The 113,006-nt window shown below is 71.7% G+C and carries 99 protein-coding genes, 3 rRNA genes and 3 pseudogenes (2 of these 105 only partly in view); 73 read left to right on the top strand and 32 right to left on the bottom strand.

What is annotated here, in order from left to right; translation table 11 throughout:
* The 3 genes from OOJ98_RS07960 to OOJ98_RS07970 form a co-directional block, all read right to left on the bottom strand.
* Positions 1-38: the start of a hypothetical protein gene (locus tag OOJ98_RS07960; RefSeq protein WP_100574681.1), read on the bottom strand. The gene continues 196 nt to the left of window position 1, outside the view; the window shows 38 of its 234 coding nt (coding positions 1-38); its start codon is at positions 36-38; its stop codon lies beyond the left edge, outside the window.
* A 53-nt stretch (positions 39-91) separates the two neighbouring features.
* Positions 92-1,072: a DEDDh family exonuclease gene (locus tag OOJ98_RS07965; protein ID WP_267053916.1), complete on the bottom strand. Its 981-nt coding sequence runs from the start codon at positions 1,070-1,072 to the stop codon at positions 92-94.
* A gap of 214 nt (positions 1,073-1,286) precedes the next feature.
* A complete protein-coding gene (locus tag OOJ98_RS07970) occupies positions 1,287-1,913 on the bottom strand; it encodes a TetR/AcrR family transcriptional regulator (protein ID WP_267053917.1) in 627 nt (208 codons plus the stop codon).
* Positions 1,914-2,035: 122 nt separating this feature from the next.
* On the opposite strand from OOJ98_RS07970, the gene OOJ98_RS07975 reads away from it, so the two are divergent.
* The 8 genes from OOJ98_RS07975 to OOJ98_RS08010 all read left to right on the top strand — a co-directional run bounded on the left by OOJ98_RS07975 (position 2,036) and on the right by OOJ98_RS08010 (position 9,925).
* Positions 2,036-2,833, top strand: a complete 798-nt coding sequence (locus OOJ98_RS07975) for an acetoacetate decarboxylase family protein (RefSeq protein ID WP_267053918.1) — start codon at positions 2,036-2,038, stop codon at positions 2,831-2,833.
* A 2-nt stretch (positions 2,834-2,835) separates the two neighbouring features.
* Positions 2,836-3,720 carry an SDR family NAD(P)-dependent oxidoreductase gene (locus tag OOJ98_RS07980; protein ID WP_267053919.1) on the top strand — a complete coding sequence of 295 codons (885 nt, stop codon included), beginning with the start codon at positions 2,836-2,838 and terminating at the stop codon, positions 3,718-3,720.
* Between the two features lie 13 nt (positions 3,721-3,733).
* Positions 3,734-5,080, top strand: a complete 1,347-nt coding sequence (locus tag OOJ98_RS07985) for an amidohydrolase family protein (RefSeq protein WP_267053920.1) — start codon at positions 3,734-3,736, stop codon at positions 5,078-5,080.
* Positions 5,077-6,303: an amidohydrolase family protein gene (locus tag OOJ98_RS07990; RefSeq protein WP_267053921.1), complete on the top strand. Its 1,227-nt coding sequence runs from the start codon at positions 5,077-5,079 to the stop codon at positions 6,301-6,303. Before OOJ98_RS07985 ends, OOJ98_RS07990 begins: the two co-directional genes overlap by 4 nt.
* Positions 6,304-6,327: 24 nt before the next feature.
* Positions 6,328-7,041 carry a VIT family protein gene (locus OOJ98_RS07995; RefSeq protein WP_267053922.1) on the top strand — a complete coding sequence of 238 codons (714 nt, stop codon included), beginning with the start codon at positions 6,328-6,330 and terminating at the stop codon, positions 7,039-7,041.
* A 176-nt stretch (positions 7,042-7,217) separates the two neighbouring features.
* Positions 7,218-8,159, top strand: a complete 942-nt coding sequence (locus tag OOJ98_RS08000) for a sterol desaturase family protein (protein WP_267053923.1) — start codon at positions 7,218-7,220, stop codon at positions 8,157-8,159.
* On the top strand, positions 8,156-8,833 hold the full coding sequence (locus OOJ98_RS08005; protein ID WP_267053924.1) for a lysoplasmalogenase: 678 nt from the start codon (positions 8,156-8,158) through the stop codon (positions 8,831-8,833). Before OOJ98_RS08000 ends, OOJ98_RS08005 begins: the two co-directional genes overlap by 4 nt.
* Before the next feature lie 48 nt (positions 8,834-8,881).
* Positions 8,882-9,925 (top strand): zinc-dependent alcohol dehydrogenase family protein, encoded by a 1,044-nt coding sequence (locus tag OOJ98_RS08010; RefSeq protein ID WP_267053925.1) that lies wholly within the window; start codon positions 8,882-8,884, stop codon positions 9,923-9,925.
* A 61-nt stretch (positions 9,926-9,986) separates the two neighbouring features.
* Here OOJ98_RS08010 and OOJ98_RS08015 read toward each other — a convergent pair whose 3' ends face one another.
* On the bottom strand, positions 9,987-11,528 hold the full coding sequence (locus OOJ98_RS08015) for a S8 family serine peptidase (protein ID WP_267053926.1): 1,542 nt from the start codon (positions 11,526-11,528) through the stop codon (positions 9,987-9,989).
* Between the two features lie 356 nt (positions 11,529-11,884).
* Here OOJ98_RS08015 and OOJ98_RS08020 point away from each other — a divergent pair, with 356 nt between their 5' ends.
* The 3 genes from OOJ98_RS08020 (at position 11,885) to moaA (ending at position 15,038) form a co-directional block, all read left to right on the top strand.
* Complete coding sequence (locus OOJ98_RS08020; protein WP_267053927.1) at positions 11,885-12,250, top strand: DUF485 domain-containing protein; 366 nt, start codon at positions 11,885-11,887, stop codon at positions 12,248-12,250.
* Positions 12,247-13,875: a cation acetate symporter gene (locus tag OOJ98_RS08025; protein WP_267053928.1), complete on the top strand. Its 1,629-nt coding sequence runs from the start codon at positions 12,247-12,249 to the stop codon at positions 13,873-13,875. Before OOJ98_RS08020 ends, OOJ98_RS08025 begins: the two co-directional genes overlap by 4 nt.
* Positions 13,876-14,048: 173 nt before the next feature.
* Positions 14,049-15,038 carry a GTP 3',8-cyclase MoaA gene (gene moaA, locus OOJ98_RS08030; RefSeq protein WP_267053929.1) on the top strand — a complete coding sequence of 330 codons (990 nt, stop codon included), beginning with the start codon at positions 14,049-14,051 and terminating at the stop codon, positions 15,036-15,038.
* Here the strand turns inward: moaA and OOJ98_RS08035 are convergent.
* Complete coding sequence (locus tag OOJ98_RS08035) at positions 15,021-15,260, bottom strand: hypothetical protein (protein WP_267053930.1); 240 nt, start codon at positions 15,258-15,260, stop codon at positions 15,021-15,023. The genes moaA and OOJ98_RS08035 overlap by 18 nt on opposite strands.
* 195 nt (positions 15,261-15,455) lie before the next feature.
* The gene (locus OOJ98_RS08040) at positions 15,456-15,842 is read right to left on the bottom strand and encodes a DUF3099 domain-containing protein (protein WP_267053931.1); all 387 of its coding nucleotides are present in this window, start codon (positions 15,840-15,842) and stop codon (positions 15,456-15,458) included.
* Positions 15,843-16,056: 214 nt separating this feature from the next.
* On the opposite strand from OOJ98_RS08040, the gene OOJ98_RS08045 reads away from it, so the two are divergent.
* The gene (locus OOJ98_RS08045; RefSeq protein WP_267053932.1) at positions 16,057-16,332 is read left to right on the top strand and encodes a GlsB/YeaQ/YmgE family stress response membrane protein; all 276 of its coding nucleotides are present in this window, start codon (positions 16,057-16,059) and stop codon (positions 16,330-16,332) included.
* 60 nt (positions 16,333-16,392) lie between these two features.
* On the opposite strand, the gene tyrS is transcribed toward OOJ98_RS08045, so the two are convergent.
* From tyrS to OOJ98_RS08060, 3 genes are all read right to left on the bottom strand, one after another.
* A complete protein-coding gene (gene tyrS, locus OOJ98_RS08050) occupies positions 16,393-17,661 on the bottom strand; it encodes a tyrosine--tRNA ligase (RefSeq protein WP_267053933.1) in 1,269 nt (422 codons plus the stop codon).
* Between the two features lie 53 nt (positions 17,662-17,714).
* The gene (locus tag OOJ98_RS08055) at positions 17,715-19,112 is read right to left on the bottom strand and encodes a metallopeptidase TldD-related protein (protein ID WP_267053934.1); all 1,398 of its coding nucleotides are present in this window, start codon (positions 19,110-19,112) and stop codon (positions 17,715-17,717) included.
* 91 nt (positions 19,113-19,203) lie between these two features.
* Entirely contained in the window at positions 19,204-20,736 is a 1,533-nt protein-coding gene (locus OOJ98_RS08060) for a TldD/PmbA family protein (RefSeq protein ID WP_267053935.1), read from the bottom strand.
* 186 nt (positions 20,737-20,922) lie between these two features.
* Here OOJ98_RS08060 and fabG point away from each other — a divergent pair, with 186 nt between their 5' ends.
* The 3 genes from fabG (at position 20,923) to OOJ98_RS08075 (ending at position 22,913) form a co-directional block, all read left to right on the top strand.
* Positions 20,923-21,642, top strand: a complete 720-nt coding sequence (gene fabG, locus OOJ98_RS08065) for a 3-oxoacyl-[acyl-carrier-protein] reductase (protein ID WP_267053936.1) — start codon at positions 20,923-20,925, stop codon at positions 21,640-21,642.
* 5 nt (positions 21,643-21,647) lie between these two features.
* Positions 21,648-22,409: an enoyl-ACP reductase FabI gene (gene fabI / locus OOJ98_RS08070; protein WP_267053937.1), complete on the top strand. Its 762-nt coding sequence runs from the start codon at positions 21,648-21,650 to the stop codon at positions 22,407-22,409.
* A gap of 129 nt (positions 22,410-22,538) precedes the next feature.
* Entirely contained in the window at positions 22,539-22,913 is a 375-nt protein-coding gene (locus tag OOJ98_RS08075) for a hypothetical protein (protein WP_267053938.1), read from the top strand.
* A 36-nt stretch (positions 22,914-22,949) separates the two neighbouring features.
* Here OOJ98_RS08075 and OOJ98_RS08080 read toward each other — a convergent pair whose 3' ends face one another.
* A complete protein-coding gene (locus OOJ98_RS08080; RefSeq protein ID WP_267053939.1) occupies positions 22,950-23,633 on the bottom strand; it encodes a FadR/GntR family transcriptional regulator in 684 nt (227 codons plus the stop codon).
* A 145-nt stretch (positions 23,634-23,778) separates the two neighbouring features.
* Between OOJ98_RS08080 and OOJ98_RS08085 the strand changes: the two genes are divergently transcribed.
* The 4 genes from OOJ98_RS08085 to OOJ98_RS08100 all read left to right on the top strand — a co-directional run bounded on the left by OOJ98_RS08085 (position 23,779) and on the right by OOJ98_RS08100 (position 26,240).
* Positions 23,779-25,065, top strand: coding sequence for an MFS transporter (locus OOJ98_RS08085; protein ID WP_267053940.1), 1,287 nt, complete (start codon positions 23,779-23,781; stop codon positions 25,063-25,065).
* Between the two features lie 65 nt (positions 25,066-25,130).
* The gene (locus OOJ98_RS08090; RefSeq protein ID WP_262985314.1) at positions 25,131-25,247 is read left to right on the top strand and encodes an SGM_5486 family transporter-associated protein; all 117 of its coding nucleotides are present in this window, start codon (positions 25,131-25,133) and stop codon (positions 25,245-25,247) included.
* A 172-nt stretch (positions 25,248-25,419) separates the two neighbouring features.
* On the top strand, positions 25,420-25,626 hold the full coding sequence (locus OOJ98_RS08095; RefSeq protein WP_267053941.1) for a hypothetical protein: 207 nt from the start codon (positions 25,420-25,422) through the stop codon (positions 25,624-25,626).
* A 95-nt stretch (positions 25,627-25,721) separates the two neighbouring features.
* A complete protein-coding gene (locus OOJ98_RS08100) occupies positions 25,722-26,240 on the top strand; it encodes a histidine phosphatase family protein (RefSeq protein WP_267053942.1) in 519 nt (172 codons plus the stop codon).
* Between the two features lie 105 nt (positions 26,241-26,345).
* On the opposite strand, the gene serB is transcribed toward OOJ98_RS08100, so the two are convergent.
* Both serB and OOJ98_RS08110 read right to left on the bottom strand, forming a co-directional pair.
* On the bottom strand, positions 26,346-27,587 hold the full coding sequence (gene serB / locus OOJ98_RS08105) for a phosphoserine phosphatase SerB (protein WP_267053943.1): 1,242 nt from the start codon (positions 27,585-27,587) through the stop codon (positions 26,346-26,348).
* Positions 27,588-27,796: 209 nt separating this feature from the next.
* Positions 27,797-29,746: a streptophobe family protein gene (locus OOJ98_RS08110; RefSeq protein ID WP_267053944.1), complete on the bottom strand. Its 1,950-nt coding sequence runs from the start codon at positions 29,744-29,746 to the stop codon at positions 27,797-27,799.
* Between the two features lie 348 nt (positions 29,747-30,094).
* On the opposite strand from OOJ98_RS08110, the gene OOJ98_RS08115 reads away from it, so the two are divergent.
* Complete coding sequence (locus OOJ98_RS08115) at positions 30,095-32,605, top strand: FHA domain-containing protein (RefSeq protein WP_267053945.1); 2,511 nt, start codon at positions 30,095-30,097, stop codon at positions 32,603-32,605.
* Positions 32,606-32,693: 88 nt separating this feature from the next.
* Here OOJ98_RS08115 and OOJ98_RS08120 read toward each other — a convergent pair whose 3' ends face one another.
* The 3 genes from OOJ98_RS08120 to OOJ98_RS08130 form a co-directional block, all read right to left on the bottom strand.
* Positions 32,694-33,362 carry a transglycosylase SLT domain-containing protein gene (locus tag OOJ98_RS08120; RefSeq protein WP_267053946.1) on the bottom strand — a complete coding sequence of 223 codons (669 nt, stop codon included), beginning with the start codon at positions 33,360-33,362 and terminating at the stop codon, positions 32,694-32,696.
* A 269-nt stretch (positions 33,363-33,631) separates the two neighbouring features.
* Positions 33,632-34,711: an S-adenosylmethionine:tRNA ribosyltransferase-isomerase gene (locus OOJ98_RS08125; protein ID WP_267053947.1), complete on the bottom strand. Its 1,080-nt coding sequence runs from the start codon at positions 34,709-34,711 to the stop codon at positions 33,632-33,634.
* Entirely contained in the window at positions 34,708-35,421 is a 714-nt protein-coding gene (locus OOJ98_RS08130) for an SDR family oxidoreductase (RefSeq protein WP_267053948.1), read from the bottom strand. The genes OOJ98_RS08125 and OOJ98_RS08130 overlap by 4 nt, the downstream gene beginning before the upstream one ends.
* Before the next feature lie 206 nt (positions 35,422-35,627).
* Here OOJ98_RS08130 and OOJ98_RS08135 point away from each other — a divergent pair, with 206 nt between their 5' ends.
* The 3 genes from OOJ98_RS08135 (at position 35,628) to OOJ98_RS08145 (ending at position 37,887) form a co-directional block, all read left to right on the top strand.
* Positions 35,628-36,812: a GAF domain-containing sensor histidine kinase gene (locus OOJ98_RS08135; protein WP_267053949.1), complete on the top strand. Its 1,185-nt coding sequence runs from the start codon at positions 35,628-35,630 to the stop codon at positions 36,810-36,812.
* Positions 36,805-37,449 (top strand): response regulator transcription factor, encoded by a 645-nt coding sequence (locus OOJ98_RS08140; RefSeq protein ID WP_267053950.1) that lies wholly within the window; start codon positions 36,805-36,807, stop codon positions 37,447-37,449. The genes OOJ98_RS08135 and OOJ98_RS08140 overlap by 8 nt, the downstream gene beginning before the upstream one ends.
* A 195-nt stretch (positions 37,450-37,644) precedes the next feature.
* Complete coding sequence (locus tag OOJ98_RS08145; protein ID WP_267053951.1) at positions 37,645-37,887, top strand: chaplin; 243 nt, start codon at positions 37,645-37,647, stop codon at positions 37,885-37,887.
* Between the two features lie 503 nt (positions 37,888-38,390).
* Here OOJ98_RS08145 and OOJ98_RS08150 read toward each other — a convergent pair.
* A complete protein-coding gene (locus tag OOJ98_RS08150) occupies positions 38,391-39,182 on the bottom strand; it encodes a hypothetical protein (RefSeq protein WP_267053952.1) in 792 nt (263 codons plus the stop codon).
* A gap of 149 nt (positions 39,183-39,331) precedes the next feature.
* Between OOJ98_RS08150 and OOJ98_RS08155 the strand changes: the two genes are divergently transcribed.
* The 4 genes from OOJ98_RS08155 (at position 39,332) to OOJ98_RS08170 (ending at position 42,568) form a co-directional block, all read left to right on the top strand.
* The gene (locus tag OOJ98_RS08155; protein WP_267053953.1) at positions 39,332-40,123 is read left to right on the top strand and encodes an ABC transporter ATP-binding protein; all 792 of its coding nucleotides are present in this window, start codon (positions 39,332-39,334) and stop codon (positions 40,121-40,123) included.
* Positions 40,124-40,195: 72 nt separating this feature from the next.
* On the top strand, positions 40,196-40,624 hold the full coding sequence (locus tag OOJ98_RS08160; RefSeq protein ID WP_267053954.1) for an NfeD family protein: 429 nt from the start codon (positions 40,196-40,198) through the stop codon (positions 40,622-40,624).
* Positions 40,625-40,704: 80 nt separating this feature from the next.
* The gene (locus OOJ98_RS08165) at positions 40,705-41,652 is read left to right on the top strand and encodes an SPFH domain-containing protein (protein WP_267053955.1); all 948 of its coding nucleotides are present in this window, start codon (positions 40,705-40,707) and stop codon (positions 41,650-41,652) included.
* Positions 41,653-41,794: 142 nt separating this feature from the next.
* Positions 41,795-42,568, top strand: a complete 774-nt coding sequence (locus tag OOJ98_RS08170) for a sulfite exporter TauE/SafE family protein (protein WP_267053956.1) — start codon at positions 41,795-41,797, stop codon at positions 42,566-42,568.
* Between the two features lie 63 nt (positions 42,569-42,631).
* Here the strand turns inward: OOJ98_RS08170 and OOJ98_RS08175 are convergent, their stop codons facing one another.
* From OOJ98_RS08175 to OOJ98_RS08185, 3 genes are all read right to left on the bottom strand, one after another.
* Positions 42,632-43,147 (bottom strand): HNH endonuclease, encoded by a 516-nt coding sequence (locus OOJ98_RS08175; protein ID WP_267053957.1) that lies wholly within the window; start codon positions 43,145-43,147, stop codon positions 42,632-42,634.
* A 181-nt stretch (positions 43,148-43,328) separates the two neighbouring features.
* Positions 43,329-43,865 carry a YbhB/YbcL family Raf kinase inhibitor-like protein gene (locus OOJ98_RS08180; protein ID WP_267053958.1) on the bottom strand — a complete coding sequence of 179 codons (537 nt, stop codon included), beginning with the start codon at positions 43,863-43,865 and terminating at the stop codon, positions 43,329-43,331.
* Between the two features lie 66 nt (positions 43,866-43,931).
* Positions 43,932-44,714: a sporulation protein gene (locus OOJ98_RS08185; protein ID WP_267053959.1), complete on the bottom strand. Its 783-nt coding sequence runs from the start codon at positions 44,712-44,714 to the stop codon at positions 43,932-43,934.
* Positions 44,715-44,809: 95 nt separating this feature from the next.
* Between OOJ98_RS08185 and OOJ98_RS08190 the strand changes: the two genes are divergently transcribed.
* The 6 genes and pseudogenes from OOJ98_RS08190 to OOJ98_RS08215 form a co-directional block, all read left to right on the top strand.
* A complete protein-coding gene (locus OOJ98_RS08190) occupies positions 44,810-45,451 on the top strand; it encodes a DNA-3-methyladenine glycosylase (protein WP_267053960.1) in 642 nt (213 codons plus the stop codon).
* Between the two features lie 546 nt (positions 45,452-45,997).
* Positions 45,998-47,523, top strand: a 16S ribosomal RNA gene (locus OOJ98_RS08195).
* Between the two features lie 284 nt (positions 47,524-47,807).
* A 23S ribosomal RNA gene (locus OOJ98_RS08200) occupies positions 47,808-50,934 on the top strand.
* A gap of 105 nt (positions 50,935-51,039) precedes the next feature.
* A 5S ribosomal RNA gene (gene rrf / locus OOJ98_RS08205) occupies positions 51,040-51,156 on the top strand.
* The 16S, 23S and 5S rRNA genes sit together here, the layout of an rRNA operon.
* A 136-nt stretch (positions 51,157-51,292) precedes the next feature.
* Positions 51,293-52,693: pseudogene (locus tag OOJ98_RS34815) on the top strand (hypothetical protein); the annotation flags it as partial.
* Between the two features lie 33 nt (positions 52,694-52,726).
* Positions 52,727-53,428, top strand: a pseudogene (locus OOJ98_RS08215) (hypothetical protein); the annotation flags it as partial.
* Positions 53,429-53,830: 402 nt separating this feature from the next.
* On the opposite strand, the gene OOJ98_RS08220 reads toward OOJ98_RS08215, so the two are convergent.
* On the bottom strand, positions 53,831-55,114 hold the full coding sequence (locus tag OOJ98_RS08220) for a DUF1015 domain-containing protein (RefSeq protein ID WP_267053961.1): 1,284 nt from the start codon (positions 55,112-55,114) through the stop codon (positions 53,831-53,833).
* 72 nt (positions 55,115-55,186) lie between these two features.
* Here OOJ98_RS08220 and OOJ98_RS08225 point away from each other — a divergent pair, with 72 nt between their 5' ends.
* The 4 genes from OOJ98_RS08225 (at position 55,187) to OOJ98_RS08240 (ending at position 59,213) form a co-directional block, all read left to right on the top strand.
* Complete coding sequence (locus tag OOJ98_RS08225; RefSeq protein WP_267053962.1) at positions 55,187-56,215, top strand: HAD-IIA family hydrolase; 1,029 nt, start codon at positions 55,187-55,189, stop codon at positions 56,213-56,215.
* A gap of 153 nt (positions 56,216-56,368) precedes the next feature.
* Positions 56,369-57,328: an iron chelate uptake ABC transporter family permease subunit gene (locus OOJ98_RS08230; RefSeq protein ID WP_323177907.1), complete on the top strand. Its 960-nt coding sequence runs from the start codon at positions 56,369-56,371 to the stop codon at positions 57,326-57,328.
* A complete protein-coding gene (locus tag OOJ98_RS08235) occupies positions 57,325-58,353 on the top strand; it encodes an iron chelate uptake ABC transporter family permease subunit (RefSeq protein WP_267053964.1) in 1,029 nt (342 codons plus the stop codon). The genes OOJ98_RS08230 and OOJ98_RS08235 overlap by 4 nt, the downstream gene beginning before the upstream one ends.
* A 68-nt stretch (positions 58,354-58,421) precedes the next feature.
* On the top strand, positions 58,422-59,213 hold the full coding sequence (locus tag OOJ98_RS08240) for an ABC transporter ATP-binding protein (protein ID WP_267053965.1): 792 nt from the start codon (positions 58,422-58,424) through the stop codon (positions 59,211-59,213).
* A gap of 382 nt (positions 59,214-59,595) precedes the next feature.
* Here OOJ98_RS08240 and OOJ98_RS08245 read toward each other — a convergent pair whose 3' ends face one another.
* Positions 59,596-59,943: an SCP2 sterol-binding domain-containing protein gene (locus tag OOJ98_RS08245; RefSeq protein ID WP_267053966.1), complete on the bottom strand. Its 348-nt coding sequence runs from the start codon at positions 59,941-59,943 to the stop codon at positions 59,596-59,598.
* Between the two features lie 43 nt (positions 59,944-59,986).
* On the opposite strand from OOJ98_RS08245, the gene OOJ98_RS08250 reads away from it, so the two are divergent.
* From OOJ98_RS08250 to OOJ98_RS08260, 3 genes are all read left to right on the top strand, one after another.
* Complete coding sequence (locus tag OOJ98_RS08250; RefSeq protein WP_267053967.1) at positions 59,987-60,280, top strand: hypothetical protein; 294 nt, start codon at positions 59,987-59,989, stop codon at positions 60,278-60,280.
* A 107-nt stretch (positions 60,281-60,387) separates the two neighbouring features.
* On the top strand, positions 60,388-61,203 hold the full coding sequence (locus tag OOJ98_RS08255; protein WP_267053968.1) for a TlyA family RNA methyltransferase: 816 nt from the start codon (positions 60,388-60,390) through the stop codon (positions 61,201-61,203).
* 14 nt (positions 61,204-61,217) lie between these two features.
* Positions 61,218-62,156: an NAD kinase gene (locus OOJ98_RS08260; RefSeq protein WP_267053969.1), complete on the top strand. Its 939-nt coding sequence runs from the start codon at positions 61,218-61,220 to the stop codon at positions 62,154-62,156.
* A gap of 27 nt (positions 62,157-62,183) precedes the next feature.
* Here the strand turns inward: OOJ98_RS08260 and OOJ98_RS08265 are convergent, their stop codons facing one another.
* Positions 62,184-63,536, bottom strand: a complete 1,353-nt coding sequence (locus OOJ98_RS08265) for an FtsX-like permease family protein (protein WP_267053970.1) — start codon at positions 63,534-63,536, stop codon at positions 62,184-62,186.
* Positions 63,537-63,704: 168 nt separating this feature from the next.
* Here OOJ98_RS08265 and recN point away from each other — a divergent pair, with 168 nt between their 5' ends.
* Both recN and OOJ98_RS08275 read left to right on the top strand, forming a co-directional pair.
* Positions 63,705-65,423: a DNA repair protein RecN gene (gene recN / locus OOJ98_RS08270; RefSeq protein ID WP_267055560.1), complete on the top strand. Its 1,719-nt coding sequence runs from the start codon at positions 63,705-63,707 to the stop codon at positions 65,421-65,423.
* Between the two features lie 198 nt (positions 65,424-65,621).
* A complete protein-coding gene (locus OOJ98_RS08275) occupies positions 65,622-66,701 on the top strand; it encodes a glycosyltransferase family 4 protein (protein ID WP_267053971.1) in 1,080 nt (359 codons plus the stop codon).
* A 44-nt stretch (positions 66,702-66,745) separates the two neighbouring features.
* Here the strand turns inward: OOJ98_RS08275 and OOJ98_RS08280 are convergent, their stop codons facing one another.
* Together OOJ98_RS08280 and OOJ98_RS08285 are read right to left on the bottom strand one after the other, a co-directional pair.
* A complete protein-coding gene (locus OOJ98_RS08280; protein ID WP_267053972.1) occupies positions 66,746-68,380 on the bottom strand; it encodes a PucR family transcriptional regulator in 1,635 nt (544 codons plus the stop codon).
* A gap of 193 nt (positions 68,381-68,573) precedes the next feature.
* Entirely contained in the window at positions 68,574-70,340 is a 1,767-nt protein-coding gene (locus OOJ98_RS08285; protein WP_267053973.1) for a glycoside hydrolase family 15 protein, read from the bottom strand.
* 474 nt (positions 70,341-70,814) lie between these two features.
* On the opposite strand from OOJ98_RS08285, the gene OOJ98_RS08290 reads away from it, so the two are divergent.
* The 14 genes and pseudogenes from OOJ98_RS08290 (at position 70,815) to OOJ98_RS08355 (ending at position 86,131) form a co-directional block, all read left to right on the top strand.
* Positions 70,815-72,482, top strand: coding sequence for a CTP synthase (locus tag OOJ98_RS08290; RefSeq protein ID WP_267053974.1), 1,668 nt, complete (start codon positions 70,815-70,817; stop codon positions 72,480-72,482).
* A gap of 101 nt (positions 72,483-72,583) precedes the next feature.
* On the top strand, positions 72,584-73,210 hold the full coding sequence (locus OOJ98_RS08295; protein WP_267053975.1) for an NUDIX hydrolase: 627 nt from the start codon (positions 72,584-72,586) through the stop codon (positions 73,208-73,210).
* Between the two features lie 219 nt (positions 73,211-73,429).
* Positions 73,430-75,461: pseudogene (locus OOJ98_RS08300) on the top strand (tetratricopeptide repeat protein).
* 143 nt (positions 75,462-75,604) lie between these two features.
* Positions 75,605-76,720 carry an alanine dehydrogenase gene (ald, locus tag OOJ98_RS08305; RefSeq protein WP_267055561.1) on the top strand — a complete coding sequence of 372 codons (1,116 nt, stop codon included), beginning with the start codon at positions 75,605-75,607 and terminating at the stop codon, positions 76,718-76,720.
* 404 nt (positions 76,721-77,124) lie between these two features.
* Positions 77,125-78,276: a ParA family protein gene (locus OOJ98_RS08310; protein WP_267053976.1), complete on the top strand. Its 1,152-nt coding sequence runs from the start codon at positions 77,125-77,127 to the stop codon at positions 78,274-78,276.
* Positions 78,261-78,797 carry a hypothetical protein gene (locus OOJ98_RS08315; protein ID WP_267053977.1) on the top strand — a complete coding sequence of 179 codons (537 nt, stop codon included), beginning with the start codon at positions 78,261-78,263 and terminating at the stop codon, positions 78,795-78,797. The genes OOJ98_RS08310 and OOJ98_RS08315 overlap by 16 nt, the downstream gene beginning before the upstream one ends.
* Before the next feature lie 53 nt (positions 78,798-78,850).
* The gene (locus OOJ98_RS08320) at positions 78,851-79,963 is read left to right on the top strand and encodes a ScpA family protein (protein ID WP_267053978.1); all 1,113 of its coding nucleotides are present in this window, start codon (positions 78,851-78,853) and stop codon (positions 79,961-79,963) included.
* An 8-nt stretch (positions 79,964-79,971) separates the two neighbouring features.
* Positions 79,972-80,580, top strand: a complete 609-nt coding sequence (gene scpB, locus OOJ98_RS08325) for an SMC-Scp complex subunit ScpB (protein ID WP_267055562.1) — start codon at positions 79,972-79,974, stop codon at positions 80,578-80,580.
* A complete protein-coding gene (locus OOJ98_RS08330; protein ID WP_267053979.1) occupies positions 80,580-81,746 on the top strand; it encodes a pseudouridine synthase in 1,167 nt (388 codons plus the stop codon). The genes scpB and OOJ98_RS08330 overlap by 1 nt, the downstream gene beginning before the upstream one ends.
* Positions 81,747-81,880: 134 nt before the next feature.
* The gene (pnuC, locus tag OOJ98_RS08335; protein WP_267055563.1) at positions 81,881-82,507 is read left to right on the top strand and encodes a nicotinamide riboside transporter PnuC; all 627 of its coding nucleotides are present in this window, start codon (positions 81,881-81,883) and stop codon (positions 82,505-82,507) included.
* Positions 82,504-83,586: an AAA family ATPase gene (locus tag OOJ98_RS08340; protein ID WP_267053980.1), complete on the top strand. Its 1,083-nt coding sequence runs from the start codon at positions 82,504-82,506 to the stop codon at positions 83,584-83,586. The genes pnuC and OOJ98_RS08340 overlap by 4 nt, the downstream gene beginning before the upstream one ends.
* Positions 83,583-84,353, top strand: coding sequence for an NUDIX hydrolase (locus tag OOJ98_RS08345; protein WP_267053981.1), 771 nt, complete (start codon positions 83,583-83,585; stop codon positions 84,351-84,353). Before OOJ98_RS08340 ends, OOJ98_RS08345 begins: the two co-directional genes overlap by 4 nt.
* Positions 84,350-85,363 (top strand): ADP-ribosylglycohydrolase family protein, encoded by a 1,014-nt coding sequence (locus tag OOJ98_RS08350; RefSeq protein WP_267053982.1) that lies wholly within the window; start codon positions 84,350-84,352, stop codon positions 85,361-85,363. Before OOJ98_RS08345 ends, OOJ98_RS08350 begins: the two co-directional genes overlap by 4 nt.
* Positions 85,364-85,366: 3 nt before the next feature.
* A complete protein-coding gene (locus OOJ98_RS08355; RefSeq protein WP_267053983.1) occupies positions 85,367-86,131 on the top strand; it encodes a nucleotidyltransferase domain-containing protein in 765 nt (254 codons plus the stop codon).
* A 1-nt stretch (position 86,132) separates the two neighbouring features.
* Here OOJ98_RS08355 and OOJ98_RS08360 read toward each other — a convergent pair whose 3' ends face one another.
* The gene (locus tag OOJ98_RS08360) at positions 86,133-86,822 is read right to left on the bottom strand and encodes a nucleotidyltransferase domain-containing protein (RefSeq protein WP_267053984.1); all 690 of its coding nucleotides are present in this window, start codon (positions 86,820-86,822) and stop codon (positions 86,133-86,135) included.
* 18 nt (positions 86,823-86,840) lie between these two features.
* A complete protein-coding gene (locus OOJ98_RS08365) occupies positions 86,841-87,290 on the bottom strand; it encodes a Rieske (2Fe-2S) protein (RefSeq protein WP_267053985.1) in 450 nt (149 codons plus the stop codon).
* Between the two features lie 249 nt (positions 87,291-87,539).
* Between OOJ98_RS08365 and aroH the strand changes: the two genes are divergently transcribed.
* The 5 genes from aroH to der all read left to right on the top strand — a co-directional run bounded on the left by aroH (position 87,540) and on the right by der (position 91,952).
* Positions 87,540-87,902 (top strand): chorismate mutase, encoded by a 363-nt coding sequence (gene aroH / locus OOJ98_RS08370; protein ID WP_267055564.1) that lies wholly within the window; start codon positions 87,540-87,542, stop codon positions 87,900-87,902.
* Complete coding sequence (locus OOJ98_RS08375) at positions 87,899-88,984, top strand: prephenate dehydrogenase (RefSeq protein ID WP_267053986.1); 1,086 nt, start codon at positions 87,899-87,901, stop codon at positions 88,982-88,984. The genes aroH and OOJ98_RS08375 overlap by 4 nt, the downstream gene beginning before the upstream one ends.
* A gap of 100 nt (positions 88,985-89,084) precedes the next feature.
* On the top strand, positions 89,085-89,792 hold the full coding sequence (gene cmk, locus OOJ98_RS08380) for a (d)CMP kinase (protein WP_267053987.1): 708 nt from the start codon (positions 89,085-89,087) through the stop codon (positions 89,790-89,792).
* Positions 89,750-90,433, top strand: coding sequence for a 1-acyl-sn-glycerol-3-phosphate acyltransferase (locus tag OOJ98_RS08385; protein ID WP_267053988.1), 684 nt, complete (start codon positions 89,750-89,752; stop codon positions 90,431-90,433). The genes cmk and OOJ98_RS08385 overlap by 43 nt, the downstream gene beginning before the upstream one ends.
* A gap of 70 nt (positions 90,434-90,503) precedes the next feature.
* Positions 90,504-91,952 (top strand): ribosome biogenesis GTPase Der, encoded by a 1,449-nt coding sequence (der, locus tag OOJ98_RS08390; RefSeq protein ID WP_267053989.1) that lies wholly within the window; start codon positions 90,504-90,506, stop codon positions 91,950-91,952.
* 46 nt (positions 91,953-91,998) lie between these two features.
* Here the strand turns inward: der and OOJ98_RS08395 are convergent, their stop codons facing one another.
* Both OOJ98_RS08395 and OOJ98_RS08400 read right to left on the bottom strand, forming a co-directional pair.
* Positions 91,999-92,385 (bottom strand): hypothetical protein, encoded by a 387-nt coding sequence (locus OOJ98_RS08395; protein WP_267053990.1) that lies wholly within the window; start codon positions 92,383-92,385, stop codon positions 91,999-92,001.
* A 261-nt stretch (positions 92,386-92,646) separates the two neighbouring features.
* Positions 92,647-93,414, bottom strand: a complete 768-nt coding sequence (locus OOJ98_RS08400) for a hypothetical protein (RefSeq protein WP_267053991.1) — start codon at positions 93,412-93,414, stop codon at positions 92,647-92,649.
* 504 nt (positions 93,415-93,918) lie between these two features.
* Between OOJ98_RS08400 and OOJ98_RS08405 the strand changes: the two genes are divergently transcribed.
* From OOJ98_RS08405 to OOJ98_RS08420, 4 genes are all read left to right on the top strand, one after another.
* Positions 93,919-94,581 (top strand): transglycosylase family protein, encoded by a 663-nt coding sequence (locus OOJ98_RS08405; protein ID WP_267053992.1) that lies wholly within the window; start codon positions 93,919-93,921, stop codon positions 94,579-94,581.
* Positions 94,582-94,964: 383 nt separating this feature from the next.
* Positions 94,965-96,245, top strand: coding sequence for a glycosyltransferase family 4 protein (locus OOJ98_RS08410; protein ID WP_267053993.1), 1,281 nt, complete (start codon positions 94,965-94,967; stop codon positions 96,243-96,245).
* Positions 96,242-97,075, top strand: coding sequence for a hypothetical protein (locus OOJ98_RS08415; RefSeq protein WP_267053994.1), 834 nt, complete (start codon positions 96,242-96,244; stop codon positions 97,073-97,075). Before OOJ98_RS08410 ends, OOJ98_RS08415 begins: the two co-directional genes overlap by 4 nt.
* Before the next feature lie 448 nt (positions 97,076-97,523).
* The gene (locus OOJ98_RS08420) at positions 97,524-97,739 is read left to right on the top strand and encodes an I78 family peptidase inhibitor (RefSeq protein ID WP_267053995.1); all 216 of its coding nucleotides are present in this window, start codon (positions 97,524-97,526) and stop codon (positions 97,737-97,739) included.
* Between the two features lie 91 nt (positions 97,740-97,830).
* Here the strand turns inward: OOJ98_RS08420 and OOJ98_RS08425 are convergent, their stop codons facing one another.
* Positions 97,831-98,832: a phosphatase PAP2 family protein gene (locus OOJ98_RS08425; protein WP_267053996.1), complete on the bottom strand. Its 1,002-nt coding sequence runs from the start codon at positions 98,830-98,832 to the stop codon at positions 97,831-97,833.
* A 513-nt stretch (positions 98,833-99,345) separates the two neighbouring features.
* Between OOJ98_RS08425 and OOJ98_RS08430 the strand changes: the two genes are divergently transcribed.
* Together OOJ98_RS08430 and OOJ98_RS08435 are read left to right on the top strand one after the other, a co-directional pair.
* On the top strand, positions 99,346-101,052 hold the full coding sequence (locus tag OOJ98_RS08430; protein ID WP_267053997.1) for an MFS transporter: 1,707 nt from the start codon (positions 99,346-99,348) through the stop codon (positions 101,050-101,052).
* 73 nt (positions 101,053-101,125) lie between these two features.
* The gene (locus tag OOJ98_RS08435) at positions 101,126-102,319 is read left to right on the top strand and encodes an acyl-CoA dehydrogenase family protein (RefSeq protein ID WP_267053998.1); all 1,194 of its coding nucleotides are present in this window, start codon (positions 101,126-101,128) and stop codon (positions 102,317-102,319) included.
* A gap of 139 nt (positions 102,320-102,458) precedes the next feature.
* Here the strand turns inward: OOJ98_RS08435 and OOJ98_RS08440 are convergent, their stop codons facing one another.
* Positions 102,459-102,899: a cell division protein SepF gene (locus tag OOJ98_RS08440; protein ID WP_267053999.1), complete on the bottom strand. Its 441-nt coding sequence runs from the start codon at positions 102,897-102,899 to the stop codon at positions 102,459-102,461.
* Positions 102,900-103,916: 1,017 nt separating this feature from the next.
* On the opposite strand from OOJ98_RS08440, the gene OOJ98_RS08445 reads away from it, so the two are divergent.
* Entirely contained in the window at positions 103,917-104,822 is a 906-nt protein-coding gene (locus tag OOJ98_RS08445; RefSeq protein ID WP_267054000.1) for a S1 family peptidase, read from the top strand.
* A 162-nt stretch (positions 104,823-104,984) separates the two neighbouring features.
* Complete coding sequence (locus tag OOJ98_RS08450) at positions 104,985-105,464, top strand: hypothetical protein (protein WP_267054001.1); 480 nt, start codon at positions 104,985-104,987, stop codon at positions 105,462-105,464.
* A 28-nt stretch (positions 105,465-105,492) separates the two neighbouring features.
* Here OOJ98_RS08450 and OOJ98_RS08455 read toward each other — a convergent pair whose 3' ends face one another.
* Positions 105,493-106,383, bottom strand: a complete 891-nt coding sequence (locus tag OOJ98_RS08455; RefSeq protein ID WP_267054002.1) for a DUF4231 domain-containing protein — start codon at positions 106,381-106,383, stop codon at positions 105,493-105,495.
* Positions 106,384-106,639: 256 nt separating this feature from the next.
* Here OOJ98_RS08455 and OOJ98_RS08460 point away from each other — a divergent pair, with 256 nt between their 5' ends.
* Both OOJ98_RS08460 and OOJ98_RS08465 read left to right on the top strand, forming a co-directional pair.
* Entirely contained in the window at positions 106,640-107,494 is an 855-nt protein-coding gene (locus tag OOJ98_RS08460) for an aminoglycoside N(3)-acetyltransferase (protein WP_267054003.1), read from the top strand.
* 92 nt (positions 107,495-107,586) lie between these two features.
* Positions 107,587-108,522, top strand: coding sequence for a slipin family protein (locus tag OOJ98_RS08465; protein WP_267055565.1), 936 nt, complete (start codon positions 107,587-107,589; stop codon positions 108,520-108,522).
* Between the two features lie 33 nt (positions 108,523-108,555).
* Here the strand turns inward: OOJ98_RS08465 and OOJ98_RS08470 are convergent, their stop codons facing one another.
* Positions 108,556-109,623, bottom strand: a complete 1,068-nt coding sequence (locus OOJ98_RS08470; RefSeq protein ID WP_267054004.1) for a DUF3533 domain-containing protein — start codon at positions 109,621-109,623, stop codon at positions 108,556-108,558.
* Positions 109,624-109,787: 164 nt separating this feature from the next.
* On the opposite strand from OOJ98_RS08470, the gene OOJ98_RS08475 reads away from it, so the two are divergent.
* Both OOJ98_RS08475 and OOJ98_RS08480 read left to right on the top strand, forming a co-directional pair.
* Entirely contained in the window at positions 109,788-110,576 is a 789-nt protein-coding gene (locus tag OOJ98_RS08475; RefSeq protein ID WP_267054005.1) for a VOC family protein, read from the top strand.
* A 145-nt stretch (positions 110,577-110,721) separates the two neighbouring features.
* Positions 110,722-113,006 carry the 5' portion of a DNA polymerase III subunit alpha gene (locus OOJ98_RS08480; protein WP_267054006.1) on the top strand. Its footprint extends 1,204 nt past the window's final position, so the window shows 2,285 of its 3,489 coding nt (coding positions 1-2,285); the start codon lies at positions 110,722-110,724; the stop codon falls past the right edge of the window.

A 113,006-nucleotide genomic window follows, 5' to 3' on the forward strand; every position in this document is an offset into this window, starting at 1 on the left:
ATCCCGTAGTCGTTTCCGCAGACCTCGCAACGTGCCATGCGCCACAGGGTGGAGGGTGCGCGGCGCGCGCCGTGGGCGCCGCGCCCGGCACTCACCCGTCTGCCGGTGTCACGTCCCGGAGCAACTGGGTGAAGGCGGCCTCGTCGACGACGGGCGTGCCGAACGACTTCGCCTTGACCGTCTTGGAGGTGGCCGAGTCGGGGTCGTTGGTGACGAGCAGGCTGGTGAGGCGCGAGACGCTCGTCGCCACGTGGAGCCCCGCCTCGACGGCCCGGTCCTCCAGGAGCTCCCGGTCGACGGAGGTGTCCCCGGAGAACGCGACCCGCATGCCCTGCTGCAGCGGCCGGTCCGGCTCGTACCGCCCCGGGTTGGGGTGCGGGCAGGCGGGCCGCTTGCGCGAGGCCCGCCAGGTGCCCGATCCGCCCCGGTATGAGGCCTGGTAGCCGATACGCGGCGTGGCCGGCGTGTCCGTCCACTCGGTGAGCGGCCGGCATTCGAGGAGCGGGAGGCGCACCCCGCCGGCGGCCGCCGCGTGCAGGCTCGGCCGGAACGCCTCCGCCAGCACCCGCGCGTCGTCGAGCGCGTGGTGGGCGCGCTGCTGCACGACGCCGAAGTGCGCGGCGAGCGACTCCAGCTTGTGGTTGGGGAGCGGGAGCGCCAGCTCCTTGGAGAGCGCGATGGTGCACAGCCGCTGCTTGACCGGCGCGGTGCGCGTGGCCCGCGCGTACTCCCGCGCGATCATCTGCCAGTCGAAGATCGCGTTGTGCGCGACCAGGACCCGGCCGTCGAGCCGCGCCGCGAACTCCTCGGCGATCTCCGGGAAGAGCGGGGCGCCTTCGAGCACATCGCTGGTGAGCCCGTGGATCCACACCGGGCCCGGGTCGCGCTCGGGGTTGACCAGCGTGTACCAGTGGTCCTCGACGTTGCCCTGCGCGTCGAGCCGGTAGACGGCAGCCGAGATTATCCGGTCGTCGCGGGCGAGGCCGGTGGTCTCCACGTCGACGACCGCGTACCCCGGTGGGTAGGCGGCCGGCCACGTCGCTGCTGTCGTCAGGTCGTCGAGCATGGTCACAGAGAATACGGGGCCGCACTGACAGCCCGGCCCGCGCCCGTGGCCGGGACCGAACGCCCCGGGCCGGCCGCCGGGGGCCGGCGCCGCTCAACTGGCGCCCGGACCAACCGATATGCCCGCCGGTCCGGCAGCCCGCGCGCCACCCGTGCGGGTGGCCCGATGAGGCCCGGCCCACACCGCCCCGCGTCCGCGGGGCCCTTCGCCCGGCCCGCGGCTACTCCTCCCGGTCCCTCAGGAGCCCGTCCACCAGTGCCCGCACCGAGACCGTGAACAGCCGCTCGTGATCCGCCGGTGCGGCCAGCGCGCGGGCGAGCGACGGGTCCTGCTCGGCGGTCGCGGTGTGCCACAGCTCCTCCTCGGCCGGGCGCTGCCGCGGGGCGCGCTCCCGGTTGCGCTCGACCAGGACGTACCCCACCACCTGGAACTGCACGGCCCGCACGGCCTGGGCCGCGCGGGCGCCGCGCAGCCCCGCCGCGTGCACCTCGTGGACCAGCGCCTGCTGTGCGGGCAGGAACATCCGCTCGGTCAGGCCGCGTTCGTGCACCATCGCGATGAGATGGGGCCGGGCCCGCAGCTCGCGGCGCAGGGTGCGGGCCACCGACACCACGCGCGCCGCCGGGGTGCGCCCGCGCGGCTGGATCTCGCCGAGCTCCTCGACGGTCCGCTCGACCAGCGCGTCCAGGAGCGACTCGCGGTTGCCGACGTGCCAGTAGATCGAGGTGACGGCGGTGCCCAGCTCGGCGGCCAGCCCCCGCATGGTCAGGGCGGCCGGGCCGTGCCGCCTGACCAGGGATCCGGCCGCGACGAGGATCTCCTCCCGGGTGAGCGACTCACGCGCCATATCTGATGCTCCCTCAATTCTGGTGCCCGCACGGCCCTTTACCCTTCATCGCGCTCGGTGTAACTGTGTTACAGACCCCGGGAAGTGACCGGTGTGGAACAGCCTGCGAAGGGTGGTACGACATGGCACGCGTACGGTACGGGGCGCGCACCGAGGCCGAGATCCAGGCCGCGCGCACCGCGAGTTCCCAGCTCCCCGACATCTGGTCGACCGGCGTGGTGGCCGTCTGGGAGAGCGACCCCGACGCGGTCGCGGCGGTGCTCCCGCCGCCGCTCAAGCCCGCCGAGCGCCCGCTGGTGCGGGCCAACATCAGCAAGGTCGACCTGCCCGGCTATCCGCTCGGCGCCGGCTCGGTGGCGGTCGCCGCCGTGCACGACGGGCAGGAGGGCTGGTATCCGCTGGTCATGCCGATGACCCACGAGCGGGCCCTGATCGGCGGGCGCGAGGTGTTCGGCGAACCGAAGAAGCTCGGCGAGGTGGCCGTCGAACGCGACGGTCTGGTCGTACGCGCCTCGCTCGCCCGGCACGGCATCGCCTTCGTCGAGGTGCGCGGCGCGGTGGACGGCCCGCTGCCGCTGCCCGAGCCGACGCGGAAGACCGACTTCTACTTCAAGTTCCTGCCGGCCGTCGACGGCGAGGGCTTCGACGCCGACCCCGTCCTCGTCCACTGCGTACGCAACGAGAAGGTGCGCAAGCTGGAGAAGGTCACCGGCGACGTGGTGCTGCGCGAGTCGATGTACGACCCGGTCGCCGACCTTGCGGTGCGCCGCGTCGTCGAGATCACCATCGGCGAGAAGACCACCGACCAGAAGGGCACCGTCGTCGAACGGGTCAGCGCCCAGGCCCTGTTGCCCTACATCCACCAGCGCTACGACGACCCGCAGCAGATCCTCGACGGGCCGCCCGAGGGGAGCGTCTGAGCATGGAGCTGAGGCAGGGGCAGGTGGCCGTCGTCACCGGCGCGGCGAGCGGGATCGGGCTGGCGATGGCGCGGCGGTTCGCCGCCGAGGGCCTCAGGGTCGTACTCGCCGACGTCGAGGAGGGCGCCCTGGAGAAGGCGGCCGGCAGTCTCCGCGAGGACGGGGCCGAGGTGCTGGCCCGCACCGTCGACGTCAGCGAGCGGGACTCGGTGCGGGCGCTCGCGGACGCCGCGTACGAGACGTTCGGCGCGGTGCACGTGCTGTGCAACAACGCCGGGGTGGGCTCCGGCGCCGAGGGCCGCATGTGGGAGCACGAGGTCAACGACTGGAAGTGGGCCTTCGCGGTCAACGTGTGGGGCGTCTTCCACGGCATCCAGGCCTTCGTGCCCCGGATGATCGCGGGCGGCGAGCCGGGCCGGGTCGTCAACACCTCCTCCGGCGACGGCGGGATCGCCCCGCTGCCGACGGCGTCCGTGTACGCGGTCACCAAGTCGGCGGTGGTCACGATGACCGAGTCCCTGTACGCGCACCTCAAGGCGGAGGGCGTCCCGGTCGGCGCCTCGGTGCTCTTCCCCGGGCCGCACATGCTGCGCACCGGCCTGTGGGAGTCGCACCGCAACCGGCCCGAGCGGTACGCCAAGGAACGGCCGCGCAAGACGCCCTACCGCAGCCTCGGCCAGTGGGAGGCGGCCATGAAGGCGGCCGGCCAGGAGATCGACTTCACCCCGGTCGAGGCGGTGGCCGAGGAGGTCGTCGACGGGATCCGCGCCGACCGGTTCTGGATGCTCCCTGCGAGCGAGCACAGCGACCGGCAGATCAGGGCGCGCTCGGCATCGATGCTCGACCGGGCGAACCCGGCATACCTGGAACGCTTCATTCTGGACTGACGAGGGACGTGCGATGACAGCACAGCAGGCAAGTCAGAACGCCGCACGGCCGGCGGGGCGGCAGACAGCGCCGCAGGCCGCGCAGGACGACCCGTACCTGATCATCTCCTCCGACTGCCACGCCGGGCTCCCCACCGAGGAGTACCGGCCCTATCTGGACGCCCGGTTCCACCGGCAGTTCGACGAGTTCCTCGCGGGGCGCGACCGGCGCCGCGAGGAGATGACCCGCCTCGGCGTACGCAACGAGGCCTTCGCCGACCGGTGGTTCAGCGACAACGAGGAAGGGCTGCGCGGGGGCTGGGACCCGGCGCAGCGGCTGAAGGAGCTCGACGGCGACGGGGTGGCCGCCGAGGTCGTCTTCCCCGACGCGGACGCCGTCGACAGCCGCACCGCCGCGCCCTTCGGCGTGGGCCTCGGCCTCTCCGGCGACCAGGACCCCGACCTCGGCATGGGCGGCGCCCAGGCGCACAACCGCTGGCTCGCGGAGTTCGTCGGCCACCGTCCCGAACGGCACTGCGGCGTCGCCCTGTTGCCCGTCACGGGCGAGGTCGACCGGGTCGTCGCCGAGATCCACCGGGCCAAGGAGTCCGGCCTCGGCGCGCTGATGATCCCCTCCATGTGGGTGGACAGGGCTCCGTACCACGACCGGCGCTACGACCCGGTGTGGGCGGCCGCCGCCGAGACCGGGATGCCGCTCGTGACCCACTCGGGTGCTGCCCCGCGCCACGAGTACGGCGACCACCTCGGCATCTACGTCTCCGAAGTGACCTGGTGGCCCGCGCGCCCCCTGTGGTTCCTGCTCTGGTCCGGCGTCTTCGAACGCCACCCCGGGCTGAAGTTCGGTGTGGCGGAGTCGGGTTGCTGGTGGCTGCCCAACCTGCTGTGGTTCATGGACCGCCTCTACCTCGGCGCGCACGGCGGCAAGAAGCTGTCGCCCTTCGCCGAGCTGAAGCGCCCGCCGAGCGAGTACCTCGACCGGCAGATCTTCATCTGCGCCACCAACACCAAGCGCCGCGAGCTGGCCCAGCGCTACGAGATCGGCGTCGACAACATCCTGTGGGGCTCCGACTTCCCGCACCCGGAGGGCACGTGGCCCAGGACCCGGGAGTGGCTGCGCACCACCTTCCACGACATTCCGGTGAGCGAGACCCGGCGGATGCTCGGCCTCGCGGCGGCGGAGGTCTTCGGCTTCGACACCGCCCGGCTCGCGCCGGTCGCCCGCCGGATCGGGCCGACCCCGGCCGAACTGGGCCAGCCCGAGGACCAGTCGGCCGTGGAGGCGTCCTGGGCGCGCTCGCGCGAGGTGGGCCGGCACTGGCTGACCGACAACGACTTCCCGGTCCTGGGGGTGGCGGAATGAGCGAGCGCTACACGGTCATCTCGGCGGACTGCCACGCCGGCGCAGACCTCCTGGACTACCGGCCCTATCTGGAATCCGCGTACCACGACGCCTTCGACGCGTGGGCGGCGACCTACGTCAACCCGTACGAGGACCTGATGGCCGACACGGCCGACCGCAACTGGAACTCGGCCCGCCGCCTGGCCGAACTGGAGGCGGACGGCATCGTCGCGGAGGTCGTCTTCCCCAACACGATCCCGCCCTTCTTCCCCTCGGCGTCCCTCATGGCGCCGGCCCCGACCCGCGAGGAGTACGAACAGCGCTGGGCGGGCCTTCGTGCCCACAACCGCTGGCTCGCCGACTTCTGCGCCGAGGCGCCCGGACGCCGGGCGGGCGTGGCCCAGATCCTCCTCAACGACGTCGACGAGGCGGTGCGCGAGATCCGCCGCGCCAAGGAGGCGGGCCTGACCGGCGGCATCCTGCTGCCCGGCACCCCGCCGGGCTCGGGGGTCCCGGAGCTCTACTCCGATGTGTACGACCCGATCTGGGCGGTCTGCGCGGAGCTGGGCGTGCCGGTCAACCACCACGGCGGGTCCGCGTCCCCGGCGCTGGGGGAGGAGCCGGCGGCGCGCGCGGTCTTCATGGTGGAGACGACCTGGTTCTCGCACCGGGCGCTGTGGCATCTGATCTTCGGCGGGGTCTTCGACCGTCACCCGACCCTCGACCTCGTGCTCACCGAGCAGGGTTCGGGGTGGATCCCCGGCGTCCTGGACATGCTGGACTACTACCACGGACGTCTGGTGGCGGCGGCGACGAAGGCGTCCACGGCGGAGTCCAAGTTCGGGGCCGGGCTCGCGGAGTCCATGGGCCGGGGCCCCTCCCAGGTGTGGCGGGACAACTGCTTCGTCGGCGCCAGCTTCATGCGGCCGCACGAGGTGCCGCTGCGCGACCGCATCGGCCTCGACAAGATCATGTGGGGCAGCGACTACCCGCACGACGAGGGCACCACGCCCTTCTCCCGCGAGGGACTGCGGATCGCCTACGCCGGTGTGCCGCGCGAGGAGGTCACGGCGATGGTCGGCGGCAACGCGGCCCGCGTCTACGGCTTCGACCTGGCCGCCCTGAGCAGGGTCGCGGCACGCGTCGGACCCACGGTCGCGGAGATCGCCGAGCCCCTGAAGGAGATCCCCGCGGAGGCGACGAGCCCCGCGTTCGCGCCGGGCGGGTCGGTCCGGGTGTGGTGAGGGCCGGGTGAGACCCTGCCCCGCATGAGCTCTTCCGACCAGCACGACGAGGCACACAACGGGGCGCTCGGCTCGCGGCTCAACTGGCTGCGCGCCGCCGTCCTCGGCGCCAACGACGGCATCGTCTCGACCGCGGGTCTCGTCGTCGGCGTGGCCGGGGCGACGGACGACCGCTCGGCCCTCCTCACGGCGGGCCTCGCGGGACTGCTCGCCGGCTCCATGTCCATGGCGGCCGGCGAGTACGTCTCCGTCTCCACCCAGCGCGACTCCGAGAAGGCCGCGCTCGCGCTGGAGCGGCGCGAGCTGAAGGAGTCGCCCGAGGCCGAACTGGCCGAGCTGACCGGCCTGTTGGCGGACCGGGGGCTCAGCGAGGAGGTGGCCCGCGAGGCGGCGCTCCAGCTCACCGAACGCGACGCGCTGCGCGCCCACGCCAGCGTCGAGCTGGGCATCGACCCCGACGAACTCACCAACCCGTGGCACGCGGCCTGGGCCAGCTTCCTGGCCTTCACCGCGGGCGCCCTGCTCCCGCTCCTCGCCATCGTCCTGCCCCCCGCCTCCGTCCGCCTCTACGTGACGGTCGGCTCCGTCCTGGCCGCCCTCGCCCTCACCGGCTGGTGGAGCGCCCGCCTGGGCTCGGCCCCGGTGAACCGGGCGGTGCTGCGGAACGTGGGCGGGGGCGCGGTGGCGATGGGGGTCACCTATGCGGCCGGGGTGCTGCTGGGGGCGGTGGGGGTGTAGGGCGCGGGGCCCGCCGGCGCGGCCGGCCCGGCGCGGACGCGCCGATCCCGCTGCCGAGCGCCGGTCCCGGGGCGCTCCCTTGGCAGAACTCACCAAAGGCTGCTGACATCACGTCTCGCATACTTGTCGGTAACAACATCTAGCCGGACCCGCCACCGCGCCCCTACGGTGCAGGCATGTCGCCGAACCTGCCCGATGTCGTGCTGTGGTCGATACCCGCCTTCGTGCTGCTCACCGTCGTCGAGATGGTGAGCTACCGCCTCCATCCCGACGAGGACGCCGCCGGGTACGGAACGAAGGACGCCGCCACCAGCGTCGGCATGGGGCTGGGCAGTCTCGTCTTCGACGCCCTGTGGAAGATCCCGATCGTCGCGATCTACACGGCCGTCTACGCCCTGACCCCGCTCAGCATCCCCGTGCTGTGGTGGACCGTGCCGCTGATGCTGCTCGGGCAGGACTTCTTCTACTACTGGTCGCACCGGGGCCACCACGTCATCCGGATCCTGTGGGCCTGCCACGTGGTGCACCACTCCAGCCGCAAGTTCAACCTCACCACCGCCCTGCGCCAGCCCTGGACGACCTGGACCGTGTGGCCCTTCTACGTGCCGCTCATCGCGCTCGGCGTGCACCCGGCCGTCCTCGCGTTCTGCTCGTCGGCCAACCTCGTCTACCAGTTCTGGGTCCACACCGAGCGGGTCGGCAAGCTGCCCCGGCCGTTCGAGTTCGTCTTCAACACCCCCTCCCACCACCGGGTGCACCACGCCTCCCAGGGCGGCTACCTGGACCGGAACTTCGGCGGCATCCTGATCGTCTGGGACCGGATGTTCGGCTCGTTCACCACCGAGACCGAGCGGCCCGTGTTCGGGCTCACCAAGAACATCGCCACCTACAACCCGCTGCGCGTGGCCACCCACGAGTACGCCGCCATCGCCCGCGACGTGCGCGCCGCGAGCACCTGGGGCGAGCGGGCCGGCCGGGTCTTCGGCGGGCCGGGCTGGCAGCCCAGGGCCGCGGCGGCCACCGCACCGGCAGCACCGGCAGCACCGGCGACGCAGGCCACGGGGGCGGGCGGCGGGACCGCCGCCGGGGCGGCCCCCGTGGCGGAGCGCGCCGTATGACCGAAACCGGCGCGGACGCCGTCCCGCTCGGGGCGCCCCTGCGCGCGGCGGCCCGGCGCGCCGCCGCGGCCCGCCCGCTCCTCGTCGCCTTCGTGCTGGCCGGAGCCGTCGACCTCGTCTCGCTGCTCGCCGGATGGCACCCCGGGCACCTGGTCGCCAAGCCGCTCCTCATGCCGCTGCTCGCCGGGCACGTCTACGCGCGGGGCGGGCCGAAGCTGCTCGTCGCGGCCCTCCTGTGCGGCTGGGGCGGCGACGTGTTCCTGCTCTCGGGCGCCGACGCCGCCTTCCTGCTCGGCATGGGCTGCTTCGCCGCCGGGCACGTCTGCTACCTGGTCCTGTTCGGCCGGGGCCGCACGCATCCCGGGCTCGGCGCGGCGTACGGGATCGCGCTCGTGGCCACCGTCGCCGCGCTCTGGCCGGACCTGCCCGCCGGGCTGCGGATCCCGGTCGCCGGATACAGCCTGCTGCTCACGGCGATGGCCTACCGCTCCTCGCGGCTCGGCCCGCTCGTCGGCGTCGGCGGCGCCCTGTTCCTGCTCTCCGACACCCTCATCGCCACCGGCGTCGCCGACTGGCCGCAGCTTCCGCGCCCCGACTTCTGGATCATGCTGACCTACGTCGGAGCACAGGCACTCCTCGCACAGGCGTACCGTGAAGAGTCCCGAACCACCTGATCCACCCGATCCACCTGATCCACCCCTGAACCGGCAAGGACCTGCACCATGCGCGCGACCGTCATCCACGCCCCCCACGACATCCGGGTGGAGGAGGTGCCGGACCCGAAGGTCCAGGTGGCCACCGACGCGGTCGTCCGTGTCCTGCGCGCCTGCATCTGCGGCAGCGACCTGTGGGCCTACCGCGGCGAGTCCGCGCGCAAGCCCGGCCAGCGCATCGGCCACGAGTTCCTCGGCATCGTCGAGGAGGCCGGCTCCGAGGTGCGCGGCCTCGCCAAGGGCGACCTCGTCGTGGCGCCCTTCGTCTGGTCCGACGGCACCTGCGACTACTGCTCCGAGGGGCTGACCACCTCCTGCCCCCAGGGCGGCTTCTGGGGCTCGGTCGGCTCCGACGGCGGTCAGGGCGAAGCGGTACGCGTGCCGTTCGCCGGCGGCACCCTCGTCAAGCTCCCCGCCGACGCCGCCTCCGACGACCACCTGCTGACCGCGCTGCTCGCGCTCTCCGACGTCATGGGCACCGGCCACCACGCGGCGATCGGGGCCGGCGTCAAGCGCGGCTCGACCGTCGCCGTCGTCGGTGACGGCGCCGTCGGCCTGTGCGGGGTACTCGCCGCCAAGCGGCTCGGCGCCGAGCGGATCATCGCGCTCGGGCGCCACCAGGCGCGTACCGACATCGCGAAGCTCTTCGGCGCCACCGACGTCGTCGCCGAGCGCGGCGAAGCCGCCGTCGACGCGGTCCGCTCGCTCACCCGCGGCCACGGCGCCCACGCCGTCATCGAGGCCGTCGGCACCGAGCAGTCCATGCGCACCGCCGTCGACATCACCCGCGACGGCGGCGCCATCGGCTACGTCGGCGTCCCGCACGGCAGCGGCACCGGTCTCGACCTCGGCGTCATGTTCGACCGGAACATCGCGCTGCACGGCGGCGTCGCCCCCGTGCGCACCTACATCCCCGAGCTGCTCGCCGACATCCTCGACGGCACCATCGACCCGTCCCCGGTCTTCGACCTCACGGTCGGCATCGACGGCGTGCCCGACGGCTACCGCGCGATGGACGAGCGCACCGCCCTGAAGGTCCTGGTCAAGCCGTAGACGGCAGGGGAGCAGCCGAAGGGGCCGCCCGCGTCTGCGGGCGACCCCCTCAACTCGCTTGCTACCGAACGGCGTTGAGGGCGTTGACGATGCCCGCCCCGTAGAAGCCGTTGTAGTACTTCCCGCCCGCGCAGACCGCGTCCGGCGTGCCGTCACCGTCGATGTCGTACGGAGAGGTGCACGCCGTACGGTCCGCCTGGACCGCGAGCAGGGCCTTGATCACGGCCGCCGACGCGTGCGGGTGGGCCGACTTCAGGAGCGCCGCCACGCCCACCACATGGGGCGTCGCCATCGACGTACCGGCCATGTACGCCCAGGTCCCGCCGGGCACCGGGCCCAGGATCAGACCGCTGGTGGCCGGGGCCTGCGGCGGCTGGTACGCCGTCGAGTCGCCGCCCGGGGCCGCGACGTCGATCACGCCGAGACCGTAGTTCGAGAACGACGACTTGAGGCCCTTGGCGCCGGTCGCCGCGACGGTGACCACACCCGGCAGCTGGGTCGGGATGTCCAGGCAGGTGCGCGGGTCGATCACCCGGCTGCCCGGGGTGGTGTCGTTCGGGCTCGACGGGTCGGTGATCGAGTCGGACGTCAGGTCGTAGTTCTCGTTGCCGGCCGCCGCCACGTTGACCGTGCCCTTGGACTCGGCGTACCTCGACGCCCGCGTGACCGCCTCGACCAGTGCCTTCTGGTCGGGATCGTTCGTGCAGTTGAAGTACCAGGGGTCGGTGTAATAGCTGTTGTTGGTGACGTCGATGTGGTGCTCGGCCGCCCACATGAAGCCGCAGACCACGGCCTCCGTGTAGAAGAAGCTGCCGCCCTGCGTCGACACCTTGATCGCCGCGATCTTCACCCCGGGCGCCACCCCGGTGATGCCCACGCCGTTCTTGGCGCCCGCGATCTCGCCCGCCACATGGGTGCCGTGGGGGGAGCCGCCGGTGGTGAACGGGCGCCAGGCGCCGTCCGTGGTGTCCGGCTTGCCGCTGATGCAGCTGACCGACTTGGACCGGTCGAAGTTGGGCGCGATGTCGGGGTGGGTGTCGTCGACGCCCGTGTCGATCACCCCGACGGTCACCCGGGAACTGCCCAGGGTCTTCTCGTGCGCCTTGTCCGCCTTGATCGCCTTCAGGTCCCACTGCAACGGCTCCAGCGGGTCCTCACCGGGCGCCGCCTTCGCGGAGACCGCCTTGAGCTGCTCCGCGGTGAGGTTCTTCGGGGCGCCCACATCGGTGGTGGACTGCGTGGGCAGCGGCGCCGTACGCGTCGCACCCGCGGAATCGACCCCCCGCACCGTGCGGATCGTCTTCGCGAAGTCCGCGTTGGCGGAGTGCACGACGAGGACGCCTATCCGGTCGTACGCCTGGAGGACCGAGCCGCCCGCCTGGGCGACCGCTCTCTGGATGCGGGCCGAACTCCCCTGCCCGGGGCGGATGTTGACGATGTAGCTCAGCTCCGGCCCGGCGGTCTGCTGGGCCTTCGTGCTCGCCCCGGGGGGCCCGGCGGGCGCGGCCGCCGCGGTGCCGGGCAGCAGCGCGAGCGCGGCGGCGGTGGCCAGACCCGCCGATGCGGCGATGGCGCGGCGCGTACGGGAGATGTGCAACGTCATGGGGTCTCCATGGGGTTGGCGGAACTCTCGGTACGTACGGTCGTGGGAAAAGGCGGCCGGGCCGCCTGGCCGCCACGGGCGGGGCGGATTGAGCAGTGAAGCTATCGCCGATCATCCGGGCGGATCAACGACTTCGGCCGAGTTCGCGCAGAAAGTCGCGCAGTCGCACCGGGGGCCGCCCGGAACGCGCCACGCGCCGGCCGGGGAACGCGCCACGGACAAAAAACGGCCGGGGTGAACCGAGACGCCCCGAGCCCCGTGCCGTTGTCAGGGGGACCGCATCACCACCCCACAGCGAGGACCCCCTCATGTCCGACCTATCCATGCCCGCCGCATCCGCACCGCGAGGAGAACCCGTGGCCACCGACGCGTCGCCCCCCGAAGCCGGGGCGGCCCCCCGCCCGGCCCAGCCCACCACCGAGGCGTTCGTCTCGGAGCAGCAGAGCGCCGAATTCGGTGAACTGCGCCGCGCCCACCGCTCGTTCGCCTTCCCGCTGACCGTCGCCTTCATCAGCTGGTACCTGCTGTACGTGCTGCTGTCCAGCTACGCGGGCGGCCTCATGGGCACCAAGGTCGCCGGCAACATCAACGTGGCCTTCGTCTTCGGCCTCGCCCAGTTCCTCACCACGTTCCTCATCGCCTGGTTCTACTCGCGGCACGCAGCGGCGAAGCTCGACCCCAGGGCCGAGGTCATCAAGCACCGCATGGAGGCCGACGCATGAGCCCCGCCCTCATCCCCCTCGCCGCCTCCTCGACCACCGAGCACCGGCCACTGATCATCACCCTGTTCGCGGTGTTCGTCGCCGCGACCCTCGCCATCACCGTGTGGGCCGGGCGCCAGACCAAGAACGCCTCCGACTTCTACGCGGGCGGGCGCCAGTTCACCGCCTTCCAGAACGGCCTCGCGGTCTCCGGCGACTACATGTCCGCGGCGTCCTTCCTCGGCATCGCCGGAGCCATCGCCCTGTTCGGCTACGACGGCTTCCTCTACTCCATCGGCTTCCTCGTCGCCTGGCTGGTGGCGCTCCTCCTGGTCGCCGAGCCGCTGCGCAACTCCGGCCGCTACACGATGGGCGACGTGCTCGCCTACCGGATGAAGCAGCGCCCGGTCCGTACCGCCGCGGGCGCCTCCACCATCGTCGTGTCGATCTTCTACCTGCTCGCGCAGATGGCCGGCGCGGGCGTGCTCGTCTCGCTGCTGCTCGGCATCACCACCGACGCGGGCAAGATCCTCATCGTCGCCCTGGTCGGCGTCCTGATGATCGTGTACGTCACCATCGGCGGCATGAAGGGCACCACCTGGGTGCAGATGGTCAAGGCCGTCCTGCTCATCGCCGGGGCCATCCTCATGACCTTCCTGGTGCTGCTCAAGTTCCACTTCAACATCTCCGACCTGCTCGGCTCGGCGGCCGCGAAGAGCGGCAAGGGCTCGGCGTTCCTGGAGCCCGGCCTGAAGTACGGCGTCAGCGGCACCTCCAAGCTCGACTTCCTCTCGCTCGGCATCGCCCTGGTGCTCGGCACCGCGGGCCTGCCGCACATCCTGATCCGCTTCTACACCGTGCCCACCGCGAAGGCCGCCCGTAAGTCGGTGAACTGGGCGATCGGCATCATCGGCGCCTTCTACCTGATGACCATCGCGCTCGGCTTCGGCGCGGCGGCCCTGGTCGGGCCCGCCGCCATCAAGGCGCAGAACCCGGCGGGCAACACCGCGGCGCCCCAGCTCGCCGAATATCTCGGCGGCGGCGTCGGCACCACGGGCGGCGCGACCCTGCTCGCGGTGATCTCGGCGGTCGCCTTCGCGACGATCCTCGCCGTCGTCGCCGGCCTCACCCTCGCCTCGTCGTCCTCCTTCGCGCACGACATCTACGCCAACGTCATCCGCAAGGGAAAGGCGACCGAGAAGGAGGAGATGCGGGCCGCGCGCTGGGCCACCGTCTTCATCGGCGCCGTCGCGATCCTGCTCGGCGCGTTCGCCCGCGACATGAACGTGGCCGGCCTGGTCGCGCTCGCCTTCGCCGTGGCCGCCTCCGCGAACCTGCCGACCATCCTCTACAGCCTGTTCTGGAAGCGCTTCACCACCCAGGGCGCCCTGTGGTCGATCTACGGCGGACTGTTCAGCTCGGTGTTCCTGGTGCTGTTCTCGCCCGTCGTCTCCGGCAACCCGAAGACCTCGATGTTCAAGGGCGTCGACTTCCACTGGTTCCCGCTGGAGAACCCGGGTCTCATCTCCATCCCGCTCGGCTTCCTGCTCGGCTGGATCGGATCGCTCCTGTCGAAGGAGGAGCCCGACGCGGGCAAGTACGCCGAGCTGGAGGTCAAGTCCCTCACCGGCGTCGGCGCCCACTGACGTACAACCGCACGGCGCGTGGCCGAGGCCGTGTCGTAGGGTCCTACGACACGGCCTCGCCGCACCTCGTGACAATCGGCCCCCACAGTTGGCGCACCTCTCGCGTAGGCTCGGGTGTATACACATCCGTGCGATGTCCGAGGAATCTTCGACGACGGGGGAGGGGGCCCACAGTGCTCATCGACACCTACGGCCGTGTGGCCACTGACCTGCGTGTCTCGCTCACCGACCGGTGCAACCTGCGGTGCACGTACTGCATGCCGGAAGAAGGCCTGCAGTGGCTCGCCAAGCCCGATCTGCTGACCGATGACGAAATCGTCCGTCTGATCCGCATCGCCGTCACCGATCTCGGCATCACCGAGGTCCGCTTCACCGGCGGCGAGCCGCTGCTCCGGCCCGGCCTGGTCGGGATCGTCGAGCGCTGCGCCGCCCTGGAGCCGCGCCCCAAGATGTCGATCACCACCAACGGCATCGGCCTCAAGCGCACCGCCTCGGCCCTGAAGTCCGCCGGCCTCGACCGGGTCAACGTCTCGCTCGACACCCTGCGCCCCGAGGTGTTCAAGACGCTGACCCGCCGCGACCGGCACAAGGACGTCATCGAGGGCATGGACGCCGCCCGCGCGGCCGGCCTCACCCCGGTCAAGGTCAACGCCGTCCTGATGCCGGGTCTCAACGACGACGAAGCCCCCGACCTGCTGGCCTGGGCCGTCGAGCACGACTACGAGCTGCGCTTCATCGAGCAGATGCCCCTCGACGCCCAGCACGGCTGGAAGCGCGACGGCATGATCACCGCCGGTGACATCCTGGAGTCGCTGCGTACGCGCTTCACGCTCACCCCCGAGGGCGACGACGAGCGGGGCTCCGCGCCCGCCGAGCGCTGGGTGGTCGACGGCGGCCCGCACACCGTGGGCGTCATCGCCTCGGTGACCCGCCCGTTCTGCCGGGCCTGCGACCGCACCCGGCTCACCGCCGACGGCCAGGTGCGGACCTGCCTGTTCGCCCGCGAGGAGTCCGATCTGCGCGCGGCCCTGCGCTCGGACGCGGGCGACGACGAGATCGCCCGGCTGTGGAAGCTGGCCATGTGGGGCAAGAAGGCCGGATCGGGTCTCGACGACCCCTCGTTCCTGCAGCCGGAGCGCCCGATGTCAGCGATCGGCGGCTGAACCGGCCGCATCCCACTCGGCGAGCGTCACCACGTCCTTCAAGAAGCCCCGTACGCCCAGGAATTGGGAGAGGTGCTCGCGGTGCTCCTCGCACGCGAGCCACGTCTTGCGCCGCTCCGGCGTATGGATCTTGGGGTTGTTCCAGGCCAGGACCCAGACGGCGGCGGCACGGCAGCCCTTGGCGGAACAGATGGGGGTCTCGTCGCTGGTCTCGTCACTCACAGAGACATTGTGCGGCATGCGGCCCCGTGGAAATGGCGACGCCGAGCAGCCACGGGGGGAGCTGCCCGGCGTCGGTCCGTCGCTCCGACGGGGGATGCGGAGCGCCTACGAAGTATGTCATGGGGGACCCGGTGTGGTGCACCGGAACTTCATGATTGATCTGAGGTTTTCTTGAGCTTGGCGGACGGTGACGCGTCAGCCCTGTTCGCGTGCGTGCGGTTCGTGGTCACCGGCCGCGGGTCCCGCCATCGGTTCCGCCGGGGACGGCGCGGGACCGTCCGCCGGGGCCGCGCCGAGCGCCGGCCGGGAGGGGGCGGGGATGAAGGTGGAGGGGAGCGAAGTCGCGTTCTCCCGGCCGCCGTTGGCGAACACGACCGCCACATAGGGCAGCAGCGCGCCGAGCGCCAGCGTCACGATGGCGACCGGGCGCTCGACGTTCCACAGCACCGCCGTCAGGATCACCGCGAGCGTGCGGACCGACATCGAGATCACATAGCGGCGCTGCCGGCCCCGGACGTCCTCGTCGAGCGACCGGCGGGCTCCGGTGATCCGGAACACCTGGCCACCGCTCTGCTTCCCCATCACGTTCCATCACCCGAGTTCCACCGCGGGCTCTCCCCGGCCCGGACTGCTCTCACCGTACGCCGCGGGTCGGCCGGGTTCGAGAGCGGGGCGGCTCTTACCTGCGCGGATGCCGCAGTACATGCCACGTACGGACGAGTCCGACATGCGCCGTACGGGGTACGGGCAGAAACTGGCTGAACCTGCTCACGTCGAGCCGTACTAGGAGGCAGCCATGGGCTGGTTGTGGGCCATCATCGTGGGATTCGTGCTCGGAATCATCGCCAAGGCGATCATTCCCGGCAAGCAGCACAGTCCGCTCTGGCTGACCACCATCTTCGGCATCATCGGCGGCATCGTCGGCAACTCGATCGCCCGCGCCATCGGCATCGCCGAGACCAAGGGCATCGACTGGGGCAGGCACGGCCTCCAGATCGCGGCGGCCGTCGTCATCGTCTTCCTGGGCGACATGCTCTACATGGCGGTGCGGGGCAACAAGCAGAGAGCCTGACGGCACGCGACGAGGGGGCGGTTCCGCGACGGAACCGCCCCCTCACGCGTGCCCTGCCGGTCAGGCGCCGGTGAACTCCACGGCCGCCAGGTTCTTCTTGCCCCGGCGCAGCACCAGCCAGCGCCCGTGCAGCAGCTCGTCGGCCGTCGCCACCGCGTCCTCGGCCGTCACCTTCACGTTGTTCACGTAGGCGCCGCCCTCCTTCACGGTGCGGCGGGCCGCCGACTTGCTGGCCACGAGGCCCACTTCGGCGAACAGATCGGTCACCGGGCCGAGTGCGGACACCTTCGCGTTCGGCAGCTCCGATAGGGCGGCGGCCAGCGTCGCCTCGTCGAGCTCCGTCAGCTCACCCTGGCCGAAGAGCGCCTTGGAGGCGGCCGTCACCGCGGCCGTCTGCTCCGCGCCGTGCACCAGCGTGGTCAGCTCCTCGGCGAGCGCCCGCTGAGCGGCCCTGGCCTGCGGCCGCTCCTCGGTGAGCTTCTCCAGCTCCTCGATCTCCTCGCGGGACTTGAAGCTGAAGATCCGCAGGAACTTCGAGATGTCCCGGTCGTCCGCGTTGAGCCAGAACTGGAAGAAGGCGTACGGCGTGGTCCGCTCGGGGTCGAGCCAGACCGTGCCGGACTCCGTCTTGCCGAACTTGGTGCCGTCCGCCTTGGTGATCAGCGGCGTGGCGAGGGCGTGCACATCGGCGTCGGGCTCGACCCGGTGGATCAGGTCGGTGCCCGCCGTGAGGTTGCCCCACTGGTCGCTGCCGCCGGTCTGCAGCGTGCAGCCGTAGCGCCGGTTCAGCTCCAGGAAGTCCATGCCCTGGAGGATCTGGTAGCTGAACTCGGTGTAGCTGATGCCCGCGTCGGAGTTGAGCCGGCGCGAGACGGCCTCCTTCGCGATCATCTTGTTGACCCGGAAGTACTTGCCGATGTCGCGCAGGAAGTCGATCGCCGACAGGCCCGACGTCCAGTCCAGGTTGTTGACCATCGTCGCGGCGTGCGGGCCCTCGAAGTCGAGGAACCGCTCGATCTGGCCGCGCAGCCGCTCGACCCAGCCCGCCACGACCTCCGGCGCGTTCAGCGTGCGCTCCGAGTTGGGCTTCGGGTCGCCGATGAGGCCGGTGGCCCCGCCGACCAGCCCCAGCGGACGGTTGCCCGCGAGCTGGATCCGGCGCATGGTGAGGATCTGCACCAGGTTGCCGAGGTGCAGGCTGGGCGCGGTCGGGTCGAAGCCGCAATAGAACGTGACGGGACCGTCCGCGAACGCCTTGCGCAATGCGTCCTCGTCAGTGGAGAGGGCGATCAGCCCACGCCACTGCAGTTCGTCGACGATGTCCGTCACGGGTCTCTTGTCTCCTTCAGACGTGCTTGACGTGCTTACTGCCAGCACCGAGGTTATACGCCCCGGCTGACCGAGCTCATGTTGAAGTCGGGAACGCGCAGCGCGGGCATCGCGGTCCGGGTGAAGTAGTCGCTCCACTCCCTGGGCAGGGTCTTTCCGGTGCGCCCCGCCTCGGTGGCCCGTGACAGGAGGTCCACCGGCGACTCGTTGAACCGGAAGTTGTTGACCTCGCCGACCACCTCGCCGTCCTCGACGAGGTACACGCCGTCCCGGGTCAGACCGGTCAGGAGCAGCGTCGCCGGGTCCACCTCGCGGATGTACCACAGGCACGTGAGGAGCAGGCCGCGCTCGGTGGCGGCGACCATCTCGTCCAGGGAGCGCTCGCCCCCGCCGTCCAGGACGAGGTTCCCCGCGGAGGGTGCGAGGGGCAGACCGGTGAGGGCGGCGCTGTGCCGGGTGGTGACGAGGTTCTCCAGCCGGCCGTCGCGGATCCAGTCGGTCGCGGCGACGGGGAGACCGTTGTCGAACACCGACTCCGTGTCGCCCGAGGTGTGCGCCACCACGAACGGCGCGTATTCCAGACCCGGCTCGTTCGGGTCGCTGCGCAGCGACAGCGGCAGCCGGGCGAGGGTCTCGCCGACCCGCGTGCCGCCGCCCTGCTTCGAGAAGACGGTCCGGCCCTCGGCGGCGTCGCGGGCCGCGGCCGACCAGATCTGGTAGATCAGCAGATCGGCCACCGCGGTAGGCGGCAGCAGCGTCTCGTACCGCCCGGCCGGCAGCTCGACGCGGCGCTCGGCCCAGCCCAGCCGGCGGGTCAGCTCGTCGTCGAGGGCGCCCGGGTCGACGTCCTTGAAGTCCGCGGTCGCCCGCCCCGCCCAGGCCGAGCGGGTCCGGTCCGGGGACTTGGCGTTCAGCTCCAGGGTGCCGTTGGGCTGGTCGTGACGGAGCCGCAGGCCCGTGGAGGTACCGAGGTAGGTGCTGGTCAGCTCGTGGCTGGCGAAGCCGTACAGCTCGCGGCCGCCCGCCTTGGCGCGCGCGAAGGCCTCGCCGAGCGCGGGCGCGAAGTCGGCGAACACGGCGGAGGTGGTCTCGGCCGGTGCCTCGGTGAAGCCCGGCGCCACCGGAACGCCGGTGACCAGCGGCTGGGCGTCCTCGGACGGCCCGGCGGAGCGCGCCGCCGCCTCCGCGGCCCGTACCAGCGGCTCCAGGTCGGCGGCGGTGACGGCCGAGCGCGACACGACGCCGGAGGAGGTGCCCTCGGCGCCGTCGACCGTCGCGATCACGGTCAGCGTCCGCCCGCGGGTGACCCCGTTGGTGGTCAGCGCGTTCCCGGCCCAGCGCAGATTGGCCGAGGAGTGCTCGTCGGCGATGACGACACAGCCGTCGGCGGTGGAGAGCTCCAGGGCCCGCTCGACGATCTCGTACGGCTTGACGGTCCTACGGGAGCTCATCGCCCTGCCTCCTGCGCGGTGTTGAGACTGTGCTGTCCCGGGGGACGACCCCCGGACCCCCAGCCGGGGGAGCTGTGGTGCGGCCGGTATGTCATCGCCCTGCCTCCTGCGCGGTGTTGAGGATGTTGACGTCGCGGAACAGGGCCGAGGGGCAACCGTGGGAGACCGCGGCGATCTGGCCCGGCTGGGCCTTGCCGCAGTTGAAGGCGCCGCCCAGGACGTAGGTCTGGGGGCCGCCCACCTTCTCCATGGAGCCCCAGAAGTCGGTGGTGGTGGCCTGGTAGGCGACGTCGCGGAGCTGGCCGGCCAGTCGGCCGTTCTCGATGCGGAAGAAGCGCTGGCCGGTGAACTGGAAGTTGTAGCGCTGCATGTCGATCGACCACGACCGGTCGCCGACCACGTAGATGCCGCGCTCGACCCCGCCGATCAGATCCTCCGTGGAGAGCCCGCCCGGGTCCGGCTTGAGCGACACGTTCGCCATCCGCTGTACGGGAACGTGCTCGGGGGAGTCGGCGAAGGCGCATCCGTTGGAGCGGCCGAGTCCCGTCAACTTCGCGATGCGGCGGTCGAGTTGGTAGCCGACGAGGGTGCCGTCCCTCACCAGGTCCCACGACTGCGCCGCGACGCCCTCGTCGTCGTAGCCGATGGTGGCGAGCCCGTGCTCCGCGGTGCGGTCGCCGGTCACGTTCATCACCTGCGAGCCGTACGCCAGCTTGCCCAGCTGGTCGAAGGTGGCGAACGAGGTGCCCGCGTACGCCGCCTCGTAGCCGAGCGCCCGGTCCAGCTCGGTGGCGTGGCCGATCGACTCGTGGATGGTCAGCCACAGGTTGGACGGGTCCACCACGAGGTCGTAGCGGCCGCTCTCGACGGCCGGCGCCCGCATCTTCTCGGCCAGCAGCGAGGGAATCTCCGCGAGCTCCGACTCCCAGTCCCAGCCGGTGCCCGTCAGGTACTCCCAGCCGCGCCCGGCCGGCGGCGCCAGGGTGCGCATCGAGTCGAACTCGCCGCTCGCGCGGTCCACCGCGATCGCGGTGAGCTGCGGGTGCACCCGCACCCGCTGCTGGGTGGTGACGGTGCCCGCCGTGTCCGCGTAGAACTTGTTCTCGTGCACCGTGAGCAGCGAGGCGTCGACGTGCTCCACGCCCTCGGCGCGCAGCAGCCGCGCGCTCCAGTCGGCGAGCAGCGCGCTCTGGTCCTCGTCGGCCACCGTGAACGGGTCGATGTCGTAGGCGGAGATCCAGGTCTTCTCCGCGTGCACCGGCTCGTCGGCGAGCTCGACCCTCTCACTCGACCCGGCGGCCGCGATGATCTGCGCGGACAGCTGGGCCATCGCGACCGCGGCGGAGGCCACCTTGGCGGCCGCGTCCATCGTCAGGTCGACCCCGGAGGCGAACCCCCAGGCACCGCCGTGCACGACGCGGACCGCGTAGCCGAGGTCGGTGGTGTCGGAGGAACCGGAGGGCCGGGCGTCCCGCAGCCGCCGGGACGCGCTGCGCACCCGCTCTACCCGGAAGTCGGCGTGGTCGGCGCCGAGGGCACGGGCGCGCGCGAGTGCCGCGTCGGCGAGGGCCCGCAGCGGTAGCGCCGTGAAGGCTTCGTCGATGGAATGGGTCCCAGATGGCACAGCTGTCTCCTGTCGTATGAGACCGGTCGCCCCGATCATGTCGCGCCCGCGGCTCCGTGACTACGCCCTTTCTGTAGAGACCCGACAGCGCTCGTTCCATGCCACTGTCAGGGCTCGATTCCTCGGAAGGAGGGCGGTACCGATAGTTTGCGGGAGTATGAATCCGCCTATCGAAAGGGTGATCCGTTGAGCCGCTCGGTTCTCGTCACCGGAGGTAACCGGGGCATCGGCCTCGCCATCGCCCGCGCTTTTGCCGAGAGCGGCGACAAGGTCGCGATCACGTACCGCTCCGGAGAGCCGCCGGCCGCGCTCGCCGAACTGGGCTGTCTGGCCGTCAGGTGTGACATCACCGACGCCGAGCAAGTGGAGCAGGCCTACAAGGAGATCGAGGAGAAGCACGGCCCGGTCGAGGTCCTCGTCGCCAACGCGGGGATCACCAAGGACCAGCTCCTGATGCGGATGTCCGAGGACGACTTCACGTCCGTGCTCGACACCAACCTCACCGGCACCTTCCGTGTGGTCAAGCGCGCCAACCGCGCCATGCTGCGCGCGAAGAAGGGCCGCGTGGTGCTGATCTCCTCGGTCGTCGGCCTTCTCGGCTCGGCGGGCCAGGCCAACTACGCCGCCTCCAAGGCCGGTCTGGTGGGCTTCGCCCGGTCGCTGGCGCGCGAACTCGGCTCCCGGAACATCACTTTCAACGTCGTCGCACCCGGTTTCGTCGACACCGACATGACCAAGGTGCTCACCGAGGAGCAGCGCGCGGGCATCGTGTCCCAGGTGCCGCTGGGCCGCTACGCGCAGCCCGAGGAGATCGCCGCCGCGGTGAAGTTCCTCGCCTCCGACGACGCCTCGTACATCACTGGAGCCGTCATCCCCGTTGACGGCGGATTGGGCATGGGTCACTGATCACCATGAGCGGAATTCTCGACGGCAAGCGCATCCTCATCACGGGTGTGCTGATGGAGTCCTCCATCGCCTTCCACGCGGCCAAGGTCGCGCAGGAGCAGGGCGCGGAGATCATCCTCACCGCTTTCCCGCGGCCCACCCTGACCGAGCGCATCGCCAGGAAGCTCCCCAAGCCGGCCAAGGTCATCGAGCTCGACGTGACCAACCAGGAGCACCTCGACCGCCTCGCCGGCCTGGTCAAGGACGAGCTCGGCGGCCTCGACGGCATCGTCCACTCGATCGGCTTCGCGCCGCAGGGCGCCTTCAACTTCCTCGAGGCGAGCTTCGAGGACGTCGCGACCGCGATGCACGTCTCGGCGTACTCCCTGAAGTCGCTCACCATGGCCTGCCGTCCGCTGATGCCGAACGGCGGCTCCGTCGTCGGCCTCACCTTCGACGCCCAGTTCGCCTGGCCGAAGTACGACTGGATGGGTCCGGCCAAGGCCGCACTCGAGGCGACCTCCCGCTACCTCGCCCGCGACCTGGGCAAGGAGAACTTCCGCTGCAACCTCATCTCGGCCGGGCCGATCGGCTCGATGGCCGCCAAGTCCATCCCGGGCTTCGCGGACCTCGCCGAGGTGTGGAACACCCGCTCCCCGCTGGACTGGGACATGGCCGACCCGGAGCCCGCGGGCCGCGGCATCGTGGCGCTGCTCTCGGACTTCTTCCCGAAGACCACGGGCGAGATCATCCACGTCGACGGTGGCGTGCACATGATGGGCGCGTAACACCCGAACGCCCCACGGCGGCCGCCCACCGACCCGTTCGGTGGGCGGCCGCCGTGCGTGGCGGGCGCGGTGACCGCAGACTGATCGAAACGGACGGGCCGGTCGGTCGAGCGGGGAGGAGGTGGCGCGGTGTCGCGCCCCCTGCGTGTCACGGAGCGCCGGGCCCTGGCCCTGCTCCTGCTGCTGCTCGTCACGGCGGCCGGTCTCGCCGCCCCCTCGGTGGTGCGCGCCGCGACCGCACCCGAGGCGGCGCCGGTCCCGGCGCCCGAGCCGTTCGGCGCCGCGTGCCGGACCTCGGTGCAGGGCTCGCACGCCGTCGCGTACTGCCACAACCCCTACCCGGACGTCGACCGGGTGCGGCTGCACACCGACTGCGCGATGTGGTGGGACCTGGACGCGGACGCGGCGCCGGTGGACGTGTTCCCGGGCCAGACGGTACGGCTCATCGACCGGTGCTGGAAGGGCGTCGGCGCGGTGTGGGTGACCCACCAGAAGGTGTCCTGACCCGACGCCGGGCCGGGGCCGCCGCCCCGGGTGCGCTCACCGGCCGGCGAGACGCTCCGGCAGACAGATGAACGCGTGGGCCGCGGCCTCCGACGCGGCCGTCTCCGCGTCGCCCGCCCGGATCGCGTCGACCATGCGACTGTGGTCCATGTGGTGCTCCGGGCTCATGTCGAGGGCCACGTCGTCCCGCAGCCAGTCGCGCAGCAGATGGCCGAGGTCCGCGTACAGCTCGGTCAGCACGTCGTTGTGCGAGGCGGCGACGACCGCCAGGTGCAGGGTGGCGTCGGCGGCGACGAAGGCCTCCCGGTCGCCGGAGGCCCAGGCCTCCTCGCGCCGCTCCAGCAGCGTGTCCAGCTGCTTCAGCTCGCGCTCGGTACGCCGCTCGGCGGCCAGCTTCGCCGCCGACGACTCCAGCGTGGAGCGCAGCTCGGCCACATGGCGCGGATCCGCGTCGGCGAACCTGCGGTGCATCACCCCGGCCAGCTCACTCGTCGCCACCACGTAGGTGCCGGAGCCCTGCCGGATGTCGAGCAGGCCGTTGTGGGCCAGGGCGCGGACGGCCTCGCGGACGGTGTTGCGCGCCACCCCGAGCTGCTCGACCAGCTCCGGCTCGGTCGGGATGCGCGACCCCACCGCCCACTCGCCCGTGGTGATCTGGTTGCGCAGCTGCGCGATCACCTGGTCGACGAGGGCGGACCGCCGGGGAGAGCTCAGCGTCATGGTGCTCCTGTCCGAGAAGGGCTGTGGTGTCCGGGAAGGCTTGTGGGTCCGGGAAGGGCCGTGGGTCCGAGGAGGGCCGTGGGTCCGCGAGGGTGTGCGGTGAGCGATTGGACAACCAATCATCCCATGATTCTATGATGGTCCCATGGCCGACGAAGAAACCAGCACGCTGAGTCCCGCGCCCCCCGCCCCCACCGCACGCCCGGACGCCCCCGCCACCGCGGGCCGGGTGCCGTCGTGGACGCGCTGGGCCGTGCCGCTCGCGCTGGTGCTCGCCGCCGTCAACCTGCGACCCGCCATCACCAGCCTCGGCTCCCTGATGAAGGAGGTCACCGGCGGCCTCGGCATGAGCGACGGCATCGCGGGCGTCCTCACCTCGGTCCCCGCGTTCTGCTTCGCCGTGTTCGGCATCATGGCGCCGCGCCTGGCCCGCCGCTTCGGCCCCGGCGCCGTCGTCCTCGCCGGCATGGCCGCCATCACCGCCGGTCTGCTGCTGCGCCCCTTCGCGGGCGGCACCGTCGGCTTCCTCGCGGCCAGCGCGCTCGCCCTGATGGGCATAGCCGTCAGCAACGTCCTGATGCCCGTGATCGTCAAGCGGTACTACCCCGACCGCGTCGGCTCCATGACCGGCCTCTACTCGATGGCCCTCGCCGCGGGCACCTCGCTCGCCGCGGTCACCACCGTGCCGCTCACCGACGCGCTCGGCGGCAGCTGGCGCCAGGGACTCGGCATCTGGGCGCTCCTCGCCGTCGTCGCCGTCGCGGCCTGGATCCCGCTGGCCCGCGACCGCTCGGGAAGCGTGGAACCGGCCCCCGTCGCCCACGAAGAGGCGGCGCCCGCGCTGCGCATCACCCGCAGCGGCACCGCCTGGGCGCTCGCCTGCTTCTTCGGCCTCCAGGCCACCGGCGCCTACATCACGATGGGCTGGATGCCGACGATCTTCCGCGACGCGGGCGTCTCGGCCGGCACCGCGGGGCTGCTGCTCTCCATCACCATGGTGATGGGCGTGCCCCTCGGCTTCGTCATCCCCTGGCTCGTCAACCGGCTGCGCAGCCAGGGCCCCATCGTCGTCGCGCTCGGCGCCTGCGGCCTGGCCGGCTACGCCGGGCTCTACCTCGCACCGGCCGCCGGAGCCTGGGCCTGGGCGCTGCTCCTCGGCATCTCCAACTGCGCCTTCCCGCTCGCCCTCACCATGATCAGCAAGCGGTCGCGGAGCCACGCCGGCGTGGTGCGGCTCTCCGCCTTCGCCCAGTGCGTCGGCTACCTGCTCTCCATCCCGGGCCCGCTCCTGGTCGGCGTCCTGCACGACAGCACCGGCGGCTGGGCCCTGCCCATCGCGCTGATGGCGTGCCTCATGGTGCCGCAGATCGTCGTCGGCATCCTGGCCGGACGCGACCGTACGATCGAGGACGAGGCCGGGGCCCGGCGATGAGCCGGACGGGCGACGAGGCCGGGGCCCGGCGATAGCGGGCCAAACCGGGATGCGACACTGTCGGCATGCCAGTGCTCGAACCCAATCCGCAGAACAGCCACAAGAAGCTCCTGCTCGTGCTCGGCGCGATGCTCGCCGTCACGGTCGTCGTCGCCATCATCGCGACGATCGCCTCCCCCTGACCACCGGCCCGACCGTGGTGGTGCTAGCCCCACCATCCCCTAGGGGGTCAGGGTCAGGGTGAAGTGGGTGGGTCACCGGATGGGGCGGCGCCCCCTGGATCCGTAGATTTCGAGATGCGGCGAACGACCCGTTCGTACGCGGCACTCGAACCCGGAATCCACGGAGGCGGTCATGTCGGCCCACACCCACCCCAGGTCCCCCCAACCGGCCGCCGGTGGCGTCGACTTCAAGCTGCCGTGGTGGGGCGTGGTGCTGCCCGCGATCGCGTTCTTCGTGCTCCTCGCGCTCGTCGTCGGATCGGGCGACGCCCACGCGGCCGCCGGCGACGGGACCCTCAACCACCTCGTCGACCGCATCCAGCACACCCTCGGGCACTAGGTCCCGTGGGCCCCCTCCGGAGCAGGGCACCGGGACCCCGCCGGGCCCTCCAACACCCTGAGCCCGATGGCGTGATTCATGCGAAGCTGGAGAGCATGAGCGCCGACACACCGCACAGGATCGTCCTTCTCCGGCACGCCAAGGCCGACTGGCCCGAGGTGTCCGACCACGACCGGCCGCTCGCCGAGCGGGGCCGGGCGGACGCCCCGATCGCCGGCCGTCGCCTCGCCGAAACCGGCATCACCTTCGACCTCGCCCTCTGCTCCAGCGCGGTCAGGACCCGCGAGACCTGGAAGCTCGCCGTCCAGGAACTCCCGCACCGCCCCAGGACGGTGTACGAGGACCGGATGTACGAGGCCTCGCTCGGCGAGCTGATCGCGCTGGTCAACGAGACCCCCGACGACGTCGCCGACCTGGTGCTCATCGGACACAACCCCGGCATGCACGCGCTCGCCGACGCGCTCGCCGGCCGGGCCGAGGGCGATGTGCTGTCGCGGATGAACCGCAGCGGCTTCCCGACCTCCGCCATCGCCGTGCTGACCTTCGAGGGCTCCTGGAAGTCCGTCGAACACGGCGCGGCCGAGCTCGTCGAGTTCTGGGCGCCGCACGCCTGAGCACACGGGCTCCGCACCGTCACCCGCTCCACGACGAAGGCCCCGGCGCGCACCGCCGGGGCCTTTCGCGTGCGGAGGGAACGGCGAAGTGCCGTACGGAACGGGTCAGTCCAGGACGCCGTCGGCGGCCTCGACCTCTTCCCGCGTGATGCCGAGCAGATAGAGCACGGTGTCGAGGAAGGGCACGTTCACCGCGGTGTGCGCGGCCTCCCGGACCACCGGCTTGGCGTTGAAGGCGACGCCCAGGCCCGCCGCGTTCAGCATGTCGAGGTCGTTGGCACCGTCGCCGATCGCCACGGTCTGCGCCAGCGGCACCCCGGCCTGCGCGGCGAACTCCCGCAGCAGCCGCGCCTTTCCGGCCCGGTCCACGATCTCGCCGGTGACCCGGCCGGTGAACCTGCCGTCCTCGATCTCCAGGGTGTTGGCGGACGCGAAGTCGAGCCCCAGCTCGTCCTTGAGGCCGTCGGTGACCTGGGTGAACCCGCCGGACACCACGCCGACCTGGTAGCCGAGCGCCTTGAGCGTACGGACCAGGGTGCGGGCGCCCGGAGTCAGCCGGACCTCCGCCCGCACCTTGTCCACCACCGAGACGTCGAGGCCGCGCAGCAGCGCCACCCGGGCGTGCAGCGACTGCTCGAAGTCCAACTCGCCGCGCATCGCGGCGGCCGTCACCTCGGCGACCTCGTCCTCGCAGCCGGCGTGCGCCGCGAAGAGCTCGATCACCTCGTCCTGGATCAGCGTGGAGTCCACGTCCATCACGACGAGCCGCTGGGCCCGCCGGTGCAGCCCCGCCGACACGACGGCCACGTCCACCCCGAGGGCCTTGGCCTCCATCGCGAGCGCGGTGCGCAGCGCCCCGGTCGCCACGCCCGACACGGCGAACTCCACTGCGGTGACCGGGTACTTGGCGAGCCGGAAGATGCGGTCGATGTTGCCGCCGGTGCCGGCGATACGAGCCGCTATGGCCGCCGTGGACTCGGCGGTCAGCGGATGACCGAGCACCGTGACGTGCGAACGGCCGCTGCCGCGCGGCCGGTTGTCGCCGATGCCGGAGATGATCTCCGCTTCGAGGTTGAGCGAATCGGCCCAGCTGTGCACGGTCGCGCGCAGCTCGCCCGGGGTGGCCACGGTCGGCTCGGTGACGAGCGCGCACAGCACGAGACGGCCGCGGGAGACGACCTGTTCGATGTCGACGACGTCGACGGCGTAGGCGGCGAGGGTGTCGAAGAGCCCGGCGGTGATACCCGGGCGGTCCTTGCCGAAGATCTTGACGAGGAGGGTCGGTACGTCAGGGCTCTGACCGGCGGCGGAGTTCTGGCCGGCGGGGGGCAGGGGCGATGGCGTCATGGTGACTCCACCGTATCCGCCCCCGCCGCCGCCCCCGCACGCCGTCCCGCCCTGCGGACACCGCGCCCACCGGCACGGGGCGGTTCGGCGGGGCTCCGGGGCGGGCGGTGCGGCCGGGCGGCCTCGGCGCGCCGATGGCGCGGTCGCCTCGGCCTGCCGGGGGAGGGCGGTTCGACGAGGTGGCCCCGGCCCCCCGGGGGGGAGGTGGTTCAGCGAGGCGCCTTCGGTACGCCGGGCGGAGGCGGCGGCCCGTCGTGCCGGGGCCTGCCCGAGCGGGGCGCACCCGGCGGACGGCCCGGCGCCCCGGGCAGCGTGGGGGCGCTGTGCGGGCCGGGCGGCGGCCCGAGGTACGGGTTGCTGTCGGGACCGGGAGGCCGGTGCGGCAGGGCGGGGCGGGTCGGCCGGGCGGAGCGGGCCGGCACGGGCCCGTCCGGCGCCGACGGGTCCGGTGCCGGGGGGTTGCCCGGGGCCGGAGGTCCGCTCGGTGTCGGGGGCCGGTGCTGCGTGGGTGGCCCGCCTGGTCCCGGTGGCTGGTCCGGCGTCGGAGGCGGGTCCGCTGCCGGAGGCCTGCGCGCTGCCGGTGGTTCGCTCGGCGCCGTCGAAGGCCCGCCCGGTGGGCCCGGTGCCGGTGGTCCGCCCGCCGTCGGCGGCTCACCCGCCGTCGGTGGCTCACTCGGCATCGGCGGACCACTCGGCATCGGTGGCTCACTCGGCATCGGCGGACCACTCGGCATCGGTGGCTCACTCGGCATCGGCGGCCCGTCCGGCGTGGGGATTCGCCGGCCCGTGCTCGCCGACAGGCGGGCCAGTGTCGAGGCCCTGTGTCCCGCCGCGCCCGTGAGGTGGGCCAGTGCCGCGCCCGTCGCGCCGGCCAGGGCGCCCCAGCCGGCGCCCAGCGCGCACGCGAGCCCCGCGTCGCCGTGCAGCTCGATGCCCGCGCCGAACGCGTCGAAGCCCAGCACCGAAAGAGAGGCGTTCACGGACACTCCGGTGAGCCGCACCATCAGGGGGAGCGCCACCGCGGTGGCCGCGCCCAGCGACAGCGCGCAGCGCCCCGCGAACGCGCCCGGCGAGCCGTCGCAGGCCGGCGTACGGGCCGCGGCGAGCACCCCCGCGTACAGCATCAGGATGAGCACGCCCACCCCCAACAGCCAGACACGGCCGTCCAGTTGGGCGAGGCGGCTCAACGTCACCGGGTCGTCTCCGCCCGCCCCGAGCAGGCGGGGGAGCGGGTGGGGCAGGAGCGTGGCGAGCGTGCCCGTCGCCCCGCCGTGCCACGGCACGAGGAGGCCGAGCGGGATCGCCGTCCAGACGCCGTTGGGCGCGCCGAGCAGTGCGGCGCCCGCGATCCGCCCCGGGTGGGCATCGCCGCACGCCGCGTACGCCGCCGCCGCGAACCCCGCCGCCACCGCCACCAGGACCGCCGTCACCAGGGCGGACACCGCGGGCCGCACCGAGCGGTGCAGCCGGTCGAAGCCGCGCGGCAGCGGGGCCCGGCGCGAGGCGAGCAGGGCGATCACGAGCACCACCAGCGCCCAGCACGCCGCGCCCGCGAGCGAGCGCGCGGTGTCGACGTCGTAGCCGACGTCCGCGCGGGTCTCCGCGAGCCGGGCGAGCCGGTCCGGCAGCAGGCCGCCGAGGTCCCCGAGCCCGGGGACCGCCGCCACCCCGGGGATCCGCACGCCGTCGAGGCCCGGCCGACTCCCGTCCAGCGTGACGAGGTCGTGCCCCGCCCGAGCGAGCCCGCCGGTGACGGCGACGAAGAGCGCCACCACCGCCGCGCCGCGCGCCGCGAGTTCGCCGCCCGCGATCCGGGCCCCCGACGCCCGCAGGGAGCGCAGGAAGACGAGGGCGAGGGCGAGCGCGCCCGCGAGAGCGACGCCCAGTGGCGTGAAATCGACCGCCGTGGCCGCCTGCGCACCGCTCAGCCCGAACACCGAGACGTCCCCGGAGGGGGTGACGGAGCCGCCCGCCGCGAGCACCACCACCGCCGCGGTCATCGGCCCCGGCGCCCCCGCCGCGTCCGCGCCGAGCAGCCGCACTCCGAGCGCGGCCGTGCCCGCCATCGCGACCACGGCCCAGCTCACCGAGGCGACCGAGGAGAGAGCGACATCACCCCACCGGACCGCACCCCGGACGCCCTTGCCGCCCACACCCATCAGGACCCCCCCGATACGAGCCGACTCGAACCCATGTGGGCGATACGGGATTTTTGATCCGCATGGACATCATTTATGGGCGGACATCATGACCCGTACGTACTCATGGGTGCTTCCCACTGTCGATGCGTGTTTGACCCACGTCAACGGGGCGGCCCCGGAGCGCTGTTGCAGGAACGCGACGGGACTGTGCCCGGTCTGTGCACCTAATTCACAAGGCCCGGGTTTCGGATACGAGGCCGGGCCTGAAATAGTTCCCCACGATGTTCACCATCCCTAGACTCCCGGTGTCGGGAGTAACGGGCCTCCGGAGCGGAGGTCTTTCGGGGGACGACAAGTGGGGCTGGAGTGCCGGAACTCGTACTGGAATTGAATGGCAGCACCTGGACGCTCGATCCGTCCAGGTCGTACACCTTGGGACGTGATCCGCAGGGCGACCTCGTCGTGGACGACGCCAGAGTCTCGTGGCGGCACGCCACGATCAGCTGGAGCGGCCGCAGTTGGGTCATCGAGGACCACGGATCCACCAACGGCACCTATGTGCGGGGCCAGCGCATCCATCAGATGGACATCGCTCCCGGCTCCGCGGTCCACCTCGGCAACGCGACCGACGGTCCGCGGCTGAATCTGTCCGGTACCGCCGCGGCCGCCTACGCACAGCCCGCCCCCGCCCAGCAGGCGCAGGGGGCCCCCGCCCATCCGCAGCCCCAGCAGGCACCGCCCCAGCAGGGTGGATGGCCTCAGCAACAGCAGCAGCCGCAGGTGCCGCAGCAGTCCTGGCAGCAGCAACAGCAGCCGCAGTTCCCGCAGCAGGGCGGCGGCCCCGCGGGCACCCCGCCCGTCTACGGAGACCGCAGCCCGACCACGTTCCACCAGGTCGCCCTCGGCCGCGTCATGCGCATCGGCCGTGCGCTGGAGAACGAGCTGGTCGTCTCCGACCTCCAGGTCTCGCGCCACCACGCCGAGTTCCACGCGACGCCCGACGGCCGGATGGAGATCCGCGACCTCGGCTCCCACAACGGCACCTACGTCAACGGTCAGCCGATCGCCAAGGGCGGCAGCGTCCTGCTCGGCCCGCAGGACATCGTCGGCGTCGGCCACTCGACGTTCCGCATCGTCGGCGACCGGCTCGAAGAGTTCGTCGACACCGGTGACGTCTCCTTCTCCGCCCGCCATCTGACCGTCACGGTCGACGGCGGCAAGGACATCCTCAAGGACGTCTCCTTCGGCGTCCCCGAGAAGTCCCTCATCGCGGTCATCGGCCCCTCGGGCTCCGGAAAGTCGACCCTGCTCAAGGCGCTCACCGGCTACCGGCCCGCCAACAAGGGCGACGTCCTCTACGACAACCGCAACCTCTACAAGCAGTTCGCCGAGCTGCGCCAGCGCATCGGTCTGGTCCCGCAGGACGACATCCTGCACAAGGAGCTGACCGTCAAGAAGGCGCTGAAGTACGCGGCCAAGCTGCGCTTCCCCGCCGACACCACCGAGACCGAGCGCCAGCAGCGCATCGACGAGGTGCTGCGCGAGCTCAAGCTGGACATCCACAAGGAGAAGAAGGTCACCTCTCTCTCCGGTGGCCAGCGCAAGCGCGTCTCGGTGGCCCTGGAGCTCCTCACCAAGCCGTCGCTGATCTTCCTCGACGAGCCCACGTCGGGTCTCGACCCGGGCATGGACCGCGACGTCATGCAGCTGCTCCGCGGCCTCGCCGACGACGGCCGCACCGTCCTGGTCGTGACCCACTCGGTGGCCGAGCTCGCGATCTGCGACAAGCTCCTCGTGATGGCGCCCGGCGGCTCGGTCGCCTACTTCGGCCCGCCCGAGGAGGCGCTGAACTTCTTCGGCTACGGCACCTGGGCCGATGTCTTCTCCGCCTTCGAGAGCTACCGCGACTACGACTGGGCGGGCCGCTGGAAGGGCTCGCAGCACTACCAGATGTACGCCGCGGACATCGACGCCGTCGCCCCGCAGTCGGTGCAGATGCCGCCCGCGCAGGCGATGAAGCCGCCGAAGCCCCAGGGCTGGCTCTCCCAGCTGTGGACGCTGATGCGCCGCTACACCTCGGTGATCGGGTCCGACAAGGGCTTCCTCGCCCTGTCGGTGGCGCTGCCCGCGGTGATCGGCTCGGTCAGCGTGGTGATCCCGGCGAAGTTCGGCCTCGCGCCGCCGACCCCGCCCTCCCGGTTCAACGGCGACGCCGGCACGATCATGCTGATCCTCGCGGTCGGCATGTGCTTCTCTGGCGCGGCCAACTCCGTACGAGAACTGATCAAGGAACGGGTCATCTACGAACGGGAGCGGGCCACCGGCCTGTCCCGCTCGGCGTACCTGATGTCCAAGATCCTCGTGCTCGGGGTGATCACGGCCTTCCAGGGCGTGATCCTCTGCGTCATCGGCTTCTCGACGCGCAAGCTGCCCGCCGAGGGCCTCGTGATGCCGCCCGCGGTCGAGATGTGCCTGGTCGTGATCGCGCTCGGCTTCACCTCGATGATGTTCGGCCTGATCATCTCCTCGCTGGTGAAGACCTCCGAGAAGACGATGCCGCTCCTGGTCATGTTCGCCATCGTGCAGGTCGTCTTCACCGGCATCCTGTTCAAGGTGTACGACTCGCCCGGCCTGGAGCAGTTCGCCTGGCTGATGCCGTCCCGCTGGGCCATCGCGGGCGCCGGCACCACGCTCGACCTCTCGCGTCTGATGGCGCCGATGGACCAGAGCGACCCGACCAACCTCGACCCGCTGTGGAAGCACGACGCCGCCCAGTGGTTCACCGACATCTCGGTGCTGCTCGTGATCGGCATCGCCCTCGGCTTCGTGGTCGCGCGCCTGCTGCGCCGCCACGAGCCCGAGGTCATGCGCAAGTAACGCGCACGCCGGAGAACGCCGCACGCGGAAGGGCGGCACCCCGCACGGGGTGCCGCCCTTCGGCGTCGCGTGTGCCGTCCTACGTCACTCAGTAGGCGCTGTTCACGTTGTCCATCGAGCCGTACTTGTCCGCCGCGTAGTTGGCGGCGGCGGTGATGTTGGCGACCGGGTCGTAGATGTTCCACGACGTGCCGGCCACGTGGTACGCGGTGAAGGTCGGCTGGATGACCTGGAGCAGGCCCTTGGACGGGATGCCGTTGATGGCGTTGATGTCCCAGCCGTTGATGGCGTTCGGGTTGCCGGTCGACTCGCGCATGATGTTGCGGTGCAGACCGTCGTAGGTGCCCGGGATGCCCTTGCTCTTCATGATGTCCAGGGACTGGCGGATCCAGCCGTCCAGGTTGTTCGCGTAGACCGGCTTGCGGGCGGCGGAGCGGCTGGCCGCGGCGGCCTCGTCACGCTTCTTCGCCTCGGCCGCGGCCTTCGCCTTGGCGTCCGCGGTGGCCTTCGCCTTTGCGGCGTCCTTGGCCTGCTTGTCGGCGGTGACCTGCTGCTTGGAGATGCTCTGCGAAACCGTCTTGGTGCTGATGTTCGCCGCGAAGGCGACGGGCTCGGCGGCCGCGGCGCTCTCCGACTGGCCCGTGCCCGGGAAGACCGAGAGAGCGAGAGCGGCGGCGCCGAGGGCGGCTATGCCGGCAATCGAAATCTTGTGCTTGCTGTCGAGACGACTATGACCGGGGTTGGTGGACTCGGGCATGGTTGTTGGACCTCTTCCGAATGGCGGGGGACGGGCACCGAGGCGCCGCGGCGGTTTGGCCGCAGCGCTGTGCGACGGGAGCCATTGTTAGCGGCCGCAAAATCTCGTGGCAAAGGTGCTACATACGAAGCCGGATAGTGGATCACCCCGGCGCGAAAGGCGCCTCGTACCCACTCCACAGCGGCTCACACCGCCTTTATTTGTCCACTAGCCGCCTTCGTAAGTGATGTGCGTCCTATGCGCGGGCTCACATCGGGGGCGTAACGGTTTCACCGCACGTTGCTGGAGCAATGCGTACGGTGAGGGTTCTCCTCCGGGAGGATGAGGTGGACGTCGCCGAACTCGTGCCACAGGTAGAGCCGGCTCAGCGCCTGGTCGTAGGCGACGGCCAGCGCCGCCCGCCCCGCGATCGCCTCCAGCATCAGCAGGTGCGAGGCCTCCGGCTCGTGGAGCCCGGTCAGCAGGCCGTCCACCACCCGCACCCCGCGCTCCGGCGTCACCACCACATCGGTCCAGCCGGCATCGGCCCGCACCGTCCCGTCGGCCCCGGCCGCCGACTCCAGGGCCCGCACCGCCGTGGTCCCCACCGCCACGACCCGGCCGCCCCCGGCCCTGGCCGCGTTCACCACCCGGGCCGTCGCCTCCGGCACCTCGAAGCGCTCCGGGTACGGCGGCTCGTGCGCCTCCGCCGACGCCACCCCCGTGTGCAGCGTGACCGGCGCGAACCACACCCCGCGCCGCACCAGCTCCGCGACGAGCCCGGCCGTGAACGGCCGCGCCGCGCTCGGCATCTCCGCCGAGCCGTGCCCGCCGGGCGCGGGCACCGCGAACACCGTCTGGTACGCGGCCAGCGGCTGGTCCCGCTCGGTGTAGCCGTACCGGATGGGCCGCCCGTACCGGCGCATCAGGCCCGGCACATCGCCCGACGACACCCGCGCCCACCACAGCCGGTCCGGGCTCAGCGCCGCGTCGAGCACCAGCCGCTCCCCGCCGGGCAGCGCCACGGCCGTCCCCGCCCGGTCGCCGTGGCGCCGCTCCGTACTCCCCGCGGCCGTCGGTGTCCGCAGCTCCACCGCCCAGCGTCCGTCGGGGCCGAGCGTGGAGAAGTGCACCACCACCGGCCGCCCCGCCACCGTGGCGTCGACCGCGGCGGGCAGCGTCTGCGAGGTGTTGACGACCAGTACGTCACCGGCGCGCAGCTGACCCGCCAGGTCGCGGAAGGCGTGGTGCGTGACGGCCTCGCCGCGCGACACCATCAGGCGCACGTCGTCGCGCCCCGCCCCGCGCACCTCCGCGGGCACCGAGGCGAGCAGGCCGTCGGGCACCCGCACCACGAGGGGCGCCGTCATCGCACGGCCTCCCCGGTGCCGGCCGCCACAAGAGAGGGGGCGGCGTAGCGGCCGCTCGGCGGGCGCTCGCCGAGCAGCCGCAGGAAGCCCGGCACCACCGCCGAGGGCTCCGGCCGCCCGGAGTCGTCCCCCGGCACCGCCGCCGCGTACAGATCGGTGCGCATGTCGCCCGGGTCCACCGCCCACACCCGCAGGCCGGGCTCCTCCACGGCCAGTACCGCCGCGAGCTGGTCGAGCGCCGCCTTCGAGGCCCCGTACCCGCCCCAGCTCCCGTACGCCTCGGCCGCCGCGTCCGAGCTGACCGCGATCACCGCGCCCGCCGCGGACTCCCGCAGCATGGGCAGCGTCTCCTGTACGAGCCCGAGAGCCGCCACCACGTTGGTCTCCAGGGCAGTCCGCAGACCCGCGAGCTCCAGCGCGTCGAGGCGTACGAGCGGTTCCGCGCCGAGCGCGGACGCGTTGTGCACCAGCAGGTCGAGCCCGCCCAGGTCCCACGCGGCCGCCGCCAGCTCCGCACGGTGCCCGGCGTCCGTGACGTCCCCCGCCAGCGCCACGACGTGCGTGCCGTACGGGCCGAGCGCGCGGGCCGTCTCCTCCAGCAGGGAAGCGGTCCGCGCGTCCAGGACCAGATCCCAGCCCCGCTCGGCCAGGGCCGCGGCGAGCGCACGGCCGAGCCCCTTCGAAGCCCCTGTGATGATCGCAACCGGCATGATGTCCGACCCCTTCGTCCTTCGAGCTGTCCGTCGAGCCACCGGCGGGGTGTCCGCCGATGGGTTCACGGTGGCTCCGCAGCCGCCCCCGCCGCGTCGGACGCGGGACCCCACCCGGCACGGCACTTCGGCCTAGGCCCTGCGACCCGGCCGTGACCGTCCTCCGGCCGAGGCGCGCCGTCACACCCCGCCGGTACGGTGACCACATGAGCCGTCCCCGCCCCGCGCACCCCGCCGGACCAGGTCAGGGCCCGTCGCCGAGCGCGGGTCTCGCCGCCGTGAGCACCGCCCTGCTCGCCATGAGCCGGCACCTGGAGGTCAGGGACGTCCTCAAGACGATCACCGCGTCGGCCCGTGAGCTCCTGGACGCGGAGTACGCGGCGCTCGGCGTCCCCGACGACCACGGCGGCTTCGCGCAGTTCGTCGTCGACGGCGTCAGCGACGAGCAGTGGCGGGCGATCGGCCCGCTGCCGCGCCAGCACGGCATCCTCGCCGCGATGCTCCACGAGGAGAAGGCCGAGCGCCTCGCCGACGTCCGCAAGGACCCCCGCTTCGAGGGCTGGCCCTCCGCCCACCCCGACATGTCCGACTTCCTCGGCATGCCGATCCGCGACGGTGACGAAACGCTGGGCGCCCTCTTCCTCGCCAACAAGCGCTGCCCCAGGCCGGACGGCGGCTGCGGCTTCACCGAGCACGACGAGGAGCTGCTCCGCCTGCTCGCCCAGCACGCCGCGATCGCCCTCACCAACGCCCGCCTGTACGAGCGCAGCCGCGAGCTCACCATCGCCGAGGAGCGCTCGCGCCTGGCCCACGAGCTGCACGACGCGGTCAGTCAGAAGCTCTTCTCGCTCCGCCTCACCGCGCAGGCCGCCGCGGCCCTGGTCGACCGCGACCCGGCCCGCGCCAAGGACGAGCTCCAGCAGGTCGCCGCCCTCGCCGCCGAGGCCGCCGACGAACTGCGCGCCGCCGTCGTGGAGTTGAGGCCGGCCGCCCTGGAGGAGGACGGCCTCGTGCACACCCTGCGCACCCAGATCCAGGTCCTCGACCGGGCCCACGCGGCCCGCGTCACCTTCGACAACCTCGGCGTGCGCGCCCTGCCGCCGGCCCAGGAGGAGGCCCTGCTGAGGGTCGCCCAGGAGGCCCTGCACAACGCGCTGCGCCACTCGGGCGCGGCCCGCGTCGATGTCGTACTGGAACGCGAGGGGCAGGGCGCCGCGCTCCGGGTCACCGACGACGGGCGGGGCTTCGACCCCGGTCTGGTCCGCCGGGCCGGCCGCCATCTCGGGCTCGTCTCTATGCGGCACCGGGCGAGCGGGGTCGGCGGCCGGCTCACCGTGCACTCGGCACCCGGCGAGGGAGCCACGATCAGGATGGAGGTCCCCGGTGGCTGACAAGGTGATCAGGGTCCTGCTCGTCGACGACCACCAGGTGGTCCGCCGCGGACTGCGTACGTTCCTGGAAGTGCAGGACGACATAGAAGTGGTGGGCGAGGCGTCCGACGGCGCGGAGGGGGTGGCCCGCGCCGAGCAGCTGAAGCCGGACGTCGTCCTGATGGACGTGAAGATGCCGGGCATGGACGGCATCGAGGCCCTGCGCAAGCTCCGCGAACTCGCCAACCCGGCCAGGGTCCTCATCGTCACCAGCTTCACCGAGCAGCGCACGGTCGTGCCCGCCCTGCGCGCCGGCGCGTCCGGCTACGTCTACAAGGACATCGACCCGGACGCGCTGGCCGGAGCGATCCGCTCGGTGCACGCGGGCCACGTCCTGCTCCAGCCCGAGGTCGCCGGCGCCCTGCTCAGCCAGGACGAGGGCCACGGCGGCACCGGCCGGGGCACGACCCTGACCGAACGCGAGAAGGAGGTCCTCGCGCTGATCGCCGACGGCCGCTCCAACCGGGAGATCGCCCGCCACCTCGTGCTGTCCGAGAAGACCGTGAAGACGCACGTCTCGAACATCCTGATGAAGCTGGACCTCGCCGACCGCACCCAGGCCGCGCTGTGGGCGGTCCGGCACGGGGTGACGGACTGAGCCACGGGCGGGGCGCGGCCCGGGAGCGACGGGAGCGGCGGGCTGCGCGGCCGGAAAGCGGAGCGTCAGGGTCCGGTGCGAGATTCATACCGTCGTGTAAATGTCACCCACATAGCGCACCCCTTGCGGGTGCCGCGCGTTCTCCATGGCATGCCGCGGCGCTTGGTCGCGGCGACGACCAGGAGGATCCACACCATGAAGCTCAACAAGGCTCTCGCCGTCACCGTGCTCGCAGGCGGCGCCCTCGCCGCGGCGACCGGCGCCGCCTCCGCCCACGGGGGAGCCCAGGCCGAGGGCCAGGCCGAGCGCTCCCCGGGCGTCGTCTCCGGCAACCTGGTCCAGGTGCCGGTGCACGTGCCGGTGAACGCCACGGGCAACACGGTCAACGTGATCGGCGTCCTGAACCCGGTCTTCGGCAACCAGAGCTCCAACTTCTGACCGGGCCTGACCCTTGGCAGGGTGCCCAGCATCGGCATCCCCAGCGGCCTTCGTCTGCGGACCGTGCTGGGACACCCGCGCAGTTCCCCGCGCCCCTGGGTGGGTCGACCCTGGCAGGGTGCCCGGCATCGGCATCTCTAGCCCGTCCGGCGTTCGAGGACGAGCGCGCTGCAGCCCGTCCGGCGTTTGAGGACGAGCGCCCTTAAGGCGCGAACGGGGTCTGGGGCGGAGCCCCAGGGGTCTGAACCCCAGCCCCCTCTTCCCGCCCCCGGAGGGTTTCGGGAAGGGGCGGGGTGGGGTGACTCCCGGGGTCTGGGGCGGAGCCCCAGCAACCCCGCTTCCGTCTGCGGACCGTGCTGGGGCACCCGCGCAGTTCCCCGCGCCCCTAAAGACGTAGGGCACCCGGCGTCGCAGCCCGCAGCCCGCGCCCACCGCGCCGCAGCCGCGCAAAGGGCTACCCCCCGGCGCGGGGGAGCGCGCACCCCCGCCGGGGGGAGCCGGGGCTAGCCCCGGTCTCGTTGGCCGGCCTCCACATACGCGTTGTACGCCGCCACCCGAGCCCGCCGAGCCACCCGCTCCACCGGACGAAGCGCCTCCGCCCGCGCGGAGATCTCCGAGGCGCTGACAGCCCCACCGTGCCCGTTCTCGTACGCGAGCGACACCAGCAGCCCCACCCGCCGGGCCAGCTCCAACACCCGCACCGCGCGCGGCGGATAGCCCGGCGCGAGCACCTCCTCGTCGGGCCCCTCGGCCCGCGCCCGGTACGCGTCGATCGCCGCCGCGGCCGCCGGACCCGACCCCGCGACGTCGAGCTGCGTCAGCACGACCGTCGCCTCCCGCAGCGCCTCCGCGAGCTCGCGCTCCGCCTCGCCGAGCGAGGGCACGTCCGCGGGCGGCGCCTCCCGCACCGCGAGGCAGTGCCAGACGACCTCGGTGTGGACATCGCCCGCGGGCCCGGCCTCGTACAGCTCGGGAACGAGCCCGTACGGCGCCCCGAAGCCGACGACGGCCTCCTCGGCCGCGAGGGCACGGGCGTTGAACTCCGCGGGCCCGCTCAGCCCCAGCGGATGCCCCGCCGCGGGCAGCGCGACCCGCCAGCCGCTCACCCCGAGCCCCCGCAGCCGCCCGAGCGCCAGCGTGAGCCCCACGGGCGCGGACTCGCCGGGCAGCCCCTCGACGCGGTGCACCGCGTCGTCCCCGACGATCGCGAGCGCCGCGTCGTCCGGCGATACATTTCCGGCCAACAGGGCATTTCCCCAAGCGGCCAGCCGACCTGAACGTGGTTCCGAGAACATGGCCTCCAGCCTAGGGAACCCGCACGACCGGACCTAGAGGCGGGATCACTTCCCCAGTGGCGTAGGTTTTCCCTGGGGACCGCGCCCACCGGCGCGCCCCGCACCGCACTCGCGAACTCAAGACGATGGCATGGGGAGACAACGCGCTCATGAGCGATGTACTGGAGCTGGTGGACGTATCCGTGGTCCGCGACGGACGCGCTCTGGTGGACGACGTCTCCTGGTCGGTCAAGGAAGGCGAGCGCTGGGTCATCCTCGGCCCCAACGGCGCCGGCAAGACCACCCTCCTCAACATCGCCTCCAGCTACCTCTTCCCGAGCGCCGGCACCGCCAAGATCCTCGGTGAGCAGCTTGGCCGGGTCGACGTCTTCGAGCTGCGCCCCCGCATCGGCGTGGCCGGCGTCGCCATGGCCGACAAGCTCCCCAAGCGCCAGACCGTGCTGCAGACGGTGCTCACCGCCGCGTACGGCATGACCGCCACCTGGCAGGAGCAGTACGACGCCGTCGACGAGGACCGCGCCCGCGCCTTCCTCGACCGCCTCGGCATGACGGACTTCCTGGACCGCAAGTTCGGCACGCTCTCCGAGGGCGAGCGCAAGCGGACCCTGATCGCCCGCGCCATGATGACCGACCCCGAGCTCCTCCTCCTCGACGAGCCCGCCGCCGGCCTCGACCTCGGCGGCCGCGAGGACCTCGTCCGCCGCCTGGGCCGCCTCGCCCGCGACCCGTACGCCCCCTCGATGATCATGGTCACGCACCACGTCGAGGAGATCGCCCCCGGATTCACGCACGTCCTCATGATCCGCCAGGGCAAGGTGCTCGCCGCCGGCCCCATGGAGACCGAGCTCACCTCCCGCAACCTCTCCCTCTGCTTCGGCCTCCCGCTCCTCGTGGAGCACCGCGGCGACCGCTACACGGCGACGGGCCTCCCGCTCGGCTGAGCCTCCGTGCGCCGGGCCGTGCCGGTCCCTGTGCACTGTCGGTGAGGGGAGCACCGCACCTACGATGACCCGGTGGACATCGAGGCATGGGTGTGGTGGCTGGTGGCAGCGGCGGGGCTCGGCATCCCGCTCGTCCTGACCGTCATGCCCGAGTTCGGCATGATGGCGCTCGGCGCGGTCGCCGCCGCCATCGGCGCGGGCCTCGGTCTCGGCCCGGTCGGGCAGGTGCTCCTCTTCGTGGCCGTCTCGGTCGCCCTCATCGCCGTCGTGCGCCCCATCGCCGCCCGCCACCGCGCGCAGCGGCCCCAACTCGCCACCGGCACCGAGGCGTTGAAGGGCCGTCAGGCCGTCGTCCTGGAACGCGTCGACGCCGTGGGCGGCAGGATCAAACTCGCGGGGGAGGTCTGGTCGGCGCGCGCTCTCGACGCGGAGCGCGTCTTCGAGCCGGGCCAACAGGTCGACGTCGTCGAGATCGACGGAGCCACTGCCATCGTGATGTGAACCATGCCAGGATCATCAGGTCCGGTAACTCCCAACGTTTCCAGGGCCATCCGAGAGCAAGAAGGGCACGGGGGTAAGCGATGCAACCGATCATCATCGTCCTGATCATCCTGGTGGTGCTGGTCTTCATCGCCCTGATCAAGACCATCCAGGTGATCCCGCAGGCAAGCGCCGCGATCGTGGAGCGCTTCGGCCGCTACACGCGGACGCTCAACGCCGGACTGAACATCGTCGTCCCGTTCATCGACTCCATCCGCAACCGCATCGACCTCCGCGAACAGGTCGTGCCGTTCCCGCCCCAGCCGGTGATCACCCAGGACAACCTGGTGGTCAACATCGACACCGTCATCTACTACCAGGTGACCGACGCGCGGGCCGCCACGTACGAAGTCGCCAGCTACATCCAGGCGATCGAGCAGCTCACCGTCACCACCCTCCGCAACATCATCGGCGGCATGGACCTGGAGCGCACGCTGACCTCCCGCGAGGAGATCAACGCGGCCCTGCGCGGCGTCCTCGACGAAGCCACCGGCAAGTGGGGCATCCGCGTCAACCGCGTCGAGCTGAAGGCGATCGAGCCGCCCACCTCCATCCAGGACTCGATGGAGAAGCAGATGCGCGCCGACCGTGACAAGCGCGCCGCGATCCTCCAGGCCGAAGGTGTACGGCAGTCGGAGATCCTGCGCGCCGAGGGCGAGAAGCAGTCCGCGATCCTGCGCGCCGAAGGTGAGGCGAAGGCCGCGGCCCTGCGCGCCGAGGGCGAGGCGCAGGCCATCCGTACGGTCTTCGAGTCGATCCACGCGGGCGACCCCGACCAGAAGCTGCTCTCCTACCAGTACCTCCAGATGCTGCCGAAGATCGCCGAGGGCGACGCCAACAAGCTCTGGATCGTGCCGAGCGAGATCGGTGACGCCCTCAAGGGCCTCTCCGGAGCCTTCGGCAACCTCGGCGGCGGGATGCCCGGCTTCAACACCGGAAACCAGGGCAACGGCGCCACCGAGCGCCGCGAAGCACCCCCGGTGGACTGACTTCCGGGCGGATCGACGGTGCGGGGAGGGCGAACGACCCCCGCACCGCGCCGAGTTGACTGCCCCATGCACCGTTCATGCATGATCAGTGCGGCCCCTCGACCTCCATGGCGGGGAGGCGACTCACTGAACGGGTAAGGAGATGGCCTTGTCCATCTGGGAAGCACTCGCGGTCTTCGCGGCCGGCATCGGCGCGGGCACCATCAACACGATCGTCGGATCCGGCACGCTCCTCACCTTCCCCGTGCTCCTGGCGACCGGCCTGCCACCGATCACCGCCAACGTCTCCAACGCCCTCGGCCTGGTCCCCGGCTCCATCAGCGGCGCCATCGGCTACCGCCACGAACTGCGCGGCCAGACCCGCCGGGTGCTCCGCCTCGGCGCAGCCGCCCTCCTCGGGGGCCTCGCCGGCGCGATCCTGCTGCTCGCGCTGCCGTCCTCGTCGTTCGACGCGATCGTCCCGGTCCTGGTCGGCCTGGCCCTCGTCCTCGTCCTGTTCCAGCCGCGCCTGGCCGCCGCCATCACCCGCCGCCGCGAGGCCCGCGGCACCGAGGCCCACCCCGAGGGCGGCATCGCGCTCCTCGCCGGCCTCTTCCTCGCCAGCATGTACGGCGGCTACTTCGGCGCCGCCCAGGGCGTCCTCTACCTGTCCCTGATGGGCCTGCTCCTGCCCGACACCCTGCAACGCGTCAACGCCGTCAAGAACATCCTCGGCGCCCTGGTCAACGGTGTCGCGGCCGTCTTCTTCCTCTTCGTCGCCGAGTTCGACTGGACGGCCGTGCTGCTCATCGCCGTCGGCTCGACCATAGGAGGCCAGATCGGCGCCAAGGTCGGCCGCCGCCTCAAGCCCGCGGTCCTGCGCGGAGTGATCATCGCCGTCGGCGTGGTCGCGATCCTCCAACTGACCCTCAAATAGGGCCAGTCGGCTCCCCTCCGCAGCGGAACGCACCGAGCGGCCCGAGCGGCTCCGGTACGGGCCTCACGCCGCCGGGGCGGCGCCCGACGCCAGCCACTCGGGCAGCTCGGACCGGTCTCCGGCGGCCATCGCGAGCAGCATCGCATCGGCCGGCGACGGCACGAACGGCTGTCGCAGCAACGGCATCCCCGCCTCCTCCGGCGTCCGGTCCGCCTTGCGGTGGTTGTCCTCGGCGCAGGACGCGACCGTGTTCAGCCAGCCGTCCCGGCCGCCCTGCGCCCGCGGCACCACGTGGTCCACCGTCGTCGCACGCCGCCCGCAGTACGCGCACCGGTGCTGGTCCCTGATCAGCACCCCGCGTCTCGACCACGGAGCGTGTCTTCGGAAGGGCACCCGTACGTATCTGCACAGCCGGATCACCCGCGGCACCGGTATGTCGACGGCGGCGGCACGCACCCGAAGACCGGGGTGGGACTGCTCGACGACGGCCTTGTCCTGGAGGACCAGCACCACGGCACGGTTGAGCGTCACCGTCGACAGTGGCTCGAAGCTCGCGTTCAGTACCAGCGTGTCCCTCATCGTGCCCACCTCCGTAGTGCCGGCCCACTCCCTGGCGGGCTTGGATCAACTCTGGCCGGGCTCGCCACGATGGACAACGCAATATCCGGGCCCGCCCGGACGACGTACCCGGACCGACAACAGAAAAATGCCCTGCCCTGATCTCTCCAAGACCAGGGCAGGGCAAACAGAAAACGAACGATCAGCTCTCCGCGGGGGCGGTGTATTCACCGATGAGCTGGGCCCGCCCGAGGGTGTGGAACCGCAGATTGAAGCCGACCGCCGCGGGCGGGGTGTCGGCGTCGGGACCCAGCTTCTCGGTGTCTACCGCGTACACCGTGAAGACGTACCGGTGCGTCTCGCCGGCCGGCGGCGCCGCGCCGCCGAAGTCCTTCGAGCCGTAGTCGTTGCGCGCCTGCACCGCGCCGGCCGGCAGCCCCTCGAACGTGCCGCTGCCCGCACCCGCCGGCAGCTCGGTCACCGAGGCCGGGATGTCGAACACCGACCAGTGCCAGAAGCCGCTGCCCGTGGGCGCGTCGGGATCGAAGCACGTCACAGCGAAGCTCTTCGTCCCCGCGGGGAACCCTTCCCACCGCAGCTGCGGCGAGGTGTTCCCCGCGGCGTAGACCTGGGCGGCCTTGAGCACGGCACCCGGCTCGACGTCCTCGCTCACCACGGTGAACGACGGTACCTCGGGATGGAAGTCATGGGGAAGCGGCGGCCTCTTGAGCTCGCTCACGTCGGCACCTCCTGAATCTCCTGAATCGGCGGCAACTGATGGAACCCGAGCCTAGGGGGTTCGCCCCTAGAACCAGTTGCGCCGCCCGCCGACCTCCGCCAGCCACTGGTTGAGGTACGCCGCCCAGTCCGTCCCCTGGAAGTCGTGCAGGCCGACCTCGAAGGAGCGGTAGGAGTCACTGCCCTCGCTGAACAGGCCCGGCTTCTTGTCCATCTCCAGGATCACGTCCATCGCGCGGTCGTCCGCGACGAAGGTCAGCTCCACCTGGTTCAGACCCCGGTACTGCGACGGCGCGTAGAACTCGATCTCCTGGTAGAAGGGCAGCCGCTGCCGCGTCCCGCGGATGTGCCCCTTCTCCATGTCGGCGTCCTTGAAGCGGAAGCCCAGCTGGATGAAGGCGTCGAGGATCGCCTGCTGCGCGGGGAGCGGATGGACCTGGATCCGGTCCAGGTCGCCGGCGTCGAGCGCGCGGGCGATCTCCAGCTCCGTCGTCACACCGATGTGCATGCCGCGCAGCTGCTGACCGTCGACCGCCGTGACGGGCGTCTCCCACGGAATCTCCAGCCCGAACGGCACCACGTGCACCGCGCCCGCCTTCACCTCGAAGGCCCCGCCGAGCCGCACCTTGGTGAACTCGATGTCCTGCTTGTGCTCGTGCTCGCCGCCCTCGACCTCGACCCGGGCCTGAAGCCCCACCGAGAGCCCCTCGATCCGCTGGTCGACCGAGCCGCCCTCGATCCGGACCTCGCCCTGCACGACCCCGCCCGGCACCACATTGGCCTCGGTGAGCTCGGTCTCCACCGATGCCCCGCCGGCCCCCAGGCTCGCCAGCAGCCGCTTGAACCCCATGCCAGTCCTTCCCCACGCATAGCCCGATCTCGACCCCTACGAACGCGTGACGACGGTCTCCGGTTCCCACCGCAGGTCCAGTACGCTCGTACGGCATGATCGCGGCCACCGAACGTACGCCACTTCCCCGGGACTTCTTCGACCGCCCCGTCCTGGAGGTCGCCCCCGACCTCCTGGGCCGCACGCTGGTACGCCGCACTCCGCACGGCCCTCTTGAGGTCCGCCTCACGGAGGTCGAGGCCTACGACGGTCCCAACGACCCGGGCTCGCACGCCTTCCGCGGCCGCACCGCACGCAACGACGTCATGTTCGGCCCGCCCGGACACGCGTACGTCTACTTCACGTACGGAATGTGGCACTGCCTGAACCTGGTGTGCGGTCCCGAGGGCGAAGCCAGCGGTGTCCTGCTCAGAGCGGGGGAGATCCGGGTGGGCTCCGATCTTGCCCGCCCCCGTCGACTCTCGGCCCGGCACGACAGGGAACTGGCCAAAGGCCCGGCACGGCTGGCGACCGCCCTCGACGTGGGCCGCTCCCTGAACGGAGCGGACGCCTGCGCCGGCCCCGAGTCCCCTCTCTCCATCCTGACGGGCACCCCTCCCACGCCCGACCTGGTACGCAGCGGTCCGCGCACCGGGGTGGGCGGTGACGGGGCGCCGCATCCGTGGCGCTTCTGGATCTCGGACGACCCCACGGTGAGCCCGTACCGGGCCCACCAGCCCCGCAAACGCCGAACTTGACTCGGCCTCAAGCGGCGCTTAACGTAGCCCGAGCCGCTTGACACGGGCCCTGCTGTTCAGCACCCCCGAGTGGCCATCCACTACCTTCGATCGACCCTCACCGGGTGTGAATTTTGGCGTGCCGAAATTCGAACCCGAATGACTCGATTATGAAGAGCAGGGGAAACCCGCTAAAGTAGTGGACACGCCGAGAGGGAAACGCGAAAGCGAAGAACTCAAGGCGAACCCCAATTCGACGGGGAATCGGACACGAAAGAGTCTGATAGAGTCGGAACACGAAATACCGAAGGGAAGCGCCCGGAGGAAAGCCCGAGAGGGTGAGTACAAAGGAAGCGTCCGTTCCTTGAGAACTCAACAGCGTGCCAAAAGTCAACGCCAGATTGACAACCCCGTCTCCACTTCGGTGGGACGAGGTTCCTTTGAAAAGTCCTGCACGCCCTTGTGGTGGGCAGGCAATACACAGCGAGGACGCTGTGGACGGGCCGCCTTATTCCGGTGGTTCCGTCCCGCTCTTACGTGATGTGTGCACCCGATTACGGGTAAACATTCATGGAGAGTTTGATCCTGGCTCAGGACGAACGCTGGCGGCGTGCTTAACACATGCAAGTCGAACGATGAAGCCCTTCGGGGTGGATTAGTGGCGAACGGGTGAGTAACACGTGGGCAATCTGCCCTTCACTCTGGGACAAGCCCTGGAAACGGGGTCTAATACCGGATAACACTCCTCAGGGCATCTTGAGGGGTTAAAAGCTCCGGCGGTGAAGGATGAGCCCGCGGCCTATCAGCTTGTTGGTGGGGTAATGGCCTACCAAGGCGACGACGGGTAGCCGGCCTGAGAGGGCGACCGGCCACACTGGGACTGAGACACGGCCCAGACTCCTACGGGAGGCAGCAGTGGGGAATATTGCACAATGGGCGAAAGCCTGATGCAGCGACGCCGCGTGAGGGATGACGGCCTTCGGGTTGTAAACCTCTTTCAGCAGGGAAGAAGCGAAAGTGACGGTACCTGCAGAAGAAGCGCCGGCTAACTACGTGCCAGCAGCCGCGGTAATACGTAGGGCGCAAGCGTTGTCCGGAATTATTGGGCGTAAAGAGCTCGTAGGCGGCTTGTCACGTCGGATGTGAAAGCCCGGGGCTTAACCCCGGGTCTGCATTCGATACGGGCTAGCTAGAGTGTGGTAGGGGAGATCGGAATTCCTGGTGTAGCGGTGAAATGCGCAGATATCAGGAGGAACACCGGTGGCGAAGGCGGATCTCTGGGCCATTACTGACGCTGAGGAGCGAAAGCGTGGGGAGCGAACAGGATTAGATACCCTGGTAGTCCACGCCGTAAACGTTGGGAACTAGGTGTTGGCGACATTCCACGTCGTCGGTGCCGCAGCTAACGCATTAAGTTCCCCGCCTGGGGAGTACGGCCGCAAGGCTAAAACTCAAAGGAATTGACGGGGGCCCGCACAAGCAGCGGAGCATGTGGCTTAATTCGACGCAACGCGAAGAACCTTACCAAGGCTTGACATATACCGGAAACGGCTAGAGATAGTCGCCCCCTTGTGGTCGGTATACAGGTGGTGCATGGCTGTCGTCAGCTCGTGTCGTGAGATGTTGGGTTAAGTCCCGCAACGAGCGCAACCCTTGTTCTGTGTTGCCAGCATGCCCTTCGGGGTGATGGGGACTCACAGGAGACTGCCGGGGTCAACTCGGAGGAAGGTGGGGACGACGTCAAGTCATCATGCCCCTTATGTCTTGGGCTGCACACGTGCTACAATGGCCGGTACAAAGAGCTGCGATGCCGCGAGGCGGAGCGAATCTCAAAAAGCCGGTCTCAGTTCGGATTGGGGTCTGCAACTCGACCCCATGAAGTCGGAGTTGCTAGTAATCGCAGATCAGCATTGCTGCGGTGAATACGTTCCCGGGCCTTGTACACACCGCCCGTCACGTCACGAAAGTCGGTAACACCCGAAGCCGGTGGCCCAACCCCTTGTGGGAGGGAGCTGTCGAAGGTGGGACTGGCGATTGGGACGAAGTCGTAACAAGGTAGCCGTACCGGAAGGTGCGGCTGGATCACCTCCTTTCTAAGGAGCACAGCACCGTCTGCAGACAAATGTTCTGCACGGTCAGCTCATGGGTGGAACGTTGACTATTCGGCACTCTTGGTCAACTCGGGCCGCTAGTACTGCTCTTCGGAGCGTGGAAAGCGGATCGGGGCGATGGAGAGGGCCGGGCACGCTGTTGGGTATCTGAAGGTACGGCCGAGAGGCTGCCTTCTAGTGCCGGCCCCAGTGAACTCCACTGAATGGTGGGGGTGATGGGTGGTTGGTCGTTGTTTGAGAACTGCACAGTGGACGCGAGCATCTGTGGCCAAGTTTTTAAGGGCGCACGGTGGATGCCTTGGCACCAGGAACCGATGAAGGACGTGGGAGGCCACGATAGTCCCCGGGGAGCCGTCAACCAGGCTTTGATCCGGGGGTTTCCGAATGGGGAAACCCGGCAGTCGTCATGGGCTGTCACCCATACCTGAACACATAGGGTATGTGGAGGGAACGAGGGGAAGTGAAACATCTCAGTACCCTCAGGAAGAGAAAACAACCGTGATTCCGGGAGTAGTGGCGAGCGAAACCGGATGAGGCCAAACCGTATGCGTGTGATACCCGGCAGGGGTTGCGCATGCGGGGTTGTGGGATCTCTCTTTCGTCAGTCTGCCGGCTGACAGGACGAGTCAGAAACCGTTGATGTAGGCGAAGGACATGCGAAAGGTCCGGCGTAGAGGGTAAGACCCCCGTAGCTGAAACATCAACGGCTCGTTTGAGAGACACCCAAGTAGCACGGGGCCCGAGAAATCCCGTGTGAATCTGGCGGGACCACCCGCTAAGCCTAAATATTCCCTGGTGACCGATAGCGGATAGTACCGTGAGGGAATGGTGAAAAGTACCGCGGGAGCGGAGTGAAATAGTACCTGAAACCGTGTGCCTACAAGCCGTGGGAGCGTCGCTGCATTGTGCTTGCACATACAGTCGTGACTGCGTGCCTTTTGAAGAATGAGCCTGCGAGTTAGCGGTGTGTAGCGAGGTTAACCCGTGTGGGGAAGCCGTAGCGAAAGCGAGTCCGAATAGGGCGACATAGTTGCACGCTCTAGACCCGAAGCGGAGTGATCTAGCCATGGGCAGGTTGAAGCGGCTGTAAGAGGTCGTGGAGGACCGAACCCACCAGGGTTGAAAACCTGGGGGATGACCTGTGGTTAGGGGTGAAAGGCCAATCAAACTCCGTGATAGCTGGTTCTCCCCGAAATGCATTTAGGTGCAGCGTCGTGTGTTTCTTGCCGGAGGTAGAGCACTGGATAGGCGATGGGCCCTACCGGGTTACTGACCTTAGCCAAACTCCGAATGCCGGTAAGTGAGAGCACGGCAGTGAGACTGTGGGGGATAAGCTCCATGGTCGAGAGGGAAACAGCCCAGAGCATCGACTAAGGCCCCTAAGCGTACGCTAAGTGGGAAAGGATGTGGAGTCGCAGAGACAACCAGGAGGTTGGCTTAGAAGCAGCCACCCTTGAAAGAGTGCGTAATAGCTCACTGGTCAAGTGATTCCGCGCCGACAATGTAGCGGGGCTCAAGCGTACCGCCGAAGTCGTGTCATTCCAGCATATAGGGCCAACGCCTGCTGGGATGGGTAGGGGAGCGTCGTGTGCCGGGTGAAGCTGCAGCGGAAGCTAGTGGTGGACGGTTCACGAGTGAGAATGCAGGCATGAGTAGCGATACACACGTGAGAAACGTGTGCGCCGATTGACTAAGGGTTCCTGGGTCAAGCTGATCTGCCCAGGGTAAGTCGGGACCTAAGGCGAGGCCGACAGGCGTAGTCGATGGACAACCGGTTGATATTCCGGTACCCGCTTTGAAACGCCCAATACTGAATCAGGCGATGCTAAGCCCGTGAAGCCGTTCCGGACCCTTCGGGGAAAGGAAAGTGGTGGAGCCGGTGACCCAGACTTGTAGTAGGTAAGCGATGGGGTGACGCAGGAAGGTAGTCCAACCCGGGCGGTGGTTGTCCCGGGGTAAGGGTGTAGCCCGTCATCTAGGCAAATCCGGATGACATATAAGGGTGAGACCTGATGCCGAGCCGATTGTGGTGAAGTGGATGATCCTATGCTGTCGAGAAAAGCCTCTAGCGAGTTTCATGGCGGCCCGTACCCTAAACCGACTCAGGTGGTCAGGTAGAGAATACCGAGGCGTTCGGGTGAACTATGGTTAAGGAACTCGGCAAAATGCCCCCGTAACTTCGGGAGAAGGGGGCCATCACCGGTGATGAGATTTACTCTCTGAGCTGGGGGTGGCCGCAGAGACCAGCGAGAAGCGACTGTTTACTAAAAACACAGGTCCGTGCGAAGCCGTAAGGCGATGTATACGGACTGACGCCTGCCCGGTGCTGGAACGTTAAGGGGACCGGTTAGTGACCTTTCGGGGTTGCGAAGCTGAGAACTTAAGCGCCAGTAAACGGCGGTGGTAACTATAACCATCCTAAGGTAGCGAAATTCCTTGTCGGGTAAGTTCCGACCTGCACGAATGGCGTAACGACTTCTCGACTGTCTCAACCATAGGCCCGGTGAAATTGCACTACGAGTAAAGATGCTCGTTTCGCGCAGCAGGACGGAAAGACCCCGGGACCTTTACTACAGTTTGATATTGGTGTTCGGTTCGGCTTGTGTAGGATAGGTGGGAGACTTTGAAGCGGCCACGCCAGTGGTTGTGGAGTCGTCGTTGAAATACCACTCTGGTCGTGCTGGATGTCTAACCTCGGTCCGTGATCCGGATCAGGGACAGTGTCTGATGGGTAGTTTAACTGGGGCGGTTGCCTCCTAAAGAGTAACGGAGGCGCCCAAAGGTTCCCTCAGCCTGGTTGGCAATCAGGTGTTGAGTGTAAGTGCACAAGGGAGCTTGACTGTGAGACCGACGGGTCGAGCAGGGACGAAAGTCGGGACTAGTGATCCGGCGGTGGCTTGTGGAAGCGCCGTCGCTCAACGGATAAAAGGTACCCCGGGGATAACAGGCTGATCTTCCCCAAGAGTCCATATCGACGGGATGGTTTGGCACCTCGATGTCGGCTCGTCGCATCCTGGGGCTGGAGTCGGTCCCAAGGGTTGGGCTGTTCGCCCATTAAAGCGGTACGCGAGCTGGGTTTAGAACGTCGTGAGACAGTTCGGTCCCTATCCGCTGCGCGCGCAGGAACATTGAGAAGGGCTGTCCCTAGTACGAGAGGACCGGGACGGACGAACCTCTGGTGTGCCAGTTGTCCTGCCAAGGGCATGGCTGGTTGGCTACGTTCGGAAAGGATAACCGCTGAAAGCATCTAAGCGGGAAGCCTGCTTCGAGATGAGTGTTCCCACCTCCTTGAGAGGGTAAGGCTCCCAGTAGACGACTGGGTTGATAGGCCAGATGTGGAAGCCCGGTAACGGGTGGAGCTGACTGGTACTAATAGGCCGAGGGCTTGTCCTCAGTTGCTCGCGTCCACTGTGTTTGTTCTGAAGCAACGAACAGTTGCTGGTTGAGCAGAACCCACTTAATTGAAAAGTGTGCTTGTTCGCTCGAAACCGATAGGGTTTCGGTGGTCATAGCGTTAGGGAAACGCCCGGTTACATTCCGAACCCGGAAGCTAAGCCTTTCAGCGCCGATGGTACTGCAGGGGGGACCCTGTGGGAGAGTAGGACGCCGCCGAACAATATTTCAGGACCCTTGGTCCCAGCGTTCATGCTGGGACCAAGGGTCCTTTTGTTTTTCCGCTTTGTTTTGCCGAAGCGCGTCGGGCAGCCGACTGCGCGAGAATGACTGCAGTACCCGAAGACTAGGAGTCACGATGTCCACCAACTCTCCCGACGACCGTCCGGAGCGCGAGCCGCGCCGTCAGGACGGTGGCGACCGGGGCGGCTACCGCGGTGGTCGAGACGACCGCGGTCCGCGGCGTGACAACGACCGGGGTGGTTACGGCGGGCGTCGTGACGACAGTCGTGGTGGCTCCTCCAGCGGTGGCTCCGGCGGCGGGTACCCGCGCCGCGACGACCGTGGCGGTCGCCCCGCCGGCGGTGGTGGCGGTGGCTTCGGCGGCCGTCGTGACGATCGTCCGGCCCCGCGTCGCGACGACGACCGTGGTGGGTTCCGTCGCGATGACAACCGTGGCGGTGGCGGCGGCTTCCGTCGCGACGACAGCCGTGGCGGGTCCTCCGGCGGCAGCTCGTACGGCCGTCGTGATGACCGTCCGGCTCCTCGCCGTGACGACGACCGCGGCGCGTTCCGTCGTGACGACAACCGTGGTGGCGGTGGCTTCGGCGGCCGTCGTGACGATCGTCCGGCCCCGCGTCGCGATGACGACCGTGGTGGGTTCCGTCGCGATGACAACCGTGGCGGTGGCGGCGGCTTCCGCCGTGACGACAACCGTGGCGGGTCCTCCAGCGGCAGCTCGTACCCGCGCCGTGACGACAACCGCGGTGGCAGCTCGTACCCCCGTCGTGATGACCGTCCGGCTCCTCGCCGTGATGACGACCGTGGCGGGTTCCGTCGGGATGACCGTCCGGCCCCGCGTCGCGACGACGACCGCGGCGGGTTCCGTCGTGACGACAACCGTGGTGGCGGCAGCTCGTACCCCCGTCGTGATGACCGTCCGGCCCCGCGCCGTGATGACGACCGCGGTGGGTTCCGTCGCGACGACCGTGGTGGTCGCCCGGCCGGCGGTGGCAGCTCGTACCCCCGTCGTGACGACCGGCCCGCTCCTCGCCGTGACGATGACCGTGGTGGGTTCCGCCGCGATGACAACCGTGGTGGCGGTGGCTTCGGCGGCCGTCGTGACGACCGTCCGGCCCCCCGTCGTGACGACAACCGCGGTGGCAGCTCGTACCCCCGTCGTGATGACCGTCCGGCTCCTCGCCGTGATGACGACCGTGGTGGGTTCCGTCGTGATGACCGTCCGGCCCCGCGTCGCGATGACGACCGTGGTGGGTTCCGTCGTGACGACAACCGCGGTGGTAGCTCGTACCCCCGTCGTGATGACCGTCCGGCTCCTCGCCGTGACGACGACCGTGGCGGCTTCCGTCGTGATGACCGTCCCGCGCCGCGTCGCGACGACGACCGTGGCGGCTTCCGTCGTGACGACCGTCCGGCCCCGCGCCGTGATGACGACCGCGGGGGCTACCGCGGGCGCGACGACCGGCGCGACGACCGAGGCCGTGACGACCGGGGTGGCTACGGCCGACGCGACGACCGTGACCGCGACCGTGACCGGGAGCCCGTCAAGCGGCTGCCGATCGACGAGGACGTCACCGGCAACGAGATCGACGAGGGCGTGCGCCAGGAGCTCATGAGCCTGCCCAAGGGCCTCGCCGAAGAAGTCGCGTGCAACCTGGTGATGGTGGCCCGGCTCATCGACGAAGAGCCCGAGCAGGCGTACGCGTACTCCCGCATCGCGCTGCGGCTCGCCTCGCGCGTGGCCGCCGTGCGTGAGGCCGCCGGCTTCGCCGCGTACGCGACGCAGAAGTACTCCGAGGCGCTCGCGGAGTTCCGCGCCGCGCGTCGCATGACCGGGTCCGTCGAGCTGTGGCCCGTCATGGCCGACTGCGAGCGTGGGCTCGGGCGTCCCGAGCGGGCGCTGTCGATGGCCGGCGAGCCCGAGGTGCAGAAGCTCGACAAGGCCGGACAGGTCGAGATGCGTCTCGTCGTGGCCGGAGCGCGCCGGGACATGGGGCAGCTCGACGCCGCCATCGTGACCCTGCAGAGCCCCGAGCTCGCCTCGAACTCCGTACAGCCGTGGACCGCGCGTCTGCGGTACGCCTACGCCGACGCGCTGCTCGCGGCGACGCGTGAGGACGAGGCCCGCGAGTGGTTCGCCAAGGCCCTCGAGGCGGACAAGGACGGCACGACCGACGCGTCCGACCGCCTTGCCGAGCTCGACGGTGTCGACTTCGTCGACGCCATGGTCGAGGACGACGACGAGGTGGACGGCGACGCCGAAGCCCCGCGCGCGGTGGCCGAGGACCTGCCGGCGGACCCCGACTTCGACGACGAGGGCGAGGAGGAGGACGAGTTCGAGGGCGACGACACCGACATCGTGCGTGCCGCCACCGAGACCGCCGACGCCGCGCCTGCCGTCGCCGAACCCGCGAAGGCGGACTCCGCCGTCGCCGAGCCCGCGCAGGACGAGGCCGTGATCGTCGCGCCCGCCACGGACGCGGACGCCGACGACAAGCACGACGACAAGGACAAGGGCTCCGACAAGGACGCCTGACAGTGAAGGAGCCGGCACCCCGGGGCGTATGACGTCGGCGGGGTGACGGAAACAGAAGAGAGGCGGTGCCCGCTCGGGCACCGCCTCTCTTCTGTTTCCGCGTCCGCTGCCTCGCCCGGCTCAGTTCACGGTCAGGCTGCGCAGCACCAGGCCGGTCGCCGGCTTCGGGCCGAACGACGTCGACTTGCGGGGCATCGTGACGCCCTGCCGCGCCAGGTCGCGTACGACCTCCTCGCGGACCGGGTGCATCAGGACCGCCGTCTTGTTGTGGCGCTCCGCCTGCTCGACCGTCGCGGCCGTGTCGTGGATGTACGCGATCTCCTCCGGTGTGTCCGGAATGCGCCAGATCTCGTCGAGCAGGGTCGAGTGCAGGACCGTCGCGTCGAGCGAGCGCCAGGCCGGCGGCCGGTCGGCGCGGATCGTGCGGGCGAGCAGGGCCTCGTCCGGGCGGTCCAGGAGGTGGAAGCGCCCGTCGCCCGCCAGCAGGAACGCGTTGCCTTCGGTGGCCGCCCGCGCCAGCGCCTCCATGGCGTCGGCGAGCGGAACGTCGAGAGTGCGGACGCGGAAGGCGCCGGCCGCCGTGACCGCGGCGAGCGCCTTGGCCACCGGAAGGCGGTGCAGCAGGCGGTGGATCGCGCGGACGCGCAGCGGATAGCGGGCCGTGTCGACGAGGAGGACGAGGCCGAAGTCCCAGGGGCCGGGCGAGCTCTGTTCGTCGCGCAGGCGCAGATACGTGGCCCAGCGGTGGTGGCCGTCGGCGATGACCGCCTGGTGCGCGGACAGGTCGGCCTGCACCTCCGCGAGATCGGCCGGATCCGTCAGGGCCCACAGACGGTGGCGGAAACCGTCCTCCGTGGTCGTGCGCAGGAGCGGCTCGCGCTCGATGGCGCGGTCGATGACGGCGGTCGCACCCCTCGGGGTGGCGGCGCCGCGGTAGGTGAGCAGCAGCGGTTCGAGGTGGGCGGCGGTGGTGCGCATGAGCGCGGCCCGGTCCTCGACGACGTGCGGCATCACGTCCTCGTGCGGCAGGACGACGCCCTCGTCCGGTGCCGACAGGGCGAGCGCGCCGATGATGCCCCGCTGCAGGATGCCGTCGCCCTCCTGCTCGTACACGTACAGGGCGGGCTCCGGGTCGGGGGCGAGGACGCCCTCGTCGAGCCAGTCGTCCAGGGTCAGCGCGGCCTGCTGGTTGCGGGCGGCCGGCGAGCTGGCCTGCGGCAGGATCAGCCGGACGATGTTGTAGGGGTCCGCCGACTCCAAGTGGAGCAGGCCGTCGGGGCGCACCACCACGTCGTACGGCGGTGACGTCACGGCGGCGAGGCTGCCGACCCGCTCGGGAACATAGCGCAGTCCGCGGAACGGGATCAGGCGCAGCCCGAGGTCCGCACGCCCAGTTGTGCTCATCCGTGCATGGTATGTGGGGCGGGGGCATGCGCGATGATCGGGGGCGAAGCATCGATCGAGGAGTGGATGAAGATGAGCCAGACCGGCCGGACCATGCCGCGGGGCAGCGAGCGGGCGCTGAACGAGGCCTACGACACGGCTCTGCTGGATCTGGACGGGGTGGTCTACGCGGGCGGTGCCGCGATCGAGCACGCCGTCGACGCGCTCGCCGAGGCGCGGGACGGCGGCATGCACCTCGCGTACGTGACCAACAACGCGCTGCGGACGCCGGACGCGGTCGCCGAGCATCTGACGGAGCTCGGGGTACCCGCCGAGGCCACCGATGTGATCACCTCGGCGCAGGCCGTGGCCCGGCTGGTGTCGGACCAACTCCCGCAGGGAGCAAAGGTGTTGGTGATCGGCGGGGAGGGGCTGCGGGTCGCGCTGAAGGAGCGCGGGCTGGTGCCGGTGGAGTCGGCCGACGACGATCCGGTGGCCGTCGTGCAGGGGTACGGGGGCCCGGACCTGACGTGGTCCCGGTTCGCGGAGGCCTCGTACGCGATCAACCGCGGCCTGCCCTGGTTCGCGTCCAATGTCGACTTGACGATTCCGAGTGGGCGGGGGATCGCGCCGGGCAACGGTGCGGCCGTCGAGGTCGTGCGCATCGCCACGGGCGCCGATCCCCAGGTGGCCGGAAAGCCACTGCCGCCGATGCACCGCGAGACGGTGCTGCGGACCGGCGCCGAGCGGCCGCTGGTCGTCGGGGACCGGCTCGACACGGACATCGAGGGCGCCTTCAACGGCGACGTCGACTCGCTGCTCGTGCTGACCGGCGTGACGGACGGCGCCCAGCTCCTGGCCGCGAAGCCCGAGCACCGGCCCACCTTCGTCGACGCCGATCTGCGGGGTCTGCTGACCGGGCAGCCCGAGGTGCGCGCGAAGGGCGACGGATTCGAGTGCGGCGGGTGGACCGCCTCCGTGACGGACGGGGCGTTTGCGCTCGATGGGGACGGGGAGGCGATGGACGGGCTGCGGGCGCTGTGCGCGGCGGCCTGGAGCCATGCCGGGGACGGGGTTTGTGACGTGGACGCGGCGAAGGTGCTGGAGCGCCTCGGTCTCTGAGGCGGGACGGGGCCGCCGCCGTCGACGTGCAAAGGTTAGGTTAACCTAACCTTTGTGTTGGTAGACAGTCCTCCTCAGCCGCGCGACGGCGCCGCCGCCGCGCCCCCGGCCCCGACCGCGAAACGCCGTACGCTGCGCGCCGCCGGTCTGTTCGTGTCCGTGGGCGTGCTGGTGCTCGTCGCCGTCGCCAGCATCGCGGTCGGCGCGAAACCGATGCCGCTCGGCGACGTCTGGCACGGGCTCTTCCACGGCTCGGGCACCGCCAACGACGTCCTCATCCACGACGTACGGGTGCCGCGGACCCTGCTCGGACTGCTCGTCGGTGCCGCGCTCGGGCTCGCCGGCGCGATCATGCAGGCGCTCACCCGCAACCCGCTCGCCGAGCCCGGCATCCTCGGCGTCAACGCGGGAGCGGCCGCCGCCGTGGTCTCCGCGATCAGCTTCCTCGGAGTCACCTCGCTCACCGGATACGTGTGGTTCGCGTTCCTCGGCGCGGGCGTCGTCTCGGCGGCCGTCTACCTGCTCGGCGGCAGCCGGGCCGCGACGCCCGTACGGCTCGCACTCGCGGGCACGGCGGCGAGCGCCGCGCTCTACGGCTACATCAACGCCGTCCAGCTCACCGACTCCGCGGCCCTCAACCAGCTCCGGTTCTGGCAGGTCGGGTCGCTCGCGTCGGCGGACATGCCGACCGTCCGCAAGATCGCGCCGTTCATCCTCGTCGGGCTCGTCGTGGCGCTGCTGCTCGCCCGCCCGCTCAACGCGATGGCCATGGGCGACGACACCGCCCGCGCGCTCGGCTCCCGCCTGACCCGCACCCGCGTCACGTCGATGGTCGTGATCACCCTGCTGTGCGGGGCCGCGACCGCCGCCTGCGGGCCCATCGTGTTCATCGGGCTCATGGTCCCGCACATCGTGCGCGCCATCACCGGCCCCGACCTGCGGTGGATCCTGCCGTACGCGGCCGTGCTCTCGCCCGTGCTGCTGCTCGGCTCGGACGTGGTCGGGCGGGTCGTCACCCGTCCCGCCGAACTCCAGGTCGGCATCGTCACCGCACTCATCGGCGGCCCCGTCTTCATCTACCTCGTACGGCGCAAGAGGATGGCCCAGCTGTGAAGGCGATACGTACCCCCGGCGGCCTCTCCTTCCGGGCCGAGCCGCGCGCCCTCGCCGTGATCGGCGGGCTCGCCCTGGTGGCGCTCGCCGCGGCCGTCGTCCTGATCGGCACCGGCGACTTCGCCATCGGCCCCGCCGACGTCGTCCGCAGCCTGCTCGGATCGGGCACGGTCGCCCAGGACTTCATCATCAACGAACTGCGGCTGCCGCGTGTGGTCGTGGCGCTCCTGGTCGGCGCCTCCCTCGGGATCTCCGGGGCGCTCTTCCAGTCCATCTCCCGCAACCCGCTGGGCAGCCCCGACGTCATCGGCTTCGGACAGGGCTCGTCGGTGGGCGCGCTCACCGTCATCGTGTTCTTCCACGGCGGCGCGTTCGCGGTCTCGCTCGGCGCGCTCGCCGGCGGGCTGGCGACCGGGGTCGCGGTCTATCTGCTGGCGTGGAAGAAGGGCGTGCACGGCTACCGCCTCGTCCTCGTGGGCATCGGCGCCGCCGCGATGCTCACCGCCTGCATCCACTATCTGCTCACCAAGTCCACCCTGGTCGACGCGGCCCGCTCGATGGTGTGGCTCACCGGCTCCCTCGACGGCCGCGACTGGGCGCAGGTCTGGCCCCTGCTCGTGCTGTTCGTGGTGCTCCTGCCGGTCGTCCTCGTGTACGCCCGGCCGCTGCGGATGCTGGAGATGGGCGACGACGCGGCGTACGCGCTGGGCGTGCCCGTGCAGCGCACCCGTACCGTCCTGATGCTGGCCGCCGTACTTCTCAACGCCTCGGCGACCGCGGCCGCCGGGCCCATCGCCTTCGTCGCGCTGACCGCGCCCCAGCTGGCCCGGCGCCTCACCCGCGCGACCGGGCCCAACGTCATCGCCTCCGCGCTGATGGGCGCGGCGCTCCTGGTCGTCGCGGACTGGGGAGCGCAGCGGCTGTTCGGCGAGAGCACGCTGCCGGTGGGGGTGCTGACCGGGATGGTCGGCGGCGTCTACCTGCTGTGGCTGCTCGTGACCGAGCGCAGGGCGGGGCGGATATGAGCCCGCGGTCCTCGGCCGCCGGCCCCAACTCCCATACGGATTCCGGTTCTTTCAGCAGGAGTACGAGCATGCAACGCCTCAGCGCCGAATCGGTCACCCTCGGCTATGACCAGCGGGTGATCGCCAAGGACCTGTCGGTCGAGATCCCGGACCACTCCTTCACGGTGATCGTCGGGCCCAACGCGTGCGGCAAGTCCACACTGCTGCGGGCGCTTTCGCGGATGCTCAAGCCCAGCGCGGGGCGGGTGCTGCTCGACGGGCAGTCCATCCACGCGCAGCCCGCGAAGAAGGTGGCGCGCACCCTCGGGCTGCTTCCGCAGTCCTCCATCGCGCCGGACGGGATCACCGTGGGCGACCTCGTGGCGCGCGGACGCTACCCCCATCAGGGGCTGCTGCGGCAGTGGTCGCCGGAGGACGAGCGGATCGTCCAGGAGTCCATGGAGGCGACGGGGGTCGGGGGGCTGGGGGAGCGGTACGTCGACGAGTTGTCCGGCGGGCAGCGGCAGCGGGTCTGGATCGCCATGGCGCTGGCCCAGCAGACGCCGTTGCTGCTGCTCGACGAGCCGACGACGTTCCTGGACATCCAGCACCAGTACGAGGTCCTGGATCTGTGCGCTCAGCTCCACGAGGAGCAGGGGCGCACGCTGGTGGTCGTGCTGCACGACCTGAACCAGGCGGCTCGGTACGCCACGCATCTCATTGCCATGAGGGACGGGGAAGTGGTGGCCGAGGGGCCGCCGTCCGCCGTGGTGACGGCGGAGCGGGTGGAGCGGGTGTTCGGCGTGCGGTGCCGGGTGATTCCCGATCCCGAGACCGGGACACCCCTGGTAGTGCGCTCGGCCCCACCCCGGGTGCCCTGATGACCCACCAGGGGCTCCGCCCCAGACCCCGGTCGCGCCTTGAGGGCGCTCGTCCTCGATCGCCGGACGGGCTGGGGATGTGCATGCCGGTCGGCACCGATCCCGCTGGGGGCGCGGGGAACTGCGCGACCAGCCACGCACGGTCCGCACCCTGGAGACAGGCCCCTGGGGCTCCGCCCCAGACCCCGTTCGGGCCTGAACGGCCCTCGTCCTCAAACGCCGGACAGGCTGAGAATCCCTCGACTGGGCAAGCTGCCAAGGCGAACCCACCTAGGGGCGCGGGGAACTGCGCGACCCGCCGTCCGCGGTCCGCACCCTGGAGCCGGGCCGGGTGGTGGGCCCATGCGGGGCCCGCGCCCTCGCTGGGTGACCCCGGGGCCGGTCAGAGCAGCGTGCGCAGGCGGAGTAGGTCTCGGAAGCCCGCTTCCAGGCGGACCCGGCCCGACGCCCACGCCTTCGCGAAGTTCAGCTCGCCGCCGACCATCGCCAGCAGATCGTCGCCCGTCATCGCGAGGCGGATCTGCGCCTTCTCCCGCGGCGCCCCCGGCACCGTGTCACCGACCACGACGCGGCCGCCCCGCAGGTGGCCCACGAACGTGGTGTCCAGGTCCGTGATGTGGCAGCTCAGCGAGCGGTCCAGCGCCGCGGCCGCATGCACGTCGCCCCCCGCGCGGGCCAGATTGTCCGAAAGTCTGTCGAGTGCGCCGCGGCACTCCTCCAAGGTCGCCATCGCCACCGACCGTACCCCAGGGCTTCGCGGTAGCGTTTCCGGCATGAGCGACTCGATGCCGGCGGCGGACGCGGACGACCAGGCACAGCCCCACGCCGACGACAGCGGACCCGCGCCCCTCGGCGTGGACCGCGCCCCCACCGGACACCCCGGCGTCGACGCCCTCGTCGAGCGGCTCGGGGACGTCGACCACCTCGGTACCGACGGCCACCTGGAGGTGTACGAGGATGTACACCGGGGGCTGCGCACCACGCTGACCGCGCTGGACGCCCCGCAGGGACCGCCCGCGCCGGGAACATCCGGGGCGGCCCGGCCGTTGGCCGACCAGCGGCTTTGAGCGGTACGACGAGCCGCCGTCCCCTGACGGACACCCACGCACGCCGACGCACATCGACGCACGTCGACGCACATCGACGAACTACGACTACAGGAGCTGAACCGAACGTGGCAGGAGTGGCACGCCGCCGCCTCGACGCCGAGCTGGTGCGCCGGAAACTCGCGCGGTCGCGGGAGCACGCCGCCCAGTTGATCGCCGCGGGCCGGGTGAGCGTCGGCAAGACCGTCGCCACCAAATCCGCCACGCAGGTCGAGACCGCCGCCGCGATCGTGGTGGTGGACGACGACAGCGATCCCGACTACGTATCGCGCGGCGGACACAAGCTCGCCGGGGCGTTCGAGGCCTTCGTCCCGCTGGGGCTCAAGGTCGAGGGGCGGCGGGCGCTCGACGCGGGCGCCTCCACGGGCGGCTTCACCGATGTGCTGCTGCGCGCGGGCGCCGGGCACGTCCTCGCCGTCGACGTCGGTTACGGACAGCTCGCCTGGTCCCTGCAGAGCGACGACCGGGTCACCGTGAAGGACCGTACGAACGTACGCGAGTTGACGCTCGACGACATCGACGGGCAGCCCGCCGACCTCGTCGTGGGCGACCTCTCGTTCATCGCGCTCGGCCTCGTGCTGCCCGCCCTCGTGCGCTGCTCGGCGCCCGACGCGGACCTGGTCCTCATGGTCAAGCCGCAGTTCGAGATCGGCAAGGACCGGCTCGGCAGCGGCGGCGTCGTACGCAGCCCCGAGCTGCGCGCCGAGACGGTGCGGACGGTGGCGGCGCAGGCGGCCCGCCTGGGGCTCGGCGTGGCCGGCGTGACCGCGAGCCCGCTGCCCGGCCCCTCCGGCAACGTCGAGTACTTTCTGTGGCTGCGGGCCGGGGCGCCCGCGCTCGATCCCGCGGACGTGGAGCGCGCAGTGGCGGAGGGACCCCGGTGAGTGCGTCGGAGAGCTTGAACGAGAGAAGTGCCGGAGCCGGGACGGCCGGCAGCGGTGACGTGGGGCGCACCGTCTTCCTGCTCGCGCACACCGGCAGACCCGCGGCCATCCGCAGCGCGGAGCTCGTCGTCCGGGGCCTCCTGCGCAGCGGCATCGGAGTGCGGGTGCTGCGGGCGGAGGCGGCCGATCTGCCGCTGCCCGTCGAGGCGGAGATCGTCGCGGACGCGAGCCCCGCATGCCTGGACGCCTGTGAGCTGCTCATCGTCCTCGGCGGCGACGGCACCCTGCTGCGCGGCGCGGAACTGGCCCGCGCCTCCGGCGTACCCATGCTCGGCGTCAACCTCGGCCGGGTCGGCTTCCTCGCGGAGGCCGAGCGCGACGACCTGGACAAGGTCGTCGACCGGGTGGTGACGCGGGCGTACGAGGTCGAGGAGCGGATGACCCTCGACGTCGTCGTGCACAACAACGGCGATGTGGTGCACCAGGACTGGGCCCTCAACGAGGCGGCCGTCCAGAAGGTCTCGCCCGAGCGGATGCTGGAGGTCGTTCTGGAGATCGACGGCCGCCCGGTCACCGGCTTCGGCTGCGACGGCATCGTGTGCGCCACCCCGACCGGTTCGACGGCGTACGCCTTCTCGGCCGGCGGCCCCGTGGTGTGGCCCGAGGTCGAGGCGCTGCTCATGGTGCCGATCAGCGCGCACGCCCTGTTCGCCAAGCCCCTGGTCACCTCGCCCACCTCGGTGCTCGCGGTGGAGGTGCAGCCGCACACACCGCACGGGGTGCTGTGGTGCGACGGGCGCCGTACGGTCGAACTCCCGGCGGGCGCACGGGTGGAGGTGCGGCGGGGCGCCGTTCCGGTGCGGCTCGCGCGGCTGCACCACGCCTCGTTCACCGACCGTCTCGTCGCCAAGTTCGCCCTGCCGGTGCAGGGGTGGCGCGGGGCGCCGCACTGACCGGTCCCGGCGGGGCGGGGATCATGATCAGGACGCGGCGAGCGTCCTGATCGCCCGCCGGCGCAGGGCGGCGCGCACCGGAACGCCCGTGGCCAGCAGGGTGAGCAGCAGCGTGCCGCCCACGACGGCGAGCGCGGTCGGCCACGGCAGATACGGGATCCACGAGCCGTACGCCGCCGTCAGCATCGGAGCCAGGGTCGCCAGGGCGACCACCGAGCCGAGCACCAGGGCGGTGGCCGCGACGATGCCGGCCTCCCACGCCGCCATCGAGCGGACCTGGCCCGGCAGGGTGCCCACGACCCGGAGCAGGGCTATGTCGCGGCGCCGCTCGAAGGAGATCATCGCCAGGGTGTTGGCGGCGGCGATCGCGGCGAAGCCGGCGTAGAGGCCCGTGCCGAAGTAGTCGAGCCAGACCTCGCCCGTGCGGCCCGCCGACCCCGTGCGGTGCGCCGCCGTCGTGTGCAGGGCGATCTTGGTGAGGCCGAAGCCGGTGACCAGGACGAGCGGGACCACCGCGGCCGAGAAGCGGCGCGGCTGCGAACGGACGGTCAACGTCGCGAGGCGCGCCCCGGCGCCGAACCGCCGGGCCGGCGCCGAGACCAGCCGCGCGGCCGGCCCCACCACCCTCGGGCCGAGCAGCCCCGCGCCCGCGCAGAACAGCAGCAGCACCAGGAACGCGGCCTGCCCCGCCTTGTCCGGCGACTGGTGCGCGAGGGCGTAGGACAGGGCGCCGCCGCCCGCCACCGCGAGCACCCCGAGCGGGCCCCGCACCCGGCCGAGCCCGCGCCGGCCCGCCGCGGCCTCGTCCAGGGCGCGCGCCGGGCGCAGCAGCGAGAAGCGCAGCGCGGCGAGGAACGCGGCGAGCGCCGAGGTGACCAGGGCGACGGCGAGCACGACCGGCAGCGCGACCCAGGTGAAGCGGTACGTCACCTCGGTGGGCAGCAGGCCGTGGTCGCGCAGCCCCGCGAACCAGACCCTGCTCAGCAGGGTCCCGCCGAGCACGAACCCGGCCAGGGCGGCCGGTACGGCGGCGGCGACGGCCTGCGCGACCACGGCCCGCCGCACTTGCCGGGGCCGGGCGCCGACAGCCCGCACCAGGGCCAGCTCGCGGTGCTGCTGCGTGACGGCGGTGCCCATCGTCGAGGCGATCACGAATATCGACATGTAGACCGAACCGATGAGCATCACGGTCGCCATGTCGCCGACCCCGCCGGCCGTCATCTGTGCGCGTGCCCGCGCCGAGAGGCCCTTTGTCGACGTGCCGACCAGCAGGGTCGTCGACGCGCTCACCACGGTCGCGGCGAACAGCGCGGCCACGAACGTGCCGACGAACGCCGGGCGGTGGCCGCGCAGGGCGGAACGGGCCAGTCCTGTGCTCATGCGCCAAGGCTCCCGGGAACGCCGGCACCGGGACCATCCGGCGGGCCTCCCGGTCATGCGGGGGTTTTCCCCCGCGGCGGCGGTTCGGGCTCCACGAGAGGGTGACGGCACGGGGCACGTCGCACACAGGGCTCCGGACCTCGTAAGGTCGTGTCCGTGTTGGAGGAGATGCGGATACGGTCGCTCGGGGTCATCGACGACGCTGTCGTGGAGCTTTCACCCGGTTTCACCGCGGTGACCGGCGAGACCGGTGCCGGCAAGACCATGGTCGTCACCAGCCTGGGGCTGCTGCTCGGCGGCCGCGCCGATCCCGCGCTCGTGCGGATCGGCGCCAAGGCGGCGGTCGTCGAGGGACGGATCGCGCTGCGGCCCGGAAGCTCGGCGGTGCTGCGGGCCGAGGAGGCGGGCGCCGAGCTCGACGACGGCGCGCTGCTCGTGAGCCGTACCGTTTCCGCGGAGGGCCGCTCACGGGCGTACCTCGGCGGGCGGTCGGTGCCGGTCGGGATGCTCGCCGAGCTGGCCGACGAACTCGTCGCGGTGCACGGCCAGACCGACCAGCAGGGCCTGTTGCGCCCGGCCAGACAGCGCGAGGCGCTCGACCGGTACGCCGGTGACGCGGTGGCGGGCCCCCTCGCCAAGTACGCCGGTGCCTACCGCCGGCTGCGGGCCGTCGCCGTCGACCTCGAAGAGCTGACGACCCGGGCGCGCGAGCGTGCGCAGGAGGCCGATCTGCTGCGCTTCGGGCTCGACGAGATCGCCGCCGTCGAGCCGCTGCCCGGCGAGGACGCCGAACTCGCGGCCGAGGCCGAGCGGCTCGGCCACGCGGAGGCCCTCGCGTCGGCCGCCGCCATCGGCCACGCCGCGCTGGCCGGCAACCCCGAGGACCCGGAGAGCGTGGACGCGACGACCCTCGTCGCCGGCGCCCACCGGGCCCTGGAGGCCGTACGCTCCCACGACCCCGCCCTCGCGGCGCTCGCCGAACGCATCGGCGAGGTCGCGATCCTGCTCGGCGACGTGGCCGGCGAACTCGCCGGATACGCCGACGACCTGGACGCCGACCCGCTGCGGCTCGCCGCGGTGGAGGAGCGCAGGGCCGCCCTGACCGCCCTGACCCGCAAGTACGGCGAGGACATCGCGGCCGTGCTGGCGTGGGCGCAGGAGGGCGCGGCGCGTCTGGGCGAACTCGACGGGGACGACGACCGGATCGAGCAGCTGACCGCGGAGCGGGACGGGCTGCGCGACGAACTGTCCACCCTGGCACAGGAGTTGACGGACGCCCGCACCGAGGCAGCGGACCGGTTCGCCGAGGCGGTCACCGCCGAGCTGGCCTCCCTCGCGATGCCGCACGCGCGCGTGTCGTTCGCGGTCGGCCAGAGCGAGGACCCCGAAGGCGTCGAGGTCGGCGGCCGGACCGTGGCGTACGGGCCGACCGGCGCCGACGAGGTCGAGCTGCTGCTCGCACCCCACCCGGGCGCCCCGCCCCGGCCGATCGCCAAGGGCGCTTCCGGCGGTGAACTCTCCCGGGTGATGCTCGCCGTCGAGGTCGTCTTCGCGGGCACCGACCCGGTGCCGACGTACCTGTTCGACGAGGTCGACGCGGGCGTCGGCGGCAAGGCCGCGGTCGAGATCGGCCGCCGGCTCGCCAAGCTGGCCAAGTCGGCCCAGGTCGTCGTCGTCACGCACCTGCCGCAGGTCGCGGCGTTCGCGGACCGTCAGCTCCTCGTCGAGAAGACCAACGACGGCACGGTCACCCGGTCCGGCGTCACCGTCCTCGAAGGCGAGGACCGGGTGCGCGAGCTGTCGCGCATGCTGGCCGGCCAGGAGGACTCCGAGACGGCCAGGGCGCACGCCGAGGAACTCCTCGCCACGGCCCGCGCGGACGGCTGACGCGCGGACGGGCGGCGCGCTCAGGGATGCACCCGCGCCGCGCCCGTTCACCCGTGTGGGTGGTCGGGCGCGGCGATCTCCCCGGCCCGGCACGGCAGGAACCCCCGGACGGTCCCGGAACGCCCGTACGGACTGGCATCCTTGGCCGGGAACCACCGACCTCCACCGCCGACCCGTCCGCTCCGGGAGCCTGTTCACGTGTCACAGCTGCGTACGGTCCAAGTGCTGGGCGGCGGCAGCGCGGGCAGCAGCGCGCATGTCAGGTCGCTCACGGCCGGCCTGGCCGCCCGGGGCGTACGCGTCACCGTGTGCGCCCCCGCCGACGTCGAGCGGGAGTACGACTTCCCCGGTGCGGGCGCCCTCTTCGTGCCGGTCGCGCGGCGGGGCGACCCGGCGGCGGTCGGGGCGCTGCGCGCCGCCTGCGCCGACGCCGACGTGGTGCACGCGCACGGCCTGCACGCCGCGGTCCGCGCCGCCCTCGCGCTGCGTGGCCGGCGGGGCGTGCCGCTGGTCGTCACCTGGCACACCCGCTCGCACGCCGACGGCGCCCGCGGCCAGGTGATCCGCCTCCTCGAGCGCCGCGTCTCGCGGGCCGCCGCGGTGGTGCTCGCCACCTCGTCCGACCTCGTCGACCGGGCCCGCGAACGCGGCGCGCGCGACGCCCGGCTCGCCGCGGTCGCCATCCCCGTGCCCCGGCTGCCCGCCGGGCTCTGCGACGGCAAGGCGCGGGCCGAACTCGGCGCGGTGGAGCGTCCGTTGCTGATGGCCGTGGGCAGCCTCGTGGAGCACCGCGGCTACGAGGTGCTGCTCGACGCGGCGCGCGCCTGGCGCGATCTCGACGTGGTGCCGCTGCTCGTCATCGCGGGGGAGGGGCGCGGGCGCCCGGCGCTGCAACGGCGGATCGAGGCGGAGTCCCTGCCGGTCAGGCTCGTCGGACGACGCGACGACATCACCGAACTGCTCGCCGCCGCCGACATCGCGGTCCTGCCGAGCCGCTGGGAGGCCCGCTCGGTGCTCGCCCAGGACGCCCTGCGCCTGGGCGTGCCGCTGGTCGCCACGTCCGTGGGAGGGGTGCCGGAGCTGGTCGGGGACGCGGCGCTGCTCGTCCCCTACGGCGACGCGGAGGCGCTCGCGCGGGCCGTCACGGATCTGCTGGCGGACCCCGAGGCGCGGCGTGCGCTTGCCGACGCGGGGCGGGCGCAGGCCGCGAGCTGGCCCACCGAGGACGCGACGGTGGCCCAAGTCCTCGCCGTGTACGACGAGTTGACCGGCGCCTGAGCGCAGCCCGGTCCGCCGCGCAGCCCGGTCCGCGGCGCTGCCCGCTATCCCGCCGCGTGCCGCCGGGCCCGGAGCGCCAGGGACAGGGCGAGGACCGTCTGGGGGTCGTCCAGGTCGGTGCCCAGGAGGTCCGCTATGCGGGCCAGCCGGTTGTAGAGGGTCTGCCGGTTGAGGTGGAGTTCGCGCGCGGTCTCCGCCTTGCGGCCCGCGTGCGCGAGATAGCTCTCCAGGGTGGGCAGCAGGGGTGGCCGCGAGGCGCGGTCGTGGGCCTGGAGCGGGCCGATCGCCCGCTCCACGAACGCCGCGAGGTCGGGGTGTTCGCGCAGCCGCCACAGGAGCAGGTCGATGTCGAGGCGCCGGGCGTCGTACCAGGGCCGCTCGGGCAGGCCCTGTGCGGCCGCCGCGGTCTCCGCCGCGTGCCGCAGCCCCGCGCCGGCCGCGGCCCAGCTGCCGGCCACGCCCACCACGACCACGGGCTGGGTCCCGGCCCGCGCGCCCATCAGGCCGGCCCGTTCGACGCCGGCCCGCAGGGCCGCCGCGACCCGGTCGGCGACGGCGGTGCGCTCCGGCTCCGAGCGGAGCCCAAGCAGCAGCGGCACCCGGCCCTCGACGGGGCGCACGCCGAGCAGTACCGGCACGCCCACCGAGGACAGCTCTTCGAGGACGGCCCGCGCGAGGACCGCCCAGTTGCCCGTCGGAGCCAGCTCCGAGGCGAGGCGCATCACGACCGGGAGCAGCGGACCCTCGCCGGGCCGGAAACCGAGGACCTTGGCCTGGCCGGGCGCGTCCTCGGGCGTGATGCGGCCCTCGGCGAGGTCGGTGAGGAAGTCGCCGCGGCCGCGCGCGGCCAGCTCCTCCTCCTGGCGGGCCTGCATGAGGACGACGGCGAGGATGCCCGCGGCCCGCTCGGCGGCCATGCGGTGCACCGGAAGCAGCGGCGGACCGACCGCGAGGAGCGCGAGCCGGGCCCGTACGGAGCCCGCGCCGTGCCCGCCGCCCGGCACGTCCACCAGGACGGCGCCCACCGGCGGCCCCGACGCACGTGTCTCGCGCTGGCCGCGCAGCCCCTCCCAGACCTGGAGCGGGTCGGCGGCCGCCTCGCCCGCCTCGCACCCGGCGGCGTACAGGAGCTGACCGTCGGGGGTCTCCAGGAAGACCGGGTTGGCGGTGAAGTCGGCCAGGATGCCCAGGACTTGCGGGATCCCGCCGCCGCCGAGCAGCGCGCCCGTGCAGCGCCGGTGGACCTCCTCGGCGCGTTGCAGCAGGGCGTAGTGGCCGTTGACGATCTCGGTGTGGATCTCCTCGGTCACCGTGACGAACGGCACCTCGCGGTGGAGCTGGACCAGCGGAAGACCGGCGGCGCGCGCGGTCTCCACCAAGGTGGCGGGGAGCCGGGCGAAGCGGGGGCCGAGCTCGACGACGAGTGCGGCGATGCCGCGGTCGGCGAGCCGCCGTACGAACGCGCGCTGTTCGGCGGGGCGGGTGCCGAGGCCGAGCCCCGTGGTCAGGAGCAGCTCGCCGCCCTTGAGCAGGGAGGCGATGTTGGGCACTTCCCCCGCGTGCACCCAGCGCACGGTGCGCTGGAGCCGGTCGGCGCCCGCGACGACCTCCGGGAGGCCGCCGCGCAGGCCCGGCAGTTCGAGGGCCCGCTGCACGGTGATCCCGCCCTGCGTGTCCACTGCGCCCACCTCTCGTCCTGCGGGACCCGGGGCCCGACCCCGGGACGACACCGCCTGCGGCGGACGCTACCTGCGGTGACGTCCCGGACCCGCGCCTTGTGGCACACCTCACGCGCATCGCGCGGGCCGCCGGGCGCGTCGCGCCGGAACCCGGGGCGCCCGGGACGCTCCCGAGGCCCCGCGCGCCGTCGCGTCAGCCGCCGTAGGCGCCCGACGCGGTGAGCCGCAGCGCCGTGTCGATCAGCGGAACGTGGCTGAAGGCCTGCGGGAAGTTGCCCACCTGGCGCTGGAGGTGCGGGTCCCACTCCTCGGCGAGCAGCCCCAGGTCGTTGCGGAGCGCGAGCAGCTTCTCGAAGAGCTTGCGGGCCTCGTCGACCCGGCCGATCATCGCGAGGTCGTCCGCCATCCAGAACGAGCAGGCCAGGAACGCGCCCTCCTCGCCTTCGAGGCCGTCCAGGTTGTCCTCCCCGCCGCCCGTCGTGGGGTAGCGCAGGATGAACCCGTCGCGGGTGGACAGCTCGCGCTGGATCGCCTCGATGGTGCCGATGACGCGCTTGTCGTCCGGCGGCAGGAAGCCCATCTGCGGGATCAGGAGCAGCGAGGCGTCCAGTTCCTTCGAGCCGTAGGACTGCGTGAAGGTGTTGCGTTCCTTGTCGTAGCCCTTCTCGCAGACGTCCCGGTGGATGTCGTCGCGCAGCTGGCGCCACTTGTCGAGCGGGCCGTCGGCGTCGCCGGACTCGATCAGCTTGATCGTGCGGTCCACGGCCACCCAGGCCATCACCTTGGAGTGCACGAAGTGGCGGCGCGGGCCGCGCACCTCCCAGATGCCCTCGTCCGGCTGGTCCCAGTGGCTCTCCAGGTAGCGGATCAGCTTCAGCTGGAGCAGGGATGCGTAGTCGTTGCGGGCCAGGCCCGTCATGTGCGCCAGGTGCAGCGCCTCGGTGACCTCGCCGTACACATCGAGCTGGAGCTGGTGGGCGGCGCCGTTCCCGGCCCGTACCGGGGTGGAGTTCTCGTAGCCGGGCAGCCAGTCGAGCTCGGTCTCGCCGAGCTCGCGCTCGCCCGCGATCCCGTACATGATCTGCAGGTTCTCGGGGTCGCCCGCGACCGACCTGAGCAGCCACTCGCGCCAGGCGCGGGCCTCCTCGCGGTAGCCGGTGCGCAGCAGCGAGGACAGCGTGATCGCGGCGTCCCGCAGCCAGGTGTAGCGGTAGTCCCAGTTGCGCTCGCCGCCGATGTGCTCGGGCAGCGACGTGGTGGGCGCGGCCACGATGCCGCCGGTCGGGGCGTAGGTGAGCGCCTTCAGGGTGATCAGGGAGCGGACCACCGCCTCGCGGTAGGGCCCGTGGTAGGTGCCGTGGTCCACCCACTCCCGCCAGAAGTCCTCGGTCGCCTCCAGGGACGCCTCGGGCTCCGGCAGGGCCGGCGGCTCGCGGTGCGAGGGCTGCCAGCTGATGGTGAAGGCGACGCGCTCGCCGGGCGAGACGGTGAAGTCGGAGTACGTGGTCAGGTTCTTGCCGTACGTCTCCGCCTCGGTGTCGAGCCACACCGAGTCGGGCCCGGCGACGGCGACCGTACGGCCGTCGACCTTGTGCACCCACGGCGTGATGCGGCCGTAACTGAACCGCATGCGCAGGGTGGAGCGCATCGGGACGCGTCCGGTCACGCCCTCCACGATGCGGATCAGCTGGGGGGCGCCGTCACGCGGCGGCATGAAGTCGGTCACCCGGACCGTGCCACGCGGGGTGTCCCACTCCGATTCCAGGATGAGCGAGTCGCCCCGGTAGCGGCGGCGGTCGGCCGTCGGCGGCGGGTCGTCTCCGTTGTGTGCAGGCCCGACCCGCCAGAAGCCGTGTTCCTCGGTGCCGAGCAGTCCGGCGAAGATGGCGTGCGAGTCGAAGCGGGGCAGGCAGAGCCAGTCCGCCGTGCCGTCCCGGCAGACCAGTGCGGCGGTCTGCATGTCTCCGATGAGTGCGTAATCCTCGATGCGCCCGGCCACGTGCAATCTCCAGTCGAACGGCCACGTCGCCCCCTCGGGGCGCTTACAGCGACAGCGGTCAAGGGTTCGCCAACGAGCGCATGTTCCGGATGACGGACGGGGTGGTGCCGTGCTACCAGGCGGCTCGGCAAGCGAGTGTCCGAGCAGGATACGACGCACCTCAGTGATCTGCTGGAGCCTTCATCGAACGCCACTGGGCCGAACGAGTGAGGCTCGTACGCAGGGCTGACCAGCGGCATACAGAGCGTGGCCGGACGCGCTCTCCCGCTGGCGCTGATACCCTGGTAGCCCGTGGCCGGGTGCTGAAAAAAGCCCCGAACCGCAGCGACGGCACCCTCCAAAGATCTCGCGTGATCCAGCGAAATCTCGCACAAGATCCACACAGGGTGACCGGCACGCACTCCAGACAGCGACCACGGGAGCCCCCTCTTGGCCATGCAGACTCGATCCTTGGCATCTTCGACGACCAAGCACATCTTCGTCACCGGGGGTGTCGCCTCTTCCCTCGGCAAGGGTCTGACTGCCTCCAGCCTGGGTGCGCTCCTGAAGGCGCGGGGGCTGCGGGTCACGATGCAGAAGCTCGACCCGTACCTCAACGTCGACCCCGGCACGATGAACCCGTTCCAGCACGGTGAGGTCTTCGTCACCAACGACGGTGCCGAGACGGACCTGGACATCGGCCACTACGAGCGCTTTCTCGACGTGGACCTCGACGGCTCCGCCAACGTGACGACCGGTCAGGTCTACTCGCAGGTCATCGCCAAGGAGCGGCGCGGCGAGTACCTGGGCGACACCGTGCAGGTGATCCCGCACATCACCAACGAGATCAAGCACCGCATCCGCCGCATGGCCACCGACGACGTCGACGTCGTCATCACCGAGGTCGGCGGCACGGTCGGCGACATCGAGTCGCTGCCGTTCCTGGAGACCGTCCGCCAGGTCCGCCACGAGGTCGGCCGCGACAACGTCTTCGTCGTGCACATCTCGCTGCTGCCCTACATCGGCCCCTCGGGCGAGCTGAAGACCAAGCCGACCCAGCACTCGGTCGCCGCCCTGCGCAACATCGGCATCCAGCCCGACGCGATCGTGCTGCGCGCCGACCGCGAGGTGCCGCTGTCCATCAAGCGCAAGATCTCGCTGATGTGCGACGTCGACGAGGCCGCCGTGGTCGCCGCCATCGACGCCAAGTCGATCTACGACATCCCCAAGGTGCTGCACACCGAGGGCCTCGACGCCTACGTCGTGCGCAAGCTCGACCTGCCCTTCCGCGACGTGGACTGGACGCAGTGGGACGACCTGCTCGACCGGGTCCACAACCCGCTGCACGAGGTCACCGTCGCGCTGGTCGGCAAGTACATCGACCTGCCCGACGCCTACCTCTCCATCACCGAGGCCATGCGGGCCGGCGGCTTCGCCAACAAGGCCCGCGTCAAGGTCAAGTGGGTCACCTCCGACGACTGCAAGACCCCGGCGGGCGCCAAGAAGAACCTCGGCGACGTCGACGCGATCCTGGTCCCCGGCGGCTTCGGCGACCGCGGTGTGAACGGCAAGATCGGCGCGATCCAGTACGCCCGTGAGAACAAGGTGCCGCTGCTCGGCATCTGCCTCGGCCTGCAGTGCATCGTCATCGAGGCCGCGCGCAACCTGGCCGGCATCCCCGACGCCAACTCCACCGAGTTCGACGCCGCCACCGGCCACCCCGTCATCTCGACGATGGAGGAGCAGCTGGCCTACGTCGAGGGCGCCGGCGACCTGGGCGGAACGATGCGCCTCGGCCTGTACCCGGCGAAGCTCGCCGAGGGCTCGATCGTGCGCGAGGTCTACGACGACCAGCCGTACGTCGAGGAGCGCCACCGCCACCGCTACGAGGTGAACAACACCTACCGCGCGGAGCTGGAGAAGAAGGCGGGCCTCGTCTTCTCGGGCACTTCCCCGGACAACAAGCTCGTCGAGTACGTCGAGTACCCGCGCGAGGTGCACCCCTACCTCGTCGCCACCCAGGCCCACCCGGAGCTGCGGTCGCGTCCGACGCGCCCCCACCCGCTCTTCGCGGGCCTGGTCAAGGCCGCTGTCGAGCGCAAGACGGGCAAGCCCGCCAAGTAGTCCCGCACGGGACCGCGCGCGTTAACGTTGCCGGGGTACGAGCCTTCCGGGGCCCGTACCCCGGTTCTGTTTTTTGCGCGAGCACTGTGGAGGACGCCGACATGGCCATCGAGGACACCGCCGAACACTGGCAGATCATGGCGACCGCCACCCCCTTCACCGGCCACAAGACCAGCGTCCGCACCGACGACGTGGTGATGCCCGACGGCGCCGTCCACCAGCGCGACTACCAGGTCCACCCCGGCTCGGTGGCGATCCTCGCCCTGGACGACGAGGGCCGGGTCCTGGTGCTGCGCCAGTACCGCCACCCCGTGCGCCACAAGCTCTGGGAGATCCCGGCCGGCCTCCTCGACGTGCCGGGCGAGAACCCGCTGCACGCCGCCGAGCGCGAGCTGTACGAGGAGGCGCACGTCAAGGCCGAGCGGTGGCACGTCCTGACCGACGTGTTCACCAGCCCCGGCGGCAGCGACGAAGCCGTACGGATCTTCCTGGCCCAGGACCTGTCGGAGGCCGAGGGCGAGCGCTTCGAGGTCGCCGAGGAGGAGGCCGACATGGAGCTGGCCCGGGTGCCGCTCGACGAACTGGTGCGGGGCGTTCTCGCGGGAGAGCTGCACAACACGTGTCTGGTGGTCGGCGTGCTCGCGCTGTCCGCGGTACTGCGGGGCGACGCCGTCGAGGCGCTGCGCCCGGCCGACGCGCCGTGGCCGGCCCGGCCCTTCGAGGCGTGAGGCGACACGGTTCCCGTCGGATCCGCGGAGACTTTCCGATGTCCGTGCCCTCCGGCACCCTTGCGATCTGAAAATCCGCTGATCCGATCGGGCGACATACCCGCCGCGCTCCACCCGGACGGTCACGAAGCGTGAACTACGCTCGGACTGCCCGTGCGGATACCCGCACGGTCTCCAGGTGCGCAGGCGGACGGAGCGTGGGCCGTGACGGATCAGGCGGTGGACGTGGGTGGCGCTGCCGCCGGGCAGTGCACGGGGGAATTCCTGGGCAGGCACCGGGAGTTGAAGGAACTCCGGGCCGATATCGAACGGGCCGGGCTCGACACCCTGTCGGGCAGAAAATCGCCCCGGGCCAGGGTCCTGCTCATCGCGGGCCGGCCCGGCTCCGGCCGCACCGCGCTCGCCGAAGAGCTGGCCCGCCGGGTCGCCGCCGACTACCCCGACGGGATCCTGCGCGCCGCGCTCGGCGAGCCCGGCGGAGCCCGCGTCCCGGCCGACCGGGTCGCCCGCGACCTGCTCGACGCCCTGAAGGTGCCGGCGCCGCCCGGGGCCGGTCAGGACGAGCTGACCGAACTGGTCCGCGGCGCGCTCGCCGGCCGCCGCGCGATCGTGCTGCTCGACGACGCGGCCGACGCCGAGCAGGTCGGTCCGCTGCTGCCGGACACCTCCCGCTGTCTGATCGTGGCGACCGCCGCGGGACCGCTCACCGGCATCCCGGACGTCCGCCCCTGCACCCTCGGCGGCCTCGACACCAAATCGGCCGTCGAGCTCCTGGAGGGCTTCACCGGCTCCGTACGCGTCACGGTGGACCCGCGCGCCGCCGAGACCCTCGTCGAGGTGTGCGCGGGACAGCCCGCCGCCCTCGTCCTGGCCGGCGGCTGGCTCGCGGCCCGCCCCAAGGCCGCCGTCGCCGACGTGGCCAAGCAGCTGCGCGCCATCTCCGAGGACGTGGCCGAACTCCCCAGCGCCGCACGGCCGTTGGCCCGCTCCTTCCGGCTCGTGTACGAGTCGCTCTCCCAGCCGGCCGCGCGGATACTGCGACTGCTCTCCCTCGCCCCCGCCGGGATCGCCGACGCCCACACCGCCTCCGCCCTCGCCGGCTGCTCGGTCTCCGGCGCCCAGGCCGCCCTGAGCGACTTCGTGGCGTACGGGCTGCTGCGCAGGGACCCCGGCGCGCCCGAGCAGTACCGGGTGCCCGGCGCCCTTGCGCCGCTGCTGCGCGCGCTGTGCGAGAGCGTCGACCGGCCCGGCGAGGTGCAGCTGGCCCGCGCCCGGATGCTGGAGCGCACCGTCCGGCTGCTCCAGTCCTGCCGCGCGGTCACCGAGCCCGAGGGCTCGCCCGCGCGCAGGCGGCTGGCCGGGCTCCCGCGCGCCCTGCGCTTCCCCAGTTCAGGCGCCGCCGCCGGGTGGCTGGACAGCCGCAGGCCCGCGCTGCTGGCCGCCGCCCGGCTGGCGGTGGAGGACGGCGAGCTCGACACCCTCGCCCGGCGCCTGGTCGCCGCCCTGGTGCGGGCGCTCGCCGCCCACCGGGGCGCCGAGGAGTCCGCCCCCGACCTGTACGGCCTGCACCAGCTGGTCCTCGACGTGGCCGAGCGGCGCGATCTGCACCGCGAGAAGGCGGCGGCGCTGCTGAATCTGGGCGACCTGGACGCGCGGACCGGCCGCACCGCCGACGCGCTGGCCCGCTACCGGCTCGCCCTCGACGCCGGCCGCGCGGCGAACGACCCCTACGCCACCGGCCGCGCGATGGAATCCGTAGGCGGCGCCCACCAGGAGCTGGGGGACTGGCACCGGGCCTCCGACTGGTACGGCCGCGCCCTGTCGCAACGGCTCGCGCGCGGCGAGCGGGCCGACGCGGCGAGGCTCTACGGGCGGCTCGCCACCGTGCACACCTACGCGGGCCGCTACGGCGAGGCGCTGCGGGGCTGGCGGGCCGCGGTGGCCGGATACCGACGGCTCGGCGACCTCCCCAGCCAGGCAAGGGCGTTGAGCGAGGCGGCCCGGGTCCAGGAGTACGCGGGGCGCCCCGAGGAGTCGCTGCGCACCTGCCGGGAGGCGGTGGAGCAGGCGCGCACCGCCGGTGATCTGCGGTTGCAGGCCGCGCTCCAGCTCCGGCTGGCCGACACCCTCGACCGGCTCGGAGACCCCACGGCGGCCCGAATCCACCGCGCGACGGCCGATCAACTTCTGGAAGATGAGGCAGCGGCCCCAAGGGACCTGCGAAATCCGTAGCGCTTCAGCCAAAGATTAGAGCTTTGTAAGGGTAGACAGCGAGAAAACCTTCATTAGACTGGCTCTGCCGCAACTTCCTGCGGTGCCTCCCGGTGTGCCGTCGTGCGTCCGGGTATGTATGGCATTGCCCCCCTTTTCCCTGAGCCAAGGACCGTGATCGACGTGAAGGTCGGTATCCCCCGCGAGGTCAAGAACAACGAGTTCCGGGTGGCCATCACCCCCGCCGGTGTGCACGAGCTGGTGCGCCACGGCCACCAGGTCTTCGTCGAGCAGAACGCCGGTGTCGGCTCCTCGATCACGGACGCCGAGTACGTGGGCGCCGGTGCGGAGATCCTCCCCACCGCCGACGAGGTCTGGGCCACCGCGGACCTGCTGCTCAAGGTCAAGGAGCCCATCGCGGAGGAGTACCACCGCCTCCGCAAGGACCAGACGCTCTTCACCTACCTGCACCTCGCCGCCTCCCGCGCGTGCACGGACGCCCTCCTGGAGTCCGGCACCACCGCGATCGCGTACGAGACCGTCGAGACGGCCGGCCGCCAGCTGCCGCTGCTCGCCCCCATGTCCGAGGTCGCGGGCCGCCTGGCCCCGCAGGTCGGCGCCTACCACCTGATGCGCTCGGCCGGCGGCCGCGGCGTGCTCCCCGGCGGCGTCCCCGGCACCCACGCCGGCAAGGCCGTCGTCATCGGTGGCGGCGTCTCCGGCTGGAACGCCACGCAGATCGCCGTCGGCATGGGCTTCCACGTGACCCTGCTCGACAAGGACATCAACAAGCTCCGCGAGGCCGACAAGATCTTCGGCACCAAGGTGCAGACGATCGTCTCCAACGCCTACGAGCTGGAGAAGGCCGTCGTCGAGGCCGACCTCGTCGTCGGCGCGGTGCTCATCCCCGGCGCCAAGGCCCCGAAGCTGGTCACCAACGAGCTCGTCGCCAAGATGAAGCCCGGAAGTGTCCTTGTCGACATCGCGATCGACCAGGGCGGCTGCTTCGAGGACTCGCGTCCGACCACCCACGCCGAGCCGACCTTCATGGTCCACAACTCGGTCTTCTACTGCGTCGCCAACATGCCGGGCGCGGTTCCGAACACCTCGACCTACGCCCTCACCAACGCCACGCTGCCCTACATCGTGTCGCTGGCGAACAACGGCTGGGTCGAGGCGCTGCGCCGCGACGCCGCGCTCGCGCTCGGCCTCAACACCCATGACGGCCAGGTCGTTTACGGCCCCGTCGCCGAGGCCCACGGCATGGACCAGGTCGAGCTGCACTCGCTCATCGGCTAGTCACAAGGCGGTTCGTCAACGCGGACCGTCAACCCCGTACACCCGGCCGGACCTTGTCGACCAAGGTCCGGCCGGATGTGTATCGCGACACTTCCGTCCGCCCGTCCACGGCCCGCTCAACTCGCCTCGAACGTAACCCTTTAACCGATTCGAGCACTGGTGAAACGTGCGCTTGAGTGCCCGCACGCCCTTGACAGAGCGGTGTTCGGTTGCCGACACATCGGGCCCGGTCCGGCGGATTGTGTTGCTGCGGACCGGTGACACGCCATAGAGTCGCCAACCGTCGGCATGGTGCCACGCTGACCTATCGATAAAGTTTCCTGGTCACGTCCAAGGAGGTAAGACGACTTGTGAATGAGTCGACATTTACTCCCGGAGGTGGTCAGCCAGGAATCCCTGCGGGGATGTCCGTACGGGGACAGAGCCCTTCGGGGCCCGAGGCTGTCGGCTCCGTCGCGGTCCGCACCTTCGAAACCACTCCGCCCCCCGCGCACGCGGGGATGGCCACCACCCAGCACATGACGACAGCCCCACGGATGATGGACGGCCTACACGTGAACGCCACGGCCGGCAACGAGAGCGGCCGGGACACCGCCGCTCTCGCCGACTTTGACGAGGTGCCCCAGGGGCACTTCTACGACCCCGACGCCGAGTACGAGCCCGACCCCGAGTACGCGGCCACCCTCGCGCCCGACGCCGCACGCCAGCGTCGCGAGCGGATCGGCCCGACCGGACGGCCGCTGCCGTACTTCCCGATCCCGGGTCCGCTGACCGACCACGGTCCCGCGAAGATCATCGCGATGTGCAACCAGAAGGGCGGCGTGGGCAAGACGACGTCGACCATCAACCTGGGTGCCGCGCTCGCGGAGTACGGACGGCGCGTGCTGCTCGTCGACTTCGACCCGCAGGGAGCCCTGTCGGTCGGTCTCGGCGTCAACCCGATGGAACTCGACCTCACCGTCTACAACCTGCTCATGGAGCGGGGCATGTCGGCCGACGAGGTGCTGCTCAAGACCGCGGTCCCCAACATGGACCTGCTGCCGAGCAACATCGACCTGTCCGCCGCCGAGGTGCAGCTGGTGAGCGAGGTCGCGCGCGAGTCCACGCTCCAGCGGGCGCTCAAGCCGCTGATGCAGGACTACGACTACATCGTGATCGACTGTCAGCCCTCGCTCGGCCTGCTGACCGTCAACGCCCTGACGGCGGCTCACAAGGTGATCGTGCCGCTGGAGTGCGAGTTCTTCGCGCTGCGCGGTGTCGCGCTGCTCACCGAGACGATCGAGAAGGTGCAGGAACGTCTCAACCCCGACCTGGAGTTGGACGGCATCCTCGCCACGATGTACGACTCCCGCACGGTGCACAGCCGGGAGGTCCTGGCCCGTGTGGTCGAGGCCTTCGACGACCACGTCTACCACACGGTCATCGGCCGGACCGTGCGCTTCCCGGAGACCACGGTCGCCGGCGAGCCGATCACGACGTACGCCTCCAACTCCGTCGGCGCGGCCGCCTACCGTCAGCTCGCCAGGGAGGTGCTCGCCCGGTGTCACGCCGAGTGAGTCTGCCCGGGGCCGACGAGCTGTTCCGTACGACCGGGGGGATGGCGCTCTCGCCGTCCGCCCCGCGGCGGGGGACCAACGGCGAGGCGCGCGTGCCGGCCCCGGCGGGCGAGAGTGAGCCCGTCGCCGCCGAGTCCGCCCCCGAGGCGGAGCACACCGCCGCCGACGAGGACTCCGGTTCCGCCGAACCGCGCAGCCGGGCCGCCGCCGACGCGGAGGCCGCCAAGGCCCGGCGCACCCCCGCCCAGAGCGGCTCGGGCTCGACCGCGCAGCAGCGGCGCCGCCAGCGGGCCGCCAACCGGCGGCCCAGCGGGCGCGAGCGGCACGACGAGAAGATCACCGTGTACGTCTCCGCCGAGGAGCTGATGGACCTGGAGCACGCGCGCCTGGTCCTGCGCGGGGAGCACGGGCTCGCGGTCGACCGCGGGCGGATCGTGCGGGAGGCGGTCGCCGTCGTCCTCGCCGACCTGGAGTCGCGGGGCGACGCGAGCATCCTCGTACGGCGTCTTCGGGGGCGGTAGCCGCTAGCCTGCGGCGGAGCCCCTCCGCCCGCCGTTTCTCCCCTGGACCACTCTTGCCGATTGCTGACGAGCCTCCCGCTCCCGCCGGGCGTGCGGTGCGCCGCGCGCTGGGGCGGGGGCCGGGGGGATCATTCCCCACCCCGCCCCTTCCCGAGACCCTCCGGGGGCTGGATTCGGGTGCGGCTGAGGGGGTGGTGCCGGGGCCCGAGGCGGAACCGCCGATGAGCACAGCGCCCCCGGACCCCCGCTCCTCAAGCGCCGGAGGGGCTGATTCTTCGCTCGCCGAAGCCGAAGCCGAAGCCGGAGCCGGGTCCGAACCGGATGCCGGTTCCGAAGCCGGTACCGCACCCGAACCAGAATCCGGCGACGGGCGCTTCACCGTTCGGCTGGCCAACTTCGAAGGGCCCTTCGACCTCCTCCTCCAGCTGATCTCCAAGCACAAGATGGACGTCACCGAGGTCGCGCTCTCCAAGGTCACCGATGAGTTCATGGCGCACATCCGGGCCATGGGACCGGACTGGGACCTGGATCAGACCACCGAGTTCCTCGTCGTCGCCGCGACCCTGCTCGACCTCAAGGCCGCCCGGCTGCTGCCCGCCGCCGAGGTGGAGGACGAGGCCGACCTCGCGCTCCTGGAGGCCCGCGACCTGCTGTTCGCGCGGCTGCTCCAGTACCGGGCGTACAAGCGCATCGCGGACATCTTCAGCGAGCGGCTCGACACCGAGGCGCGCCGCTACCCCCGCACCGTCGGCCTGGAGGCGCACCTCGCCGAGCTGCTGCCCGAGGTCGTCATCAGCATCGGCGCCGAGGGATTCGCGAAGCTGGCCGTGAAGGCCATGCAGCCCAAGGCCCGGCCGCAGGTGTACGTCGACCACATCCACGCCCCGCTCGTCTCGGTGCGGGAGCAGGCCGAGATCGTGGTGGCCCGGGTGCGGGCGGCGGGTGAGGTGAGCTTCCGGGTGCTCGCCGAGGACGCCCCGGACACCCTCACCGTCGTCGCCCGCTTCCTGGCCCTCCTGGAGCTCTACCGCGAGAAGGCCGTCGTCCTCGACCAGGACGAGGCGCTGGGGGAGCTGAGGGTGCGCTGGAGCGGCGGCGAGGGTGACGGGGTGCCGACGGTGACCGACGAGTTCGACCACGTGGTGACGGAGGAGGAGAGCGCGTGACCGAGGACATGGAGCTGAAACCAGCGCTGGAAGCCGTCCTCATGGTCGTGGACGAGCCGGCGAGCGAGGAACACCTCGCCAAGGTCCTGGAACGCCCCAGACGGGCCGTGGCGGACGCCCTGCGGGAGCTGGCCGACGAGTACACCGTCCAGGGCCGCGGCTTCGAGCTGCGGCTCGTGGCGGGCGGCTGGCGGTTCTACAGCCGCGCCGCGTACGCCGACGCCGTCGAGGGCTTCGTCCTGGACGGCCAGCACGCCCGGCTCACCCAGGCGGCCCTGGAGACCCTGGCGGTCGTCGCGTACCGCCAGCCGGTGAGCCGCTCGCGGGTCTCCGCGGTGCGCGGAGTCAACTGTGACGGGGTCATGCGGACCCTGCTCCAGCGGGGTCTGGTCGACGAGGCGGGCACGGAACCCGAAACAGGTGCGATCCTGTACAGGACGACGAACTACTTTCTGGAGCGGATGGGCCTGCGCGGCCTGGACGAGCTCCCGGAGCTCGCGCCCTTCCTCCCCGAGGCGGACGCGATCGAGGCCGAGACGCTGGAGGGTGTTCCGTCGTTCGACCCGGACGCGCCTGACGCGCCGGAGACCCACGCAGACGACAAGACGGAAATGTGATGCGAAGCAGCAGCGGCAGGAACAGCAGCGGAAACAACGGCGGGAGCCGTGGTGGCAACAGCGGCGGCCGCGGCAGCAGTGGCGGTGGCGGCGGCCGTGACGGCGGCCGGGGCGCCGGTGGCGGCGGGCGTGACGGCCAGGGCAGGAGCGGCGGCCCGCGCCAGAGCGGCAGCGGCAAGACCCCGCGTCCCCGCCCCGAGGAGCGCACCTACGACGTGGGCAACGACGCCCCCCGCAGCGGCCGGGGCGCCTCGGCGCGCGGCGGCGCCAAGGGCGGTCCCAAGTCGCCGCAGGGCGGCACCCCGGTGCGCCGCGGCCCGCACGGCCAGCGCCTGGGCCAGGCCCGCCCGCGCGAGCTCGACGCCAAGATCGAGCAGCGCAACCGCGACCGGTACGCCGACAAGCCGGACGTGAAGACCCCCAAGACGTTCCCCGGCGCCGAGCAGGAGGGCGAGCGGCTGCAGAAGGTCCTCGCCCGTGCCGGCATGGGCTCGCGCCGCGCCTGCGAGGAGCTGATCGAGCAGGCCCGCGTCGAGGTCAACGGCGAGATCGTCCTGGAGCAGGGCAAGCGCGTCGACCCCGAGAAGGACGAGATCAAGGTGGACGGCCTCACCGTCGCCACCCAGTCGTACCTGTTCTTCGCCCTGAACAAGCCGGCCGGCGTCGTCTCCACCATGGAGGACCCGGACGGCCGCCAGTGCCTCGGTGACTACGTCACCAACCGTGAGACCCGCCTCTTCCACGTCGGCCGGCTCGACACGGAGACCGAGGGCATTATCCTGCTGACCAACCACGGCGAGCTGGCCCACCGTCTGACCCACCCCAAGTACGGCGTGAAGAAGACCTACCTGGCCGCCATCACGGGCCCGCTGCCGCGCGAGATCGGCAAGCGGCTCAAGGAGGGCATCCAGCTGGAGGACGGCTACGCGCGGGCCGACGCCTTCCGCGTGGTCCAGCAGACCGGCAAGAACTACCTCGTCGAGATCGAGCTGCACGAGGGCCGCAAGCACATCGTGCGCCGCATGATGGCCGAGGCCGGCTTCCCCGTGGAGAAGCTGGTCCGCGTCGCCTTCGGCCCGATCGGGCTCGGCGACCAGAAGTCCGGCTGGCTGCGCCGCCTCACCAACACCGAGGTCGGCATGCTGATGCGCGAGGTCGACCTCTAGACGTCGCGGCACCACTCCCGCCGCACGAGCCCGGCTCCCCGTCCTGCACGGGGAGCCGGGCTCTTCGCCGTCCGGGCTCCCGCACCCCCGTGCGGCCGCCCGAACGCCCTTGTGCGTCCGGCCCGTTCACCTTTATAGTCACAGTGACCATTAAGGAGGTCGGCGTGAGCCTCACCTGGACGGAAATCCTCGGCTTCGCCAGCGGCGCGCTCTGCGTGTGGCTGGTCGCCCGGCAGCACATCGCCAACTGGCCGGTGGGCCTTGCCAACAACGTGTTCTTCATCGTGCTGTTCCTCCAGGCGGGCCTGTACGCGGACGCCGGACTCCAAGTCGTCTTCATCGCCCTCGCCGTGTACGGCTGGTGGACCTGGGCCCACGGGGGTGGACCAGGTCCCGGCACGCTGCCGGTCCGGCGGACGACCCGCACCGAGTGGCTGTGGCTGCTCGCGGCGGGGGCGGTGGGGACCGTCGCGCTGACCCTCCTGCTCGGCGCGGCCACCGACTCGACCGTCCCGTTCTGGGACGCGCTTACCACCGCGCTCTCCCTGGCGGCGACGTACGGACAGTGCGGGAAGCTCGTCGAGTCCTGGTGGCTGTGGATCGCGGCCGACCTGGTCTACATCCCGCTCTACGCCTACAAGGAGCTCTACCTCACCTCGCTCCTGTACGCCGGATTCCTGACCCTGTGCCTGATCGGACTGCGGGGCTGGCGGCGCGAGCTGACCACAGGTCCGGCCCGGCTCGTGGAGGCGGCGGCGTGAAGAGCCATGAACACGGCCTGGTCCTCGGCAAGTTCTACCCGCCGCACGCCGGCCACCACCACCTGGTGCGCACCGCGGCCGCGCACTGCGAGCGGCTCACCGTGCTGGTGTGCGCGGCCTCCGTCGAGACGGTCCCGCTGGCCGAGCGGGTCCAGTGGATGCGCGACGCACATCCGGACGTCCGGGTCCTGGGGGCCGTCGACGACACCGAGATGGACCTGAACGACCCGGCGATATGGGACGCCCACATGGCGGTCTTCCGCGGCGCCGTCCCCGAGCGCGTCGACGCGGTGTTCACCTCCGAGGCGTACGGCGACGAACTCGCCCGGCGCTTCGGCGCCGCACACGTCCTCGTCGACCTCGACCGCACCGCCTTCCCGGTCTCCGGCACCGCCGTGCGCAAGGACCCCGTGGGCAGCTGGGACTTCCTGGAGCCGCCCGTACGGGCCTGGCTCGCCCGGCGCGTGGTCGTGCTCGGCGCCGAGTCCACCGGCACCACCACCCTGGCCCGTGCCCTCGCCGAGCACTACCGCGCGCGCGGCGGGGTCTGGGCCCGCACCCGGTGGGTCGAGGAGTACGGGCGCGAGTACAGCGAGGGCAAGCTGGCCGCGCTGCGCGCCCGTTCCCCCGAGGCGCAGTGGGAGGACGTCGCGTTCGGCTCGGACGAGTTCCCGGTGATCGCCGAGCGGCAGAACCAGCGCGAGGACACCGCGGCCGGGCTCGGCTCGCCCGTGCTCTTCTGCGACACCGACTCCTTCGCCACCACCGTCTGGCACGAGCGCTACGTCGGCGGGCGCAACCCGCGCGTCGACGCGGTCGCCGACCGGGCCGCGCCCCACCACCTGTGGCTGCTCACCGACCACGAAGGCGTGCCCTTCGAGGACGACGGCCTGCGCGACGGGGAAGAGCTGCGGCCCTGGATGACCGACCGCTTCCGGGCCGAACTCACCCGCACCGGCCGGGAGTTCATCGAAGTGCGCGGCCCGCACGAGGACCGCCTCGCCACCGCGGTCGCCGCCGTGGACGCGCTGCTCGACCGCGGCTGGGCCCTCGCCGACCCACTGCCGGAGCGACGATGAGCGCCGCCGGGCGGGACGCGGACGACCGGGCACCGGTGGCCCGGGTGCCCGACGGGTACGACCCCCACGCCTTCGAACCGTTCGCCGTCACCGTGGACCTCGCCGTCTTCACCGTGCGCGACGGCGCCCTGCACGCGCTGCTCATCCGGCGCGGCCAGGAGCCGTACGCCGGGGCGTGGGCGCTGCCCGGCGGGTTCGTGCTGCCGCGCGAGTCCGCCGAGCGGGCGGCCCGGCGCGAACTGGCCGAGGAGACCGGGCTCGCCGAGGACGTCGTCGCCGAACTCCACCTGGAACAGCTGCGCACCTACAGCGCGCCCGACCGCGACCCCCGCATGCGGGTCGTGTCCGTCGCGTACACCGCACTCGTGCCCGACCTGCCCGAACCGCACGGCGGCGGCGACGCGGCGCACGCCGAATGGGTCGCCTTCGGCAGCCAGGGACGCCTCGCCTTCGACCACACCGACATCCTCGCCGACGCCCACGAACGCATCGGCGCCAAGCTCGAGTACACCTGCCTCGCCACGTCGTTCTGCCCGCCCGAGTTCACCCTGGGCGAGCTCCAGCACGTGTACGAGACGGTCTGGGGCACCGTTCTGGACCGCCCCAACTTCCGCCGCAAGGTCCTCGCCACGCCCGGCTTCGTCGAGCAGGTGGCAGGAGCCTCGCGGCTGACCGGCGGCCGGGGCAAACCGGCCGCGCTCCACCGGGCGGGCCCCGCGACCGCGCTGCACCCGCCCCTGCTGCGCCCGGAGGGACGACAGACATGAACCGTGCCGCGAAACGGACGGCCACCGGAGCCCTGACCGGCCTCGCGCTGGGGGACGCCCTCGGCTTCCCGACCGAATTCGACGACGTGCCCTCGATCCTCGCGAAGTGCGGGCCGTGGCGCGAGATGCCGCTGCCCAAGCCCGCGATCGTCACCGACGACACCCAGATGACGCTCGCCCTCGGCCGCGGCATCCGCACCGCCATGGCCCGCGGACTGCTCTCCCCGAGCCGCCTCGAAGGCCCGGTCCGCGCCGAGTTCGTCGACTGGTACCACTCGCCCGAGAACAACCGCGCACCCGGCCGCACCTGCCTGGTGGCGTGCGCGCGGCTCGACAGCGGGCTGCCCTGGCAGCGCGCGAGCCAGATCGGCTCCAAGGGGTGCGGCGCCAACATGCGGGTCGCGCCCGTCGGGCTCGTGCCCGGACTGAGCGAGGAACAGCGGGCGGGCGCCGCCCAGTTGCAGTCCGCGCTCACCCACGGCCACCCCACCGCGCTCGCCGCGTCCGACCTCACCGCCCGCGCCGTGTACCTGCTCGCCCAGGGCGCCGACCCGGCGGGACTGATCGGCCGGCTCCGCTCGTACGCGTACGAGAACCGCACCCGGTACCACGAGCGCTGGCTCGGCGACCTCTGGACGCACGCGCAGGACCCGACCCCGGCCCACTTCATCGCGCGCGGCTGGGACGACTGCCTCGACGCCCTGGACCGGGTGCTCAAGGCGCTCCGCACCCCCTCGCCCGAGACCGATCCGTGCCTGGACACCGGCGACGGCTGGGTGGCGGAGGAGGCCCTCGCCACGGCCCTGCTCTGCTTCCTGCTCTTCCCCGACGAGCCCCTCACCGCCCTGCGCAGGGCCGCCTGCACCCAGGGCGACTCGGACTCCATCGCCTGCCTGGCCGGCGCGTTCGCCGGCGCCCACCTGGGGGCCGGGGCCTGGCCCGAGGAGTGGGCCGAGCGCATCGAGTACCGCAGCGAACTCCTGACCCTGGGGGCGCTCTGGGATGCTTGAACCATGATCGACCTCGACCCCGCCGCCCTCGCGCCCGTCATCGCCGCGCAGCCCGACCCGCTGCTGTTCGCCACGGTCTCGGGCGCCCACCTGTACGGCTTTCCCTCCCGCGACTCCGACGTCGACCTGCGCGGCGTGCACATCCTGCCGACCGAAGCGCTGATCGGCCTGCGCGAGCCGGAGGAGACGCGGTCGCGGATGTGGCTTGAGGACGGGGTGGAAATGGACCTCGTCACGCACGACCTGCGCAAGTTCGTACGCCTGATGCTGCGCCGCAACGGCTACGTACTGGAGCAGCTGCTCTCGCCGCTGGTCGTGCACACCACGGACGCGCACGCGGAACTCGTGGCGCTCGCGCCGTCCGTGCTGACCTCGCACCACGCCCACCACTACCGGGGGTTCGCGGCCACCCAGTGGCGGCTGTTCGAGAAGAGCGGCGAACTCAAGCCGCTGCTCTACACGTTCCGGGTGCTGCTCACCGGCATCCACCTGATGCGCACCGGGCGGATGGAGGCGGACCTGAACGCCCTCGTCCGCGAGATACCGGCGGCCCCCGGCTATCTGACCGAGCTGATCGCCGTGAAGGCCGAGGCCGAGCACGGCGCGGCGACCGGACTCGACCGGGCGCGCGTCACCGCCGACATCGAGGCGCTGCACGCCGTCCTGGACGACGCGCAGACCGCCTCGCCCCTGCCCGAGGCCGCCACCGGACACGACGCGCTGCACGACTTCGTCGTACGGCAACGCCTGGCCGGCCGAGCGGGCTGAGCTACGCGCCCTTCAGGGCCGAATCGCGGCGCGCCCGGAACAGGAAGTCCGCCACCCGGGCCCGGTCGGGCCCGGCGGGCAGGGGACTGCGGGGGGCCGCCTCGTCCGACTCGGCCGCCAGGCGGGCCATCCAGGACTCCACCTCGGACCAGGACACCTCGCCACGCTTGACCGCGAGGAGCCGCTCGCGCCCGGCGCCGACGTCGATGGTGAGCACGCCGGTGCGCAGCAGGTCGCGGCAGCTCATGAGCAGCCGCAGCAGGTGCATCGCGTGCTTCCACCGCGGTGCGCCGTGCTGCCGCACATCGGCGTCGAGCTTCTTGCGCTGGCCCAGCGCGTAGCGCGCGAAGGTCTCGTGCGCCGTACGGGAGAGGAACGCCCCGCGCAGCGCCAGGAGTTCCCGCCCGGTGTCGTCGATGTGCTCGACCAGCGGGGAGTGCAGGCACTCCAGGATGTTCGGGTTGGCGCGCAGAGCGAGCTCGCAGAACCGCTCCAGCTCCCAGCTGAACTGCTCGTCGGCCGGGCCCTCCACATGGGCCGGCGGCTTCTCGAAGTGCCAGAACAGCGGGGTCGGCGCGAGGTAGATGCCGCGGACGTCGGTGTCGCTGTCCTCGGTCGCGAGGCCGAAGGCGCGCGAGCCCATGACACAGGAGTAGACGGTGTGGCCGGCGACGAGTTCTTCGGGCGTCATGACGCCCATGGTCGCCGGTCAGGGCAGCCGGACCGAATCCGCCTCCACGGTGATCTGCCGCGCGGGCAGGGGACGGGTGGCGGGGCCGTGGGCGACGGAGGCGTCCGCGATGCGGTACTTGCTGCCGTGGCAGGGGCAGTTGATGGTGCCGTCGGACACGCTGGAGACGGTGCAGCCCTGGTGGGTGCAGATCGCCGAGAACCCCTTGAAGGTGCCGGCCTGCGGCTGCGTGACGACGACCTTCTGCTCGGCGAAGATCTTGCCGCCGCCGACGGGGATGTCGGAGGTCTTGGCGAGGACCTGCCCCGCCTCGGCGGGCGGGCTCGGCTGGCCTTGCGTGGCCGAGCCGGCGCCGCTCGGGGTGGCCGTCGAACTCCCGCCGCCGTCACCGGAGTTGGAGCACCCCGCGAGAGCGGCGGTGCCGGCCGCGGCCACGAGTACGGTTCGGCGGCTGCTCACTGTTTCCATCATGTGCTCCTCTGGGTCGGCGCTGGCAGGAGCATCCTGGCGGGCGCGGGGCCCCGGGCGAAGCACCGACGGGTCCCCCGCGGGGGGTGGCGCCGACCTCCCACCCACCTGGCCCAGGTCACCCGGCCCCGCGCCCCTGTAAGGCCCCCGGCACCGCCCACCCCGGCGGAGCCGTGGGGCGGGCGGTGCCGGGGGCGTGGGGGCTGGCTACGCTGGGCGGGGGGAATGATCGAGTCCGAGGAGTACGTCGTGGCGGTACGAGCGGTCCGCGGGGCCGTCCAGCTGGAGCGGGACGACGCCGGGCACATGGACGAGCAGGTCGGCGCGGTGCTCACCGAGCTCCTGGAGCGCAACGGGCTGACCCCGGACGACCTCATCAGCATCTGGTTCACGGCCACCCCCGACCTGCACAGCGACTTCCCGGCCGCCGCCGCCCGCCGGCTCGGCCTCGCCGACGTACCCCTGATCTGCGCGCAGGAGCTGGACATCACCGGGGCCATGCCCCGCGTGGTGCGGGTTCTCGCGCATGTCGAGACCTATCTCGACCGGTCCGAGATCGCCCATGTCTACCTCGGCGCCGCCGCCGCCCTCCGCAAGGACATCGCCCAGTGAGAACCGCCCTCGTCATCGGTACCGGCCTGATCGGCACCTCCGCCGCCCTGGCCCTCGCGAGCCGCGGGATCACCGTGCACCTCGCCGACCACGACCCCGGCCAGGCCCGCACGGCGGCCGCGCTCGGCGCCGGCACGGCCGAGGCGCCCGAGGGCCGGGTCGACCTGGCCGTGATCGCCGTACCGCCCGCACACGTCGCCGCCACCCTGGCCGGGGCGATCCGCGACGGCGTGGCCCGCGCCTACATCGACGTGGCCAGCGTCAAGGGCGGCCCGCGCCGCGAGCTGCTCGCCCTCGGCTGCGACCTGGGCTCCTACATCGGCACGCACCCCATGGCGGGCAAGGAGCGCTCGGGCCCGCTGGCCGCCACCGCCGACCTCTTCGAGGGCCGGCCCTGGGTGCTCACGCCGACCCGCGACACCGACACCGAGGTGCTCAACCTGGCGCTCGAACTGGTCGCGCTGTGCCGGGCCGTGCCGGTCGTCATGGACGCGGACGCCCACGACCGGGCCGTGGCCCTCGTCTCGCACACCCCGCAGCTGGTCTCCTCGATGGTCGCCGCCCGCCTGGAGGAGGCCGACGAGACGGCGGTACGCCTGTGCGGCCAGGGCATCCGCGACGTCACCCGCATCGCGGCGTCCGACCCGCGGATGTGGGTCGAGATCCTCTCCGCCAACCCGGGCCCCGTCGCCGACGTCCTGTCCGGGATCGCCGCCGACCTCGACGAGACGGTGCGCGCCCTGCGCTCCCTGGAATCCGCCGACAAGGACGAGCGGCGCGGTGGCGCGGCCGGCATCGAGGACGTGCTGCGGCGCGGCAACGCCGGCCGGGTCCGGGTGCCCGGCAAGCACGGCGCGGCCCCCGCCACGTACGAGATCGTCGCGGTGCTGCTCAGCGACGAGCCGGGCGGCCTCGCGCGGCTCTTCGCGGACGCGGGCCGGGCCGGGGTCAACATCGAGGACGTCCGCATCGAGCACGCCACCGGCCAGCAGGCCGGCCTGGTGCAGCTGATGGTGGAGCCGACGGCGGCCCCCGGTCTGACCTCCGCGCTGCGCGAGCGGGGCTGGTCCATCCGGCAGTGACGAGGTCGTCCCGTACGCGCGGGACGGCGGGCCCGCACGAGCCAGTAACCTTGTACGGGGCGGATTTGCGTCCCGAGCATCCCCGCCCCGTACAAGGAAGGTGTCCGTCACCGTGGAAACCGCCGCCCGGACCGCTCCGGCAGCAGTGATTGTCGCCATCGACGGCCCCTCCGGCACCGGCAAGTCCAGCACCTCCAAGGCGGTCGCCGCCAAGCTGGGGCTGAGCTACCTGGACACCGGAGCCCAGTACCGGGCGATCACCTGGTGGATGATCACCAACGGGATCGACATCACAGACCCGGCGGAGATCGCCGTCGCCGCGGCCAAGCCCGTGATCGTCTCCGGCACCGACCCGTCGGCGCCGACCATCACGGTCGACGGCGAGGACGCGTCGGCCCCGATCCGTACCCAGGAGGTCACCTCCAAGGTCAGCGCGGTCAGCGCCGTCCCCGAGGTGCGGGCCCTGATCACCCAGCTCCAGCGCGACATCGCGGCCGGCGCCGGGCAGGGCATCGTGGTCGAGGGCCGTGACATCGGCACCACCGTGCTGCCCGACGCCGACCTGAAGGTGTTCCTCACCGCGTCGCCCGAGGCGCGCGCCGCCCGCCGCAGCGGCGAGATCAAGGGCGCCGACGTGGCCGCCACCAGGGAAGCCCTGATCAAGCGGGACGCGGCCGACTCCGGCCGCAAGACCTCCCCGCTGGCCAAGGCCGACGACGCCGTCGAGGTGGACACCACCGAGCTGACGCTCGACCAGGTCATCGAGTGCGTCGTCACCCTCATCGAGGAGAAGCAGGCCGCCAAGTGACGGTTCCCTCGAACCGAGGCGCCGAGATCGGCCGCCGGATCGGTGTCGGTCTGATGTACGGGCTCTGGAAGCCCCGGGTGCTCGGCGCCTGGCGGGTTCCGGCGGGCGGCCCGGTGATCTTCGCTGTCAACCACTCCCACAACATCGACGGCCCGATGGTCATGGGCACCGCCCCGCGCGGCACCCACTTCCTGATCAAGAAGGAAGCCTTCGTGGGGCCGCTCGGCCCGTTCCTCGAAGGCATCGGCCAGCTCAAGGTCGACCGGACGGTCGCCGACCGTACCGCGATCACCGACGCGCTGGCCGTGCTCGACCGCGGCGGCGTCCTCGGGATCTTCCCCGAGGGCACCAGGGGCGACGGCGACTTCGCGTCGCTGCGGGCGGGCCTCGCCTACTTCGCCGTACGGTCGGGGGCGCCCATCGTTCCGGTGGCCGTCCTGGGAAGCACCGAGCGCCGCGGACGGTTGATAAAGGCGCTGCCCCCGCTGCGCAGCCGCGTCGACGTGGTCTTCGGAGACCCGTTCGAAGCGGGGGACGGCAGCGGACGCCGCACCCGCAAGGCGCTCGACGAGGCCACCGTCCGCATCCAGGACCGGCTCACCGGCCACCTGGCGCATGCCAGGCGCCTGACCGGGCGCTAGGCCAGACTTTCAGTAGTGGACCGCTCGATCGCGGTCCACCGATCACGACGATGAACGAGGTACGGACTTCATGAACGACCAGCACGACCACGGAGCACTCGGCGACGCCGAGTTCGCGGAGTTCATGGAGCTCGCCGCCGAGGAGGGCTTCGACGCCGAGGACGTCGAGGACGCCCTCGACGAGGCCGGGCACGGCGCGCTCCCGGCCCTCGCCGTCGTCGGCCGCCCCAATGTCGGCAAGTCGACCCTGGTGAACCGCATCATCGGCCGCCGCGAGGCAGTCGTCCAGGACAAGCCCGGCGTCACCCGTGACCGCGTCACCTACGAGGCCGAATGGGCGGGCCGCCGCTTCAAGGTCGTCGACACCGGCGGCTGGGAGCAGGACGTCCTCGGCCTCGACGCCTCCGTCGCCGCCCAGGCCGAGTACGCCATCGAGGCCGCCGACGCCGTGGTCTTCGTCGTCGACGCCACCGTGGGCGCCACCGACACCGACGAGGCCGTGGTGCGGCTGCTGCGCCGCTCCGGCAAGCCCGTCGTACTCGCCGCCAACAAGGTCGACGGCATGTCCGGCGAGTCCGACGCCGCGGCCCTGTGGTCGCTGGGCCTCGGCGAGCCGTTCCCCATCTCCGCGCTGCACGGCCGCGGTACCGGCGACCTGCTCGACGAGATCCTGAAGGCGCTGCCGGAGGCTCCCGCCCAGCGCTTCGGCACCGCGGTGGGCGGCCCGCGCCGCATCGCCCTCATCGGCCGGCCGAACGTCGGCAAGTCCTCGCTCCTCAACCAGGTCGCCAAGGAGGACCGGGTCGTCGTCAACGCCCAGTCCGGCACCACCCGTGACCCGGTCGACGAGCTCATCGAGCTGGGCGGGATCACCTGGAAGTTCGTCGACACGGCCGGCATCCGCCGCCGCGTCCACCTCCAGGAAGGCGCCGACTACTACGCCTCGCTGCGTACCGCCGCCGCCGTCGAGAAGGCGGAGGTCGCGGTCGTCCTCATCGACACCAGCGAGTCGATCTCCGTGCAGGACCAGCGCATCATCACGATGGCCGTCGACGCCGGGCGCGCCCTCGTCATCGCGTACAACAAGTGGGACACCCTCGACGAGGAGCGGCGCTACTACCTGGAGCGCGAGATCGAGACGGAGATGCAGCAGGTCGCCTGGGCGCCCCGCGTCAACGTCTCCGCGCTGACCGGCCGCCACATGGAGAAGCTGGTCCCGGCGATCGAGACGGCGCTGGCGGGCTGGGAGACCCGGGTCCCCACCGGCCGCCTCAACGCCTTCCTCGGCGAGCTCGTGGCCGGCCACCCGCACCCGATCCGCGGGGGAAAGCAGCCGCGCATCCTGTTCGGCACGCAGGCGGGTACCAAGCCGCCGCGGTTCGTGCTCTTCGCCTCCGGCTTCATCGAGGCGGGCTACCGGCGCTTCATCGAGCGCCGGCTGCGCGAGGAGTTCGGCTTCGAGGGCACCCCGATCCACATCTCGGTGCGGGTGCGCGAGAAGCGCGGGCGCAACAAGTAACTCCCCCACGGGGGCCGTGAGGGAGCGGCCCCCGTACGGAGACGGTTCAGAGCCCCCTGCGGGGGCCGGGCGGCAGTGCCGCCGGGAGCTGATGCTGCCCGGCGTACTGCCGCCCGTTCGCGTTCATCGCGGGGTGCACATGCCAGTTCCCCGCGTACGTCGCCGGGAAGTGCTGGGTCTGGTGGCCCTGCTGGCCGGTGCGGGAGCCGTGCAGCACCGGTACGAACCCGGTGCCGAGCGCCCCGAACCCGACGAACCCGAGATCCTCCTCGCCCGACCGGTCGCCGGGCAGGGCGCGGAAGGACCGGAGGTACTCCGAGTACAGCGCGTCGTAGATCGGCGTGGGGGAGTGGGCTCCCGATGCGTCGCCCGAAGGGCGCATCGCCGGGATCTGGGACTGGTACTGCTGGCGGGAGGGGTCGTATGAGTGCACGTCTGTGCCAACGACCCCGTAGGGCCGGGGTTGCGGGGTATTTCCGCTTATCGGTAGTGCGGAGCGGAAACGCCCCACGCCCCTCCCGGCCCCGCCCGGCTCCTTGACGGGGGCCGGGAGGAGCGCGGTAGGGGCGCGGCAGGGAGATGGAAGGGGGAGCGGCAGGGGGTGGGGGGAGCAGAGGACGCCCTCAGGCCCGCGTCATCCGCGGTCCACCCGCGGATTCCCGCCCGGCCCACCGCCGGCCCTCACCGCCGGGTCTCAGGTGCCCGCCAGCGGCATCGCGGCGGCGACCAGGCGGCCGTCGGCGGCGGCCTTCTCCAGGGCGTCCCGCAGCAGGTCCTCGCGGGGCTGCTGGCCGATCACCCCGACCGGGGCCGCGAAGACGAGCACGCGCTGCGACTTGTTGGCGGCGGCACGCCAGCCGTCGGTCACCTGGAGCGGCTGGTGCGCCTGCCACCAGGAGACGGAGCCGCTGCCGCCGGTGCCGGGCTGAAGGACCGCGTGCAGCTGGCCCATGGCGAGCAGCACGGACCAGCCCGGCAGCACCGCGGGCAGCCGGCCCATGTCGGTGACCGGCACGAAGCCCTGCTCGATGAGGAGCGGGAGGAACTCGTCGCTGCTGCCGCCCGAGCCCGGCCGGGCGATCGGGACGGTCGGCTCCACGACGAGCGCGGGGTGCAGATCGCCCTCGATCAGCACCAGACCGCTGGTGATGCCGAGCACCGCCTGCTCGGGACCGCCGGCCGGCTCCTCGCCCGTGATGGACCGTACGGCGCCCTGGAGCTGCTCCTCGGCGACCTGGACGACCTGGGAGGGGATGCAGCTGGCGTGGGCGAAGGCGAGGACCGCGGTTTCCTCGCCGACGAACAGGACGGTGCTGGTGCGCTCCTGCTCGGAGTCGCCCGGCGTCCGGCAGGAGGTGCAGTCGTAGCTGCCCGGGGCGTTCTCGCCGGCGAGCAGCCGCTCGGCTTCTTCGTCGCCGATCTCGGCGCGGACGTCCTCACTGACGTCGAGCATGCGCGGCACGGGTGGCTCCTAGGAACTGAGTGGATGCGCCGGGCGGTTCCCGGCTTCTCTCGTACAAACGACAACGGACGATCTGTGGCCGGGGTCACGCGCGAGGGCCAACGGAATGGAAGCGCTCCCGGCGGAGCGTGAACGCGCCCCCGGAACCGCTCACTCCCCGTCAACGCATGCGGGCTACATGGAAGTTGGGGCGGTGAGCTGAGACGCAGATCATCTTTTCGCCGGGTCATCAAATGCCGATATCCACGGACCAAAGGGGTGTCCGGAAATCGCCGATACTCCGGGTAACGCTCAACTGGCCTGGAATGAAGGGGAGTTGGTTGATGCCGGAGCGTGCGGGTCCCTAGATTCCACCGCCGTGTGCAGCGAGCACCGCCCGGGAACGCCCGCCGGCCGCACAGCAGGCTCGATCTTCCGGTGGGCGGGGACGGCACGGAACGAGGCGCCGGACGCGCCGGAGACCGGACCGCCCAGGGGGACCCCGGGTCCTTCGAAAGGGATTTCATGTCCGTTGGTACCAGTGGTTCCAGCTCCATCGGCGGGCGCGGTACGGCCGTGCTGATCGGAGCCGCGCTCGCGGCGCCGCTCGCCCTGCTCGGCGTCGCCGCCGGCCCGGCCTCGGCGGCCGACGGCGGTGTGTGGGACCGCATCGCCCAGTGCGAGAGCGGCGGAAACTGGCACATCAACACCGGGAACGGCTACTACGGCGGGCTCCAGTTCGCCGCCGGGACCTGGCGGGCACTCGGCGGAGGGGCGTACGCGCCGACCGCCGACCGGGCCAGCAGGGCCCAGCAGATCGCCATCGCGAGCAAGGTCCAGCGCTCGCAGGGCTGGGGCGCCTGGCCGGTCTGCTCGCGCGAGGCGGGGGCGTACGGCAGCGCGCCGGGGGCGGCCGCGCCCGCCGCCTCCAGGCCTCACCACGAGGCGCCGAAGCCGCACGAGGCGCCCGCGGCCCCGCGGCACAGTGCCCGGCAGCCCACCGCCCAGCCGCGCACCGAAAGCGCCCCGGCGTCCGCGGCCGGCTCGTACACCGTCAGGAGCGGTGACACGCTCTCCACCGTCGCCGTGGCCCACGGCACCCACTGGAAGGCGCTGTACGCGGCCAACCGCGCCGTCATCGGTGGCGACCCGGACCTCATCGTGCCGGGGCAGCGGCTCGCGCTCTGAGGACGCGCGAACGGCCCGCGGCCGAATCTCCTGACCTCGAACAGCCCGCGGCCCGCATGCCCTGACGCGCGAAGGCCCCGTCCGGTCACCCGGGCGGGGCCGTCCGACGTCCGCCCCGGGCCGCCCCCGCGCGCCGCCCGCGTCCCCGCCGGGGTCCGTCGCACTTCGCGCCCCGGCCGGATTCGATCATGTTCCGACGCGGCGGTCGTCGCTTCGCGGTACCCGCTCTGACCTGCGGTGATACGCCGCCGAAGCGCGGAAGTGGTCAACCCAAGTACAGTCCGTTCGAGACTGAAGTGTTTCGAATCCGACCGACCGGGTCGGCCGGATGATCAAGCGTGAGATCGACGGAACGACCGAACGACCAAAGGGACGCGTGGCGCATGCACCTCTCCTTCCTGCTGCACAACGCGTACAGCCTGGGCGGAACCATCCGGTCGACCTTCAACCTCGCCGGTGAGCTCGCCCGGCGCCACGACGTCGAGATCGTCTCCGTCTTCCGCCACCGCGACGAGCCCACCCTGGCCGCTCCCGAGGGCGTCCGCATCCGGCACCTCGTGGACCTGCGCACGCACAGCCCCGGCTACGAGGGCGAGCACCCCCAGCACAAGCAGCCGGCCAAGGTCTTCCCGCGCGGCGACGGCCGGCACCCCCAGTACAGCCGGCTCACCGACGCCCGGATAGCCGCCCATCTGCGCGACACCGCGGCGGACGTCGTCATCGGCACCCGGCCCGGCCTCAACGTGCACATAGCGCAGGAGACGCGGCCCGGCGTCATCCGCGTCGGGCAGGAGCACCTGACCCTCGAAGGCCACGGCTACCGGCTGCGCCGCGAGATAGCCCACTCCTACCCCCTACTCGACGCGATCACCACGGTCACCCGGGCCGACGCGGCGGCCTACCGGGAGCTGAAGCTGCCGGGCGTGCGCATCGACGCGGTGCCCAACGCCGTGCCCGCCCCGGCCCTCGAACCCGCCTCCGGCGACGGCAGGCTCGTGGTGGCGGCGGGCCGCCTCACCCCGGTCAAGCGGTACGACCTGCTGGTGCGGGCCTTCGCCCAGGTGGCCGCCGTACGCCCCGACTGGCGCCTGCGGATCTACGGCTCGGGCGACGCGTTCGGCAACGAACGCGACGCGCTGCGCAACCTCATCGACGATCTTGACCTCTACAACAATGTGTTTCTCATGGGCATGGTCGGCGACCTCGACAGCGAGTGGGTCAAGGGCTCCGTCGCGGCCGTCACCTCCGACCACGAGTCCTTCGGCATGACCATCGTCGAGGCGATGCGCTGCGGGCTGCCCGTCGTCTCCACGGACTGCCCCCAGGGACCACGCGAAATAATCAAGGACGGCGTGGACGGCCGGCTCGTCGAGACCGGCAACGCCGACGCCGTGGCCGCGGCCCTGCTCGAACTGATCCAGGACGACGAACTGCGCCACCGCATGGCCAAGGCGGCCCTGGAGAACTCCGAACGCTTCGACCCCGCCGGCACCGCCGAACAGCACGAGGCGCTCTTCGAGGCGCTGTACGCCACGGGCGGCGCCGGCCGCTCCGCCGGGCTGCTGCGCGGCTCCCTGCACCGGGCCCGCAGCTCCGCCCTCGACGGGGCGTACACCTTGCGCCACAAGGCCGCCTCCGTGCTCCGGAAAGGGCAGACCGCATGACCACCACCGCCGAGTCCCCGGACACGGGCAACGCCCCCGCCGCGCCCCGCGCCCACTGCATAGCCGACTCCGCGGGCGGGGTGACCTTCGACGTCACGGGCGCCGGGCAGCCGGGCGCCACGCTGGTGCTGCGCCGGCGCGCCGCCGACCCGGGCGCCGATGTGCTGCTGCCACTCACCCCGGCGGCCGAGGGGGTGCTCAGGGCGGTGCTGCCCAGCACGGTCGGGCTCCCCGAGGGCGTGTGGGACGCGTATCTGCGCCTCGGCGAGGGCACCGAGCAGCGCCTGGAGCCGGGTGTGCGGGATCTGCGCGCGCTCGTCGACCGGGAGCCGGGGCCCGACGCCGACGGCGTCGCGGTCCGCATCCCCCACGCCGACCGGTCGGGCGCGCTCGTGGTGCGCAGCTGGCTGCGCAGGCCGCACGCCGAGACCGGCACGATCGGTTTCGGTGCGGACACCGTCACGGTCCACGGCCGGCTCCACGGAACGACGCTCGGTGCCGACGCCGTCGTCGAGGCGCGGCGACGGGGCGGGGGCGGCCACGTCCACCGCGTCCCGGCGACCGCCGACGGCGAGAGCGGCGGCTTCACCTTCACGCTGCCGTACGCGCCGCTCTCGGAGGGGCTCGACGCCAAGGAATGGCTCTGGGACCTGTGGCTGCACACGGGCGCCGGGGGCGGCCAGGTCCGCCTCGCCCGCCTCCTGGACGACATCGCGATGAAGCAGGTCGTCTTCGTGTACCCGGGAGCCACCGTGGGGCCCGGCGTGGTCCGCCCGTACTACACGGGCGCGAACGACCTGAGCGTGCGGGTCGACTCCGTACGCAAGTGAGCGCTGATGCGCCGGTCCGGGGCCCGGTGACGCACGTGCCGGGGCCGGGCGCTACCGGGGGCGTACGCCGTCCGGGCGCCCCGCGAGGGGGTGCGGCCGAGCGACCGCGGGGCCGCGATCCGGGCCCTGGGCGATGAATTGCCCACGCGCCGTCAATTTCATACGGGATGCCGTGGAGTTGGAATTCGGACGGGCCCCGGCGAAAGAATTCCGACCCTGACGGAAAAGCGTTCCACCTGCTGGAACGGCCCAGTGCGATAACCGGGCAAGGGGTCAGGAACTGCCCGTACGAGTGACGGAGTTCGAGCCGGGAGCGGACCCGGATCCTGTGACAGAAGTGTGACTGGCGGGGCACCGGGGGCGGACAACCGGCGGGTTCCGAGCGGGCCCGGCGGGCCGGCGGGGTCCCCGCTTCCGTCACCCGGCGGCTGCGCCTACGGTGGGTCGTATGGCACCGATACCGTCCCACCCCGCCCATCCCGACGACGCCCCCGAGTCCTATGTCGGGCTCGGCTCCGACGACGCCGAGCGCATCGCGGCCGCCCGCGGCTGGTCGACCGTCAGGTCCCTGCCACCGGGCTCGATCATCACGATGGAGTACATGGCCGGGCGGCTGAACTTCGAGGTCGAGAACGGCACCGTGACCCGCTGCTGGCACGGCTGAGCCGACACCACCCCGGCGGACATGACGAAGGCCCCCGGTGCACACCGGGGGCCTTCGTCATGTCCGCGTACCGGGCCGGGCGCCCGCGCCGTCAGCCCCCCAGGGGGCGGGCCGGCGCGGTGCGCGGGGAGCGCTCGGTGTGCGGGGGGCGCCGGGTGCCCGCGGGGACGACCGGGGGCCGCTCCGAACGGGCCGGCTGGTGGGGCCTGGCCGGCAGCGGCCGGGCGGAACCACGGCCGCTCGCCACGCCCACCGGCTCGCGCAGCGGGGCGTCGTCCTCGTCGTGGCCGCGCGGGGGCACCATCGCGGGCACCGGCTGCGCCGGCACCGGGAGCGGCAGCGCCGCGCCGCGCGCACGCATGCGCTCGCGCACCTTCTCGCGCACCGCGAAGATCAACGCCTCGGCGCGGGCGATCAGCGGCTCGAACCAGGGCAGGGCCAGCAGGATGAGGAGCCCCGCGGCCCAGCCGAGGAGCACGTCGCTCACCCAGTGCGTGCCCAGGTAGACGGTGGTCGCCCCCACGCCGAGGGCGACCATGGCCGAGGTGACCGACAGCCAGCGTCTCGCGCGCGGGGTGGTGGCGAGGTAGCCGAGGATGCCCCAGGTCACGACCGCGTTGGCGGTGTGCCCCGAGGGAAATATGTCGCCGCCCGCGAAGAGCTCCGCGGACCCTATCTGCGTGGCGTAGTGCGGGCCGAGCCGCCCGAGGCCGAGCTTGACCGAACCGACCGTCATGTTGAGCAGCAGAAGGGCCGCCCCGAGGCTCAGGAGCGGCCGCAGTGTGTGCTGGCGCCAGGAGCGCCAGCCGAGCCAGGCCATCACCATCACGGCGGTGGGGCCGCGCTGGCCGAGGACCACGAAGTAGTCCAGGAAGGCGTGCAGCTGGGGCCAGCGCTCGTACGGCCGGAACAGCATGACCTTCCAGTCCAGCTCGACGAGCCAGGACGACCCGAGGACGGCCACGACGATGGCGAGGTAGAACGCCAACGTCGCGCCGAAGAGGACCACGCGGTGACGGCTCATCCGCGGGATCTCTATCTTCGGTGGCTCGGGCTCCCGGTCCAGGCGGGCGAAGATTCGGTCAGTACGCACTCAATCGACGTTACAGCGAGTGAGAGAGTGCCCAGGCCGATCCAGGATCTTCGTGATGACGATGTGATGTGGAGTATGTCTCACACCGCCTTTTATTCCTGGCGTCGTCGAATACCCCGGGACCGCCTCCTCCATTCACCGGAACCCGCTGCAGAACGGGTTTTTCGGTATGTCGAAGAATTCCCTTTGCCGGGTGGGGGAGTGGAATTAATCCTTCGGTCACCGGTCCGGTACGCAGCGTAAAGATCGTTCCGGGGTGGCCTCCGCGTGGCGTACGCCACACGCCGGCCGGCTGGGCGGTGAGAGGTGGACCACGCGCCACCCGCACGAACTCGCGTACGCTGACCAATCACTCGCCCGTCGACGCCGGCCCCCGGACGGACCGTTCCGCTCAGGTCCTGGCCGCGAGTCACCGGTTCCCGGGCCCGCCGACCGCTACGGCGGTGACGGAACGGTCCGCGGCGGCAGAGCCGCTCCGGGCCGCGGAGGCCCGCAGTACTGGGAGGTACCTATATGACAGGGACGACCATGGCCGGTGCACGACCGCGTGCCGCCGCCGGCGGCGCCAACCGCTGGGTCATCCTCGTCGTCCTCTGCGTGAGCCTGCTCTTCGTGGCGCTCGACGCCACGGTCCTCCACGTGGCGATCCCCTCCGTCACCGAGGACCTGCGCCCCGGCCCCGTGGAACTCCTGTGGATCGTCGACGCCTACCCCCTGGTCTGCGCCGCGCTCCTCATCCTCTTCGGCACGCTCGGCGACCGCGTGGGCCGGCGCCGGATCCTGCTGCTCGGCTACGGCATCTTCGGCGCCGCCTCCGCGGTCGCCGCCCTGGCCGACTCGGCGCCGGTGCTGATCGTGGCCCGCGCGCTGCTCGGCGTCGGCGGCGCGATGATCATGCCCGCCACCCTCTCCATCCTGCGCGTCGTCTTCCCCGACCGCCGCGAGCGGGCCACCGCCATCGGCATCTGGACGGCGGTGGCCGCGATCGGCGCCGCCGTCGGGCCGGTGCTCGGCGGCTTCCTCGTCCAGCACTACTGGTGGGGCTCGGTCTTCCTCGTCAACATCCCGCTGATGGCGCTGATGCTGCCGCTCGGCCGCTGGATCCTGCCCGAGTCCAAGGGCAGCTCCGACGGGCCCTGGGACGTGCTCGGCGCGCTGATGGCGGCCGGCGGCATACTCGCGGTCGTCTTCGGCGTGAAGCGGCTCGGCGCGGGCGACGGCTTCCTCGACGGCCCGGCCCTAGCCGCCCTGTGCGCCGGTGCCGCACTGCTCATCGTCTTCGTGCGCAGGCAGCGCCGCCGCACCCACCCCCTCGTCGACATCCGGCTGTTCTCCCGGCCCGCCTTCGCGACCTCCGTCGGCTGCATCATCATCGCGATGCTGGCGCTGGTCGGCCTGGAACTCATAGCCGTCCAGTACCTCCAGCTCGTCCTCGGCCTCTCCCCGCTCCAGACCGGTCTGCGCATGCTGCCGCTGACCTTCGCCGCGATGGCGGCGGGCGCGACCGGCTCGTACACGCTGCGCAGGCTGGGCCCGCGCCGAATGGTCTGCACGGGCTTCGTCCTGGTGGCGGCCGCCGTGCTGCTGCTGGTCCCGATGGGCCAGACCGACTGGCCGATGCTGATGACCGTCTCGTTCGTCGTGCTCGGCTTCGGGCTCCAGACCACCCTGTTCGCCGCGTACGAGTCGATGCTCAGCGAAGCCCCGCCCGAGCGGGCCGGCGGCGCCGCCGCCATCGGCGAGACCTCCTACCAGCTGGGCGCCGGCATCGGCATCGCCCTGCTCGGCAGCGTCATGAACGCGGCCTACGCGCCCGGCCTCGCCTCCGTCGGCGGGGTCCCCGCGTCCGCTTCGGCCGCCGCGTCCAACTCCCTCGGCGAGGCCTACGAGGTGGCCTCCCGCCTCGGCGGACCGGCCGGCACGGCCCTGCGTACCGCGGCCCGCCACTCGTTCGTGCACGGCCTGCACGTCACCCTGTTCGTCAGCGCGGGCATGCTCCTCCTCGGCGCGGTGGCCGGGCTGCGGCTGCCCCGCATCATGGACTGCTCGGTCGCCGGCCAGGAGCGCGGGTGCGAGCCCGAGTTCGAGCCGCGCTCCGATTCCCACCCCGGGCCCCGCCCCGAGCGGAAGCCCTCGCAGCAGCAGCTGAGCATGAAGCTGCCGTCCCCGGCGCGGCCGGGCGATGTGGCGGCCGTGGAGTCTGGACGCGCGGGACACTGACCCGTAACGTCAGCGCTCAGGTAATAACTAACACTGCTAGTTTTAGTTGAGCGAGAGCCGCGGAGGCGCCCCCATGTCCGCTCCTTCCTCCAAGCTGCCCCCCTTCGAACCGGCCGACCCGCTCGGCATCGACGACCTGCTGAGCGCCGAGGACCTCGCGATCCGCGACACGGTCCGCTCCTGGGCCGCCGACCGGGTCCTGCCGCACATCTCCGAGTGGTACGAGAACGGCGAGCTGCCCGGTATCCGCGAACTGGCCCGTGAACTCGGCTCGATCGGCGCCCTCGGCATGTCCCTGACCGGCTACGGCTGCGCGGGCGCCACGGCCGTCCAGTACGGGCTCGCCTGTCTGGAGCTGGAGGCCGCCGACTCCGGCATCCGCTCCCTCGTCTCCGTGCAGGGCTCGCTCGCCATGTACGCGATCTGGAAGTTCGGCTCCGAGGAGCAGAAGCAGCGCTGGCTGCCGGGGATGGCGGCGGGCGAGATCATCGGCTGCTTCGGCCTGACCGAGCCCGACCACGGCTCCGACCCGGCCGGCATGCGCACGTACGCCAAGAAGGACGGCACCGACTGGGTGCTCAACGGCCGCAAGATGTGGATCACCAACGGATCGGTGGCCGGCGTCGCGGTGGTCTGGGCCCAGACCGACGACGGCATCCGCGGTTTCGCCGTGCCGACCGACGCCCCCGGTTTCTCGGCCCCCGAGATCAAGCACAAGTGGTCGCTGCGGGCCAGCGTCACCAGCGAACTGGTCATGGACGAGGTCCGGTTGCCCGCCGACGCGGTACTGCCCGGCGTCACCGGGCTCAAGGGCCCGCTCAGCTGCCTCTCGCACGCGCGGTACGGAATCGTCTGGGGCGCGATGGGCGCGGCCCGCTCCTCCTTCGAGGCGGCGCTCGACTACGCCAAGAGCCGCGAGCAGTTCGGCAGGCCCATCGGCGGCTTCCAGCTCACCCAGGCCAAGCTCGCCGACATGGCGCTCGAACTGCACAAGGGGATCCTGCTCGCCCACCACCTGGGCCGCCGCATGAACGCGGGCCGGCTCCGCCCGGAACAGGTCAGCTTCGGCAAACTCAACAACGTGCGGGAGGCGATCGAGATCTGCCGCACCTCGCGCACCATCCTCGGCGCCAACGGGATCTCGCTGGAGTACCCGGTGATGCGGCACGCCACCAACCTCGAATCGGTGCTCACCTACGAGGGCACCGTCGAAATGCACCAGCTGGTGCTCGGCAAGGCGCTCACCGGACTCGACGCCTTCCGCTGATCGACCCGCCCCGCCCGGCGGGGCGCGCGGTCGGCTCCCGGGGGTGCCGTGCCCCACGACGCTCACGCCGTGGGCCGGCCCCCCGGCCGGGAGGCATCATCGGTGTCTGGGCCGGGGCCGGTCTCACCCCTGGCCGGTCTCAGCTCTGGTTGAAGAAGCCGCCGGTCTGGCGGCCCGCGGTCTCTCCGTTGACGATCTCGGTGTCGGCGGGGGTCAGCAGGAAGACTCTCGTCGCCACGCGCTCGATGGAGCCGCGCAGACCGAAGGTGAGCCCCGCGGCGAAGTCGACGACGCGCTTGGCGTCCCCGGCGTCCATCGCCGTCAGGTTCACGATCACCGGGACGCCCTCGCGGAACAGCTCACCGATGCCCCGCGCGTCCCGGAAGCCGTCCGGCGTGACGGTGGCGATCCGGCGGCCCTGCTCCTCGGCCGACTCGGAGGCCACCCGCACCCGCGGGTCGGTCACCCAGGCCTCGCCGGGTTCGGCGGCGGCACCTTCGGTGTACTCGTCGTCGTAGTAGCGGTCGTCGTTGTCCTCGACAAGTCCCAGCCAAGCACTCGCCTTGCGCACCGATCCCATGGACGCCTCCTCTCGCAGCGGTCTTCTTCTTGCGACTTCTTCTGTTCCCTATCCCTATGGTCGTCCATGATGCGGATCCCGCGCCAAGTGGATAGTCGCCGCGCAGGTGATTCGTGACGGTACTGGCACAGAGGATGTGGCGATTCGTCAGGAAACTTGCGGGATACGGCCGGTACGGGAAGTCCGGTGTAACAAAATGAGGAATCCCCCTCCACATGAGTGACGCGGGGGTCGTACGGGTGAACGGATCGCTCGATACGGTGCGTGCCGCACTGAAGAACGACGCCTCGGGCCCTGCCCGGCACTTCGCGCCCACCACGGGCGGCTCGCCCGGTCGCGACCGCCCACGACCGCCTGAACGTGCCGGTTCTGACGCAGGCTCAGGCCGTGCGCTGCCGGCCGGGCGGCGCACGGCCGGCACCTGGCCTTCCCCGGGCCCGCGAGAAGCGGAGGGAGACCCCTTCACGACCGGCACGGATCTCGCCGGGGCGTGCGGGTCCGCCGGCCGCGCGGTGGGCGCCGTCCGGCTCGCGCCGCGCGAGCCGGACGGCACCCACCGGCTGGACGGCTCCCGGTGTCGGCAGCCCCGGCGCGGGGACCCTGGGAGTGCCGCGCATGCCTCGGCCGCGCCGGCTGCCGACCCGTCACCCGTTCAACCCCCGCCGTGGTACGTGTAGTTGACCCTTCGGTCATCTCCGCCCGGATCCCGGCCGCGTAACCTCCCGTCGACGGGCCGGTCCGCCCGGCGCTCTCCGGCCGTACGGCGTGCCGCGGCGCAGGTGGCGGGTGCCGGCCGGAGGAGCGCTCCGTACGCGCCGGCCCGCACCGGCGTGCGCGGCCCTGCGGGATCCGGCCAGAAGGCGCCCTTGCGCGCCCCGCCCGGCCCCCCGAATACTCCTGCGCAGCGCTTGTCAGGAGCACGGCCGGCGTCCTTCTGCGCTGCCGTCATCCTTGGCTGCGCCTCACGGGGTCCCCCCACTTCCACGGGCCCCTCAATTCCCCTCGGGAGGAAACGAAGTGAGGATCAAGCGCACCACCCCCACGTCCCCCTCAGGTCCGGCGAGACGCGCCAAGATCGGTGGCGTCGCCGTCGGGCTGCTCGCCGCCGTGGCCATCGCCGTACCCAACGCCGCTGCCGCCCCGGCCCACACGTTCGGCGCCGCCGCCCTGAACGCCGCGAGCGACGCCGTCCGTGGCGCCGACGTCGCGGGAACCGCCTGGAGCGTGGACAGCGCGACGGGGAAGGTCCAGCTCACCGCCGACTCGACCGTCTCGGCGGCGGACCTCGCCAGGATCAGACACGCGGCCGGAGCCAACGCGGACGCGATACGCGTCGAGCGGACCCCCGGCAAGTTCACCAAGCTGCTCTCCGGCGGCGACGCCATCTACACCACCAGCTGGCGCTGCTCCCTCGGCTTCAACGTCAAGAAGGGCTCCACGTACTACTTCCTGACGGCAGGTCACTGCACCGAGGGCTACCCGAACTACTACACCAACTCCTCGCACACGACGAGCATCGGCCCGACCGTGGGCACCAGCTTCCCGGGCAACGACTACGGGCTCGTGCAGTACACCAACACCTCGCTCGCGCACCCGAGCGCCGTGGGCAGCCAGACCATCACCAGCGCCGCCAACCCGACGGTCGGCCAGACGGTCACCCGGCGCGGCTCGACCACCGGAATCCACAGCGGCAAGGTCACCGCGCTCAACCAGACGGTCAACTACGGCAACGGCGACATCGTCTCCGGCCTCGTCAAGACCACCGTGTGCGCCGAGCCCGGCGACTCCGGCGGCCCGCTCTACGCCGGTTCCACCGCGCTCGGACTCACCTCGGGCGGCAGCGGCAACTGCTCCTCCGGCGGCACCACGTTCTTCCAGCCCGTGGTCGAAGCCATGAACGCCTATGGCGTGACCCTCTTCTGAGGGCGTGACGTACGACGGCCCCCGCGGCCGGGCCCCCGTCCGGGAGAACCGGACGGGGGCTTTCCGTCTGGACGTGTTGCGCGGATTTGAGAGGATGTGCAAGGGGCGGAACGCTCGACGGGTCCGCCGGTGACCGGCGCCGGACACACGGGGTGAGACGCATTGAAGCGCATCGGAGTGACCGGCCACCGCGACATCCCGCCCGACGCCCTGGAGGAGATCCGGGACAGGCTGCGCGCCGTGCTCTGCGGCCACGACGGCTCCCTCGAAGCGCTCTCCAGCCTCGCCACCGGTGCCGACCAGCTCTTCGCCACCATCGCCCTCGACTGCGGGGCCGCCCTCACGGTGGTGATCCCGAGCGGCGACTACGAGGCGGGCTTCGCCGACGCCGCCGAACTGGCCCGCTACCGGGGCCTGAAGCGCCGCGCCAGCCAGGAGGTGGCGCTCGGCTATCCGCACTCCACGGACGAGGCGTACTACGCGGCGGGCGCCTACATCGCGGACAACTGCGACCGCCTCGTCGCCGTGTGGGACGGCCTGCCGGCCCGCGGGCTCGGCGGCACCGGGGACATCGTGCAGTACGCCCGCAGCCTCGGCCGCCCGGTCACGGTCGTGTGGCGCGAGGGCAGCCGCAGGGGGTGAGCCGCGGGGGAAGAGCCGCCGGGCCGGGTCAGCTCCGCAGCCGGGCGAGCCAGTCGGTGTGCTGGGGCGAGACGACACGTTCGGTCTCGTACACGGCCTGCGGCCACTGCCGCTCGGTCACCATGTTCTCCATCGCCACGTGCATCTCCATGAGGTCCTGCTCCACCAGCGCGTGGGCCGATATCAACGGCTGATGGCGCCGGATCTCGCTCCAGGCCAGACAGGCCGCCGCCGAGGCCGACAGCACGCCCGCGACGTTCACCCCCTGCGCGACGGAGAAGCTCCGCAACAGGGCGAGGACGAGCGCGAGGAGCGTCAGCAGGGTGATCGCCGTCGACCACAGCCGGGTCGCGCGCCGCGAGGTCTCCTGGCGGCGCCGGTACCAGTTGCGCTGCTCGATCAGCCGGTCCCGTACGTACGTCTCCTTGCGTACGGTGAACGACTTGGCCCGTAACTCCCGCATGCTCGGGGTGATCAGGGGCTGCGCGCCGTCCCCGTCGCGCGGGTCGCGCCAGCCCACCTTCCGCAGCTCCCGCAATCCCTCCTCGACCCGCGTGACGAACAGGGCGTCCGGGTCGGGGGAGCCCAGCTCGAAGGGGGTGCCGTGCACGGCGTAGCGCCAGCACATCGACTTGATGAACTCGGCGGCCGAGCGGTTGAGCTGCCAGTCGGACGTGGCGTGGCGCCGGGCCGCGCCGAAGCTCGCGAGCAGCACGCCCGCGTAGGCGAGCGCACTGAGCGCGCTGAACAGCTGGAAGTCCTTGCCGACGCGCACCTGCGGCAGCGCCGCCGCGAGCGCGCCCGTCACCAGGAGCGAGAGTTGCGTGCGGGTCAGTTTGACCGCCGACTGCCGGCGGCCGACCGCCAGCGTGTCCGCGTGGTGAAAGAGGCCCGGCAGATCCGCGTTCCGGAAGACCATGCTCTGCAGTGGGCCTGGAATCGCCGTCACGTGCACCCCCGTCTGCGATTGTTTTCTCCGTGCCGGTGGATGGCCGTGTGCGCCCCGTTTCGCGTGCCCCGTCCGCCGGTGGGGACGAGGGTAAAGTCGTCCCGCCGACACTGCAACGGGGCACAACTCGGCGCACGGGAGCGGCTGTTGACGGCCACGGCCCCCGCGGGGGGCGTGGCCGCGCGGGGCCCCTGCGGCGGGCGGACACGAAAGGGAAGGGTCTCGCGTGGTCGAGGACACCACCGTCACCGGCACCATGGAGTCGGCCGGGGACGGCGGCGCGCGGCCGGGGGCCGTTCCGGTGGGGGATCCGGCGGGGGATCCGGCCGCCCAGCTGCGCGCCCTCGGGGTCCCGGAGGGCGGCACCCTCCTCGTCCACGCCTCGCTGCGCGGCACCGGGCTGCGCGACGGCGTACTCCTCGACGCGCTGCGCACGGTGCTGGGGCCCTGGGGCACGCTGGTGGTCCCCGCGTTCACCCCGGAGAACTCCGACACCTCCCCGGCCCACCTCGCCCTCGTGGGCCGGGCGCCCGATCCGGCCGCCTTCCGCGCCGCGATGGCGCCGTTCGACCCGGACCGCACTCCGTGCCCGGGGATGGGCCGGCTCGCCGAACGGGTCAGGACCACCCCCGGCGCCGTCCGCAGCGACCACCCCCAGACCTCCTTCGCCGCGCTCGGTGCGCGGGCCGCGGAGTTCATGAAGGGGCACGCCCTCGACTGCCACTTCGGCGAGGACTCGCCCCTGCCCCGGCTGATCGCCGCCGACGCGCGGGTGCTCCTCGTCGACGTGGGGTTCGAGGTGTGCACCGCCTTCCACTACGCCGAATACCGGGTGTCGCCGCTCCCCGTGCGTACGTACCGGGCGGTGATCAGGGACGAGAGGGGCGCGGCCGGCTGGTTCACCTATCAGGACGCCGCGCTCGACGACGGCGACTTCGCCCGGATCGGCGCGGACTTCCCGGCCCGGCACGTGCGCCGCGGCGCCCTGGGGCGGGGCGGGGCCCTGCTCTTCCCCATCCGGGCGGCGGTCGACCACGCGGCGGCCTGGATGGCCGCCAACCGGCCCGACCCCGCCTTCTGACCCCGCCCTGACCGTACCGGGGGCTCCCTCTGGGCGTGAAGCGGAGTTACCGTCGAAGGACACGCTCGATTCGCCCACCCTTGGGGGCCGTGATGGTCGAGGCACTCGTGACGGCGGGCATCGCCGCCGGCTCCGCAGGCGTCGTCTATCTGCTGGCGGCGGCCCGGGTCGTCAAGCAGTACGAGCGGGGAGTGGTGCTGCGGCTGGGCCGGCTGAAGGCCTCGGTGCGCGGGCCGGGGCTGACGATGATCGTTCCCTTCGTCGACCGCCTGCGCAAAGTGAACATGCAGATCGTGACGATGCCGGTGCCCGCACAGGACGGCATCACCCGGGACAACGTCACGGTCCGGGTGGACGCGGTGATCTACTTCAAGGTCATCGAACCGACGGACGCGGTCATCCAGGTCGAGGACTACCAGTTCGCGGTCGCGCAGATGGCACAGACCTCGCTGCGCTCGATCATCGGCAAGAGCGATCTGGACGACCTCCTGTCGAACAGGGAGAAGCTCAACCAGGGGCTTGAGCTGATGATCGACAGCCCGGCCATCGGCTGGGGCGTACAGATCGACCGCGTCGAGATCAAGGACGTGTCGCTGCCGGAGACGATGAAGCGCTCGATGGCCCGCCAGGCGGAGGCCGACCGTGAGCGGCGCGCCCGGGTCATCAACGCCGACGCCGAGCTCCAGGCGTCGAAGAAGCTGGCCGAGGCGGCCGGGGTGATGTCGCAGGAGCCGGCCGCGCTCCAGCTGCGCCTGCTGCAGACGGTGGTGGCGGTGGCCGCGGAGAAGAACTCCACCCTGGTGCTGCCGTTCCCGGTGGAGCTCCTGAGGTTCCTGGAACGCGCCGCCCAGCAGGCGCCGCCCGCGCCGGGAGAGGCACCGCCCGCACCTCCCACGCCGTCCGCGCCCGCCGCCACGCCGCCCGCGCCCGCCGTGCCTCCCGGGCCGCCGGCCGCGACGGAGATCCCCCCGGCGCAGGCGCATTCCGAGATCGTGGGCGAGGAGGACACCCCGCCGAGGGACCTGTGAAGGGGGCTCAGGTGCGGCGGAGGCGCATGGGGCTCACGCGCCGACCGGACGTTCGCCGAGGTCGCCGCCGGCGCCCGACGAACGGCCGGTGCCCACCGGCCGCTCGTCGCGGTCGCGGTTCAGGCCGGCCAGGACCACGGTGATGACGGCGCCGGCCACCGCCCAGATCGAGAGCACCAGGAGCGGTCCTGTGACCGCCTCGCCCCTGAAGTACGCGATGGAGCGCGCCGACCATGTGCCGGCCCCGGGCGGCAGGCCCGGTCCGATCGTCCGCCAGAACGGCGGGAGCAGCGGATACGGGTAGGCGCCGCCCGCGCTCGGATTGCCGAGGACGACGATGACCAGGATCGCGAGGCCGATGCCGACGACACCGGCGAGCCCCTGGAAGGCGAGGGTCGTGGCGCCCACCGCGAACACGACGAGCGCGCCGAGCCCGGCCAGGCCGAGGTAGCTGCCCGGCAGCGCGTCGAGCACCGGCCCGATGATGAGCGAGCCGAGCAGCCCCGCGGCGATCGAGTACACCGCGAGCACCGCGAGCCGGATCAGCGCGCGATGGGTGTTGGCCGGCCGGGCACCCGCGCTGATCGCCAGGATCGCGGCACACAGATAGCCGCCCACGCACCAGCCGACGACGAGGTAGAACGCGGACAGCGTGCGCGAGTCGCCCTCGGCGGCGGGGGCGACGTCGATCACCTTGACGGTGCGCTGCTGCGCCTTCTCGGCCGCCGTCGTGATCGCCTCCACGGCCTGCGCGAGCGAGGCCCCGCCGCCGCTCGCGACGAGCAGCCGGTCGGTGGTGGACCGGGGGTCGACCAGGAGCGCCCCGTCGACGCTGCGGTCGCGCAGCTGCCGCATGGCGTCGGCCTCGTTCTTGGCCGTGCGGACGTCCAGCGGGTCGCCGGGCAGTGAGCCGAGGCGCTGGGTGAGCTGTCCGCTGATCTGCTGGGGCGCGACCACGGCGAAGGGGATGTCCTTCGGCTTGGGGTGGTGGAACGCGCCGGCGTAGGACGCGATGAAGGCGACCATCAGTCCCAGTACGCCGATGACCAGCAGGGCGGCCCGCACGGTGACGGCGTTCTTCACCTCGTCGACGAAAGTCATGCCCCCACGCTCGGCCGCGCCGTGCCCGCGCGCAGTCGGGGCGGGGCCGAACGGATGAGCCGGGCCGTCCGGCTGTCGGGCCGGCCCGTGCGCTGCCAGGCTTGGGGGAAACAGGCCCTCGGGACCGCTGTTCCGAGGCGTGGCAGCACGTGACAGGAGCACCCATGCTGACCTCCACACAGGTACCGGGCGGGCTGAACTGGCTCGACCTGGGCACCCCCGACATCGACGCGGCCGTCGCCTTCTACACCGGCCTGTTCGGCTGGGGGTTCGAGTCCGCGGGGCCGGAGGCCGGGGGCTACGGCTTCCTGCGGAAGGACGGCAGGACCGTCGGCGCGGTCGGCCCGCTGACCGAGGAGGGCGCGAACCCGGCCTGGACGGTGTACTTCCGCACCGTGGACGCCGACGCCACCGCCAAGGCCGTCGAGCAGGCTGGCGGCACGGTCCGCTTCCCGCCGATGGAGGTCTTCTCGGCAGGCCGGATGGCGGGGTTCACCGACCCGGCGGGCGCCGATTTCGCGGTGTGGCAGCCCGGGGACACCGACGGCATCGAGCTCGTCAACGACCCCGGCAGCGTCAGCTGGATCGAGCTCTACACCACCGACGCGGCCGCGGTGAAGGCGTTCTACGGTTCGGTCCTGGCGTGGGAGACCCGTGACATGCCCATGGACGCGGGCGTCGACTACTCGATCGCCGGGCCCGCCGGGGGCGGCGAGCGGACCATGCACGGCGGCATCATGCAGCTGCCCCAGGAGAACCTGGACGCCGGGTCGACCTCCGAATGGCACCCCTACTTCGAGGTCGAGGACTGCGATGCCGCGGTGGCCGCCGCCCGTGAACTCGGCGCGACCGTGATCATTGGAGCCATGGAGACCCCGGGCGCGGGCCGCATCGCGATGATGCTCGACCCGTTCGGCGCCCCCTTCGCGGTGATCAAGAGCGCCACGTACTGACCTCTGCGGCCCCCTGCCCTTCCGCGCGGCGGCCACCGGCCGGAGCGCTCCGGCCGGTGGCCGTTCGAACGTGTCGCACGTACGTTCGAAACTGGTCTATGGTGGAAGGGAGGGGGAGGTGAGAACGGATCGGTAGGAGGTGCGGATGCCCGGCTTCACGCATCTGCACACCGTTTCCGGGTTCTCCCTGCGGTACGGGGCCTCCCACCCGGAGCGGCTGGCCGAACGCGCCGTCGACCGCGGCATGGACGCCCTCGCGCTGACCGACCGGGACACCCTCGCGGGCGCGGTCCGCTTCGCGAAGGCCTGCGCCAAGGCGGGGATCCGGCCGCTGTTCGGAGTCGACCTCGCCGTGCCCGAACACCTCGGGGACCCGGCCCGCACCCGGGGCCAGGCGCGGCGCACCCCCGTCCGGGGCGGCGCCTTCGTCGACGAATCCGCTCCCCGCGTCACCTTCCTCGCCCGGGACGGCGCGGCCGGCTGGGCCGAGCTGTGCCGCCTGGTCGGCGCCGCCCACACCGCCGGGGGCCGCCCGCTCCTGACCCACGCCGACCTGCCCGCCCAGGGGCTCACCGTGCTGCTCGGCCCGGCCTCCGAGATCGGCCGCGCGCTCGGCGCGGGCCGCCCCGACCGGGCCGCGAAACTCCTCGCGCCCTGGCGGGAGCTCTATGGCGACGCGCTCCGCCTCGAAGCCGTCCACCACGGGCTGCGGGGGACCGGCCCCGGCTCGCTGCGGCTCGCCGCGCGCACCGTCGGCTTCGCCGCCGACCAGGGCGTACGGGCCGTCCTGACCAACGCCGCGCGCTACGCCGATCCCGGCCAGGGCCAGGTCGCCGACGTGCTCGACGCGGCGCGGCGGCTGGTGCCGGTGCGGCCGCCGTTCGACAGCGGCGAGCGCTGGCTCAAGGACCCGGACGCCATGTTCAAGATCGCGGAGCGGGTCGCCGAGGCGGCCGGCTGGCGGCGCGACGTGGCCCACCGGCTGCTCGCCATGACCGAGGAGACCGCCGCCGAGTGCCTCGTCGACCCCCAGGACGACCTCGGCATCAAGACCTTCGCCTACTTCCCCGAGCCGCACCTGGTCGGCGCGGCCGACCGCACCCCGCAGCGCGTCCTCGCCTCGCGGGCCGCCGCCGGCATGGTGCTGCGCGGCTACGCCGGCCGGCGCGGGTACTGGGAGCGGATGCACCACGAGCTGGACATCATCGCGCACTGGGGCTTCGCCTCGTACTTCCTCACCGTCGCCCAAGTCGTCGACGACGTAAGGGAGATGGACATCCGGGTGGCGGCGCGCGGCTCCGGCGCGGGCTCGCTCGTCAACCACCTCCTCGGCATCGCCCACGCCGACCCCGTCGAGAACGGGCTCCTGATGGAGCGCTTCCTGTCCAAGCAGCGGCCCGTGCTGCCCGACATCGACATCGACGTGGAGTCCGCCCGCCGGCTCGACGTCTACCGCGCGATCATCGACCGCTTCGGCACCGAGCGCGTCGCCACCGTCTCCATGCCCGAGACCTACCGGGTGCGGCACGCCGTCCGGGACGTGGGCGCCGCCCTGTCCATGGACCCGGCCGTCATCGACACGATCGCCAAGTCCTTCCCGCACATCCGGGCCCGCGACGCCCGCACCGCCCTGAGGGAACTCCCCGAACTGCGCTCCCTGGCGGGGGAGATGGAGAAGTACGGCAAACTCTGGGAGCTCGTCGAAGCCCTGGACGCCCTGCCGCGCGGCATCGCCATGCACCCGTGCGGCGTGCTCCTCTCGGACGCCTCGCTGCTGCGCCGCACCCCGGTGGTGCCCACCAGCGGCGACGGGTTCCCGATGTCCCAGTTCGACAAGGAGGACGTGGAGGACCTCGGCCTGCTCAAGCTGGACGTCCTGGGGGTGCGGATGCAGTCCGCGATGGCCCACGCGGTCACCGAGATCGGCCGGGCCACCGGCGAGAGGCTCGACCTCGACGACCCGGCGCAGGTCCCGCCGGGCGACGCGAAGACCTATCAACTCATCGCCTCCACCGAGACGTTGGGCTGCTTCCAGATCGAGTCTCCCGGCCAGCGCGACCTGGTCGGGCGGCTCCAGCCGTCGACCTTCCACGACCTCGTCGTCGACATCTCGCTGTTCCGGCCCGGCCCGGTCGCCGCCGACATGGTGCGCCCCTTCATCGAGGCCCGGCACGGGCGGGCCCCGGCCCGCTTCCCGCACCCCGACCTCGCCGACGCGCTGCGCGACACCTACGGCGTGGTCGTCTTCCACGAGCAGATCATCGAGATCGTGAACATCATGACCGGCTGCGGCAGGGGCGAGGCCGACCGGGTGCGGCGCGGGCTGTCCGACCCTCAGTCGCAGGCGCGCATCAAGGTCTGGTTCGCCCAGCTCGCCCGGGAGCGCGGCTACACCCCCGAGGTGATCGCCCGCACCTGGGAGATCGTCGA

The organism is Streptomyces sp. NBC_00083 (genome assembly GCF_026343295.1).
GTDB lineage: Bacteria > Actinomycetota > Actinomycetes > Streptomycetales > Streptomycetaceae > Streptomyces.

What these genes read in the sequence shown, in the direction of transcription:
- OOJ98_RS08025 (WP_267053928.1), top strand. Translation starts at nt 12,247, where the DNA reads ATGAGCCCCGCCCTCATCCCCCTCGCCGCCTCCTCGACCACCGAGCAC.
- OOJ98_RS08005 (WP_267053924.1), top strand. Translation starts at nt 8,156, where the DNA reads ATGACCGAAACCGGCGCGGACGCCGTCCCGCTCGGGGCGCCCCTGCGC.
- OOJ98_RS08245 (WP_267053966.1), bottom strand. Translation starts at nt 59,943, where the DNA reads ATGGCGACCTTGGAGGAGTGCCGCGGCGCACTCGACAGACTTTCGGAC.
- OOJ98_RS07970 (WP_267053917.1), bottom strand. Translation starts at nt 1,913, where the DNA reads ATGGCGCGTGAGTCGCTCACCCGGGAGGAGATCCTCGTCGCGGCCGGA.
- OOJ98_RS08185 (WP_267053959.1), bottom strand. Translation starts at nt 44,714, where the DNA reads ATGGGGTTCAAGCGGCTGCTGGCGAGCCTGGGGGCCGGCGGGGCATCG.
- OOJ98_RS08055 (WP_267053934.1), bottom strand. Translation starts at nt 19,112, where the DNA reads ATGAGCTCCCGTAGGACCGTCAAGCCGTACGAGATCGTCGAGCGGGCC.
- OOJ98_RS08225 (WP_267053962.1), top strand. Translation starts at nt 55,187, where the DNA reads ATGAGCCAGACCGGCCGGACCATGCCGCGGGGCAGCGAGCGGGCGCTG.
- OOJ98_RS08120 (WP_267053946.1), bottom strand. Translation starts at nt 33,362, where the DNA reads ATGCCCGAGTCCACCAACCCCGGTCATAGTCGTCTCGACAGCAAGCAC.
- OOJ98_RS08465 (WP_267055565.1), top strand. Translation starts at nt 107,587, where the DNA reads ATGGTCGAGGCACTCGTGACGGCGGGCATCGCCGCCGGCTCCGCAGGC.
- recN (WP_267055560.1), top strand. Translation starts at nt 63,705, where the DNA reads ATGCGGATACGGTCGCTCGGGGTCATCGACGACGCTGTCGTGGAGCTT.
- OOJ98_RS08090 (WP_262985314.1), top strand. Translation starts at nt 25,131, where the DNA reads ATGCCAGTGCTCGAACCCAATCCGCAGAACAGCCACAAGAAGCTCCTG.
- OOJ98_RS08080 (WP_267053939.1), bottom strand. Translation starts at nt 23,633, where the DNA reads ATGACGCTGAGCTCTCCCCGGCGGTCCGCCCTCGTCGACCAGGTGATC.
- OOJ98_RS07990 (WP_267053921.1), top strand. Translation starts at nt 5,077, where the DNA reads ATGAGCGAGCGCTACACGGTCATCTCGGCGGACTGCCACGCCGGCGCA.
- der (WP_267053989.1), top strand. Translation starts at nt 90,504, where the DNA reads ATGAACGACCAGCACGACCACGGAGCACTCGGCGACGCCGAGTTCGCG.
- OOJ98_RS07995 (WP_267053922.1), top strand. Translation starts at nt 6,328, where the DNA reads ATGAGCTCTTCCGACCAGCACGACGAGGCACACAACGGGGCGCTCGGC.
- OOJ98_RS08085 (WP_267053940.1), top strand. Translation starts at nt 23,779, where the DNA reads ATGGCCGACGAAGAAACCAGCACGCTGAGTCCCGCGCCCCCCGCCCCC.
- OOJ98_RS08130 (WP_267053948.1), bottom strand. Translation starts at nt 35,421, where the DNA reads ATGCCGGTTGCGATCATCACAGGGGCTTCGAAGGGGCTCGGCCGTGCG.
- OOJ98_RS08220 (WP_267053961.1), bottom strand. Translation starts at nt 55,114, where the DNA reads ATGAGCACAACTGGGCGTGCGGACCTCGGGCTGCGCCTGATCCCGTTC.
- OOJ98_RS07980 (WP_267053919.1), top strand. Translation starts at nt 2,836, where the DNA reads ATGGAGCTGAGGCAGGGGCAGGTGGCCGTCGTCACCGGCGCGGCGAGC.
- OOJ98_RS08420 (WP_267053995.1), top strand. Translation starts at nt 97,524, where the DNA reads ATGGCACCGATACCGTCCCACCCCGCCCATCCCGACGACGCCCCCGAG.
- OOJ98_RS08145 (WP_267053951.1), top strand. Translation starts at nt 37,645, where the DNA reads ATGAAGCTCAACAAGGCTCTCGCCGTCACCGTGCTCGCAGGCGGCGCC.
- OOJ98_RS08015 (WP_267053926.1), bottom strand. Translation starts at nt 11,528, where the DNA reads ATGACGTTGCACATCTCCCGTACGCGCCGCGCCATCGCCGCATCGGCG.
- serB (WP_267053943.1), bottom strand. Translation starts at nt 27,587, where the DNA reads ATGACGCCATCGCCCCTGCCCCCCGCCGGCCAGAACTCCGCCGCCGGT.
- OOJ98_RS08155 (WP_267053953.1), top strand. Translation starts at nt 39,332, where the DNA reads ATGAGCGATGTACTGGAGCTGGTGGACGTATCCGTGGTCCGCGACGGA.
- OOJ98_RS08100 (WP_267053942.1), top strand. Translation starts at nt 25,722, where the DNA reads ATGAGCGCCGACACACCGCACAGGATCGTCCTTCTCCGGCACGCCAAG.
- OOJ98_RS08175 (WP_267053957.1), bottom strand. Translation starts at nt 43,147, where the DNA reads ATGAGGGACACGCTGGTACTGAACGCGAGCTTCGAGCCACTGTCGACG.
- scpB (WP_267055562.1), top strand. Translation starts at nt 79,972, where the DNA reads ATGGAGCTGAAACCAGCGCTGGAAGCCGTCCTCATGGTCGTGGACGAG.
- OOJ98_RS08345 (WP_267053981.1), top strand. Translation starts at nt 83,583, where the DNA reads ATGAGCGCCGCCGGGCGGGACGCGGACGACCGGGCACCGGTGGCCCGG.
- OOJ98_RS08045 (WP_267053932.1), top strand. Translation starts at nt 16,057, where the DNA reads ATGGGCTGGTTGTGGGCCATCATCGTGGGATTCGTGCTCGGAATCATC.
- OOJ98_RS08240 (WP_267053965.1), top strand. Translation starts at nt 58,422, where the DNA reads ATGCAACGCCTCAGCGCCGAATCGGTCACCCTCGGCTATGACCAGCGG.
- OOJ98_RS08410 (WP_267053993.1), top strand. Translation starts at nt 94,965, where the DNA reads ATGCACCTCTCCTTCCTGCTGCACAACGCGTACAGCCTGGGCGGAACC.
- OOJ98_RS08470 (WP_267054004.1), bottom strand. Translation starts at nt 109,623, where the DNA reads ATGACTTTCGTCGACGAGGTGAAGAACGCCGTCACCGTGCGGGCCGCC.
- OOJ98_RS08415 (WP_267053994.1), top strand. Translation starts at nt 96,242, where the DNA reads ATGACCACCACCGCCGAGTCCCCGGACACGGGCAACGCCCCCGCCGCG.
- OOJ98_RS08010 (WP_267053925.1), top strand. Translation starts at nt 8,882, where the DNA reads ATGCGCGCGACCGTCATCCACGCCCCCCACGACATCCGGGTGGAGGAG.
- OOJ98_RS08285 (WP_267053973.1), bottom strand. Translation starts at nt 70,340, where the DNA reads ATGCAGACCGCCGCACTGGTCTGCCGGGACGGCACGGCGGACTGGCTC.
- OOJ98_RS08125 (WP_267053947.1), bottom strand. Translation starts at nt 34,711, where the DNA reads ATGACGGCGCCCCTCGTGGTGCGGGTGCCCGACGGCCTGCTCGCCTCG.
- OOJ98_RS08440 (WP_267053999.1), bottom strand. Translation starts at nt 102,899, where the DNA reads ATGGGATCGGTGCGCAAGGCGAGTGCTTGGCTGGGACTTGTCGAGGAC.
- OOJ98_RS08365 (WP_267053985.1), bottom strand. Translation starts at nt 87,290, where the DNA reads ATGGAAACAGTGAGCAGCCGCCGAACCGTACTCGTGGCCGCGGCCGGC.
- OOJ98_RS08135 (WP_267053949.1), top strand. Translation starts at nt 35,628, where the DNA reads ATGAGCCGTCCCCGCCCCGCGCACCCCGCCGGACCAGGTCAGGGCCCG.
- OOJ98_RS08435 (WP_267053998.1), top strand. Translation starts at nt 101,126, where the DNA reads ATGTCCGCTCCTTCCTCCAAGCTGCCCCCCTTCGAACCGGCCGACCCG.
- OOJ98_RS08110 (WP_267053944.1), bottom strand. Translation starts at nt 29,746, where the DNA reads ATGGGTGTGGGCGGCAAGGGCGTCCGGGGTGCGGTCCGGTGGGGTGAT.
- OOJ98_RS08170 (WP_267053956.1), top strand. Translation starts at nt 41,795, where the DNA reads ATGGCCTTGTCCATCTGGGAAGCACTCGCGGTCTTCGCGGCCGGCATC.
- OOJ98_RS08455 (WP_267054002.1), bottom strand. Translation starts at nt 106,383, where the DNA reads ATGGTCTTCCGGAACGCGGATCTGCCGGGCCTCTTTCACCACGCGGAC.
- OOJ98_RS08295 (WP_267053975.1), top strand. Translation starts at nt 72,584, where the DNA reads ATGGCCATCGAGGACACCGCCGAACACTGGCAGATCATGGCGACCGCC.
- OOJ98_RS08405 (WP_267053992.1), top strand. Translation starts at nt 93,919, where the DNA reads ATGTCCGTTGGTACCAGTGGTTCCAGCTCCATCGGCGGGCGCGGTACG.
- OOJ98_RS08265 (WP_267053970.1), bottom strand. Translation starts at nt 63,536, where the DNA reads ATGAGCACAGGACTGGCCCGTTCCGCCCTGCGCGGCCACCGCCCGGCG.
- OOJ98_RS08250 (WP_267053967.1), top strand. Translation starts at nt 59,987, where the DNA reads ATGAGCGACTCGATGCCGGCGGCGGACGCGGACGACCAGGCACAGCCC.
- OOJ98_RS08475 (WP_267054005.1), top strand. Translation starts at nt 109,788, where the DNA reads ATGCTGACCTCCACACAGGTACCGGGCGGGCTGAACTGGCTCGACCTG.
- OOJ98_RS08360 (WP_267053984.1), bottom strand. Translation starts at nt 86,822, where the DNA reads ATGACGCCCGAAGAACTCGTCGCCGGCCACACCGTCTACTCCTGTGTC.
- OOJ98_RS08040 (WP_267053931.1), bottom strand. Translation starts at nt 15,842, where the DNA reads ATGGGGAAGCAGAGCGGTGGCCAGGTGTTCCGGATCACCGGAGCCCGC.
- OOJ98_RS08330 (WP_267053979.1), top strand. Translation starts at nt 80,580, where the DNA reads ATGCGAAGCAGCAGCGGCAGGAACAGCAGCGGAAACAACGGCGGGAGC.
- OOJ98_RS08190 (WP_267053960.1), top strand. Translation starts at nt 44,810, where the DNA reads ATGATCGCGGCCACCGAACGTACGCCACTTCCCCGGGACTTCTTCGAC.
- OOJ98_RS08095 (WP_267053941.1), top strand. Translation starts at nt 25,420, where the DNA reads ATGTCGGCCCACACCCACCCCAGGTCCCCCCAACCGGCCGCCGGTGGC.
- OOJ98_RS07985 (WP_267053920.1), top strand. Translation starts at nt 3,734, where the DNA reads ATGACAGCACAGCAGGCAAGTCAGAACGCCGCACGGCCGGCGGGGCGG.
- OOJ98_RS08355 (WP_267053983.1), top strand. Translation starts at nt 85,367, where the DNA reads ATGATCGACCTCGACCCCGCCGCCCTCGCGCCCGTCATCGCCGCGCAG.
- fabI (WP_267053937.1), top strand. Translation starts at nt 21,648, where the DNA reads ATGAGCGGAATTCTCGACGGCAAGCGCATCCTCATCACGGGTGTGCTG.
- OOJ98_RS08310 (WP_267053976.1), top strand. Translation starts at nt 77,125, where the DNA reads ATGTCCGTACGGGGACAGAGCCCTTCGGGGCCCGAGGCTGTCGGCTCC.
- OOJ98_RS08290 (WP_267053974.1), top strand. Translation starts at nt 70,815, where the DNA reads ATGCAGACTCGATCCTTGGCATCTTCGACGACCAAGCACATCTTCGTC.
- OOJ98_RS08430 (WP_267053997.1), top strand. Translation starts at nt 99,346, where the DNA reads ATGACAGGGACGACCATGGCCGGTGCACGACCGCGTGCCGCCGCCGGC.
- OOJ98_RS08150 (WP_267053952.1), bottom strand. Translation starts at nt 39,182, where the DNA reads ATGTTCTCGGAACCACGTTCAGGTCGGCTGGCCGCTTGGGGAAATGCC.
- OOJ98_RS08350 (WP_267053982.1), top strand. Translation starts at nt 84,350, where the DNA reads ATGAACCGTGCCGCGAAACGGACGGCCACCGGAGCCCTGACCGGCCTC.
- OOJ98_RS08000 (WP_267053923.1), top strand. Translation starts at nt 7,218, where the DNA reads ATGTCGCCGAACCTGCCCGATGTCGTGCTGTGGTCGATACCCGCCTTC.
- OOJ98_RS08165 (WP_267053955.1), top strand. Translation starts at nt 40,705, where the DNA reads ATGCAACCGATCATCATCGTCCTGATCATCCTGGTGGTGCTGGTCTTC.
- OOJ98_RS07975 (WP_267053918.1), top strand. Translation starts at nt 2,036, where the DNA reads ATGGCACGCGTACGGTACGGGGCGCGCACCGAGGCCGAGATCCAGGCC.